Source organism: Paramesorhizobium deserti (assembly GCF_001558695.1).
GTDB classification, from domain to species: Bacteria; Pseudomonadota; Alphaproteobacteria; order Rhizobiales; family Rhizobiaceae; genus Paramesorhizobium; species Paramesorhizobium deserti.
In genome coordinates, this window is sequence record NZ_LNTU01000038.1 from 55,086 (window position 1) to 169,134 (window position 114,049).

At 61.1% G+C, this 114,049-nt stretch carries 106 protein-coding genes and 2 pseudogenes (2 of these 108 only partly in view); 44 read left to right on the plus strand and 64 right to left on the minus strand.

The features are described 5' to 3' along the window. A protein-coding gene (locus ATN84_RS21295; RefSeq protein WP_068884522.1) for an autotransporter outer membrane beta-barrel domain-containing protein crosses the window boundary here: on the minus strand, positions 1–2,544 show its 5' portion. 783 nt of this gene lie to the left of the window's left edge; 2,544 of the gene's 3,327 nt are visible here — the first part of the coding sequence; its start codon is at positions 2,542–2,544; its stop codon lies off the left edge, out of view. A 259-nt stretch (positions 2,545–2,803) separates the two neighbouring features. After that, positions 2,804–3,607, minus strand: a complete 804-nt coding sequence (locus tag ATN84_RS21300) for an NAD(P)H-dependent oxidoreductase (RefSeq protein WP_068884523.1) — start codon at positions 3,605–3,607, stop codon at positions 2,804–2,806. Between the two features lie 94 nt (positions 3,608–3,701). On the opposite strand from ATN84_RS21300, the gene ATN84_RS21305 reads away from it, so the two are divergent. Further along, positions 3,702–4,622 carry a LysR family transcriptional regulator gene (locus tag ATN84_RS21305; RefSeq protein WP_068884524.1) on the plus strand — a complete coding sequence of 307 codons (921 nt, stop codon included), beginning with the start codon at positions 3,702–3,704 and terminating at the stop codon, positions 4,620–4,622. A 42-nt stretch (positions 4,623–4,664) separates the two neighbouring features. Here the strand turns inward: ATN84_RS21305 and ATN84_RS27590 are convergent, their stop codons facing one another. The 11 genes from ATN84_RS27590 to ATN84_RS21355 form a co-directional block, all read right to left on the minus strand. After that, the gene (locus ATN84_RS27590; protein ID WP_201026421.1) at positions 4,665–4,841 is read right to left on the minus strand and encodes a hypothetical protein; all 177 of its coding nucleotides are present in this window, start codon (positions 4,839–4,841) and stop codon (positions 4,665–4,667) included. Continuing rightward, positions 4,838–5,059 (minus strand): hypothetical protein, encoded by a 222-nt coding sequence (locus tag ATN84_RS27595; RefSeq protein ID WP_201026422.1) that lies wholly within the window; start codon positions 5,057–5,059, stop codon positions 4,838–4,840. The genes ATN84_RS27590 and ATN84_RS27595 overlap by 4 nt, the downstream gene beginning before the upstream one ends. A 90-nt stretch (positions 5,060–5,149) precedes the next feature. After that, complete coding sequence (locus ATN84_RS21315; protein WP_068884525.1) at positions 5,150–6,664, minus strand: tripartite tricarboxylate transporter permease; 1,515 nt, start codon at positions 6,662–6,664, stop codon at positions 5,150–5,152. Then, positions 6,664–7,128 carry a tripartite tricarboxylate transporter TctB family protein gene (locus tag ATN84_RS21320; RefSeq protein WP_068884526.1) on the minus strand — a complete coding sequence of 155 codons (465 nt, stop codon included), beginning with the start codon at positions 7,126–7,128 and terminating at the stop codon, positions 6,664–6,666. Before ATN84_RS21320 ends, ATN84_RS21315 begins: the two co-directional genes overlap by 1 nt. A gap of 55 nt (positions 7,129–7,183) precedes the next feature. Then, on the minus strand, positions 7,184–8,137 hold the full coding sequence (locus ATN84_RS21325; RefSeq protein ID WP_244491162.1) for a Bug family tripartite tricarboxylate transporter substrate binding protein: 954 nt from the start codon (positions 8,135–8,137) through the stop codon (positions 7,184–7,186). 222 nt (positions 8,138–8,359) lie between these two features. Next, on the minus strand, positions 8,360–9,109 hold the full coding sequence (locus ATN84_RS21330; protein WP_068884528.1) for a FadR/GntR family transcriptional regulator: 750 nt from the start codon (positions 9,107–9,109) through the stop codon (positions 8,360–8,362). Positions 9,110–9,267: 158 nt separating this feature from the next. Further along, positions 9,268–9,585, minus strand: coding sequence for an NIPSNAP family protein (locus tag ATN84_RS21335; protein ID WP_068884529.1), 318 nt, complete (start codon positions 9,583–9,585; stop codon positions 9,268–9,270). Next, the gene (locus ATN84_RS21340; protein WP_082766426.1) at positions 9,582–10,094 is read right to left on the minus strand and encodes a TRAP transporter small permease; all 513 of its coding nucleotides are present in this window, start codon (positions 10,092–10,094) and stop codon (positions 9,582–9,584) included. The genes ATN84_RS21335 and ATN84_RS21340 overlap by 4 nt, the downstream gene beginning before the upstream one ends. A 1-nt stretch (position 10,095) precedes the next feature. Next, a complete protein-coding gene (locus ATN84_RS21345; RefSeq protein WP_161939607.1) occupies positions 10,096–11,382 on the minus strand; it encodes a TRAP transporter large permease in 1,287 nt (428 codons plus the stop codon). 54 nt (positions 11,383–11,436) lie between these two features. Further along, entirely contained in the window at positions 11,437–12,426 is a 990-nt protein-coding gene (locus ATN84_RS21350; RefSeq protein ID WP_082766427.1) for a TRAP transporter substrate-binding protein, read from the minus strand. Between the two features lie 27 nt (positions 12,427–12,453). Further along, entirely contained in the window at positions 12,454–13,371 is a 918-nt protein-coding gene (locus ATN84_RS21355; RefSeq protein ID WP_068884532.1) for an NAD(P)-dependent oxidoreductase, read from the minus strand. Between the two features lie 205 nt (positions 13,372–13,576). On the opposite strand from ATN84_RS21355, the gene ATN84_RS21360 reads away from it, so the two are divergent. Together ATN84_RS21360 and ATN84_RS21365 are read left to right on the plus strand one after the other, a co-directional pair. Further along, positions 13,577–14,323: a FadR/GntR family transcriptional regulator gene (locus ATN84_RS21360; protein ID WP_068884533.1), complete on the plus strand. Its 747-nt coding sequence runs from the start codon at positions 13,577–13,579 to the stop codon at positions 14,321–14,323. A gap of 4 nt (positions 14,324–14,327) precedes the next feature. Continuing rightward, positions 14,328–15,983, plus strand: coding sequence for a thiamine pyrophosphate-binding protein (locus tag ATN84_RS21365; protein ID WP_068884534.1), 1,656 nt, complete (start codon positions 14,328–14,330; stop codon positions 15,981–15,983). Between the two features lie 344 nt (positions 15,984–16,327). Here ATN84_RS21365 and ATN84_RS21370 read toward each other — a convergent pair whose 3' ends face one another. Continuing rightward, positions 16,328–16,801, minus strand: coding sequence for an anthrone oxygenase family protein (locus tag ATN84_RS21370; RefSeq protein ID WP_244491163.1), 474 nt, complete (start codon positions 16,799–16,801; stop codon positions 16,328–16,330). An 11-nt stretch (positions 16,802–16,812) separates the two neighbouring features. Continuing rightward, positions 16,813–17,654: pseudogene (locus tag ATN84_RS21375) on the minus strand (NAD(P)H-binding protein). Between the two features lie 103 nt (positions 17,655–17,757). Here ATN84_RS21375 and ATN84_RS21380 point away from each other — a divergent pair. Beyond that, positions 17,758–18,396, plus strand: a complete 639-nt coding sequence (locus ATN84_RS21380) for a TetR/AcrR family transcriptional regulator (protein ID WP_068884536.1) — start codon at positions 17,758–17,760, stop codon at positions 18,394–18,396. 385 nt (positions 18,397–18,781) lie between these two features. Here the strand turns inward: ATN84_RS21380 and ATN84_RS21390 are convergent, their stop codons facing one another. Then, positions 18,782–19,465 (minus strand): GntR family transcriptional regulator, encoded by a 684-nt coding sequence (locus tag ATN84_RS21390; protein WP_068884538.1) that lies wholly within the window; start codon positions 19,463–19,465, stop codon positions 18,782–18,784. Between the two features lie 198 nt (positions 19,466–19,663). On the opposite strand from ATN84_RS21390, the gene ATN84_RS21395 reads away from it, so the two are divergent. The 6 genes from ATN84_RS21395 to ATN84_RS21420 all read left to right on the plus strand — a co-directional run bounded on the left by ATN84_RS21395 (position 19,664) and on the right by ATN84_RS21420 (position 25,594). Then, positions 19,664–20,716: a 4-hydroxythreonine-4-phosphate dehydrogenase PdxA gene (locus tag ATN84_RS21395; protein ID WP_068884755.1), complete on the plus strand. Its 1,053-nt coding sequence runs from the start codon at positions 19,664–19,666 to the stop codon at positions 20,714–20,716. Between the two features lie 77 nt (positions 20,717–20,793). Beyond that, the gene (locus ATN84_RS21400) at positions 20,794–21,777 is read left to right on the plus strand and encodes a Bug family tripartite tricarboxylate transporter substrate binding protein (RefSeq protein WP_068884539.1); all 984 of its coding nucleotides are present in this window, start codon (positions 20,794–20,796) and stop codon (positions 21,775–21,777) included. A 63-nt stretch (positions 21,778–21,840) separates the two neighbouring features. Next, positions 21,841–22,341 carry a tripartite tricarboxylate transporter TctB family protein gene (locus tag ATN84_RS21405; protein ID WP_068884540.1) on the plus strand — a complete coding sequence of 167 codons (501 nt, stop codon included), beginning with the start codon at positions 21,841–21,843 and terminating at the stop codon, positions 22,339–22,341. 42 nt (positions 22,342–22,383) lie between these two features. Further along, on the plus strand, positions 22,384–23,907 hold the full coding sequence (locus ATN84_RS21410; RefSeq protein WP_068884541.1) for a tripartite tricarboxylate transporter permease: 1,524 nt from the start codon (positions 22,384–22,386) through the stop codon (positions 23,905–23,907). A gap of 38 nt (positions 23,908–23,945) precedes the next feature. Continuing rightward, positions 23,946–25,355, plus strand: a complete 1,410-nt coding sequence (locus ATN84_RS21415) for an NAD(P)H-dependent oxidoreductase (RefSeq protein ID WP_068884542.1) — start codon at positions 23,946–23,948, stop codon at positions 25,353–25,355. Positions 25,356–25,438: 83 nt separating this feature from the next. After that, the gene (locus ATN84_RS21420) at positions 25,439–25,594 is read left to right on the plus strand and encodes a peptide ABC transporter permease (RefSeq protein WP_068884543.1); all 156 of its coding nucleotides are present in this window, start codon (positions 25,439–25,441) and stop codon (positions 25,592–25,594) included. 4 nt (positions 25,595–25,598) lie between these two features. On the opposite strand, the gene ATN84_RS21425 is transcribed toward ATN84_RS21420, so the two are convergent. The 6 genes from ATN84_RS21425 to ATN84_RS21450 all read right to left on the minus strand — a co-directional run bounded on the left by ATN84_RS21425 (position 25,599) and on the right by ATN84_RS21450 (position 31,808). Next, a complete protein-coding gene (locus ATN84_RS21425; protein WP_068884544.1) occupies positions 25,599–26,672 on the minus strand; it encodes an ABC transporter ATP-binding protein in 1,074 nt (357 codons plus the stop codon). After that, positions 26,659–27,603 (minus strand): carbohydrate kinase family protein, encoded by a 945-nt coding sequence (locus ATN84_RS21430; protein WP_068884756.1) that lies wholly within the window; start codon positions 27,601–27,603, stop codon positions 26,659–26,661. Before ATN84_RS21430 ends, ATN84_RS21425 begins: the two co-directional genes overlap by 14 nt. Positions 27,604–27,608: 5 nt before the next feature. Further along, on the minus strand, positions 27,609–28,646 hold the full coding sequence (locus ATN84_RS21435) for an SIS domain-containing protein (RefSeq protein WP_068884545.1): 1,038 nt from the start codon (positions 28,644–28,646) through the stop codon (positions 27,609–27,611). After that, positions 28,643–29,488, minus strand: a complete 846-nt coding sequence (locus tag ATN84_RS21440) for a carbohydrate ABC transporter permease (RefSeq protein WP_068884546.1) — start codon at positions 29,486–29,488, stop codon at positions 28,643–28,645. Before ATN84_RS21440 ends, ATN84_RS21435 begins: the two co-directional genes overlap by 4 nt. Further along, a complete protein-coding gene (locus ATN84_RS21445; protein WP_068884547.1) occupies positions 29,488–30,372 on the minus strand; it encodes a carbohydrate ABC transporter permease in 885 nt (294 codons plus the stop codon). The genes ATN84_RS21440 and ATN84_RS21445 overlap by 1 nt, the downstream gene beginning before the upstream one ends. 197 nt (positions 30,373–30,569) lie before the next feature. Then, on the minus strand, positions 30,570–31,808 hold the full coding sequence (locus ATN84_RS21450; protein ID WP_068884548.1) for an extracellular solute-binding protein: 1,239 nt from the start codon (positions 31,806–31,808) through the stop codon (positions 30,570–30,572). Positions 31,809–31,985: 177 nt separating this feature from the next. Between ATN84_RS21450 and ATN84_RS21455 the strand changes: the two genes are divergently transcribed. Next, on the plus strand, positions 31,986–33,209 hold the full coding sequence (locus ATN84_RS21455) for an ROK family transcriptional regulator (protein WP_068884549.1): 1,224 nt from the start codon (positions 31,986–31,988) through the stop codon (positions 33,207–33,209). A 6-nt stretch (positions 33,210–33,215) separates the two neighbouring features. On the opposite strand, the gene ATN84_RS21460 is transcribed toward ATN84_RS21455, so the two are convergent. Beyond that, entirely contained in the window at positions 33,216–33,977 is a 762-nt protein-coding gene (locus tag ATN84_RS21460) for a glycoside hydrolase family 108 protein (protein WP_068884550.1), read from the minus strand. A gap of 332 nt (positions 33,978–34,309) precedes the next feature. Beyond that, positions 34,310–34,519 (minus strand): hypothetical protein, encoded by a 210-nt coding sequence (locus tag ATN84_RS21465; RefSeq protein ID WP_068884551.1) that lies wholly within the window; start codon positions 34,517–34,519, stop codon positions 34,310–34,312. A gap of 325 nt (positions 34,520–34,844) precedes the next feature. Here ATN84_RS21465 and ku (ATN84_RS21470) point away from each other — a divergent pair, with 325 nt between their 5' ends. Next, positions 34,845–35,714 (plus strand): non-homologous end joining protein Ku, encoded by an 870-nt coding sequence (gene ku, locus ATN84_RS21470; protein ID WP_068884757.1) that lies wholly within the window; start codon positions 34,845–34,847, stop codon positions 35,712–35,714. Positions 35,715–35,717: 3 nt separating this feature from the next. Further along, a complete protein-coding gene (ligD, locus tag ATN84_RS21475; protein WP_068884552.1) occupies positions 35,718–38,273 on the plus strand; it encodes a DNA ligase D in 2,556 nt (851 codons plus the stop codon). Between the two features lie 623 nt (positions 38,274–38,896). On the opposite strand, the gene ATN84_RS21480 is transcribed toward ligD, so the two are convergent. The 4 genes from ATN84_RS21480 to ATN84_RS21495 all read right to left on the minus strand — a co-directional run bounded on the left by ATN84_RS21480 (position 38,897) and on the right by ATN84_RS21495 (position 42,911). Then, entirely contained in the window at positions 38,897–40,051 is a 1,155-nt protein-coding gene (locus ATN84_RS21480; protein ID WP_068884553.1) for a mandelate racemase/muconate lactonizing enzyme family protein, read from the minus strand. A gap of 25 nt (positions 40,052–40,076) precedes the next feature. Beyond that, positions 40,077–41,348 (minus strand): TRAP transporter large permease, encoded by a 1,272-nt coding sequence (locus ATN84_RS21485; protein WP_068884554.1) that lies wholly within the window; start codon positions 41,346–41,348, stop codon positions 40,077–40,079. Between the two features lie 33 nt (positions 41,349–41,381). Continuing rightward, positions 41,382–41,861: a TRAP transporter small permease gene (locus ATN84_RS21490; protein WP_068884555.1), complete on the minus strand. Its 480-nt coding sequence runs from the start codon at positions 41,859–41,861 to the stop codon at positions 41,382–41,384. Between the two features lie 63 nt (positions 41,862–41,924). Continuing rightward, positions 41,925–42,911 carry a TRAP transporter substrate-binding protein gene (locus tag ATN84_RS21495; RefSeq protein WP_153020348.1) on the minus strand — a complete coding sequence of 329 codons (987 nt, stop codon included), beginning with the start codon at positions 42,909–42,911 and terminating at the stop codon, positions 41,925–41,927. A gap of 185 nt (positions 42,912–43,096) precedes the next feature. Here ATN84_RS21495 and ATN84_RS21500 point away from each other — a divergent pair, with 185 nt between their 5' ends. Beyond that, the gene (locus tag ATN84_RS21500) at positions 43,097–43,807 is read left to right on the plus strand and encodes a GntR family transcriptional regulator (protein ID WP_201026423.1); all 711 of its coding nucleotides are present in this window, start codon (positions 43,097–43,099) and stop codon (positions 43,805–43,807) included. A gap of 148 nt (positions 43,808–43,955) precedes the next feature. Here the strand turns inward: ATN84_RS21500 and ku (ATN84_RS21505) are convergent, their stop codons facing one another. Next, positions 43,956–44,762, minus strand: a complete 807-nt coding sequence (gene ku, locus ATN84_RS21505; RefSeq protein ID WP_068884558.1) for a non-homologous end joining protein Ku — start codon at positions 44,760–44,762, stop codon at positions 43,956–43,958. Between the two features lie 102 nt (positions 44,763–44,864). Here ku (ATN84_RS21505) and ATN84_RS21510 point away from each other — a divergent pair, with 102 nt between their 5' ends. Together ATN84_RS21510 and ATN84_RS21515 are read left to right on the plus strand one after the other, a co-directional pair. Then, positions 44,865–46,622, plus strand: coding sequence for a thiamine pyrophosphate-dependent enzyme (locus tag ATN84_RS21510; protein WP_068884758.1), 1,758 nt, complete (start codon positions 44,865–44,867; stop codon positions 46,620–46,622). A gap of 14 nt (positions 46,623–46,636) precedes the next feature. Further along, the gene (locus tag ATN84_RS21515; RefSeq protein ID WP_068884559.1) at positions 46,637–48,646 is read left to right on the plus strand and encodes a protein-L-isoaspartate(D-aspartate) O-methyltransferase; all 2,010 of its coding nucleotides are present in this window, start codon (positions 46,637–46,639) and stop codon (positions 48,644–48,646) included. Positions 48,647–48,655: 9 nt separating this feature from the next. On the opposite strand, the gene ATN84_RS21520 is transcribed toward ATN84_RS21515, so the two are convergent. The 3 genes from ATN84_RS21520 to ATN84_RS21530 form a co-directional block, all read right to left on the minus strand. Beyond that, positions 48,656–49,096, minus strand: a complete 441-nt coding sequence (locus ATN84_RS21520; RefSeq protein ID WP_068884560.1) for a DUF2267 domain-containing protein — start codon at positions 49,094–49,096, stop codon at positions 48,656–48,658. A 72-nt stretch (positions 49,097–49,168) separates the two neighbouring features. Continuing rightward, on the minus strand, positions 49,169–50,119 hold the full coding sequence (locus tag ATN84_RS21525; protein WP_068884561.1) for a DMT family transporter: 951 nt from the start codon (positions 50,117–50,119) through the stop codon (positions 49,169–49,171). Between the two features lie 159 nt (positions 50,120–50,278). Beyond that, positions 50,279–51,394: an NAD(P)/FAD-dependent oxidoreductase gene (locus tag ATN84_RS21530; RefSeq protein ID WP_068884759.1), complete on the minus strand. Its 1,116-nt coding sequence runs from the start codon at positions 51,392–51,394 to the stop codon at positions 50,279–50,281. A gap of 236 nt (positions 51,395–51,630) precedes the next feature. Between ATN84_RS21530 and ATN84_RS21535 the strand changes: the two genes are divergently transcribed. The 4 genes from ATN84_RS21535 to ATN84_RS21550 all read left to right on the plus strand — a co-directional run bounded on the left by ATN84_RS21535 (position 51,631) and on the right by ATN84_RS21550 (position 56,940). After that, positions 51,631–53,229: a peptide ABC transporter substrate-binding protein gene (locus ATN84_RS21535; RefSeq protein WP_068884562.1), complete on the plus strand. Its 1,599-nt coding sequence runs from the start codon at positions 51,631–51,633 to the stop codon at positions 53,227–53,229. 67 nt (positions 53,230–53,296) lie between these two features. Continuing rightward, positions 53,297–54,220 (plus strand): oligopeptide ABC transporter permease OppB, encoded by a 924-nt coding sequence (oppB, locus tag ATN84_RS21540; protein ID WP_068884563.1) that lies wholly within the window; start codon positions 53,297–53,299, stop codon positions 54,218–54,220. Further along, positions 54,213–55,337, plus strand: a complete 1,125-nt coding sequence (locus ATN84_RS21545; RefSeq protein WP_068884564.1) for an ABC transporter permease — start codon at positions 54,213–54,215, stop codon at positions 55,335–55,337. Before oppB ends, ATN84_RS21545 begins: the two co-directional genes overlap by 8 nt. 1 nt (position 55,338) lies before the next feature. Next, positions 55,339–56,940 (plus strand): ABC transporter ATP-binding protein, encoded by a 1,602-nt coding sequence (locus ATN84_RS21550; protein ID WP_068884565.1) that lies wholly within the window; start codon positions 55,339–55,341, stop codon positions 56,938–56,940. Positions 56,941–56,950: 10 nt separating this feature from the next. On the opposite strand, the gene ATN84_RS21555 is transcribed toward ATN84_RS21550, so the two are convergent. After that, positions 56,951–57,904 carry an NAD-dependent epimerase/dehydratase family protein gene (locus ATN84_RS21555; protein ID WP_082766429.1) on the minus strand — a complete coding sequence of 318 codons (954 nt, stop codon included), beginning with the start codon at positions 57,902–57,904 and terminating at the stop codon, positions 56,951–56,953. Positions 57,905–58,235: 331 nt separating this feature from the next. On the opposite strand from ATN84_RS21555, the gene cysD reads away from it, so the two are divergent. Genes cysD through cysQ form a run of 3 tightly spaced genes read left to right on the plus strand, consistent with a single transcriptional unit; the run spans position 58,236 to position 61,918 of the window. Beyond that, positions 58,236–59,141, plus strand: a complete 906-nt coding sequence (cysD, locus tag ATN84_RS21560; protein WP_068884567.1) for a sulfate adenylyltransferase subunit CysD — start codon at positions 58,236–58,238, stop codon at positions 59,139–59,141. Then, positions 59,141–61,081 carry a bifunctional sulfate adenylyltransferase/adenylyl-sulfate kinase NodQ gene (gene nodQ / locus ATN84_RS21565; RefSeq protein ID WP_068884568.1) on the plus strand — a complete coding sequence of 647 codons (1,941 nt, stop codon included), beginning with the start codon at positions 59,141–59,143 and terminating at the stop codon, positions 61,079–61,081. The genes cysD and nodQ overlap by 1 nt, the downstream gene beginning before the upstream one ends. After that, positions 61,082–61,918 carry a 3'(2'),5'-bisphosphate nucleotidase CysQ gene (gene cysQ, locus ATN84_RS21570; RefSeq protein WP_068884569.1) on the plus strand — a complete coding sequence of 279 codons (837 nt, stop codon included), beginning with the start codon at positions 61,082–61,084 and terminating at the stop codon, positions 61,916–61,918. Positions 61,919–61,948: 30 nt separating this feature from the next. Here cysQ and ATN84_RS21575 read toward each other — a convergent pair whose 3' ends face one another. Then, positions 61,949–62,200, minus strand: a complete 252-nt coding sequence (locus ATN84_RS21575) for a hypothetical protein (RefSeq protein ID WP_153020334.1) — start codon at positions 62,198–62,200, stop codon at positions 61,949–61,951. A 688-nt stretch (positions 62,201–62,888) separates the two neighbouring features. Beyond that, positions 62,889–63,203, minus strand: a complete 315-nt coding sequence (locus ATN84_RS21580) for a hypothetical protein (protein WP_068884571.1) — start codon at positions 63,201–63,203, stop codon at positions 62,889–62,891. Between the two features lie 177 nt (positions 63,204–63,380). Here ATN84_RS21580 and def point away from each other — a divergent pair, with 177 nt between their 5' ends. Further along, a complete protein-coding gene (def, locus tag ATN84_RS21585; protein ID WP_068884572.1) occupies positions 63,381–63,989 on the plus strand; it encodes a peptide deformylase in 609 nt (202 codons plus the stop codon). A gap of 40 nt (positions 63,990–64,029) precedes the next feature. On the opposite strand, the gene ATN84_RS21590 is transcribed toward def, so the two are convergent. From ATN84_RS21590 to ATN84_RS21600, 3 genes are read right to left on the minus strand one after another with little or no spacing between them, the layout of a single operon-like run. Beyond that, positions 64,030–65,160 (minus strand): osmoprotectant NAGGN system M42 family peptidase, encoded by a 1,131-nt coding sequence (locus ATN84_RS21590; protein ID WP_068884573.1) that lies wholly within the window; start codon positions 65,158–65,160, stop codon positions 64,030–64,032. Further along, entirely contained in the window at positions 65,157–66,965 is a 1,809-nt protein-coding gene (gene ngg / locus ATN84_RS21595) for an N-acetylglutaminylglutamine synthetase (protein WP_068884574.1), read from the minus strand. Before ngg ends, ATN84_RS21590 begins: the two co-directional genes overlap by 4 nt. A gap of 4 nt (positions 66,966–66,969) precedes the next feature. Next, on the minus strand, positions 66,970–68,745 hold the full coding sequence (locus ATN84_RS21600) for an N-acetylglutaminylglutamine amidotransferase (protein WP_068884575.1): 1,776 nt from the start codon (positions 68,743–68,745) through the stop codon (positions 66,970–66,972). A gap of 93 nt (positions 68,746–68,838) precedes the next feature. On the opposite strand from ATN84_RS21600, the gene ATN84_RS21605 reads away from it, so the two are divergent. Continuing rightward, a complete protein-coding gene (locus ATN84_RS21605; protein WP_068884576.1) occupies positions 68,839–69,330 on the plus strand; it encodes a MarR family winged helix-turn-helix transcriptional regulator in 492 nt (163 codons plus the stop codon). An 18-nt stretch (positions 69,331–69,348) separates the two neighbouring features. Here the strand turns inward: ATN84_RS21605 and ATN84_RS21610 are convergent, their stop codons facing one another. Next, positions 69,349–70,602 (minus strand): Zn-dependent hydrolase, encoded by a 1,254-nt coding sequence (locus ATN84_RS21610; protein ID WP_068884577.1) that lies wholly within the window; start codon positions 70,600–70,602, stop codon positions 69,349–69,351. Positions 70,603–70,743: 141 nt separating this feature from the next. Between ATN84_RS21610 and ATN84_RS21615 the strand changes: the two genes are divergently transcribed. From ATN84_RS21615 to ATN84_RS21635, 5 genes are all read left to right on the plus strand, one after another. Further along, positions 70,744–72,300 (plus strand): ABC transporter substrate-binding protein, encoded by a 1,557-nt coding sequence (locus tag ATN84_RS21615; RefSeq protein WP_068884578.1) that lies wholly within the window; start codon positions 70,744–70,746, stop codon positions 72,298–72,300. Positions 72,301–72,362: 62 nt separating this feature from the next. Further along, the gene (locus ATN84_RS21620) at positions 72,363–73,310 is read left to right on the plus strand and encodes an ABC transporter permease (RefSeq protein WP_068884579.1); all 948 of its coding nucleotides are present in this window, start codon (positions 72,363–72,365) and stop codon (positions 73,308–73,310) included. Then, on the plus strand, positions 73,307–75,118 hold the full coding sequence (locus ATN84_RS21625; RefSeq protein WP_068884580.1) for a dipeptide/oligopeptide/nickel ABC transporter permease/ATP-binding protein: 1,812 nt from the start codon (positions 73,307–73,309) through the stop codon (positions 75,116–75,118). Before ATN84_RS21620 ends, ATN84_RS21625 begins: the two co-directional genes overlap by 4 nt. Continuing rightward, positions 75,115–75,951 (plus strand): ATP-binding cassette domain-containing protein, encoded by an 837-nt coding sequence (locus tag ATN84_RS21630; RefSeq protein ID WP_082766430.1) that lies wholly within the window; start codon positions 75,115–75,117, stop codon positions 75,949–75,951. Before ATN84_RS21625 ends, ATN84_RS21630 begins: the two co-directional genes overlap by 4 nt. Before the next feature lie 6 nt (positions 75,952–75,957). Then, entirely contained in the window at positions 75,958–76,743 is a 786-nt protein-coding gene (locus ATN84_RS21635) for a FadR/GntR family transcriptional regulator (protein ID WP_244491164.1), read from the plus strand. A gap of 27 nt (positions 76,744–76,770) precedes the next feature. Here the strand turns inward: ATN84_RS21635 and ATN84_RS21640 are convergent, their stop codons facing one another. The 6 genes from ATN84_RS21640 to ATN84_RS21665 form a co-directional block, all read right to left on the minus strand. Continuing rightward, a complete protein-coding gene (locus ATN84_RS21640) occupies positions 76,771–78,678 on the minus strand; it encodes an ABC transporter ATP-binding protein/permease (protein ID WP_068884582.1) in 1,908 nt (635 codons plus the stop codon). Between the two features lie 135 nt (positions 78,679–78,813). Further along, positions 78,814–79,698 carry a hydroxymethylglutaryl-CoA lyase gene (locus ATN84_RS21645; RefSeq protein ID WP_068884583.1) on the minus strand — a complete coding sequence of 295 codons (885 nt, stop codon included), beginning with the start codon at positions 79,696–79,698 and terminating at the stop codon, positions 78,814–78,816. A 5-nt stretch (positions 79,699–79,703) separates the two neighbouring features. Continuing rightward, positions 79,704–81,014 (minus strand): TRAP transporter large permease, encoded by a 1,311-nt coding sequence (locus tag ATN84_RS21650; protein WP_068884584.1) that lies wholly within the window; start codon positions 81,012–81,014, stop codon positions 79,704–79,706. Continuing rightward, positions 81,014–81,550 carry a TRAP transporter small permease subunit gene (locus ATN84_RS21655; RefSeq protein WP_068884585.1) on the minus strand — a complete coding sequence of 179 codons (537 nt, stop codon included), beginning with the start codon at positions 81,548–81,550 and terminating at the stop codon, positions 81,014–81,016. The genes ATN84_RS21650 and ATN84_RS21655 overlap by 1 nt, the downstream gene beginning before the upstream one ends. 61 nt (positions 81,551–81,611) lie before the next feature. Next, on the minus strand, positions 81,612–82,661 hold the full coding sequence (gene dctP, locus ATN84_RS21660) for a TRAP transporter substrate-binding protein DctP (protein WP_068884586.1): 1,050 nt from the start codon (positions 82,659–82,661) through the stop codon (positions 81,612–81,614). A 103-nt stretch (positions 82,662–82,764) separates the two neighbouring features. Next, the gene (locus ATN84_RS21665) at positions 82,765–84,072 is read right to left on the minus strand and encodes a hydroxymethylglutaryl-CoA reductase, degradative (RefSeq protein WP_425287440.1); all 1,308 of its coding nucleotides are present in this window, start codon (positions 84,070–84,072) and stop codon (positions 82,765–82,767) included. Between the two features lie 155 nt (positions 84,073–84,227). On the opposite strand from ATN84_RS21665, the gene ATN84_RS21670 reads away from it, so the two are divergent. Next, positions 84,228–85,631 (plus strand): aminotransferase-like domain-containing protein, encoded by a 1,404-nt coding sequence (locus ATN84_RS21670; protein WP_068884588.1) that lies wholly within the window; start codon positions 84,228–84,230, stop codon positions 85,629–85,631. Positions 85,632–85,729: 98 nt separating this feature from the next. Here ATN84_RS21670 and gcvA read toward each other — a convergent pair whose 3' ends face one another. Next, a complete protein-coding gene (gene gcvA / locus ATN84_RS21675; RefSeq protein WP_068884589.1) occupies positions 85,730–86,614 on the minus strand; it encodes a transcriptional regulator GcvA in 885 nt (294 codons plus the stop codon). Between the two features lie 195 nt (positions 86,615–86,809). Here gcvA and ATN84_RS21680 point away from each other — a divergent pair, with 195 nt between their 5' ends. The 8 genes from ATN84_RS21680 (at position 86,810) to ATN84_RS21715 (ending at position 96,743) form a co-directional block, all read left to right on the plus strand. Continuing rightward, positions 86,810–88,216 (plus strand): amidase, encoded by a 1,407-nt coding sequence (locus tag ATN84_RS21680; protein ID WP_068884590.1) that lies wholly within the window; start codon positions 86,810–86,812, stop codon positions 88,214–88,216. Between the two features lie 12 nt (positions 88,217–88,228). Beyond that, a complete protein-coding gene (locus ATN84_RS21685) occupies positions 88,229–89,491 on the plus strand; it encodes an MFS transporter (RefSeq protein WP_068884591.1) in 1,263 nt (420 codons plus the stop codon). 283 nt (positions 89,492–89,774) lie between these two features. Next, entirely contained in the window at positions 89,775–90,692 is a 918-nt protein-coding gene (locus tag ATN84_RS21690; protein WP_068884592.1) for a LysR family transcriptional regulator, read from the plus strand. Between the two features lie 168 nt (positions 90,693–90,860). Further along, positions 90,861–91,856 carry a tripartite tricarboxylate transporter substrate binding protein gene (locus ATN84_RS21695; protein ID WP_068884593.1) on the plus strand — a complete coding sequence of 332 codons (996 nt, stop codon included), beginning with the start codon at positions 90,861–90,863 and terminating at the stop codon, positions 91,854–91,856. Positions 91,857–91,942: 86 nt separating this feature from the next. Beyond that, positions 91,943–92,467 (plus strand): tripartite tricarboxylate transporter TctB family protein, encoded by a 525-nt coding sequence (locus ATN84_RS21700; protein ID WP_068884594.1) that lies wholly within the window; start codon positions 91,943–91,945, stop codon positions 92,465–92,467. Then, positions 92,464–93,978 carry a tripartite tricarboxylate transporter permease gene (locus tag ATN84_RS21705; RefSeq protein WP_068884595.1) on the plus strand — a complete coding sequence of 505 codons (1,515 nt, stop codon included), beginning with the start codon at positions 92,464–92,466 and terminating at the stop codon, positions 93,976–93,978. The genes ATN84_RS21700 and ATN84_RS21705 overlap by 4 nt, the downstream gene beginning before the upstream one ends. An 18-nt stretch (positions 93,979–93,996) precedes the next feature. After that, positions 93,997–94,857, plus strand: coding sequence for a shikimate dehydrogenase family protein (locus ATN84_RS21710; protein WP_068884596.1), 861 nt, complete (start codon positions 93,997–93,999; stop codon positions 94,855–94,857). After that, positions 94,854–96,743: a bifunctional sugar phosphate isomerase/epimerase/4-hydroxyphenylpyruvate dioxygenase family protein gene (locus tag ATN84_RS21715; protein ID WP_068884597.1), complete on the plus strand. Its 1,890-nt coding sequence runs from the start codon at positions 94,854–94,856 to the stop codon at positions 96,741–96,743. The genes ATN84_RS21710 and ATN84_RS21715 overlap by 4 nt, the downstream gene beginning before the upstream one ends. Before the next feature lie 33 nt (positions 96,744–96,776). On the opposite strand, the pseudogene ATN84_RS28180 reads toward ATN84_RS21715, so the two are convergent. Then, positions 96,777–97,025, minus strand: a pseudogene (locus ATN84_RS28180) (Tn3 family transposase); the annotation flags it as partial. Between the two features lie 216 nt (positions 97,026–97,241). On the opposite strand from ATN84_RS28180, the gene ATN84_RS21720 reads away from it, so the two are divergent. Continuing rightward, positions 97,242–97,604 (plus strand): hypothetical protein, encoded by a 363-nt coding sequence (locus ATN84_RS21720; RefSeq protein WP_153020337.1) that lies wholly within the window; start codon positions 97,242–97,244, stop codon positions 97,602–97,604. Between the two features lie 618 nt (positions 97,605–98,222). Here ATN84_RS21720 and ATN84_RS21725 read toward each other — a convergent pair. The 10 genes from ATN84_RS21725 to pcaD form a co-directional block, all read right to left on the minus strand. Next, entirely contained in the window at positions 98,223–98,939 is a 717-nt protein-coding gene (locus tag ATN84_RS21725; protein ID WP_068884599.1) for an ABC transporter ATP-binding protein, read from the minus strand. Next, entirely contained in the window at positions 98,920–99,684 is a 765-nt protein-coding gene (locus ATN84_RS21730) for an ABC transporter ATP-binding protein (protein WP_068884600.1), read from the minus strand. The genes ATN84_RS21725 and ATN84_RS21730 overlap by 20 nt, the downstream gene beginning before the upstream one ends. Then, positions 99,681–100,688 (minus strand): branched-chain amino acid ABC transporter permease, encoded by a 1,008-nt coding sequence (locus ATN84_RS21735; protein WP_068884601.1) that lies wholly within the window; start codon positions 100,686–100,688, stop codon positions 99,681–99,683. The genes ATN84_RS21730 and ATN84_RS21735 overlap by 4 nt, the downstream gene beginning before the upstream one ends. After that, positions 100,689–101,552 (minus strand): branched-chain amino acid ABC transporter permease, encoded by an 864-nt coding sequence (locus tag ATN84_RS21740; RefSeq protein WP_068884761.1) that lies wholly within the window; start codon positions 101,550–101,552, stop codon positions 100,689–100,691. It abuts the gene before it with no gap. Positions 101,553–101,623: 71 nt separating this feature from the next. After that, a complete protein-coding gene (locus ATN84_RS21745; RefSeq protein WP_068884602.1) occupies positions 101,624–102,796 on the minus strand; it encodes an ABC transporter substrate-binding protein in 1,173 nt (390 codons plus the stop codon). A gap of 130 nt (positions 102,797–102,926) precedes the next feature. Beyond that, the gene (locus ATN84_RS21750) at positions 102,927–103,991 is read right to left on the minus strand and encodes a 3-carboxy-cis,cis-muconate cycloisomerase (RefSeq protein ID WP_068884603.1); all 1,065 of its coding nucleotides are present in this window, start codon (positions 103,989–103,991) and stop codon (positions 102,927–102,929) included. A gap of 8 nt (positions 103,992–103,999) precedes the next feature. After that, a complete protein-coding gene (gene pcaG, locus ATN84_RS21755) occupies positions 104,000–104,614 on the minus strand; it encodes a protocatechuate 3,4-dioxygenase subunit alpha (protein ID WP_068884604.1) in 615 nt (204 codons plus the stop codon). Next, complete coding sequence (gene pcaH, locus ATN84_RS21760; RefSeq protein ID WP_068884605.1) at positions 104,614–105,363, minus strand: protocatechuate 3,4-dioxygenase subunit beta; 750 nt, start codon at positions 105,361–105,363, stop codon at positions 104,614–104,616. Before pcaH ends, pcaG begins: the two co-directional genes overlap by 1 nt. A 10-nt stretch (positions 105,364–105,373) precedes the next feature. Continuing rightward, on the minus strand, positions 105,374–105,778 hold the full coding sequence (gene pcaC / locus ATN84_RS21765) for a 4-carboxymuconolactone decarboxylase (RefSeq protein ID WP_068884606.1): 405 nt from the start codon (positions 105,776–105,778) through the stop codon (positions 105,374–105,376). Further along, a complete protein-coding gene (pcaD, locus tag ATN84_RS21770) occupies positions 105,771–106,580 on the minus strand; it encodes a 3-oxoadipate enol-lactonase (protein WP_068884607.1) in 810 nt (269 codons plus the stop codon). Before pcaD ends, pcaC begins: the two co-directional genes overlap by 8 nt. Positions 106,581–106,674: 94 nt before the next feature. Here pcaD and pcaQ point away from each other — a divergent pair, with 94 nt between their 5' ends. Then, a complete protein-coding gene (gene pcaQ / locus ATN84_RS21775; RefSeq protein WP_068884608.1) occupies positions 106,675–107,598 on the plus strand; it encodes a pca operon transcription factor PcaQ in 924 nt (307 codons plus the stop codon). 418 nt (positions 107,599–108,016) lie between these two features. Here pcaQ and ATN84_RS27355 read toward each other — a convergent pair whose 3' ends face one another. From ATN84_RS27355 to ATN84_RS21805, 6 genes are all read right to left on the minus strand, one after another. Then, complete coding sequence (locus tag ATN84_RS27355) at positions 108,017–108,163, minus strand: hypothetical protein (RefSeq protein WP_161939609.1); 147 nt, start codon at positions 108,161–108,163, stop codon at positions 108,017–108,019. A gap of 84 nt (positions 108,164–108,247) precedes the next feature. Then, positions 108,248–108,511, minus strand: a complete 264-nt coding sequence (locus ATN84_RS21780; protein WP_068884609.1) for a DUF1488 family protein — start codon at positions 108,509–108,511, stop codon at positions 108,248–108,250. A gap of 321 nt (positions 108,512–108,832) precedes the next feature. Continuing rightward, on the minus strand, positions 108,833–109,075 hold the full coding sequence (locus tag ATN84_RS21790; RefSeq protein ID WP_068884610.1) for a hypothetical protein: 243 nt from the start codon (positions 109,073–109,075) through the stop codon (positions 108,833–108,835). Positions 109,076–109,247: 172 nt separating this feature from the next. Beyond that, entirely contained in the window at positions 109,248–109,550 is a 303-nt protein-coding gene (locus ATN84_RS21795) for a hypothetical protein (RefSeq protein ID WP_068884611.1), read from the minus strand. Then, positions 109,547–109,810, minus strand: coding sequence for a hypothetical protein (locus ATN84_RS21800; protein ID WP_068884612.1), 264 nt, complete (start codon positions 109,808–109,810; stop codon positions 109,547–109,549). The genes ATN84_RS21795 and ATN84_RS21800 overlap by 4 nt, the downstream gene beginning before the upstream one ends. Before the next feature lie 888 nt (positions 109,811–110,698). Next, positions 110,699–111,331 (minus strand): dihydrofolate reductase family protein, encoded by a 633-nt coding sequence (locus ATN84_RS21805; RefSeq protein WP_068884613.1) that lies wholly within the window; start codon positions 111,329–111,331, stop codon positions 110,699–110,701. A gap of 117 nt (positions 111,332–111,448) precedes the next feature. On the opposite strand from ATN84_RS21805, the gene ATN84_RS21810 reads away from it, so the two are divergent. Together ATN84_RS21810 and ATN84_RS21815 are read left to right on the plus strand one after the other, a co-directional pair. After that, positions 111,449–111,799 (plus strand): ArsR/SmtB family transcription factor, encoded by a 351-nt coding sequence (locus ATN84_RS21810; protein WP_068884614.1) that lies wholly within the window; start codon positions 111,449–111,451, stop codon positions 111,797–111,799. After that, entirely contained in the window at positions 111,783–112,262 is a 480-nt protein-coding gene (locus ATN84_RS21815; RefSeq protein WP_068884615.1) for an SRPBCC family protein, read from the plus strand. Before ATN84_RS21810 ends, ATN84_RS21815 begins: the two co-directional genes overlap by 17 nt. Before the next feature lie 115 nt (positions 112,263–112,377). On the opposite strand, the gene pobA is transcribed toward ATN84_RS21815, so the two are convergent. Continuing rightward, positions 112,378–113,550, minus strand: coding sequence for a 4-hydroxybenzoate 3-monooxygenase (gene pobA, locus ATN84_RS21820; RefSeq protein ID WP_068884616.1), 1,173 nt, complete (start codon positions 113,548–113,550; stop codon positions 112,378–112,380). Positions 113,551–113,660: 110 nt separating this feature from the next. Here pobA and ATN84_RS21825 point away from each other — a divergent pair, with 110 nt between their 5' ends. Then, a protein-coding gene (locus ATN84_RS21825; protein WP_068884617.1) for a helix-turn-helix domain-containing protein crosses the window boundary here: on the plus strand, positions 113,661–114,049 show its 5' portion. 523 nt of this gene lie beyond the right edge of the window; the window shows 389 of its 912 coding nt (coding positions 1–389); it begins with the start codon at positions 113,661–113,663; the stop codon falls past the right edge of the window.

Consider the following 114,049-nt stretch of genomic DNA (forward strand, 5'->3'; position numbering starts at 1 on the left):
GCCGACGACTGCGTCTCCGCGTTTCTGATCAAAGCCGCTGCCGAACGGCACGGCAAAGGCGCGCCATCCGCCTTCCTTTCCCGCCTGTGGAATGATCGCCACGAGTGCGCCGGAGGTGACGCTGTCGGTGATCTGCCGCTCGCGATCGACGGAGGCGGCAAACATCGCGCTGTAACCCGCCGGCGAGAGCACGTTCAACGCGCTTGCGACCGTGCTTCCGTCCGTGGCCGAGAAATCGAGAGCGCTATAGAGCGGCTGCATGCCCGGCCCTGCTTGCGCGACGATCTTGTCCAGTGCCTGGCCGGCCTGCCGCGTGTTGTCGTCACGACCATATTGGCTGTAGGCATTAGCCTTGCGGTCGATTGTCAGCTGATAGCTGTCCGCGCCTTGCGGTGAGGCCTGCAATGTCAACGTCGGTGACGTCAATTGGCCGCCCTCCACTGTGCCGAAGGCGCCGGTGATGGAGCCGGCCCGCAGCGGGCGGATATTGCCGATCGTCCAGCCATTGGCGTACCAGCCCCGTGTCGGCGCCAGCGCCAGTGTCAACCGCCCGTCCAGCGCGGCATTACCGCTGACGGTGAGAACGTCATAGGCGTCCTTGCCGCTCACATCGATCAGCAGCTCACCGGTGCTTTCCTGCGTGTAGCCGCCGACAATATCAGTGCGGCCGATGGAGCCGATGCCGCCCGGTGTCACGGCACCATTGTTGACGAAGCCGCTGCCGGCATCGTTCAGCTTATAGTTGCTACTGCCGGCAAGCGTCGCGCCCGGCACGATCTCCATGCCATAGATCTGATGATTGCCGTTGAGCTCGGTATAGCCGCCGGCGGCCTTGAGCTTCAGATTGGTGATGCCCTTGATGTCGTCGTTGTAAATGAAGGTGAACCGAGGATCGGCGTCGTCGATCGCAATCCCGTCTTCGTCGGCCAGCAGCCCGAATGTCATTTCGGTCAGGCGTTGCTTGCCGTTCTCATCCTGCTGGTCATAGAGCGAAATGGTATCGCCCTCCAATCTGGCGCCTCGCAGGACGTTGATGCGATTCACCAGCGCGTTCGACGAGATGTAGATCGCCGCCTGGCTGCCGGCCAGGCGGCCGCTAATGTAGACCTCATCGACCAGTGCACCATTCAGCTCATCGAGAAGCGGGATCGGTTGTCCCTGAAAGGTATCAATAAAGGAGCCGCGATACTCGCTTCTATTATTTCCCAGAATGTTGTTGCCGAAATCGAAGCTGGCAGCGATGCCGCCTTCGCCTAGCGCCTGGATGTCGCCGCGCTGGATGAAATCATGATCCTTGCCATACGTGAACATTACGCCCCGACCATTGATCCCGTCGGCATAAATCCGTGTACCCGGCCGCACGGTGAAGCCATTGTCCTCGCCATCGATGCGGACGCCGGCACCCCCTGCTCCCATGGTCAGGAGATCGGCGCGTTGAACCACCTCGCTATGGCTGCCATGGATATGCAGCCCGAGGCCGAGCGTAGCGATGTTGTACCGGCCGGGGATATAGGCGGTGCCTTCCGTGTTACGCAGGAAGAAACCATGATCGTTGACCAGAGTCTTGCCGTCGCCATAGATCGAATAGCCGTAGAAATTGCGCCGGTCGATCGTGTAGCCCATATCCTGCAGCGCGGCGAGCTCGGCCTCCATGAAATTGGTGTAGTTGCGATAAGACTGATGGCTCATTAGGCTGTTTTTCAGCTCGCTATGGCTCATATAATCGGGATCAAGGAAATCCCCGGCAAAAGTGTGCGCCAATATGTTCACCGGAACACCGGGCATCGCCCCAACGAGGACTTCATTGACACGGTCTCCGGCAAAATAGCCCTGGTCCTTGCGCACATCGAAGGCATCCGGGTCATAGGGGTTATTGCACTTTGAGCACAAAACAGCCTGGCTAGGCCTGCTAGGTCTGCCATTGTCGTCGCGCAAATGCTCGGCCCAGCTGCCGATCGTAGGGCCAAAATAGGGGGTAGCCTTATCATTCCAATCATCGATTCCGCTTAAAATTCCGAGACCATGAGCCAATTCGTGGAAAGCGACAGCGGCAAGGTCGGTATCACTGGAGCGCGGAAGTTGTGACGGCATATAAGGAATTGTCTCGAAGGGCATTTTCCCGAGGGCGAACTGGGCATCGGAACCGAAATCCCGTTCACCTGGGTCCTCTCCTTGCAGTGCTGCCTGCAGCTTTGTGAGGCTGGAGGGATCGTAGGACGTATAGCTGCTTCCGCCTGAAGCGCCTTCGTCATCATAGGTGCCGACGTTGATGATCGCCGGGAGATGGCCTGGTTGAGGCTTGATGATCTCCGCCCAGTAGCCTAAGGCGGCAAGGACTTTCTCTTTTTGCTGTGCATTCTGGTTCCATGAAGATTTATAAGCGTCATCTGGAATGTCTGGATCGCCTGCAAACGGGCCATCGTCCTTGTCAAAGAATCGCACTTCGAAAACCGCAGTACCTTGCGGGTTGTAGATAATCTGATTTTCCAGCGCCATAGCCGGAAAGGCGGGAATTGAAAGCAAGAAAGCCGCAAAAAATCTCATTTCGCCAACCTGTAGTAGAATTAAAATATTAGTTATAAATAATATTTGGAAATAGACTGGCGTGTAGCCAGGAAAACAGGTTTGTCCTCCCAATGAAATATCGGCCTCAGGCCGTAAAAAATAAACTATTTTTAAATATTCGCCCGGCGTCAACGCCATTAATTGGGCCGTATATCGTTGTATGGCAATAAATTGCGGGCGGTTCCGGTTTGCGAAGCGGGACCGCCCGCAAGAGTATCAGATCTAACCGACCATTGTATTATTCGGCTGCGATTTTAATTGCCTTGTTCAGATGAAGCGTGAAGCCGGTTTCGCGCGGATCGCCCAGCTCAGGTCGAAGCTGCATGCTCGGGATCAGATAATCGCCGGCGTTCTGCTGCCGATAGGGGATGGGCGCGATGGTGCCGAGCGTGCGCATCCTCTCGCGCAGGTGCTCGGCCATCGTTTCGAAACCTGTGTCGTCGAGTCGGTCGACCTTGTAGGCCACGAAAGGTGGCAACACATCATAGCCCGGATAATAGAGGATGCCGTGGTTGATCGGGAACAACAGGTCGTCAATGGGGCCGTTGACCCCGCGGGCCGAATAATGTTCCTCCCAACCGCCGGCGGTTACGATCAGCATCGCCCGCTTTCCGGCCAGGGTGCCTTCGCCGTAGCGGTCTCCCCATCGCTTGTCGCTGTGCTCACCGACGCCATAGGCGAAGCCGTAGGAATAGACGCGGTCGATCCAGCCCTTGAGGATCGCCGGCATGGAAAACCACCAGAGAGGAAACTGCAGGATCAGGACATCGGCCCACAGGATCTTCTCCTGTTCGGCTTTGACATCGGGTGTCAGCGAATTGTCCGCCAGGGCCTCGCCGGATGCCTTGGCCGGTTTGAACCGTGCATCCGGCGCCAGTGAAGGGAAATCCGCACGATCGACCTCGGATTTCCAGCCCTCGGCATAGAGATCCGACACCTGCACCTCGTGGCCCTGGGCCTTGAGTTCATCGACGGCAATATCGCGCAGCGCACCATTGAGCGAGCGCGGTTCGGGATGGGCGAAAACAAGTAGAACTTTCATGGGTCACAATCCTTGTTCGGGAAGATGACCTATGAGGTAGCCAATGCGGAAGCGATCCGGTAGATATGGATAATGCATAGGATTATTCCGAATAATGGATAAATCGGATATCACGCTGGAACGCATGCGCAGCTTTGTCCGCGTCGCCGAACGCGGCAGCCTGTCGGCGGTGGCGCGCGAGTTCGGGATCGGCCAGTCGACTATCACGCGGCATCTGCGGGAGCTGGAGGAGGCCGTCGGCGTGCCTCTTCTCTCAAGAACCACGCGACGCGTCACCCTAACCGACGAGGGTGGTCGCTATTATGCCAATTGCGTCCAGATTTTGCGGCTTGTCGAGCAGGCGGGGGACGAGGTGCGGGGCACGCGCGGCGCGCCGGCCGGCACGATCCGCATTTCCTGCACGGCGGCCTTCGGCGTCCTGCATGTAAGCCGGCTCATTTTTGCCTTCCAGGATCGGTATTCCGATATCGGGGTGGATTTGAGCCTCACCGACGAGCGGATCGATCTCGTGCGCGAGGGCGTCGATATCGCGCTCCGCCTAGGGCCGCTGACCGACAGTTCCATGAAGCTCAGGTCTCTCGGCCAGTCCCGCCGCCTGCTGGTCGCATCGCCGGATTATCTGGCGGCGCGCCGAAGGCCGTCCTCCCTGCAGGACCTCTCCGGCCATGAGGGCATCCGCATGTCGAATGTGGCGGGAAGCGATACACTCATCCTGCAAGGGCCGGGCGGCGAGCATCATGCGGTACCCTTCGGCGGCCGTCTTCGGGTCGACCATGGGCTGGCCGCGCGCGAGGCGCTTGTCGCCGGACGCGGCATTGCGCCCGCCCACCAGTGGCTTGTCGACGATCTCCTGGGCGAAGGCCGGCTCGAGCCGATATTGCCGGACTATTCATTGGCGTTCGTGCCGCTCAACATGCTGATCGTGCCGGAACGGGCAGGCATCGCCCGGGTCCGGCTCCTGGTCGACTTCATCGTCGAGCGGATCGGCGATGTTCCCGGAATTGAGCGGTCGTGACGGGATGCTCAGGGTTGACCTAAATGGTCCGACCGCGCGGTGCTACGCCAGTTGCCCCTTATCTGCATTCGTGGGACTGATGAAGCCGCCAATGGGCGCTTCATGCGGAAGGGACCAGCCGAAATAGACCTCCGCCTCGATGATCCTGCCGTCCCGTATGGTCAGGATCTCGGTGTTGCGGAAGCGCCGGCCCTCATCCGCCGTTCCTTCGTAGGTCACGAAAACCGATCTTCATGCTCAACGAGGTGGATGAAGCGGAAGTCCGAGATCGTTTCGCTGTTGGGCCAGCAGCGTTCGAAATAGGTTTGCCGGTCGAGACGATTGTCAAGCGGGCTGGTGAAATGAAAGTCGCTGCCGATCAGCGCCTCGATAGCTGCGCGGTCATTGTCGACATAAGCCTGATAGCTCCTGCGGGCGATTTCTGTGAGGGCGGTCATCACGGATCCTTTCTGAATGCAATTTGCAAGCAGTCTATTAATATATAAACTGCTTTCAGATTGCAACCAGATTGGCCGTGGCCGTCTCAATCAGACTGTGACCTCCTTCGGCTGCTTGATGGCCATGAAATAGAAGAAAAGGGCGGCCAGGACCAGGAAGAACAGGCTATCGGGGCTGGTCAGGAAGACCGTCGGGTCGCCATCGCTGAGCGCCAGCGAGCGGCGCAGATATTGTTCGAGATCCGGCCCGAGGATGAAACCAAGCAGCAGCGATACGGTGGGATAGTTCTGCTGGCGCAGGAAGAAGGCGAGCACGCCGAACACCACGGCCAGCGCCATCTGGAAGATCGAGAAGGTCGCGGCATAGCTGCCGACGAGCGCGACGACGGCGATGCAGGCATAGAGAAGTCCCTTCGGGATCGAAACGATCTTCACGAAATAGGGTCCGAGGAGGAACAGTGTCAGCGGAATGAGCACCAGCGCGCTGACGAGGAGCGAAGCGAACATGGGGGCGACGAGATCGGTCTGCGTCTCCAGCAGCCGCACGCCCGGCTGGAGGCCATTGATAACGAGCACGCCAAGCACCACCGCCGTTGTCGGATCGCCGGGAATGCCGAACATCAGCATCGGCACGAAAGCGCCGCCGCACATGGAATTGTTGGCGGCTTCCGCCGCGGCGATGCCTTCGCGGCTGCCGTGACCGTAGAGATCAGGACGTTTTGAGCGGCGCTTGGCGTCGGCATAGGCGACGAAGGCCGCCATCGAACCGCCGACACCCGGCAGAACGCCGATACCGTAACCGAACAGGCTGCTCTTGAGATAGGTATAGGGGCCGATTTCCCGGAGCTGCGCCAGGGTGGGAAGGAAATCGCGGCGACGGATCACCGCCGCTTCCGCGCGGATGGCAGCGGCCTGAATGCCGTCGCGGTGCAGTTGCGCCTGGTAGAGAACCTCGCTGATGGCGAAGGCGCCGATGATGAGCGGCATCATGTTGATGCCTTCGACCAGCATCTCGGTACCAAAGTTGAAACGCGCGATCGGCTGCATGACATCGATGCCGATCGTCGCGATCATCATGCCGAGCAGGGTAGTGACCAGTCCTTTCGCGATCGCGTCGCGCTGCATGATGACGATAACGACCAGCGCGAAGAGCACGAGCGAAAACTTGCCCGGCGTCTGGATCAGGAGCGAGAGCTTGGCGGCAAGCGGCAGGAACAGCATCAGCATCAGCGCGCCTAGGCTGCCACCGACCATCGAGCCAAACGCCGCATGGCCGAGCGCATTGGCGCCCTCTCCCCTTTTCATCAGGGGATAGCCTTCCATGGAAGTCATCATCGACGAGGGCGCGCCGGGAATATTGATGGTGGTGGCGGTGATGCTGCCGGCATACATGCCCGACATGAAGATGGCAGCGCACATGACCAGCGCGGGAACGACATCCATGCTGTAGGTGATGGGCAGAAGCAGCGCGATCGCCAGCACCGACGTCAGCCCCGGCACGGCACCGAAGAACGTGCCGACCGCGAAGCCAACCACCATGGAAAACAGCACGTCGGCGCGGGCAAGCGCGCCGAAGCCTTTGAGAATTTCGAGGAAGAAGTCCATCAGATCACGCCCATCAGGGTTGGTAGCCGGATGCCGAAGGCAAATGCGAACAGGCCATGGAAAACCGCCGTGACCGCGACAGCATAGAATATCTGCCGGATGATCCGCCCGTCCTGGAACTGGAAGAGGCGGAACAGGGCCAGCACGAAAAGCAGGGTCGACACGCCGTAGCCGAGCGGCTTGAAGGCGGCGATGTAGAGGACCGTGGCAAGCACGATCAGGAAGGGCTGCAGGAGGCTACCCTCGGGTTGCTCATGCTCCTGCGTCAGGTCGCTCCAGATGATGCGGGCGAGGCCCGCATACATGATGAAGGCGATGACAAGCGGCATGAAGGAGGGGCCGGCGAGACCTTCGCTGATCTGCGGCACGATCCGCAATGCGGCCGCGATATAGACGGTGGTCAGGATGAATAGGAACAGCGGCAGGAGAAGACGGCTCTTCCACTGCAGTCGGGGCGTTGTCATGGGCTCCTCCCAACTGGAACGGTTGCCGGCGGGAGTTTCCCGCCGGCATGTATTGTCATTTCTTCAGGACACCCTCTTCCACCAGCGTATCCATCTGCTGGAAGAGCGTCTTGCTTGTTTCATCGGCCCATTGCGTGACCTGATCCGAACCAAGCCAGCTCGGCGTGACGCCGACCTTGGCGGTCCATTGCTGGAACTCGTCGCTTTCCAGCGCCTTCTTGTAGGCATTCTCGATCTTCTGGACCACGTCGTCGGGCGTGCCGGCCGGCGCGGCAATCACGATGAAACTGCCGATCCGCAGCTTCAGGCCTTCCTCCTTGGCGGTCGGAACCGTCGTGAAGGTGGGATTGGTGGTATCGGTGAACTCCACGATGCCGCGAACGTCGCCATTTTCCAGAAGCGGCGCGAAATCGCCGAGGCTGGTCGCCACGACATCCACCTCGTTGGAGAGGATCGCTTCCTTCTGCGGCGCCGCGCCGCCGGGATAGGCGATGATCTTGAATTCGACGCCCGTCTCGTCCTGGAGCTGCAGGATCGCCAAATGCAGACGCGAGCCGATGTTCTGGATGCCGATCTTCACCTTGCCGGGATTGGCCTTGGCGTCGGCCACCAGGTCGCCGATGGTCTTATAGGGCGATGTGGCGTCGACGATGATGGCGTCGGGCTCGCTCGTCACGCGGGCGATGAGCTTGAGCTTGTCCATCTTGTAGGTCGGCAGCATGCCCTGCCAGGGGATCGTCACGACGCTGTCATAGGTGAGCGCGCCGATCGTATAACCGTCGGGGCGGGCCTGCATGAGTTGTGAAATGCCGGTGGCGCTGATGCCGCCGTCGATGTTCTCCACATACATGGAGCCGCCGATATCCTTTTCGGCGATCGTCGTCAGCTTGCGGACGATGGCATCCGTGCCGCCTCCCGCACCCCAGGGAACGATCACGCGGATGTCCCTATCCGGATATTCCGCAAGGGCGGCCGTGGATGTGAATATCCCCACACATGCTGCGGCCAAGATAGCCGCGAACTTCCTGTACATAATTCTCTCTCCCTGATTGGCGGGTGGCTTGCTGCACACGCATCTGACTGGATGCGCCTTGATCGGTAGCCTGCCTTGTCCCGCTCTCCTCCTCTCCGCCCGATATGCAATATTCCGGCGGTATGCGATGGCACCTCGACGCCGGTTAGGTGGCGCGACGAAGATCCGCGCAAGTCATATGATGACCTACAACGGCCGTCAAGCCGACTTGTCGTCCGTCGGTATGTTTCGGCGGCGCGTCAGTACGCGATAGCGCTGCAGCGAGCCGCCGAGATGGAGGCGCATTGCTTCCCTTGCCGCCCGCGGATCGCGCGCATAAATCGCCTCGGCCACCGCCATGTGCTCGCGATGAAGCTGCGTGTCCCTGTTCTCGATGTCGTCGGTGCCGTCCATGTTCCGCAGCTTGGAGCGTGGTATGGTGCGGCGGCCGAGATGCGCCAGGAATTCCTCGAAACGGGCATTGTTGGTTGCCCGTGCGATCGCCATGTGAAATTCGAAATCGGCCTGCACGGTTGCTTCACCGGCGCGCATCAGTTTTTCGAAAGCATCGAGCTGCGCCTGGATTTCCGCCTCCTGGGCCGGTGAGCAGCGCTCCGCCGCGAGGGCGGCCGCTTCGATCTCGACAGAGGTGCGGAGCTCCAGTTCCTCAATGATATCAGATATTTTCTTGTTCACCTGGGTCAGCAGCTGCAGCTCCGGAACCGCACGCCGCGGTTGCGTCACGAAGACGCCGACGCCATGGCGCGATTCCACCAGGCCGTCCGCGCGCAGCGCCGCGATCGCTTCCCGAATCACGGTACGGCTGACGCTGAAGCGCTCGATGAGGGCAGGCTCGGTCGGCAGCTTGTCGCCGAGCTTATAGGCGCCGCCGGAAATATCCTCGCGCAGCGCTTCGACCACGTCGGCCGAAAGGCTTCTCCTTGCCTGCTTCGATCCTATTGTCTCCATTGATTTGGATGCTCCTCGTCCCCACCCAAAATTGCCTTTTGCGGACGAGACACCGGTCCGGGCCGCATGTCGAGTTTTAGACCATGCGCACGGGAGTACAAGTGGTACTATTATTTTCGACATGTCATATGATGAGTTGGTGCGGTGTGGCATTGCTCTCATGCCTTGAAGAAGGGCACCGGCTTCAGGATCTGGTTGCGCTGGCTGATGAGATAACCGGCCTCGGCGCTCAGCTTTAGATATTCCACCCAGGCGGGATCGGCCTGCAGCGCCGCCCGCTTGGCTTCGCGGTCGGTTGCGTTCTCATAGACCCAGATGTGGACATAGGCGTTGACGTCACCGGTCTCGGTCGCGGCATAGACGATCGGCTTGCCCAGATGTTGTGACTGGATCGGCCAGCCGTGCTTTTCATAAAGCGCTAGGTGCTTCTTGATGGTGCCCGGGCGGCAGGTATAGGTGCGATGGTCGAGGATCATGCTTTACTCTCTTGCGTTGTTGGGTTTGAGGATTTGAAAAAGCACCATTCGCTCCGGCAGAGATCGACCAGGCTGTAGATGGTCATCACCGCGCCGGCGATGGGGATCGAGACATAGAGGAAGGCGACCGGCACATTCAGGATAGGCGTCACGGCGCGGCTGCGCAGCGTCAGGTCGAGCCCCTTCCAGGTCATGAGCGCGAGAAAGCCGATCGAAAGCAGGCTGACGACCACATGGAGGAGGGCGCCGCCGCGGCTTTCACCGAGGATGGCGCTGAGCCAATCCACGCGGAAATGCTCCTTCTCCCGCCAGAGAGCGGCCGCGCCGATGAACACCATCCAGGCAAACAGCGCCTGCACGACCTCGTCGAACCACGCCATCGACCCGAGCTGAAAATAGCGCGACACCACATTGGCGAAGACGATGACGAACAGCGCGGCCAGGCAGGAGCTGGCGATCGCGCGCAGCAGCAGGCCGACCATTCTGTCGATCATTTGGAGCGACTGCATCTCACGGCCCCATGACGAGCGTTGGAAGCCAGGTGGAAACCGGCTGGATATAGGCGACGGCGAGAAGGACGAGAGCGAGCCCTGCGAGATAGGGCAGCATTGCCCGGCTCAGCCGCCCCACCGAGAGGCCGCTGATGCTCGACACGGCGAACAGCACCATGCCGACCGGCGGCGTCAGCAGGCCGAACATCGAGCACATGATCATCACCACGCCAAACTGCACCGGATCGATGCCGACCTGGGTGACGACGGGCAGGAAGAGCGGAACGCAGAGCACGATCACCGCAATGCCTTCGAGGAACATGCCGAGGACCAGCAGGACGAAGACCACGATAGCCATGATGATCACGGGATCGCTGGAGAGATGCAGCATCCCTGTGATGAGCTGGTTGGGTATGCGCTGCTGGATGAGCAGCCAGCCGAAGAAGCCGGCCGCGGCGATGACGAACATCACCCGCACGGTATGCAGCAGCGTGTCCCAGAGGATCGCCGGCAGATGGGACGGCGTGATCTCGCGATAGACGAACATGGAGATCACCAGCGCATAGGCCGAAGCGGCGACGCCGGCCTCCGTCGGCGTGAAAAGGCCGCCGAAGATGCCCGCGATGATGATGACGGGCGTGAACAGCGAAAGCGCCGAGTCGGCGAAGCTGACGGCGATCTCCCTGAGCGAAGCGCGCGGCTCGCACGGCATCCTGGTGAAGACGGAGATCAGGTAAACGGAGATCATCAGTGCACCGGCCATGAGCAGGCCGGGAACGACGCCCGCCAGGAACAGCTTCGTGACCGAAACGCCGGTGATCGATGAATAGAGCACGAAGGGTATGGAGGGTGGAAAGACCGGGCCGATCGTCGATGAGGCGGCGGTGATCGCGGCGGAAAATTCGGGATCGTACCCCCGGTCGGTCATCGCTTTCATCTCGACCTGGCCGAGGCCCGCCGCATCGGCGACGGCCGCGCCCGACATGCCTGAAAAGATCAGGCTCGCCAGCACGTTCACCTGACCGAGCCCGCCGCGAATATGGCCGACGCAGGCATTGGCGAAGCGAAAGATGCGCCGGGTTATCCCGCCGGTGTTCATGAGATTGCCCGCCAATATGAAGAAGGGAATGGCAAGCAGGGTGAAGGCGGTGGTGGCCGAGAACATACGCTGCGGCAGCATCGATAGAATGCCGAAATCGCCGATGGCGACATAGAAGCCGGCGGCGACCACGCCGAGCGCGATGGCCACGGGCACACCAAGGAAAATAAGGAAGAGCAGACTGAGAAAGATCAAAAGCGCAATCATGAGCACCATCCCGCGAAGACGGAGGCAGGACGAAGCCCGCCCCCGTTCCGCCTGCTATTTCTGAAGGAAGCCGAGGAACGTCTTCATGTTCTCCTCGCCGGAAACGGCGGCGAGACGTTCGCGTGCCGGCCCCACTTTCTCGGCAAAGGCGGTGAGATCCGGCTTCGTCACCTTCATGCCCGACGCTTCGAGATCGGCGATTTCCTTCTGCTCCTGTTCGAGCACCAGCTTGCGCATCAGGGCGCCAGCGTTGGCGCTTTCCTCACGGATGATGGCCTGCTGTTCCGGTGTCAGCTTGTCCCAGCTGCCCTTGGAAACCACATGGATCATGCTGTTATAGACGTGGCGGGTCAGCGCCAGGTGCTTCTGGAATTCGTTGAGTTTTGAGTGGTAGATGACGCCGATCGGATTTTCCTGGCCGTCCACCACGCCCTGGTTGAGCGCGTTCGGAAGCTCGGGAAAGGCGATCTGCACCGCATTCGCGCCGAGCCCCTCGATCGCGGCCACGATCTGAACCTCCGGCGGCGTGCGGATCTTCATGCCCGCGACGTCCTCCGGCGCGTTGATCGGCCGGATATTGTTGGTGATGTTGCGGAAGCCATATTCCCAGTGGCTGAGCATGACGAGGCCGTCATTTTCGATCTTCGGCGCCGCCCATTCCGTAAACGGGCCGTCGAGCACCTGATGGGCATGCTCGTAATCGCGGAAGGCAAAAGGCGTCATCACAGTCCCGAAGGCCTTGTTGTATTTGTCGAGGGCGCCATGGGTCGGCAGGTTCATGTCGATGGCGCCGAGCACCGTCTGCTCAAGCTGCTCGGGCGGGGAGCCAAGCTCATTTGCCGGGTAAATATCGATCGCGACGGCCCCGCCGGTCCGCTCCGCGACATTCTTGGCCAGCTGGACCGAGGCGGTGTGAGCCGGGTGGCTTTCGGCGGCGAAATGCGCAAGACGAAGCGTCACATCAGCGGCTCTCGCCCGGATAGGCAATACGGTGACGATGGAGGCGGTCGCGGCCGCCCCCAGCAGTGTACGACGTGTAAGCATGATTTCCTCCCTTTGCATGCTTGTTGATCAGGCTTTGGGATCGGGTAGCCTGGCTTCGATCCCCGTGAGTTGCTCATAGGCCTTGATGACGGCCGTGCAGCTTTCGCCGGCATGTCCCATGATCGAGGCGAGCGCATAGGTCTGATGCACGGCCTCGGCCATGAAGCCCGGCAGGCCGGCCTCCTCCAGCCAGTGGGCGTAGTAGCGGACATCCTTCTGGGCGTTGGCGAGCGACATATGCGGCGTGAAATCGCGTTTGAGCGTCATCTCACCATAGAGATCCATCATCCCCGACCGGCCTCCGGCGGCGGAGATGATGCCGATCACCTTGCTCATATCGAGCCCCTCGCGCGCGGCCAGCGCGAAGCCTTCGCACCAGGAAGCGACATTGGCGAAGGCGATATAGTTGTGGATCAGCTTGAGGCGGATCGCATGGCCGGCCGGGCCGACATGGAAGACATTTTCCGCATAGCAATCGAAGATCGGACGCAGACGCTCCAGAAGATCGCTCTCGCCGCCGAAGAGGATGTTGACCTCGCCGCGATCCGCGTGGGCGGGCGTTCGCGTCATCGGCGCTTCCGCATAGGCGATGCCGCGTGCCTCGCACTCACGTCGCATCAGGTCGACATGCTGGGGCGAAACGGTCGTGTGGTCGAGGAAGATGGTCCCTTCGCGCATGGAATCGAGCAGGCCGCCCGGTGACAGCGCCAGTTCGCGCACGGCTTCCGCCGTGGTGATGCAGATGGCGAGAACATCGGCCTCCCTCGCCATCGCCGCCAGATATTCGGCGCGGCGCGCGCCCTCGTCGACGGCGCGCTCGACGGCCTTTTCGTCGAGGTCGTGCACCGTGACCTCCAGCCCGTGCTTGAGCATGTTCTTGACCAGGCCGCGGCCCATTCCGCCAAGCCCGATAAAGCCAATGCGTGGCGATGCGTGATCGTCCATCAATCTCCTCCCGAAATCCGCTCCCAATGCCGCCAGGATGTCTGGCTCGCGGCGAATGAAGCATAAAACATATTGTCAGACAACTGTTTTATTGATACCTGTTTAATTAAATCCGGCAAGCTGTTGTCGATCAGGGATATTGGCGTTACGAAATGCTGATGAGCTGGTTCGGCAGAAAGAGCCGGCGAAATGGGAAAGAGATGTCGTGTCGCAACAGTCAGAACTCTTCGGGAAGATCGATCGTCCGCGCCGCCTGCCGGACGAGATCGCCAAGAATATCTCCTCCGCCATCGAGGCGGGGCAACTGAAGCCGGGAGACCGTCTGCCGACCGAGCAGGCCCTTTCGGATCAGTTCGGCGTGGCCCGGACCGTGGTGCGCGAGGCGATCTCGCTTCTGAAATATGACGGCGTCATCCAGTCCCGCCGCGGCGTCGGCGCCTTCATTGCGGAGGTTGGCGGGCGCAGCGCCTTTCGCATCAGCCCCGCCTGCTTCGAGAAGCGGAAACAGCTTGCGCAGCTCCTGCAATTGCGCACGGGGGTTCAGGCGGATGCCTCGGCTCTTGCCGCTACCGCGCGGACCAGTCTCCAGCTTGCCGGGATCGGCGGGTTTCTGCAGGAGATGATCTCGGCCGTGGCGCAGGGGGATAATGCCATCGAGAGGCGGGTCGATGCCGAATTCGCTTTCTATAGGGCAATCACCGAGGCCTCCGGTAATGATTATTATGTCGAGTTCGTCGGCATGATCGAATCGAAGATCGCCGAGAATCTGCGCTCCGTCGCCATCAAGAATGCCAGGGCAGCCGAATGGGGCGGGGCGGTTCTGGCGGAGCACCAGACGGTGTTCGACGCCATCAGCGCCCGTGACGCGGAAGCAGCCCGCGGCGCGACCCGCACCCATTTCGAACGAGCGGCCCAGCGGCTTATCGACCGCGCCGACATTGCGGATTTGTGAGACGATGCTGAACCAGATCAATCCCGAGACCACCCTGCGCCACGGCGGCAGGATCCTTGTCGACCAGTTGAAGATCCAGGGTGTGGAACGCGTCTTCTGCATCCCTGGCGAGAGCTATCTCGCCGCGCTCGACGGCCTCTACGAAAGCGGCATCGACACGATCGTCTGCCGTCAGGAGGGCGGGGCGGCGATGATGGCCGAAGCCCATGGCAAGCTGACGGGGTGTCCCGGCATCGCTTTCGTCACACGCGGCCCCGGCGCCACCAATGCGTCGGCCGGCGTGCATGTGGCGTTCCAGGATTCGACGCCGATGATCCTGTTCGTCGGCCAGGTGGCGAGGCATCAGCGCGATCGCGAGGCCTTCCAGGAGGTCGATTACCGCCAGATGTTTGGTCCGCTCGCCAAATGGGTCGCCGAGATCGACACGACCGAGCGCATTCCCGAATATGTCAGCCATGCATTCCATGTGGCGACATCGGGCCGGCCGGGGCCTGTCGTGCTCGCCCTTCCGGAAGACATGCTGTCGGCGGAAGCACTGGCCGCCGACGTACCCGCCGCGGTTCTGCCGCGCATGGAGACCTCGCCCGAAGCAATCGACGACATTCTTGCCGCCCTTTCCAAGGCATCGCGGCCGCTGGTGATCGTCGGTGGCGGCGGATGGTCGGCTGAGGCGGCGGCGGATCTCGCGCGGTTTGCCGAGGCGCATGATCTGCCGGTCGGCGCGTCCTTCCGCTGCCAGGATTATCTCGACAACCGCCATCCCTCTTATGTCGGCGATATCGGCATCGGCATCAATCCGAAGCTCGCGGAACGGGTCCGTGATGCGGACCTGCTTCTAGTGCTCGGCGCGCGGCTCGGCGAGATGACGACGAGCGGCTACAGCCTCGTCGGCATTCCGGCGCCGGCTCAGGATCTCATTCACGTTTATCCCGATCCGGATGAGCTGGGCCGTGTCTATCGTCCGACGCTGGCCATCAGCGCGGCTCCGGCGCAACTTCTCGGCAAACTTGCCGCTACCCGCCCCGCTTCGCTGCCCGCCTGGAGCGAATGGCGCAAGGCGGCGCGTGCGGATTACGAGGCCTGGCGGATGCCGGCTGAAACGCCGGGGTTGCTCAAGATGGAATATATCGTGCGGCATCTCTCCGACACGCTGCCTGAGGACGCCATTCTCACCAATGGTGCCGGCAATTATTCAGCCTGGCTGCACCGCTATTTCGCCTACAAGAAATGGCGCACCCAGCTTGCTCCCACATCCGGTTCCATGGGGTACGGCTTGCCGGCGGCCGTTGCGGCAAAGCTCGCGCATCCCGACCGCGACGTCGTCTGCCTTGCCGGCGACGGCTGCTTCCAGATGGCGATGCAGGAGTTCGGCACGGCCTGCCAGTATGGCGCGAACATTATCGTCCTCGTCTCCAACAACGGCATGTACGGCACGATCCGGATGCATCAGGAGCGGCACTATCCTGGCCGCGTTTCGGGCACCGATATGATCAATCCCGACTTTGCGGCTCTGGCGAAGAGCTATGGCGCCTATGGCGAAACGGTATTGCGCAACGAAGATTTTCCGGCCGCGTTCACCCGTGCCCGGGAAGCGGGAGCGCCGGCTATTCTCGACCTGATGGTCGATCCAAAGGCGTTGTCTCCGAGGCTTGTTCTCTGAGGTGACACGGGAGTGAGAGTTATTCCAAGTTCGGCGCAATCGATAAATGTGCCGTTGTGGGAAGCGTTGTGCCGATATTGTAGAAACCACAATTAATTGGGGGTTAAAGATATCCACAACGAAAGAAAACATTATCCTTTTACTTGGATTCTTTCGGAATAACGCTGAGATGGCCAAAATATAACTTGAACAAAGCAGAGAATCACTCTCTTATCATACCAGTCGACGGGTCGCTCCTCCCACTCTTCACGTCGACTGTTCCCCTCTGGAGGTCATAACCTTCAGCATTGGCCGGACTTTTTAAGTCCGGCCTTTTTTATTGCATTGATTGTTGCCGGGTGAACTTACGGGGCCATCCTCAGAGCCAGGACAAAGCAGGCGCTGGCGATGATGCCGGTGATGGTGCGTACGTGGTTCCAAGCCGTCCAGCGGTCGAGATAGCCGGTCCAGTGTTCGGCACCGGCCGGGCTTGCCGGATCAACGACGGCAAGCGCCTCGTTCATCGGAACGTTGAAGATCATCGTGACCAGGATGATCCCACCGAGATAGAGCAGGCTGCCGGCAAGCAACATATAGGCGCCGGGCTGGCTGAGATTCAAAAGAGCGGCCATCGCCAGAATGACTGCAAGAAGTGCCGTTCCGAAAAACAGAATGAAGAAGATCGGGTTGAGTACGGTCACATTGATCGATTGCATGGCGGCGGTCCCGCCCTGCGGCGTGAGGCGGCCGAGCGCCGCCATCACCACATTGGAGAAGCCGTAGAAGAAGCCTCCCATGACGCCGGAGCCGATCGCGGCGAGAAAAACGGCTGTTGGCATGATCCTGTCCATTATTGGTTCCCTCCCCAAATGCCTGAAGCGGCCATCCGCCTGGCATAATCCGAAAAATCACGCGGCTGCCTGCCGAGCGCGCGATTTACGCCATCGCTCAGATATTCGTTGCGGCCGTCCAGCACGTTGCGGAAAAGATCATCCAGCAGCAGCACCAGATCTTCCGGCACGGCCTCTTTGCGCAACTCCGCAACGTAGTCATCCACCGAGACGGGAATGTAATCGATCTTGCGGCCGGTGGCTTTGGCGATTTCGCCGATCGCGTCCGCGAAAGTAAGAAGCCGCGGGCCCGTTACCTCATAGATCTGGCCGACATGACCGTCCTCCGTCAGCGCCGCGACGACGACGTCGGCAATGTCTTCGACGTCGATAAACGGCTCCGCGACGTCGCGGGCGGGCAGCACGACCTGTCCGGCCCTTATGCCGTTGCCCATGAAGCTCTCGCTGAAGTTCTGTGCGAACCAGGATGCGCGCACCACCGTCCAATCGGCGCCCGATTGCGCGATCAGCTGTTCGGTTCGCTGCGCTTCCGGCTCGCCGCGACCTGACAGCAGCACCAGTTCGCGGATGCCGCTCGCGACCGCCTGGCGGGCAAAGGCATCGACCGTTTCGCGGCTCCGGGAACAGCGAGGTCCGGATGATAGGTGATGTAGACGGCCGACACGCCGGCAAGAGCGCCTGCCCATGTCGGCCTGTCGGTCCAGTCGAAGGACGGGTTCGCCGAGCGGGAGCCGATACGCACCGGAACTCCCTGTCTGGTCAGTCGTTCGGCGACACGCCGCCCCGTCTTGCCGGTGCCGCCTAGGATCAGGATCGGGCCCTGGTCATGATGATTGGTCATCGTCGTTTCCTTTCTCCACAAATATGAGTAATCCTCATATTTGCAAATGTGATAAACCCTCATATTATATCCGTCAAGCGAAACCTGAGGAATCGATGACGACATGAGCCAGACGGAAAAATCGCAAGCTGCTGCAGCACCGGCGGCCGCACGCAAGCAGCCGACGCAGCAGCGCAGCCGGGAGCGGGTGGAGCGCATGCTCGAGGCCGCCGCGGCGCTGATTGCGGAAAAGGGCAGCGATGCGTTGAAGATGGGCGAAGTCGCCGAGCGGGCGGGCGTGCCGATTGGCTCGCTTTACCAGTTCTTCCCCGACAAGAGCGCCATCATCCTGACGCTGGCCGAACGCTACAATGCGCTCAGCCGCGAATGCATCGGGGAGGGGCTTGCCGATGTGCGGGATATGGCCGGGCTGGAGCGCGCCTTCACCGAACTGGTCGACACCTATTATGAGATGTTCCTGGCCGAGCCGGTCATGCGTGACATCTGGTCGGGAACGCAGGCCGACAAGGCGTTGCGGGAAAACGAACTCGCCGACAGCCGCATCATCGGCGGAATGCTGGCCGATGTTCTGATGCGGCTACATCGGGAGGGGGATCGGGAAGAGATCGCGACGACGGCTTTCCTGATCATGTCGCTCGGCGAGGCGACCATGCGGCTCGCCATTTCCGTGACGCGCGAAGAGGGCCAGGCGATCGTTGATGCCTATAAACGCATGGTTCTGAGAGAGATGCTGGCGCTCTGACCCTGGGCCGATCCGTCATGCCCGGGTGCGACCGAGCATGTTGCTGAGTTCCTTGGGGTCGGCGCAAAATATCCGGGAGATCTTCTGGTTCGGGTGTTCGCCTGCCCATTGCGCCGCCAGGGGTTGGGAAATGGTCACGCATTGCACACGGGGAAGCGGATTCGAAAGCACATGCACCTCGCATAAAGGCTCGGTGGAAAGGCATGCGACGACCGCGAGGACGGATTCCATAACTGCGATCCTTTCGTCGTTTGACCGCGACGACAATGCCGACGTGGAGGATAAGCCGCTGGCAGAGATAGGACTGTAACAGCCGCCTCAGCGAAATGGTTCCATTATTTGTCCCGTTTTAAGCGGAACCCAATTCCGATGGGCCGGAAGGTAGTCAGATGGTTGACTTCACCCGTTCCCAGCCATTTGCGAGGTGAACGTCCAGTTCGCGGGCCAGCGTCTCGGCATCGCGGGCTTCCAGCGCGGCCATGATCCGCTCGTGCTCGGCGACGGCCGCCGCCCAGCGCTCCGGCCCCTCATGGCCGACGAAGCGGATGCGCTTGACGCGCGATTGCAGCAGACCATGCACCTCTGCCAGCGGCGCGTTATCGGCAAGAGCCACGATGCCGGTGTGGATCTGCTGGTTGAGCTTGTAATATTCCAGCCGCTCGCCGGCCTGATAATGGCGCACCATGGCATCGTGGAGATCGCGCAGCCGGGCTATTCCCTCGTCGCTCGCCTTTGCGCAGGCGAGGCGGGCGGCCAGCATCTCCATCGACCGGATGACGATCAGCATGTCCTCGATATCCTTGGCCGAGAACCGCTTGACCATCGCGCCGCGGCTCGGCACGAGTTCGACGAGCCCTTCGCTTGCCAGGAATTTCAGCGCTTCGCGCAACGGCGTGCGCGAGACGCCCAGTTCCTCGCCGAGCTGGTTTTCGTATATGCGCTGGCCGGGCTGCAGATCGCCCTCGATGATCATGTCGCGCAACCGGTTGACGATCTCGCCATGCAGCGATTGACGGGAAATTGCCGTGACCGCACGTCGCCCAGCCTGTTCGATCACCTCCGAAGCCATCGTCTTTTCTCTCCCGCTTCCGTTCCTGCCGGACCCGCTCTGCGTGCTCGGTGTCCCTGTCGAAATCCATTTTCGCATTGGGAACGGCAAAATGATACTGCTTTCCATGTATTATTTTTTATACTGTATACAAAATGCTTGCGTATGGGAAATGTGGCTTGTAGTCTCCGGATGTCCATCGAAGAAGGAGGAGCTTTCATGGCCACAAGCGAAACGGGTGTCGAGACGCGGGCGGACCGTCCTGTCCTGGCTCTCGCCATGGGCGATCCGGCGGGCATAAGCCCGGAGCTGACCGCGCGGATACTCGCCTTGCCCGAGCTCCTGAGTGCCGCGCGTTTCGTCGTAATCGGTGACCGCCGCATCCTTGAGGAGGGCGCGGCAATCGCCGGAGTCGCGCCCGATCTCGATTATCGCACGCCGGCCGATTTCTCCGCCGATGTCACCGACCGGCCTGTCTTCGTCGATCTCGGTCATCTCGACCCTGCCGATGTCACGCGCGGCGAGGCGACGCTTGCCGGCGGCAGCTTCGCCACCGAAAATTTCCGCTTCGCGCTGCTGCTGGCAGATCAGGATCGCGTCGATGGGGTCTGTTTCACGCCCTTCAACAAGAAGGCGATGCGCTATGCCTATCCCGGCTATGACGACGAGATCCGTTTCGTCTCCGATGTGCTCTCCTTCGAGGGCCGGATGCGTGAGTTCAACGTGCTCGAGCGGGTCTGGAACGCGCGGGTGACCTCGCATATCCCGCTGTCGGCGGTCTCAAGCCACATCAGTGAGCAAGCCATTCTGGCTGAGATCGATCTGACCGCCACGTGCCTGCGTCTTGCGGGGATCGACCAGCCGCGGATTGCGGTGGCGGGGCTCAACCCGCATGCCGGCGATGGCGGCAGCTTCGGGATGGAGGAGATCGAGGTGATCGAGCCCGCCGTGGAGCGGGCGAAGGCGGCGGGCTACGCCGTTGAGGGGCCGTTCCCGGCCGACACCGTATTCCTGCGCGCGCTGAAGGAAGGTTTCCACGCCGTGTTGACCATGTATCACGATCAAGGCCAGATCGCGATGAAGATGATGGGCTTCGACAAGGGCGTGACCATGATGGGCGGGCTGCCGTTTCCGCTCTGCACCCCCGCTCATGGCACGGCTTATGACATAGCGGGTCGTGGCATCGCGGATGTGGGCGCGTCGCGCGAGGCAGTGCTGCTTGCGGCCAAGATGGCGAGACGACAGGCTGCGTTGAGAGAAGCGGCCGAATAGACCGATTGATGAAACGGGATCGAACCGCCGGGATTGGAGCTTGTGGTGGGACGATTCAAAACCTGGGAGGAACCGACATGCTTAAGAAGATTACCCTGGCGCTGCTTGCGATGACGGCCGCGGGGCCGGCGCTTGCCTTCGAGCCGACACGGCCTGTTGAATTCGTCGTGACATCGGGTCCGGGCGGCGGCACCGACAATTTCGCCCGCACGGTGCAGTCCATCATCGCCAAGCATAAGCTGATGGACGCACCCGTCGTCGTCACCAACAAGGGCGGCGGTAGCGGAGCTGAAGGCTTCGTCTACGCCGCGGGCTACAAGGGCGATCCCTACAAGCTGACCTTCGGCACCAATAATGAATATCTCCTGCCCAGCGTCGCGGCCGTCCCTTACAAGCCGGAAGACCTGACGCCCGTCGCCACGCTGGCGCTCGACGAATTCCTCATCTGGGTCAACGGCCAATCGGAGTTCAACGACGTCAAATCCTTCGTGGAGGCGGCGAAGGCGAAGCCGGGAGCGCTTCAGTTCGGCGGCAGCCAGTCCAAGGATACCGATCAGATCCTCGTCTCGACGATCGCCGATGTGACCGGAGCGCAATTCCGCTATATTCCGTTCAAGAGTGGCGGCGAGGCGGCGGTTCAACTGGCCGGCGGCCATATCGACGGCAACGTGAACAATCCCAACGAAAATCGCGGCCAGTGGCAGGCTGGCATGGTGAAGCCGCTCTGCGTCTTCCGGCCCGATCGCTTCCCGCAGAGCGACCCCGTGCATGACGGCAAGGGCTGGCACGATATCCCGACCTGCGCCGAAGCGGGTCTGGCGATCGACAATTATCGCATGCCGCGTACCGTCTGGCTGCCGGCCGGTGTGGACGAGGATGCCGTCGCCTTCTATCGCGATGTCCTGAAGAAAGTCTCCGAGACACCGGAATGGGCGGACTATGCCGCCAAGACGTCGCAGACATCGCAGTTCATGGCCGGCGACGACTTCGTGGCCTATCAGGCCAATGACCGGGAGAATGTTCTGAAAGTGCTCAAACGCGAGGGCTGGCTGGTCGAGTAAGCCCCGATCGGGATGGCGCCCCAATTGGGGCGTCTCCTAACCCGCAATGCCTGGGAGGCGAGCATGGCTGAATCCGAAAAGCAATCCGTGTCGCGCAAGACGATGGAAATCGTCACGGCGCTCCTGACCGCCGGGGCGGGTCTCGCCATTTGCTTCGGCTCGTGGCGAAGCGGTATCGGCTGGGCCGAGACTGGGCCGGAAGCGGGCTATTTTCCTTTCTATGTCGGTGTCCTGATCATCCTCGGTAGTCTGGTGACGCTGCTGCGAACCATGTTCTTCTACCGGCATGAAGGCGAGATATTCCTCGATATCGAGAAGGCCAGGCCCGTTCTCGGTTTCTTTCTGCCGCTCGTCGCCTTCACGGTCGTCTCACTGCTCCTCGGCCTCTATGTCGGCACGGCGCTCTACATATGCGGCGCCATGATGTGGCAGGGCGGCTATCGCTGGTGGATCAGCGCTCTGGCGGCGCTGGCCGTCACCGGCCTCTTCTACCTCATCTTCGAGATCGGCTTTCAGGTTCCGCTGCTGAAGGGGCCGATAGAGGGCTGGCTCGGCATCTACTGATCCGGCGATAGACCGTCGGAACCGCTTGGGAGGAAACAGGCGATGGGCAATTTCGGCTATCTGATGGACGGCTTCGCCACCGTCATCACCGCGCATCACCTCATGATCATGATGATCGGGGTCATGCTGGGCATCCTGGTCGGCGTTCTGCCGGGTCTCGGGGCGCCGAACGGCGTTTCGCTGCTCCTGCCGCTCACCTTCACGATGGATCCGATCTCGGCCATCATCCTGCTCTCCTGCATGTATTGGGGCGCGCTCTTCGGCGGATCGACCACCTCGATCCTGTTCAATATTCCTGGCGAGCCTTCCTCGGTGGCGACCACATTCGACGGCTATCCCATGGCCAAGAACGGCCAGGCGACGCGGGCGCTGACGCTTGCCTTCATGTCCGCCGGCATCGGCGCGCTTGCCGGCGTCGTCATGATCACGCTGCTTTCCGGCTGGGTCGCACGCTTTGCGCTGCAATTCTCTTCGCCGGAGTTCTTCGCCGTCTATTTCCTCGCTTTCGCCAGCTTCATCGGCATGAGCGCCAATGCGCCCGCCAAGACCTTGGTGACGATGATGCTGGGCTTCGCCTTTGCTACCGTCGGCATGGATACGATTTCCGGCGGGCTGCGCCTCACCTTCGGCATTCCGGATCTGATCAAGGGCATCTCCTTTCTCGTCGCGGTCATGGGGCTCTTCGGTATTGGCGAATTGCTGCTGACGACGGAGGAGGGGCTGCGTTTCAATGGCATCAAGGCGCGCGTCCGGCCCATTGATGTCCTGAAGACGCTGAAGGAGATGCCGCGCTATGGCTGGTCGATCCTGCGTTCGACGCTGATCGGCATCTGGATGGGCATCACGCCCGCCGGACCGACCGCCGCCTCCTTCATGAGCTATGGCCTCGCCCGGCGCTTCGCCAAGGACAAATCGCAGTTCGGCAAGGGCGACCCGCGCGGCATCGTCTCACCGGAAACGGCTGATCACTCCGCCGGCACGTCGGCGCTGCTGCCCATGCTGGCGCTCGGCGTTCCTGGTTCCGCGACGGCGGCGGTGATGATGGGCGGATTGATGATCTGGGGTCTGACGCCGGGGCCCATGCTCTTTATCGACAGGCCTGACTTTGTCTGGGGCCTCATCGCTTCGATGTATCTCGGCAATGTCGTCGCCGTGCTCCTGGTGCTGACCACCGTTCCGCTCTACGCCTCGATCCTGCGGGTGCCGTTTTCGATCGTCGGGCCGGTGATCGTCGCCATCATCTTCTCCGGCGCTTATCAGGTGGCCAGTTCGACCTTCGACATGTGGCTCGTGCTCGGCTTCGGTATCCTTGGCTATCTCTTCAAGAAGCTGGACTATCCGATCGCGCCGCTGGTGCTGGCCATGGTTCTCGGCGACAAGGCCGAGGATGCTTTTCGCCAATCCATGCTGATGTCGAACGGATCGCTGACGATCTTCTGGTCGAACCCGCTCGTCTCGACGATCATGGCCCTTGGCGTGCTGATGCTCCTTTGGCCACTGATCGCCAAGGCGGCCGGCCTGCGCCGCCCGCGCCGCCCGGCGACCGGACATCCCGCCAAGGTCTGACGTAACGGCCCATCTCAGTTCCGGAAGGATCGCTCTCCATGAACTTTCATGATTATTTTGCCGGCGCGGCCCGGCCCGTCGAGGCGTGCATTGTGGGTACCGGCGGGTTCGGCCGCAGCTTCCTGGCGCAGGCCGCGCGCGTTCCCCTGATGAATGTGCGGATCGCGGTCGATATCGACAGCGCCACGGCCGCGGCGGCGCTGGAATCCGTGGGAGCCGATAAAGTTGTCGAGTGCCACAGCGCGGAGGATGCGAGCCGCGCCTGGGCTGAAGGAGCTTCCATTGCCGCCGGCGACCTCGCCCATGTCATCCATCTGCCTTTCGACGTGCTGGTGGAAGCGACCGGCCATCCCGAAGCGGGTGCCCGCCATACCGAATTGGCGATCGAAGCCGGCAAGCATGTTGCGCTCGTCTCCAAGGAGGTGGACAGCGTCGTTGGTCCGGGCCTCGCTGCTCTCGCTGCCCGGAAGGGCAGGGTGGTGACCCCGGTTGACGGAGACCAGCCGAGCCTGTTGATCGGTCTCGTCACCTGGGCGGAAGTGCTCGGCTTCGAGATCATCTGTGCCGGCAAGTCAAGCGAATATGATTTCGTCTTAGACCCGGCGGCCGGAACGCTGACGAGCAATGGTGTTACCATCGATACCGCAGGTTTCGGCGATCTGCTCGAGCTTGGCGAGCAGGACGTTGCCGAATTCGTAACGGCGCGGGCGAAGGCGGCGGCGGAGCTGCCGCAACGCGCGGTGCCCGATCTCTGCGAACTTGCCGTTGTATCCCATTTCGTCGATCTCGTTCCCGACCGGCCGGATCTGCACTGTCCGATCGCACGGATATCGGAAGTGCCGACCTTCCTTTCGACTTGGGATGATGGCGGGCTTCTCCAGGGCGAGCGGCGGATGGATGTTTTCCACTGCCTGCGGCTTCCGGGCGAAATCAGCTTCGCCGGTGGGGTCTTCGTCGTCATCCGCTGCCGCGATGCGGCGAGCTGGGAACTGCTCGCCGGAAAAGGGCATATTTTGAGCCGGAATGGCGCAACCGCCATGGTCTATCTGCCTCGCCATCTCCTGGGACTGGAGGCGGCCACGAGCGTACTGGAAGCCGGGCTTAAGGGGCTTTCCAGCGGCGCGAGGCATCCTCGCCCGCGTTTCGATCTCATCGCAATCGCCGATGCCGATCTTGAGGCCGGGACATTGCTGACGGCGACGGGCCATCATCACGCCATCGAAAATGTTTCATCGGCGCTCGTGCCGGCGGGACCGCTCGAGGCGGAGCGACCGGCGCCGTTCTATCTCGTCGCAAACCGGCGGCTGGTCCACCCGGTAAAAGCCGGCAGCGCGATCCGTCTCGGTGACATCGCCGCGGAGGATTCATGCCTTCTCGATCTGCGCCGGCGGCAGGATGCCTTCTTCTTCGGAGCCGATTTGCAGAAGGCGCGCGAAAACGCTGTCTGAAGAGACAAAAGCCAGCCAAGGCTACAGTCATTCTTGGAACCTTCGCGGGAATGAGATGTTTGGCCCTGAAAAGGGCAGGAGTCATGGTCAAGGACAAAGATCCCGAACAATTCACCTATTCCGGTGAGAAGGCCCGCCAGGGCGAGATCATTCTCAGGACGCGGACGCGCCGCATCATCTTCATCGCTGGGCTGGCGGGGATACTGCTTTTCGCACTGATCCTGCGATTTGCGTTGTAGAACGCTAAATCCGCTCGCCACTCTTTCTGTCGAAAAGATGCAGCGCGTCGATCGGGCAACCGAAGCGTTGCAGCGCGCCGGAGGTGATCGCCGTCTGCTGCGGCAGGCTGGCGACGAGCTTCTGGCTTCCCACGGATCCGGAGACCACGCGTTCCGGCCCGGTCAGTTCCACAATCTCGATCTTTGCCTCGATGGAGGGCTGATCGCTTTCCTGCGCGATCGGATATAGGGCTTCGGGGCGGATTCCGATGACCACCTGCCGACGGGCTTCAGTCGAATGCAGATGCGCGGGCAGCACGATCCGCGCATTTGAACCGTCGATCGAAAGCGTGTTTCCCTCGAATGTCGCGTCGAGCAGGTTCATCGGCGGCGAGCCGACGAATTCCGCGACATAGAGCGTTGCCGGGCGGTTATAGATCTCTTCCGGCGTCGCCAGTTGCTCGATCTGGCCGTTGCGCATCACCGCGATGCGGGTGGCGAGCGTCATCGCCTCGATCTGGTCATGCGTGACATAGACGATGGTGGTGCCGAGCATCTGGTGCAGGCGCTTCAGCTCCGTGCGCATCTCCATGCGCAGCTTGGCGTCGAGATTGGAGAGCGGCTCGTCGAAGAGGAACACCTTCGGGTCGCGCACCAGCGCCCGGCCGATGGCGACGCGCTGGCGCTGCCCGCCGGAAAGTTCAGAGGGCTTGCGGTCGAGCAGGTTTTCGATCTGCAGGATCCCGGCGGTCTTGCGCACGGCGTCCTCACGCGTTGCGCGCGGAATTTTGCGCATTTCGAGGCCGAAGCCGATATTGCGGGCGACCGAAAGATTTGGATAAAGCGCATAGGACTGAAATACCATGGCGATGTCGCGGTCCTTCGGGTGCACGCCATTGACGGAACGGCCGTCGATGCGCACCTCGCCCGCCGTCGGCTCCGCCAGCCCGGCGATGATGTTGAGGAGCGTCGATTTTCCGCAGCCGGACGAGCCGAGCAGCACCAGGAATTCACCACTTTCAAGCGAGATGTCGATGCCTTTCAGCGTGTCGACACTGCCATAGCGCTTGCGGATATCGATCAGGTCAAGCGCGCTCATCGGCGTTCTCCTTCACGCTTAAGCCGGGACCGGCATCGTAACGGCGCGGCAGGGTGGAAATGGCGGTCGAGGCGATGTGCACGCCATATGTCAGGCTTTCGCCAAGCGGCTTGCCAAGGGCGTGGGCGGCAAGAAAGGCCGCGTTGAAGACATCGCCCGCGCCGATCGTGTCGATGACGGACACATCAGGGGCAGGTGCCTGCCACTGCCGGCCATCGGCGTCGAGGCCGAGCGCACCTGCGGGGCCGCGCTTGACGATGACGAGCGCGCCGGCGGGCATAAGGCTGCGAAGCATGGATGCCGCCTCTTCCGGCGACGCCTTTCCGGAAAGGGCCGTGGCTTCAACCTCGTTGAGCAGCAGACAAGCCGAGCGCGACAGCCAATTTCTCGCCGCCTCGCAATTGGCGTCCGTCCAACCATCGAGCGGCCAGCCGGTGTCGAGCGCGACGCGGATATCATGCGCATCGGCGAGATTGAACAGCGCGTCATATTGCGTCGTCAGCGCGTCGGTGAGGAAGCTGCCGCAGACGAGCAGAGTGCCGCCGGCGAGCGCCTCCCAGTTCAGCATGGCGCGCACCTGCGGCCAGTCGAGCGCGGGGAGATGACCGCGCGTCGTGAAGAAGGTGCGCTCGCCACCCGGATGGGTGATGCCGATGGAAAGCGTGGTGCCGACGGGCGCCACCGGCCAGGCAGCGGAATGCGGCGCGAAGGCCTCGCGCAGCCAGATGCCGAACTGGTCGGAGCCAATATTGGCTGCGAACTGGTAGTCGAGGCCGAGCGCCGACCAGACGAGCGCGCTGTTGCCCGCCGCGCCGCCGACGCGCAGCTCGTCATGATCGACGATGATCTCGGTGCCGGGCGTCGGCCAGGGCGTGGCCGGGCCCATGATCAGGTCGACATTGACATTCCCGACGACGGCGAGCGGATGCATCCCGTTCATTCGCTTCTCGTGATCTTGGACGAGCGCACCGGCGTGCCGGCATCGGCGACGCGCGAGGCGGCGAACTCGACCATGAAGCATTGCGCGGCTGGCAGCAGCGCGAAGATCGCCGCCATGCCGCTCGACGCGGTCACAGGAACGCTAACGATACCATCCACCGGCGGCTCTCCCGACGCGTCGAAGACGACGACGGGCGATCCTGCTTGTGCAGCGTCACGCGCCATGCGGGCGACGAGTTCCGATGTCGCTTCCTTTGCCCGGAACAAGACGATGCCGACCTTCGGCCCCAGCATCTCCATCGGACCGTGGCGCAACTGCCCGCCTTCCAGCGAATAGCAGGGCAGGCGCGAGAGTTCCGTCAGCCCAAGGGCGATGGCTTCCGCCACGCCCTGCATCCGACGTCCGGATGTGACGATGGTCGAGACATCGCGCATGGCATCGAGCGCGGTGGATAAATCAGGTACCTGTGGGTGCGCTAGAAGAGTAAGGGCTGGTTGCTGATCTTCTCCCAGTGCCGCGAGTATCGCCGCGTGAAGCGCGAAGGTCACCGTCAGGCTGCGGGTCGCGGCGAAGGCGTGCTCTGTTCCACCGGCGCCGACGAGGTTCGGCAGGATCCTAGCCATGGTCGAGCCCGCCTCGAGGGTGAGGCCGAAGACATCCTCCGGCTTGCTCCCTTCCGAAATGCCCGCTTCCGAGAGGAAGCGCAGTACTTCGGCGCTTTCGCCCGATTGCGAGGTCATCAGGATGGTGCGGCCGGCAAGCGGCAGCGACTGGTTTAACTGTTCGGAAAGCGGCAGCGCCACGGCGTCGACGCCGAGCTCGCGGTAAAAAGGCTCCATGGCACGGCCGACAGCATGGGAGCCCCCCATGCCGAGAAGCAGCAGCCTGCCGGTCCGCTTCAGCGAATTGGCAATGACTTTTGCGGTTTCGCCGGCATTCTCGAAAGAAGCCAGGGCGTCGCCATGCTGGCGCGCCATTTCCCTGTCGATCGCCATCAGGCCCGCCGGGCGCAAGCTGTTCACAGTCATATTCATCCTTTGACGCCGCCTCCGGTAAGCCCCGAGATCAGGGCGCGTTGCATGACGAGGCCGATCACCACAGGCGGCAGGGCGGCGAGCACGCCGGCTGTCGCGATCAGCCCGTAATCGGATACGCGGCCGCCGGCGAGATCGGCGATGGCCACGGTCAGGGTCTTGGCGCGCTGGTCGGAGGTGAAGAGCAGCGCATAGAAGAATTCGTCCCAGGCAAGCAGGAAGGCGAAGAGCGCCGCCGTCGCCATGACGGGCGCGGCGAGCGGCAGGGTGATGATGCGGAGCACCTGGTCGAGCCGCGCGCCGTCCATCATCGCCGCGCTTTCGATTTCACGCGGGATATTGTCGAGCCCCGATTTCAGCAGCCATGTGGTGAATGGCGCCAGAATGGTGAGGTAGACCATCGCCAGCCCGTAGACGGTATTGAGCAGGCCGAGTGCTGCGAGCGCCATATAGAGGGGCACGGCGAGCGCCACGGGCGGCAGCATATAGGTGGCGATGACGATATAGAGCGACCAGGTGACATCAGGGGTGCGCGACACGGCCCAGGCCGCGGGAATGGCCACGGCCACGGCGGCCAGCGTCGCCATGCCTGCAACCTTGAGGCTATTCAGCAATGCCGAGATAAAGGCCGCGCCGGCGCTGTTGCTGGTGGTGGCGAGCAGCAGCTCATAGCGGGAGAAGTCCACGTCCTGCGGCCACCAGTGCAGCGGCTTGGCAATGAGATCGTTCGTCGAGGAAATGCTCATGACGAAGAGCCAGAGGACGGGCGCGAGCACGACGATAGCGAGCAGCAGCGCACAGACATGGATGAAGATCTGGAAAGCGAGGCTGCGGCGCTCCATCAGGCTGTACCTCCGGCACTTTTGCGGATGAGCGCGGCATAGGCGACGGCGAGTATGGTCACCAGCAGCGTGACGATCAGCGCCAGCGACGCGCCCGATCCGGCGCGCTGGAAGGAAAAGGCTTCCTGATAGACGAGGATGGAGAGCGTGCGGGTGCTGTTCGCCGGGCCGCCCCGCGTCATCACCCAGATGATGTCGAAGACCTTGAAGGCCTCAATGGTTCTGAGCACCAGCGCGACCATCAGCGGGCCGGCGAGATAGGGCAGGATCACGAAGCGGAAGCGAGACCATGCACCCGCGCCATCCACCATGGAAGCCGCCATGATATCGCGCGGGACGGCCTGCAGCGCGGCCAATGCGATCAGCGCGACGAGCGGAAAATTCTTCCAGCAATCGGCGATGATCAGCGCCGCCATGGCGGTGCCGGGCTCGCCGAGCCATGAGCGATAGGTGTCGAGAAGGCCGATCTGCGTCAGAAGAGCGTTGAGCGCGCCATATTCGGGATTATAGATCAGCCGCCACAGCGTGGCGTTGACGACGGTCGGCAGCGCCCAGGGCAGGATCATCAGCGCCCGGAGCAGGGTGCGCCCCCTGAACTCCTGATTGAGCAATAGGGCGGCGAGCACGCCGAGCACCATTTCCGCCGTGACGGAAAGGACGGCGAACAACGCGGTGATGGTCAGGGCGCGCTGGAAATTGGAGCTGGAGATCAGCTTGGCGTAATTCTCGATGCCGACGAAGCTGCCTTGCGTTCCGATCAGCCTGGCATCGGTGAAAGAGAGCCTGACGGTATCCACCAGAGGCCAGCCGATGACCGCGATCATCACGATCAGGAGCGGCAGCATCAGGAGCCAGGCTCTGGTCGTGATCCAGGTTTGGGACATGAGGTTACGCCTGAACTTCTAGTTATCGTCATCCTCGGGCTTGTCCCGAGGGATCTACGACAGAAAAACATGGATCGGTGCGGTCGTAAGCCTGTCACGGATGACGGTGCTTTTTTCCGTGGATCCTCGGGACAAGCCCGAGGATGACGGTCAGGGATGCGCTGCCTCCCCATCAGGGGGAGGTGGCGCCGGGCTGATCAAAGGCCGCTGTTCTCGGCAGCCGCCTTCAGCGCGTCTTCCGGGCTCGACTGGTCGAGCAGCGCTTCCTGAATGCCCTGCTGCAGAGCGGCCGACAGCTCCTGATATTTCGGTGTCGTCGGACGCGGATACATGGCGGCGAGAGCGACCTTTGCCGCCTTGATCAGCTCTTCCTGATCCTTGGTGACATCGGGGTCCTCATAAGAGGCGGCCCAGATCGGCAGGCTGAGCTTGGCATAGGCGTTCTGCGTCTCCTGCGAGGTCATGAAGGCGATGTATTTCCAGGCCTCGTCGGGATGCTTGCTTGTCGTGGTGACGCCGAGGCCCATCGAGCCGTTGACGGCCGAAACCTCGCTCTTGCCTTCGACGCCGGGAGCGGGAACCACGCCGACCTTGCCGGCGACCTTGCTCTCCTTCTCGTCATTGGCGAGATTGTACATGTAGGTCCAGTTGAGCGCGAAGGCCGCTTCGCCATTCTGGAAGACGCGGCGGACGTCCTCTTCCAAGAACTCCTTGGAATTCGGGTTGCTGACGCCGGACTTATAACTGTCGACCATATAGTTCAGCGCATCGAGGCCGCCATCGGTCTGGAAAGCCGGCTTGCCGTCTTCAAGGAACTTGCCGCCATAGGCGCTGACCAGCGTCGTGTAATCGCAGATCGCGGCTTCCGCCTGAGCCCAACTCCAGGCAATCGGGTTTTCGAGAAGGCCCTTTTCCTTGATGAGCTTGGCCTGATCCTGCAACTCCGCCCACGTCTTCGGGGGCTCGGAAATGCCCGCTTTTTCGAGGATTTCCTTGTTGTAGAAGAGATATTTGGTGTCGAGGATCCAGGGCATGCCGTAGCGCTTGCCCTCATATTCGACCGTCGTCCAGGCACCGGGAAGAATGCCGTCCTTCATTTCCGGCGTGATGCGGTCGGTGACGTCGACCAGCACCTTGTTCGCGGCATATTCGGCAGGCCAGATCACGTCGAAGAGCACGACGTCATAGCCGCCGCCAGAGCCTTGCGCGAGCACGGTCTTGTCGTGCAGGCCCTCATAGGGGACGAATTCGAGATTGACCTTCACATCCGGATTGGCCTTGGTGAAGGCGTCCGTCATGGCGCGCACATCCGCCTCGCTATAGGCGGCCTGGGCCATGAAGAGCGCGTTGAGCGTTGTTTCCGCATAAGCGGGCATCGCCTGGATGCCCAGGAGAAGCGTTGCGCCGAGAAGCGCCGTGTTAATGGATTTCAGCATGTCATCCTCCAGTTTCTGGCTTTGAATCTCGCTATCCAACTTTGGAGCGTGCACCGTGCGGACGCTGTTCGACCGACCAGAGCTTCGTTCCCCGGGGCTTTCCAGGCCCTTCTTTTAAGTCAATTGTCTTGACTTATTTGTTGAGCAAGATTTAGCTCAAGTCAAGAGGGTTCGAAAATGAATGATGCGCGAGTGATCAGGGCGACGAGCGGCACCAATCTGGGAGGCGCCAGCGCGCATAACAGGCGGGTGATGGTGGACGCGCTGCGCCTCAACGGCGCCCTGTCGCGCGCCGAGCTTGCCCGTGCGACGCGGCTGACGAAACAGACTGTCTCCAACATCATCGAGGAACTGGAGCGCGACGGGCTGGTGCGATCGCAGGCTTCCGTGAGAAAGGGGCGCGGCCAGCCGGCGACGCCTTATGAGCTCGTGCCGGAAGGCGCCTATGCGCTTGGCCTGCAGATCGACCGTTATGTAAGCCGCGTCATCGCCGTCAATCTGGTGGGCGAGGTGCTGGTGCAGAAATCCGTCGAGCTTCCGCCGGGTGGGCCGGAAAAAGGTGTCAGGATCATCCTGGATCTGATCGAAAGCGCGCGCAGCACGCTGTCGGACGCCGTGCCGGAGGCGGAACGGCGGCTGGTCGGGCTCGGCGTCGCCATGCCGGGGCCTTTCGGCATCGATGGCGACGACGACAATCAATGGATGATGGCGAGCTGGCAGAATTATCCGCTGCTAGAAATGCTCGCCACCGGAACGGGGCTCGAGGTGGCGCTGCAGAACGATGCCGCCGCCGCCGCCACGGCGGAAAGGCTGGTGGGCTCGGCCCACGGTCTCGACCACGCCATCTGCATCTATCTCGGCTATGGTCTCGGCGCCGGCCTGATCCTGAACGGCGAGCTCTATAGCGGACAGAACGGCAATGCCGGCGAGATCGGCATGAGCCTCGCCCCCGGCGAAGCGGGCGCCAGGCCATTCGTTGCACCGCTGGAACACCAGGCGTCCCTCGCCTCGCTTTGCAAGATTCTCGATATCGCTCCCTCCGATCCCCGGCTTTTCGACAAGATCGAACGGGCGGCGGAAAAGCCGAATGAGCAGGTCGAGGAATGGATGAAAGGCGCATCCGAACGGCTGCGCTGGATGGTGCATCTGCTCGAAACGGTCTTCGATCCGCAGACGATCATATTGTGCGGCGGGGCACCGCGCGTGCTGATCGATCAGCTGATCGACCACATGCAGCCGCTCCTGCCGTCGCTGGCGGCGCGCAGCTCACGCGCGCTGCCGCGCATCCAGCCGGGGCTCGCCAATCCATGGGCGGTCGCGCTCGGTGCCGCCGCCGAGCCGATCGCCAGGGCGTTCGATCCGCGTTTTTCCGCGATCCTCAAATCCCGCTTCGGGGCGTGAAGTGGATCAGGGCTCACCGCGGATCCGGCGGATGAAATACCAGACGCCGACAAGCGCGAACATGATCATGACGGCTGCGAGGGCGTATTGCACCGGCCCGCGGCCGGTTGCAATTGCGGCGAGGCCGGTGGCGACGCTTCCGAGTGATCCCAGCGCTTCCGGTTTGGCAAGGATCGATGTAACCGATGTGTCGCTCTGCCTCGCCTTCGCCGTTGCGGAGCCCGCTCCGTTGGCGGCGGGACTGTCCTTGTTTTCGGCGGCAAGCGCCAAAGCGCGTGACCGGACGCGTTCAACACGTGAAGTCCAGCCCGTTCCGAACGTGTCTGCAGCCATCAATGTCTGAAGCCATGCCTGACGTTTGTCGCACAATGCATTGATGACGTCCGCAACGTTTCGGCTTTCGGCGGCGCGGATCGTCTGCATGCCGATCACGCCATCCTGGGGGACGCCGATGATCTCCTGCAACATTATCGCCGCGCGCGCTGGGCCGGAATTGACCGCAAAGTCGAATACCGCGTAATCGAGACCCGCTGGCAGCTCATCTCCGTCTATCTTGTTCCAGTATTCCACCTTGTAGATCTGGGTCGCCTCTGCTTTGCCAAGATTCTTGACATCGTCCGGCGAGACGGCGTGTCCTCGCCAGGCCGAAAGCGTCCGCAGGGTAATGCCCATATTTGTAGGGCCGCCGGGATCGGCGGGATTGTCAGCATATCCCCCCTCTTCCTCGAATACATATCGCATGCATTGGGGGAAGGTTCCTTGTGCCATGCCCGTTCCTTCCAAACTAAAATTGAATAGGAACGTAATATAGAAGACTTAAAGTTGAAATTTTCATAATATACTGGATATATCTCGATATAACGGTGATATTTACTTCACTCACTACTCCAATGCCGCAGCCGGACATTTTCACAAGTCGGCTGTGCTTGGAATGGGAGGTCTGCGGTATAGGGTGGCTGGAACGGGCCAGATAAGCACGATGCAGCGGGAGCGTTTCCGCCGATTCACCGGCCAACCGTCCGATCTGATCGTCCCGAGCCTCAGCCGCGGCCTTCCGAGAATTCGGGCGGAACGCCGTTCCCACCTTTTCCTGAATTTGCTCAGGCCCGCCATGCGCTTTCGCTCTTGCGCTCATAATGGTCGAAAGCCTTGACGAGACCGTCGAGCACTTCGGCGGAGGTTTCGAACATGGCCTTGAATTGCGGTTCGTCCACTTTCTCGATGTCTTCGCGCAGATGCGTTGTCGTCTCCTGCAGCCTGGCTTTCGTCTTCCGGGTGTGGTGGTGCGGGTCGCGTTCCTCGGGTGACATGATCTATTCCTTTCATTCCATGCATCAACTTCAGGACCGATCGACGCATTCACGGACAAGTCCCGCATGTTCCGAGGAGGCAGGATGAAGGTCGTCCATTTTCGCGTCGCGACACTTGATCAAGATCAACTCTACCTCCGGTTTAGTTCCGTAAGCTGGAGGGTTCCCTCGTTCCGGGGTTAAACGCATGAAGCAGCATTTGGTGCGGCCGCGCCGCTCGCTGTTTCAATTCGTGATGGGGGCGGCGCGAGGAACAAAGCATAACCTGCCCGCGTTACCGCAGAGGACCCGAAAGGGCGCATGCGGCCAACCGGACGAGGTGAAATTGGCGCCAAGAGCGAATTGGAAAGGTTTTCTGAAGGTCGGCGAACTGGTCTGTCCGGTCGCCCTCTATACGGCCGCCTCGACATCCGAGCGCATCGGCTTCCACATGCTCAACCGGGCGACGCATCATCGCCTGCGGCGTCAATATGTCGACAGCCAGACCGGTAAGCCGGTGGAAAGGGATGAGCAGGTCAAGGGCTATGAAATCGGTAATGATGAATATCTGATGCTCGAGCCCGAGGAGGTGGCATCCGCCGTGCCGGAGAGCGACAAGACGCTCAGCATCTCCGATTTCATCGCCTGCCGGGATATCGACAGCGTCTATTTCGACAAACCCTATTATCTGGCGCCGAGCGACGAGCGAGCCATGGAGGCTTACGTTCTGATCCGCGAGGGCATGCGTGCGAAGAATGTCGCGGCGCTGGCGCACACGGTTCTCTTCCGTCGCGCCCGCTCGGTGCTGATCCGCACCCACGGCGACGGGCTGATCGCCACGACGCTCAATTTCGATTACGAGGTGCGCGCGGCGCGGGAAGCGTTCGACGAGGTGCCGGATATCACGATCAAGGGCGAGATGCTCGATCTGGCCAGACATATCATCGACACCAAAATGGGCAAGTTCGACCCGAGCGAATATGATGATCGCTATGAGGCAGCCCTTGCCGAGCTGGTCAAGGCGAAGCTGGAAGGCAGGACCATCGAGGTGAAGACGGAGCGTCCGGCCGGTAAAGTGGTCGATCTCATGGAAGCGCTGCGCGAAAGCGCCGGGATGAGCAAGAAGAAGGCTTCGGGCAGCACGGCCAAAAAATCCGCCTCTGCAAGGGCCAAAGCCAGGAAAGAAACTGCCGCCAGCAGACGCAAGGCAAGCTGATCCATGGCCGACCTCCAGACATATCGCACGAAACGCAATTTCAAGACGACGCCGGAGCCCAAGGGGCGTAAGGCACGCAAGACCGGTGACAGCTATGTCATCCAGAAGCACGCCGCGCGACGTCTCCACTATGATCTGCGGCTTGAACTGGATGGCGTTTTGAAGAGCTGGGCGGTGACCCGGGGGCCAAGCCTCGTTCCCGGCGAGAAGCGGCTTGCCGTCGAGGTGGAGGACCATCCGCTCGAATATGGCGATTTCGAAGGGACGATCCCGAAAGGCGAATATGGCGGGGGGACGGTCCTTGTCTGGGATCGCGGCAGCTGGACGCCCGTCACCGATGCGAAGAAGGGGCTCGCCAAAGGCCATCTCGAATTCGAGCTGCACGGCGAGAAACTTTCGGGACGGTGGCATCTGATCCGCATGGCGCGAAATCCCCGCGAAAAGCGCAGCAACTGGCTGCTGATCAAGGGCGAGGACGAGGCGGCGCGGCCCGAAGGCGCTCCGGATATACTGGAGGAACGCCCTCGGTCGGTTAAAACCGGACGCGTGGTCGAGGAGGTCGCCGGCGAGGAGCCGGGCTGGTCCTCGAAAACGGGAAAGATCGAGCGCAAGGCGACGAAGCGCAAGACCAAGGCCGCTCCGCCAGCGACTGCCGAGGAGGCGCAACCGCTTCCCGATCCCGTAAAGATCAAGGGCGCGAAGAAAGCCTCGATGCCCGCATTCGTCGAGCCGGTGTTCGCCACCCTACAGGCCAAGCCGCCGATGGGTGCTGAATGGCTGCACGAGATCAAGTTCGACGGATACCGGCTGCAGGCGCGCATCGAGGCCGGGCGGGTCAAGCTCCTGACCCGCAGCGGATTGGACTGGACGAAGAAATTTGGCAAGGAAGTCACCGAGGCGCTCCGCGATCTGCCGGTCGGGTCGGCGCTGATAGATGGCGAACTGGTGGTCGAGACCGACGCCGGCGCATCGGATTTTTCCGCCCTGCAGACGGACCTGAGCGACGGGCGGACCGACCGCTTCGTCTTCTATGTCTTCGATCTCCTTTATCTCGACGGATACGACCTTCGCCGGTTGCCGCTCATCGAGCGCAAGAAGCTTCTGGAACGGATCGTCGGCGCACAAGCCGGAATGATCCGCTACAGCTCCCATTTCGAGGAGCAGGGCAGCCTCGTGCTCACCCATGCTTGTCGGCTGAGCCTGGAGGGCATCGTCTCGAAAAAGCGGGATGCGCCCTACCGGTCCGGACGCGGCAAGGACTGGATCAAGTCCAAATGCTCGGCCCGGCAGGAGTTCGTGATCGCCGGCTATGTCCCCTCGTCCACGTCGCGCAAGGCGATCGGCTCGCTGGTGCTGGGCTATTATGACCACGGCAAGCTCAAGCATGTCGGGCGTGCAGGGACGGGGTTCACCGCTTCGGTTGCCGAGGATCTCTACCGGCGGCTGGAGCGCATCCGCATCCCGTCAAGCCCCTTTGCCGAAAAGCTGACGGCGGAAGAAGCAAGGCAGGTTCGCTATGTCAGACCGGAGAATGTCGCCGAGATCGAATTTCGAAGCTGGACAGCCGGCGACAATCTCAGGCATGCTTCCTTCCGGGGCTTGCGGGAAGACAAGCCGGCGGAGAGCGTCGTGCGGGAAACGACGAAGATGGCACCTACCACATCGAAGCAGCCGCGGCGCAAGGTCCGGCTCACCCATCCCGACCGCATCTACTGGCCGGACGAGGGCGTCACCAAGGAAGGCCTTGCGGATTACTACACCGAGGTATGGCGGCATATCGCACCGTTCGTCGTCGGCCGTCCGCTTGCGCTGGTGCGGTGCCCGCAAGGCATCACCGGGCACTCGTTTTTCCAGAAGCATGCCTGGAAGGGGCTCAACCCGAATATCGTGCTCGTGAAGGACCCAAAGGATAAATCGGGTGAGCCGATGATCAGCATCAACGATCTCGACGGGCTGATCGGGTTGGTGCAGGGCGCCGTGCTGGAGATTCACCCATGGGGCTCGACCAACACCGACTGGGAGCGGCCGGACATGCTCGTGATGGATCTCGATCCGGGCAAAGGCGTCGCCTGGAAGGCGGTGATCGATGCCGCGCAGGAGACACGCGAAAGGCTTGCCCAGGCGGGGCTCAACCCCTTCGTCAAGACATCGGGCGGCAAGGGGCTGCACGTCGTGGCGCCGCTCGAACCCAAGGCGAACTGGACCGCCGTGAAGGCGTTCACCAAATCGATCGCAGATGCCATGGCGGCCGATAGCCCCGACCTCTATGTCTCGACCATCACCAAATCGAAGCGGCGCGGGAAGATCCTCATCGATTATCTGCGCAATCAGAGGGGCGCTACGGCGATCGCGCCCTATTCGAGCCGCGCGCGTCCCGGCGCGGCCGTCTCGACCCCGCTGACCTGGGACGAACTCGGCCCCGATATCGGCCCGGCCTATTTCACCGTCAACAACATGCCCACCCGACTGGCATCTCTGCGCAAGGACCCGTGGGACGGCTTCCGCGTGGCGGCGGTGCCTCTGGAGACGCCGAAGAAGCGCAGGAAGAAGGCCGCTTAGGGATTTTCGTTCCGGAACGGCAGAACCAACCACAACGGCTCTTTCCCAAAAACTTATCCCACAGTTCCTGTCCTGCCCTTATCCTTGCCCTCAGTTCTTCCCGCGGGAACGTGGCTCGCGACGGCGGGTCTCGCGGGGAAGGACCGGCGCCTCCGATGGCGGGAAAACGTATCCCGTCGTCCGGGGAGGCTCCGTCCAAGGGTTCCCCTGCCGGGACTACGCCCGGTGTGTGCTGGACGAGCACTTAAGGGGAAGGCCGAGACGGGACGTGGCAGCCGCAAGCTGCCGCGACGATCCCTAGCCTTCCCCGAAGCGGAACGGACGGAGACGGAAATCGCCGGACGGGCGGTCCTGTGACCGCGGTCGAACTCACTACCAAGGATCGAGCGTTCGCATGACCGCCCGTCTTCCCATTCCCGGTTCGGGGCGTTCTTTCTCAATGGCCAGACGCGGAAAGCGGGCGTGGTGATGATCACCTGCTGTCTTCCGCTGCCAGCGGTAAGCTCTTAAGGGCCCTTCGTTTATTTTAAGTGGAAATGCTGGCGGGACAGCGCGCCCTCTGCCCTGCTACGGGACATGTCGCCATCGAGGCAACCACGCGAGCTTGAGGATAACGCGAACTCCTACCAGTTGGTGAACGATCCATCGGTCCGCCGCAGGTGCGGCGGCTCGGAATACTCGAAAGGCATCTTCTGAAGCTCTGCCTCTTTGACGTCGATGCCAAGCCCTGGAGCATCAGGGACAACGTAGAAGGCACCATCCATCTCGATCTGCTTCGGGAACAGCGTGCGATTGTCGAAGCCCCAGTGTTGTTCGGCCGGGCTCTGACGGCATTCGAGCCATCCGAAATTTGCTACCGCGGCACCAAAGTGAACGGATGCGGCGGTGCAGATCGGGCCCAGCGGATTGTGCGGCATCAGGTCGATATAATGCGCCTCGCACCAGCCAGCGACCTTCATGGCCTCGGTGAAACCGCCGACATTGCAGATGTCGATGCGGCAGAACTGCATGATGTCACGTTCCACGTAGGGCAGGAACTGCCATTTAGAGGAGAATTCCTCGCCAATAGCGAAAGGCACATCCGTCATCCGACGCAGAGCCTCGTAAGCTGAGGGGGTTTCATCACGGATCCCTTCCTCAAGGAAGTCAATCGTGCCCTTAGGCATCTTCTGACAGAAGGAGGCAGCTTCCGCAACCGTTAGACGATGGTGATACTCGACCCCTAGCGTCAGGGTATGTCCGACTTCTGCCCGTGCCCTCGTCACCCATTCAGCCGTGGTCGCGATAGATTCTCGAGGTTCGAAGTGATCGGTGTTTTCCTGCCCAGTCGCGATGAAGCGTACGCAGTTCCAGCCTGCCTCCTTCAGCATCACCGTCTGCTTGACCATCTCCTCGCCGGGCTCCGCCGAGGTCGTGGCGAAAGCTGGCACAAGGTCGCGCTGCTTACCACCGAGCAGTTGATAAACCGGGACACCAAGCGCCTTGCCCTTGATATCGTGGAAGGCGATGTCAAGCGCTGCGATTGCCGCCGAAAGCACACGACCGCCCTCGAAGTATTGGCTGCGATACATTTCCTGCCACAGCGCCCCGCAGCGCATCGGATCACGGCCCAGCAAGAACTGCGCGTAGTGATCCAACGCGCCGGCCACAGCCTTCTCGCGGTAGGAAAGGCCTGACTCTCCCCAGCCGTGGATACCGCTGTCTGTCTCGACCTTGACGACAAGCTGATTTCTGGCACCCACGCGGGCGATGTAGGGTTTGATCGCGGTAATTTTCATTCAATCATCCAGAACGTGGAAGGCTTCAGCGAAGCAGGTTCGGTAGCCAGGTCGACAGCGGCGGGAAAAGGATAAGAAGCAGGATGATGCCGATCTCCGCGAGGATGAATGGCATCAGTTCCCGCATCAGCGGCGTCATGCGGATGTTGCCGATCTTCATCAGGATAAAGAGAACAACACCGACAGGGGGCGTGATAAGTCCCATGGCAAGGGACAGGATGATCACCATCGACGCCTGGATAGGGTCGATACCCAGTTGAAGAATAGTCGGCATCACCAACGGCACGAAGATAAGTAACGCTGCGCCGATATCGAGGAACATGCCGAGGAACAGCATCAGAAGCATCACGCCCAGCAGGAACAGCATGGGACTGCTTTCGAAATAGGGGGCGATAGCCGTTACGACTCCACCGATTCCCAACAGGTTGAGCGCATAGGAAAGGATCGATGCAGCAGCGACCAGGAGGTAGATCGTGGCACTGCCTCGTGCCGAGACGATGAGTGCATCCCAGAGATCGGCAAAGGTGATTGACCGGAACAGGAACAGGCCGAGCAGAGCTGCAACGAAGACAGCAATACCTCCACCCTCGGTGGCCGTGAACGCTCCTGTCACCATTCCGCCGACGATGATGAAAGGCAGAAGCATGACAGCTGTGCCTTCAAGCAGGAGCCTCGGAAGATCCTGTCGGCTTACGGTCACGAGGGATTTTGGTAGCCCGCTCCGCACCGATTTTATGAAGATGACCAGCGCACAAGCCAGGCCGAAGAGCACGCCGGGCACCACTCCTGCTACGAAGAGATCCACAACCGAGAGACCAGTCACCGCGGCCATTATGATCGCCAGGCCGGACGGTGGGATGATTGGACCGATAATGGAGGACGCGGCGGTAACCGCCGCGGAATATTGCTTCGTGTATCCTTCCTTGGGCATGACGGTCATGAAAAAGCGAGCAAGCGCGCTGGCATCCGCGACGGCAGAGCCGGACACGCCGGCAAACAGGACCGAGGTACCTACATTGGTATAGGCGGTGCCCCCGGGAAGGCGGCCGGTAAAGATGGAGGACAGATAAATGAGGCGGGTGGTAATACCGCTACGGTTCATGATCTCCGCGGCGAGTATGTAGAATGGCATCGCGAGGAAGACGAAGCTGTCTACCCCGGCAAAGAAGCGGGTGATGATGACCTGCAGAGGGATGCCGGCCAGCCAGACCCCCAATGTCCCCCCAAGCCCAAGCGCCATCGCGATCGGAATTCCTCCCAGCAACAGCACCATCGAAAGGATTGCAACCCAAAGCATTTTCAGTCCTCGAGGGGGATGAGGGGAGCGGAGTCAGTCATTCTCTTCGATGCCAAAGCCCGAGATCCAGCAAAGGACAATCTGAACAAGGATCAGTACGGAGCCGACGGGGATCGCCATGTAGGGAACAATCATGGGCATGCCTGAGGCCGCTGCATTCTGAGCAGCGTTTCGCATAGCAGCCGACCAGCCATAATAGGCGAGCAGCACGAACAGAAGGCCACCAACAGCGTAAAGAGCACCGCGAACTGCATGTCGGTATTTCAGCGACACGATGTCCTGGAGGCCTTCCACTGCCATGTGTTCGAGACGATAAACCGCCGTTACGCTACCCAGCATCATCAGCCACATCATGATGTAGCGCATTGTTTCTTCGCCCCAGCTCAGCGACGTTCCCAATAGGTACCGGCCACCAACCTGCGTGAAGTTGATGAGACAGACCACGAGCAGGATAGCCGCAGCGATGAGTTCACAACCTCGGGCGAGGCAGCGGGATATGTCGCGGATTTTCATGGTCGGGGATCCAACAAAAAATGAGGGTGCGCCGGCACCATGGCGGCACACCCTGGCAATCACTTAATCGACGTGGCCGTAGACTTTCTTCTCGGCGTCGGCGACAGAGGCTTCCATCTTCGATAGCAGGTCCTCACCCACCTGCTCGGCAATGTATCTCCGGACAGGCTGGTAAACGGCGTCCTTGAACGCGTGCTTCTCTTCGGGAGTGGAGGTGTGAACGATGACCCCCTTTTCCTCAGCAATCATCTTGGCGTAGATCCAGTCGCCCTTCGTCTTTTCGACATTTTCGACCGTCGCCATCACGCGCGCACCTTCCCGGACAATCGCCTGATGTGCTGGACTTAGCGCGTCGAACCAGGCCTTGTTGGCCACGATGATATGAAGGCCAAGAACATGTTCATTCAGCGTCAGATGCTTTGCAACATCAGCCGCTCCGCCAGCATAGAGGACGGGCGGAGGATTCTCGAGACCATCAACCACACCCTGCTGCAGTGCCATCACAGCTTCGGACCCGGCGATGGGAGTGGGGTTGGCTCCAAGCGCCTTCACCATTTCCATGTAGACGGGGCTTTCCATCGTTCTGATCTTCAAGCCCTTCATGTCATCCGGCGTCTTGATCGGACGAATATTGTTGACGAAGGAGCGGAAGCCATTCTGCGAGAATGCAAGAGCCTTGATGTCTGTCTTCTCCTCGATGTCGTTCAACATCCATTCGCCGAATTCACCGTTCATCACTTCCCAAGCCACAGGGGCCGAGCGAAAGAGGTAAGGTAGCGACCAAACCTGGATCGGCTGGTAAAAGCCCGCGAAAGCGCCGTCTGATGGGAGAGTCATCTCAAGCGTTCCGGCCTGAACCATTTCAGTGGTGTCTCTTACGGACCCCATCTGGTTGCCGGGAAAGAGGCGCACGGTAAGTTCACCGTTGCTCTTGTTCTCGACATAGTCCTTGAAGGCCTTCGCCGCGTTGTATTCAGGATTATCCCCCTCGAACATTTCGAAGGCGAACTTTATCTCCGCTGCCGACCCCGCGGTGGCACCGAACACCATGGCAGCACTCAACACGAGCGCCCGTGTAATGTGAGATCTTGATTTGAACATCCGCGATTACTCCTCCAACCATCTGCGTTTGTTTCACCTATGAAAATTCAGAAATTGTACAAAGTCAATGTGCATTGATGTATGATCCCAACTACGCTAGATGAGTCAGGTGTTTCGAAGAGAGGCGAACGTTGATGTTGAATGGAAATTCTGAACCTGCCGGCGTCGCCCAACGGGCTCTTATGGAGGAGTCGTTTCAGCCTCTACACGAGCGGATGCGCGAGGACATCATCAACGGCGTCCTCACAGAAGACTCTTGGCTAAAGACCCATGATCTCGCTCGCCGATACCAGGTCAGCACAAATCCTATTCGCGAGGCCCTGCATCAGCTCAGCGGGGAAGGCTTTGTCATCATTCGTCGCAATCGCGGAGCCAGGGTCAGGACATTGGACGAAGCCTTCGTTCGGAACATCTTTGATATTCGCGCCTTGATCGAGCCCTATCTCGTCAGCCTGTTCGTGGAACAGGCAACGGAGGAAGACCTGGCAGCCATGGAGCAGGTTCAGTTACGCATAGAAGAGCGACCTGCGGACCAAATCGAATTGGATCGGCTGGATGATAGCTTCCACGGGATCATGTATGATCGACACTTCAACCAGGAAGCGTTAGCGATCCGGCAACGTCATAGCGAGGTCGTTCGGGGACTTGCCCGGCGATATCCCGTCAGTCCAGCTCGACGCCTTGCCATGATCGAGGAGCACAGGGCGATCATGGAGGCGGTTGCGCGTCATGACGTGAAGGCAACACAGGAAATCGTCGAGAAGCACGCTCGCGCGGCGGAACGAAATCTCATTCAGCGGATGAGGCAAGCGGTTAAAGGATCACCACCGGCCTGGGCAGGTTAGCAAAACCTCATCCTCAGCACTGCTGGTGTTGGCCGCTAGTGACAGCCAATCTCCCCCGCGCGGGGGAGATGCCCGGCAGGGCAGAGGGGGCGCTGTCCCGTCAATGTTTCCATTTCAACGTAAAGTACCAAGAACAATAGAGAAATAACTACCTCTTCGCCTTCTTCTCGGCCGAGATGCTCTTGCGCAGGGCGTCCATGATGTTGATGACGTTGCTCGGCTGTTCCGGTTCGGGCTCGGCTTTCGCCTTGGCGGGCTTCTTCCGCCCCTTCTTCTTGGCGGTGATGATGTCGAGCAGGCGGTCCTGCACCGGGTCCTTCACCATCGAAGTATCCCAGGGATGCGTGCGTTCGTCGATCAGCTTTTTCAGGAGCGTCATCAGCTTCTTGTCGGCCGCGACCTCCTTGATATGCCCGAAATAGGCGTCGGGATCGCGCACCTCATCGCCATAGCGCAGCGTCCACACCACGATGCCGCGTCCGCGCGGCTCCAGCATCACCGCCCGTTCCCGGCGGTACATGACGAGGCGTGAAATGCCGACCGTGTCAGTCGCCGCCATGGCATCGCGGATGACGGAGAAGGCTTCCTCGCCGACCGGGTCGTCCGGCACCATGTAGTGCGGCGTGTCGTACCAGATCCATTCGATGCTGTCGCGCGGCACGAAGACGTTGATGTCGACGGTCCGGGTGCTTTCCAGCGCCACAGATTCGAGTTCCTCGTCTTCCAGGATGACATATTCGTCCTCGCCGCTCTGATAGCCCTTGACCTCGTCGTCCTCATCGACCGGCTTTTCCGTCACCGCGTCGATATAGCGGCTGACGACGCGGTTGCCCGTCCCGCGGTTGAGGGTGTGGAAGCGGATCTTCTCGCTCTCCGTCGTGGCCGGGGTCATCGCCACCGGACAGGTCACGAGCGAAAGTTTCAGATAGCCTTTCCAATAGGTGCGGCGGGCCATGGCGTGCATTCCTCGACTATCAGGAGAATGATCGAGGATGTCGTTTGTTCCAGTAGGAACAATAGGCCGGCTGACGAGTTGGACGCCCGAGAGGTGATCATCATGCCCAACACAGCAGACATTCTCGTCGAAACGCTCATCAACTGGAAAGTGGAGGTGGTCTTCGGGTTGCCGGGCGACGGCATCAACGGCATCATGGAGGCGTTGCGCACGCGCCAGGACCGCATCCGCTTCGTGCAGGTCAGGCACGAGGAATCAGCCGCCTTCATGGCCTCGGCCTATGCCAAATGGACGGGCAGGCTCGGCGTCTGTCTTGCTACCTCTGGTCCCGGCGGCACACATCTCCTGACCGGGCTTTACGATGCCAAGCTCGACCAGGCGCCGGTGCTCGCCATCACGGGCATGCAGTTCCACGACTTGATCGAGACATGCACGCAGCAGGATGTCGACCTCACGCGCGTTTTCAATGATGTCGCCGTCTTCAACGCGCAGGTCACCGACGCCACCCATATGGAAAATCTCGCAGGCCTCGCCTGCCGCTCCGCCCTGGCCAAACGCGGCGTCGCCCACCTGTCGATCGCCAGCGACGTGCAGGAAGTTCCGCTCAGCCAGTCCAAGCGTTCCAAGCGCAACCGGCCCTCGCATGTGCCGGACAGATGGTTCGAGGGCAGCAGGTTGCCCGATCCCCGCGAACTGGAAAGGGCGGCGGAGATCCTCAACAATGCCGGCAAGGTCGCCATTCTGGCCGGGCGTGGGGCACGGGGCGCGAGCGCCGAGCTGGAGCGGACCGCTGATCTGCTCGCGGCGCCGGTCGCCAAGGCGCTGCTCGGCAAGGCGGTGCTGCCCGATCAGCATCCCTTTACGACCGGCGGCATAGGCATTCTCGGCACGCTTCCCTCGCAGGAGGCGCTGGAGGAATGCGATGCGCTGCTGATCGTCGGCTCGACCTTCCCCTATATCGAATATTATCCCAAACCCGGAAAGGCGCGTGGCATCCAGATCGACCGGGACGCGCAGCGCATCGGATTGCGCTATCCGGTGGAGGCGGGACTGGTGGGAGACGCCACGGAGACCTTGCGGCTCCTCAATGACAGGCTCACACTCAAGAGCGATCGCAGCTTCCTTGAGAAAGCTCAGGCCGGGATGAAGCGTTGGCGCGCAGCAATGACGCTTGCCGAGAGCAAGGACGATGTACCGCTGAAGCCCCAGCTGGTGGTGAAGGCGTTCGGCGATCGCCTGCCCGACAATGCCATCCTCGCCACCGATTCCGGCCAGAACTCCGAAATTGCCGCGCGCCATATCGATATCAGGGAGGGGCAGGATTTCGGCGTCTCCGGCACGCTGGCCTCGATGGCTTGCGGACTGCCCTATGCCATCGCTGCCGGAATAGCCTTCCCCGAACGGCCGGTCTTCGCCGTGGTCGGTGACGGCGGCTTCGCCATGCAGATGGGCGAGTTCTCCACGGCCGTCCGCTACCGCATTCCGCTGAAGGTGCTGGTCTTGAAGAACAACATGCTGAACCAGATCGCCTGGGAGCAGATGATGTTCCTCGGCAATCCGCAGTTCGGCTGCGAATTGCAGCCGATCGATTTCGCGATGGCCGCCGAAGCGATGGGCGGCATCGGCTACAGTGTGGCGCAGCCCGATCAAGTTCAATCGACGCTTGATGCCGCCTTCGCCGCCGAAGGGCCTGTCGTGATCGAGGCGGTGGTCGACGCCTATGAGCCGATGATGCCGCCCAGGATGCCGCCGGATTATGAAGGCAATTTCCGCAAGGCGCTGCCGGAAACGCCGGGGCATGAGCTGATCGGGGAAAATATCGGCGAGGAACCGCTGAAATCGCTGATGAACCATGAGTAGCGGGAGGAGAACGGATGGCGCTCGACCTGATCTACGCCCGCCACCGCATGGTCGACAATCAGCTTGCCCGGCGCGGCATCAAGGATCAGAACGTCCTTGATGCCATGCGCGATGTCCCGCGCGAGGAGTTCGTCGATCCCGGCTTCGAGGAATTCGCCTATGAGGACGGGCCGCTGCCGATCGGCGAGGGGCAGACGATTTCTCAGCCCTATATCGTCGCGCTGATGATCGAGGCGGCCGGGATAGAGCCCGGCGACAAGGTGCTCGATGTCGGCACCGGCTCTGGATATGCGGCCGCAATCATGGCGCGGATCGCCGGACGTGTTTTCACGATCGAGCGGCATGCGGCGCTGGGCAAGACGGCGCGCCGGCGTTTCGAAAAGCTCGGTTTCGACAATATCGAACTGCGCATCGGCGACGGCACGAAGGGCTGGCGGGAGGCCGCGCCGTTCGATGCGATCATCGTCGCGGCCGGCGGGCCGGGGCCGCCGCAGATGCTGATGGACCAGCTCGATATCGGCGGGCGGCTGGTCATTCCGGTCGGCCCTGAAGCGCGCAGCCAGCGCCTTTTGAAGATCACCCGCACGCGCGGTACCAAATTCGAGGAGGAGGATCTGGGCGGCGTCATGTTCGTGCCGCTCATCGGAGAACAAGGCTGGGGAGAACAACGTCAGGCGGACGACGAAAATCCGGGCACCGGGCATTCTTCGCTTCGTCGTTCGCCTGCTCTCAGTCTTCCGGCGATGATCGCCGCCGCCGCGGAACCCTTGCCGGAGATCGACAGCCCGGCTTTTGGGGAATTGTTCGACCGCTTCGCCGACAGGCGCGTCGTGCTTCTGGGCGAGGCGAGCCACGGCACGTCCGAGTTCTATCGGGCACGGGCGGCGATCACCCGAAGGCTCATTGAAAAGCACGGCTTCACCATCGTCGCCGTCGAGGCCGATTGGCCGGATGCCGCGGCCGTCGATCGCCATGTGCGCCACCGGGCGGCACTGGCCGATGGCGAATTACCCTTCCGGCGCTTTCCCACCTGGATGTGGCGCAACGCTGATGTCGCGACCTTCATCGACTGGATGCATGAGCATAACCGGGATTTGCCGCCCGACCGGCGCGCCGCCTTCTATGGGCTCGACATCTACAACATGCGGGAATCCATTGCCGCGGTGCTGAGATATCTCGACGAGGTGGACCCAAAAGCCGCGGCAGCCGCGCGTGAGCGCTATGGCTGCCTCACCCCTTGGCAGAGGGAGCCCTCCACCTATGGCCGGGCGGTGCTGACGTCGGGTTATCACAAATGCGAGCAGGCGGTGATCGAGCAATGCCGCGCGCTTCTGGAGAAGCGGATCGATTATTCGCTGAAGGACGGCGAGGCTTTCCTCGACGCCGCGCAGAATGCCCGGCTGATCGCATCGGCCGAGCGTTATTATCGGATCATGTATTATGGCGGCGCGGAATCCTGGAATCTGCGCGACACTCATATGTTCGAAACGCTCGAGCATCTGCTGGAGGCGCATGGGCCGGCGTCGAAGGCCGTTGTTTGGGCACATAATTCCCATATCGGCGATGCCCGCCATACCGAGATGGGCACGATCCGCGATGAACTGAACATCGGCCAGCTCTGCCGCGAACGCTACGGGGATGCGGCGGCCCTAATCGGCTTCGGTACGCATACGGGAACGGTGGCCGCGGCCCGGGATTGGGATAGCGATATGCAGATCATGCAGGTCAGGCCCTCGGATGACGAAAGCTATGAACGCCTGTGCCATGATGCCGGGAAATCACGCTTCCTGCTCGATCTTGGCCGTGACGAGCCGCTGCGCCGTCGTCTGCTGGAACCGCGGCTGGAGCGCTTCATCGGGGTGATCTACCGTCCCGATACCGAGCGCATGAGCCATTACGCCCATGCGTCGCTGCCGCAGCAATTCGATGCGTTCGTCTGGTTCGACGAAACCTCCGCCGTCACGCCGCTTGGGCCCGAACACGTCAGGCCCGATGTGCCCGAAACCTACCCGTTCGGGCTGTGACGGCCTGCCCTAATGCTTCACGTCGGGATCGGGCCACATGCGGCGGATATCGGCGGGAAGGGCGTCGCGGACTTTCCTGACCTGTCCCGGTTCGACATAATGTGAAAGGACGTGGAAGACCGCTTTCACCGCAGTATCCGGATTAACCGGACGGGCGCCGGCCAGACCCTCCTCGACATGTTTCATGAAGTCATCCAGCGAGCGTTCCTGGCTGGGCTGGTGCGAGGGTTGATATTGCTCGTAATAGGTGCCGCGCACCAGAAGCGGCAGCTGCACGCCGAGATGGGCGGCAAGCTCGGGCATCAGCAAGTCTCTCGTGGCGCGGGTGACCACGCCGAGCGTTTTCCAGGCCAGCTGCCGGTCCGGCCCGACCTCGTCCATGATCTCGTCCAGCCAGGTGTTGGTGACGTGAACTGTCTTGTCGAAAACTTCCAATCCGTTGGCGCTCATCGTTGGCTCCTCTCTTGGGGTGACGTCATCCCGTCCCCCTCATGCGCCAAACGACCAAAAGCCGGGATGGTTTCACATCGATTTGCCTGAAGTTTCATCCGCCGGGGCCGGCTGCGCCTCCTCAGGCACGAGAACGGGGCCAGGCTCGGATGTTGCGACCGAAAGTGGCTTGGCGACGCCCCTCTTCTCCTCGCGCACGAAGGTGAAGAAGCCGGAGATGATGATCAGCACGATGCCCGTCAGCATCGGCAGGTCGACCGTGTCGTGGAAGACGAGATAGCCGAACAGGATCGCCCAGATCATCTGGCTGTATTGCGGGGAAGCGATGGCGCTGGCAGGCGCGCGCTGGGCGGCGACCATCAGGAGAATGTTCGCCAGCGCGGCGAGAAGGCCATAACCGGCGAGATAGAGCCATTGTTCCGCCGAGGGGCTTGCGTAGTTGCTGACCGTTAGCAGGCCGCAGATGATGATCGGCCCGAAGAGGCCGCTCGAATAGAGCGTGATGCGCTTTTCATGCTTGCCCATGACGCGCAGGATGACGATGCCGACGGCGCCGCTGAAGCCGGCAAAGAGCGCGCCGAGATGGCCGAGAGAAAGCTCGCGGAAACCGGGACGCAGCACGATCATAACGCCAATGAAGCCGATCAGCACGGCCGACCACCGCTTCCACCCCACCTGCTCCTTCAGGAACAGGACGGAGAGGATCGTCACGAAAGCCGGCAGAAGGAAGATCAGCGCGAAAGCCTCGGCCATCGAGAGATAGGTGAAGGCGACGACGCTGCCGATCACGCCTGACGTGGCCATGATCGTGCGAAGCAGCCACATCGGCTTGTTGCGGGTGATGAATATGTCGCGCCAATGCTCGTCCCCGCGTTTCATGAAAGGCAGGGCCGCCAGCCCGAACACCGCTCCGAAAAAGGCGATCTCATAGGGCGAAAGGCCGCCGTCGAGGAATTTGACGCAAGCATCGCTGAACGCGAACGCGGCATAGGCGGCAAAGGCCAGGAGAATTCCGTTCAGCATGACGGGTTCCAGATGAAAAGAGGTGGGCGCAAATGGGAGTGGACGAAGGCAGGCAAACCTTATTCGCATGCCTGGCATAGCCAAATTTTTGTTCCGCTACAAAGGCAAAATCAGCACTATTGCCATGCAAAATTGAAGGCGCCGGAAGACATTCCCTCGTCAGTCGGGCGCAATCATATCCGCCACATATCCGGCGATTGCCAGGCATGAGGTGAGGCCGGGGCTCTCGATGCCGAAGAGATTGACCATGCCGGCTACGCCGTGGTCCCGCGGGCTCTGGATCATGAAATCGGCGGCCGGCTCTCCGGGGCCGGAAAGTTTCGGCCGGATGCCGCTATAGGCGGGCTGCAGGCTGCCATCCGGCAATGCCGGCCAATAGGAGCGGATTGCCGCGTAGAAGCGCTCGGCCCGCCGCGGATCGACCGTATAATCAAGTGTATCGACCCATTCCACATCGGGGCCGAAGCGCATCCGCCCTTGCTGGTCGAGTGTCAGGTGTACGCCCAGCCCGCCATCCTCCGGCACCGGATAGATGAGATGCGAGAAGGGTGTCTTGCCGAGCGCGGAGAAATAATTGCCCTTGGCGAGATAGCGTTTCGGAATATGGGCTGTCGGCATGCCTTCGATGGCGGCGGCGATCTCCTGCGCGCGGAGCCCGCCGGCATTGATGAAGCGGTTGGCCAGAACCTCATAGGAATGGCCGGTTTTCGTATCCACCGTCCGCAAGACGATACCCTCGCTCCCCGCTTTGCCGGAAAGCAGGCGGGTGTTGAAGGCGACAGCTCCGCCCTTCAACTCCGCATCACCCTGCAGCGCCAGCATCAACGCATGGCTGTCTATGATGCCGGTCGAAGAGGAGAACAGCGCCGCGGTGCAGGCGAGCTCCGGCTCCATTGCGCGCGCCTCGGCCGCGGAAAGGCGCCTGAGGTCGTCGACGCCGCAGGCCGCCGCATGACCAGCGATCATATCGAGCTTGCCGTGCTGGTCCTCGTCGCAGGCGACGATCAGCTTGCCGCAGCGCGCATGGGGAACGCCATGTTTCTCGGCATAGGCGTAAAGCGCCGCACGGCCTCTGACGCAAAAGCGCGCCTTGAGGCTTCCGGCGGGATAATAGATGCCGGCATGGATGACCTCCGAATTGCGCGAGCTCGTGCCCGTGCCGATCATGTTTTCCGATTCGACGACCAGCGTCTCGTAACCGCGCGTCGCCATTTCCCGCGCCACCGCCAGGCCGACGACGCCCGCGCCAGCGATCACGCAATCGATTCTGTCCATCATATTCCCTTTGCCCAGCCGCTTCCGTCCGCACGGTCCATCCAGAACTTTGCACAAAATCATTCCGCTTGCTGCATGGAAAAAGGCATATGAAGCGATGGCAGCACAGCGATTGGGCAGCGGGTGGCAAGCCGCGCTGTTCCCCCCGGGATTTGACCTTTAGGTAAGAAATAATCTTGCCTTCGCAGACGATTTGGCTTTCTCTCCTCTCACAACCCAAGAGAGGGAGAACAAGAATGACTCTACCCAAAATCAATCTCCGCGCCGCCATCCTGCTCGGATCGCTGCTCATCGGCGCGAGCCCGGCGCTTGCCGAAGCCGTCCTGCACCGCGGCAATGCCGGCGAGCCGCAGACGCTCGACCAGGCGCAAACCTCGATCAATATTGAGGAATTCATCCTCAAGGATCTCTATGAGGGGCTGACCATCTACGATGCCGCCGGCAAGATCGTTCCGGGTACGGCCGAAAGCTGGACCATCTCCGACAACGGCGGCGTCTACACGTTCAAGCTGCGGCCCGATGCCAAATGGTCCGATGGTTCGCCGGTGACATCAGACGATTTCGTCTTCTCCTATCAGCGGATCCAGGATCCGAAGACCGCGGCTGGCTACGCCAATATTCTCTATCCGATCAAGAATGCGGAGAAGGTGAACAAGGGCGAATTGCCGGTCGACCAACTCGGCGTCAGGGCGGTGGACGACAAGACCCTCGAAATCACGCTCGAGCAGCCGACACCGTTCTTCCTCGAGCTCCTGGCGCACCAGACGGCGCTGCCGGTCTCGAAGGCGAGTGTCGAGAAGAATGGGGCCAGTTTCGTGCAGCCGGGCGTCATGGTCTCGAACGGGGCTTTCAAGCTTGTCGCCCATGTGCCGAACGACAGCCTGACGATGGAGAAGAACCCGGAATATTGGGACGCCGCCAATGTGAAGCTCGATAAGGTCATCTTCTACCCCATCGACGATCAGGCGGCTTCGGTCCGCCGCTTTGAAGCGAAGGAGATGGATCTCGTCTATAATTTCTCCGCTGACCAGATCGAACGCCTGCGTCAGGCCTACGGCGACGCCGTCCACGTCTCGCCGACGCTCGCGACCTATTATTACGCCTTCGATTCACGCAACGAGCCGTTCAACGACGTGCGGGTGCGCCGGGCGCTTTCGATGGCTGTCGATCGTGATTTCCTGGCCAAGGAGATCTACAGCGGTTCGCAGATTCCTGCCTATTCGATGGTGCCTCCCGGCATAGAGAACTACGGAGAGCCTTCCAAGGCCGATTTCGCCGACATGTCGCAGCTCGACCGCGAGGACAAGGCGATCGAGCTGATGAAGGAAGCGGGCTATGGCGAGGGCGGCAAGCCGCTCGACATCGAAATCCGCTACAACACCAATCCGAACCATGAGCGCGTGGCGACGGCGGTGGCCGACATGTGGAAGAACACCTTCGGCGCCAAGGTCTCGCTGCTCAATCTCGACATCTCCTCGCACTATGCCTACCTGCAGGAAGACGGCAAATTCAACGTCGCCCGCGCCGGCTGGGTCGCCGACTATGCGGATGCGGAAAACTTCCTGGCCTTGAGCGTCAGCAGCAACAAGACGTTCAATTACGGCAAGTTCAACAATGTGAAATACGATGCGTTGATGAAGCAATCCTACACCGAGCGCGATCCGGCGGCGCGCAAGATCATCCTGCATGAGGCGGAGAAGATCCTCATGCAGGAACAGCCGATCGCGCCGCTCCTGACCCAGGCCGATCTCTGGCTTGTCGCCGACAAGGTCCAGGGATGGCAGGACAATGCGCCTAACCAGCATCTGAGCAAATTCCTGAGCGTTAGCCAATAAAAGCAACAACGCAAATTGCGGCACGTGGCGGCTTTTGGCCGCCACGTCCCCTATCCGGACCATGCCCATGCTGCTTTTCATTCTCCGCCGATTGGCGAGCGCCGTGCCGACATTGTTCATCGTCGTCACGCTGTCTTTCTTCCTGATGCGGTTTGCTCCTGGCGGCCCGTTCAATCTCGAACGCCCCCTTCCGCCGCAAACCATGGAAAACCTGATCAAGACCTATCATCTCGATGAGCCGTTGTGGCGGCAATACCTGACCTATCTCGGCAATGCCGTCCGCGGCGATTTCGGACCAAGCTATATCTACAAGGATAACACGGTCGCCGAGTTGATCGGCAAGGGCCTGCCCTATTCCGTCGAACTCGGCACCTATGCGCTTCTGCTTGCGTTGGTCGGCGGTGTGCTTGCCGGCACGATCGCGGCGCTCAGACAGAACAGCGTGCTCGATTTCATCATCATGTCGGTCTCGACCATCGGCGTGACAGTGCCCAATTTCGTGGTGGGTCCGGTGCTCACCCTGATCCTGGCGATCATGCTCGCCTGGCTGCCGGCAGGCGGCTGGGGAGACGGTTCGCTGCGCTTCCTGATCCTGCCGATGCTGGTGCTCGCCCTGCCGCAGCTTGCCGTCTTCGCGCGGCTGACGCGCGGTTCGATGATCGAGGCGCTGAATACCGATCATATCCGCACCGCCAAGGCCTATGGCCTGCCGTCGCGAAGCGTCGTCGTCACCCATGCCATGCGCGGCGCGCTGCTGCCTGTTGTCTCCTATCTGGCGCCCTGCGCCGCCGCGCTTCTGACCGGTTCGGCCGTCGTCGAGACGATCTTCACCATTCCGGGCGTCGGCCGCTATTTCGTGCTGGGCGCCATCAACCGCGACTATACGCTGATCATGGGGACGGTGATCCTCATCGCCATCTTCGTCATCGTCTTCAACCTGATCGTCGACATTCTCTACGGTCTTCTCGATCCGAGGGTGCGCCATGACTGATCTTGCCCATCCATCGATACCCGAGACCAGGAGCCGCAGCCTGTTTCAGCTGGCGCTTCTGCGCTTCCGGCGCAACCGCGCCGCCATGTCAGGCTGCATCATGCTGGCGCTGATCGCGCTGTTCTCGTTTCTCGGGCCTTATTTCGTCAGTCATTCCTACGACCAGGTCTTCCCCTCCTATGTGCTGGTGCCGCCGAGCCTCGAGCCGCGACCGGATGCATCAGCGCTTCAGGACGTCATGGAAAGGGTCGCCGCGCGCGCCCGCGTCGAGCTGAAGACATTCGACGTCGAGGGACAGAATTTCACCGTCACCGTAACGTCCGACAGGCTGATAGATCCACGCACGACACGCTATTTCGATCGGGCGAACGAGTTCAGCGATACGCAGGTGGTGGAGACGAGCGGCGACGAAAGGTCGATGACGCTGACCGGCAAGGTCGTTCGCGAATTCTTCCCCTTCGGCACCGACAGCAATGGTCGCGATCTCCTGGCGCGTGTCATGCTCGGCGGGCAGGTTTCGATCGCCGTCGGCCTGCTGGCGAGCCTGGTTTCGCTGGGCATCGGCGTCCTCTACGGCGCCACCTCCGGCTATATCGGCGGGCGCGTCGACAATATCATGATGCGGCTCGTCGAAATCCTTTATTCGCTACCCTTCGTGTTCCTCGTCGTCGTGCTCGTCGTCTTCTTCGGGCGCAGCTTCGTCCTGATCTTCCTCGTCATCGGCGCGGTCGAATGGCTCGACATGGCGCGCATCGTGCGGGGGCAGACGCTGGCGCTGAAACGGCGCGAGTTCATCGGCGCGGCCGAGGCCCTGGGGCTTACAGACTGGCAGATCATACGCCGTCACATCATCCCCAACACGACAGGCCCGGTCATCATCTTCGTCACCGTGGTGGTGCCGAAGGTGATCCTGCTCGAAAGCTTCCTGTCGTTCCTCGGCCTCGGCGTGCAGGCGCCGCTGACGAGCTGGGGCGTGCTGATCGCGGATGGCGCAAACAATATCCAGTCCGCGCCATGGCTTCTGATCTTCCCGTCCATCTTCTTTGTCGTCACGCTGTTTTCGCTGAATTTCGTCGGCGACGGCCTGCGCGACGCATTCGATCCAAAGGACCGCTGATATGACGCAGCCAAGCGAAACCATTCTCGCTGTGCGCGATTTGAAGGTTCAGTTCTCGACGCCGGACGGCGTGGTCGAGGCGGTGAAGGGGATTGATCTCGATGTCAGGGCCGGCGAGACGCTGGCCGTCGTCGGAGAATCGGGGTCAGGCAAGAGCCAGACCATGATGGGCATCATGGGGCTGCTCGCTAGGAACGGCGGCGTCACCGGCTCGGCCAGATATCGCGGCAAGGAGCTGATCGGCCTGTCGCCCAAGGCGCTCAACGAGGTTCGCGGCTCCAAGATCACCATGATCTTCCAGGAGCCAATGACTTCGCTCGACCCGCTTTATACGATCGGGCGGCAGATCGCCGAGCCGATAGTCCATCATCGCGGCGGCAGTTTCAAACAGGCGCGGGCGCGTGTCCTGGAGCTTCTGGAACTCGTCGGCATTCCCGAGCCGGAGCGGCGGATCGATAGTTACCCCCACGAACTCTCCGGTGGCCAGCGCCAGCGCGTGATGATCGCCATGGCGCTGGCCAACGAGCCTGATCTGCTGATCGCCGACGAGCCGACGACGGCGCTCGATGTCACCATCCAGGCGCAGATCCTCGATCTCCTGCGCTCGCTGCAGGAGCACTTCGGCATGGCCATCGTGCTGATCACGCATGATCTCGGCATCGTCCGGCACTTCGCCGAAAGGGTCGTCGTGATGCGGCGCGGCGAGGTGGTGGAACGGGGAACAACCGCCGATATCTTCGAGCGGCCGCAGGCCGATTACACGAAAATGCTTCTCGCCGCCGAGCCGAGCGGCAGGAAGGAGCCCCCGCCGGCCGGAGCGCCGATCGTTCTCGAGGGGCTGAATGTCACGGTGGATTTTTCGCTCGGCCGCGGTTTGTTGGGCGGCCCGGCGGTGACCTTCCGCGCGGTCGACGGCGTCAGCATCAGGCTCCGGCAGGGGCAGACGATCGGCATCGTCGGCGAATCCGGATCGGGCAAGTCGACGCTCGGCCGCGCCCTGCTCAAGCTCATTCCGGGCAGCGGTTATATCAGCTTCGGAACGACCGATATCTCGAAGTTCGATCGTGGGGCGATGCGGCCGCTGCGCCGCCAATTGCAGCTGGTGTTTCAGGACCCTTACGGATCGCTCTCGCCGCGCCAGACCGTCGGTGATGTCATCACCGAGGGGCTGTTCGTGCACGAGCCCGAATTGAGCAAGCAGGAGCGGGACCAGCGCGCCGCGATCGCCTTGCAGGAGGTTGGCCTCGACCCGGCCTGGCGCAATCGCTATCCGCACGAATTCTCGGGCGGCCAGCGGCAGCGCATCGCGATCGCGCGTGCGATGATCCTGAAGCCCAAGGTCGTCATCCTCGACGAGCCGACCTCCGCGCTCGACCGCTCAGTGCAGGGGCAAGTGATCGCGCTCCTGCGTGATCTGCAGCAGGCGCACGGCCTTTCCTACATCTTCATCAGCCACGACCTTTCGGTGGTGAAGGCCATGGCTGACTACGTGGTGGTGATGAAGAGCGGGCGCATCGTCGAAGAGGGCGAGACGGACGCGATCTTCGAAAAGCCCGGCGCCTCCTATACGAAGGCGCTGATCGGCGCGGCATTCAACATCTGAAGGCGGCGCTTCAGTCCTTCGTACGCTCGGCGTGCACGCTTTCGGCAATGCGCCTGAACGTATCCTCGGGCGGCCGCCAGCCGGTGGCTTCAAGAAGAAGTGGGCTTGCGACGAGCCCGCCGGTGACGGCCTGCCAGCGCTTGGACTGTCCGGCAAGCCCGGCCAGCCGCTCCAGCCATGATTGCGGAAGGGGAAAAAGGCCCGCCCGCCGGCCAAGCCCCATGCGGATGGCGGCGATGATCTCCGCCACCGACAGCGGCGCGGCATCGGCCACGAGATAGGTGCCGCTGTTCGTGCGCGGCTCCCGGACGGCATGCAGGATGGCGTCGCAGAGGGCCTGCCGGTCGAGGAGCGAGCGCCGGGCATCAAGCCCGGCGAAGGGCAGGGGAAGGGGCAGGCGGGCGAGGCGGATCAGCATTCCCATATTGCCGCGCACGTCGGGGCCATAGACGAGAACCGGGCGCAGGATGGTGAATTTCGCCGTATCGGCAAAGATCGAGGCGATGGTTTTCTCGGCGGCGAGTTTTGCCCGCCCGTAATCGTCCTCCGGCTGAGCCGGATCCGTTTCACGCACGATGCCGTCGCGAACGGGTCCGCATTGCGCGCGGATGGAGGAGACGAAGAGGAATTTGCCCGGAATGGCATCATGCGCGGCTTCGGCCAATCTTTCCGCCAGCACCTTGTTGACCGCCTCATAGGCTGCCGTCGCCTGCTTGCGTCCCGCATGGGCGATCGCCGCCAGATGGACGACGTGATCGCATCCGGCAACCAGCGCCTTGAACGCTTCCGGCGGAGCATCGGACGGCGGAAGCATTGCCGTCTCGACTTCTTTCGAGGGAAGCTTTTCCGGCGTCCGCGATGCCGCGCGTACGGCATAGTCGGCTTCCAGTAGGAAAGGTACGAGGGCGCGTCCGATAAAGCCGGAGGCACCTGTCACCAATATGCGGGCTTTTCCTGCGGTCATCGGATTGAACCTGTCTGAACGGGCTGGCGAGGAAGTCGGGAAACTGATCTATAGTTCATAAAATCAGTAGGATTTTCGACGGATTAGAGAGCTAAAAGGGGCAGGAACATTCTTCCTTCTTCTTGCGTTCGGGCAGCATGTTTTTGGCGTCTGGAGAAGGCATTCCGTGATTCCATCCTTTTCTTCAATCCAACCATTTGCAGGCGGTTGCGGAGCCTCTTTCAAGACAGTAAGACGCCGAAAACTGACCTGTCTCTTGCCTTATCTATACCATCCGGGCACGCTACGTCATCACGGTCGGTAAGCCAAACCTGAACGGAATCAACCCGTCATGAATCAGAATTTGACGCATTTGCAGCGTCTTGAAGCCGAATCGATCCATATCTTCCGCGAGGTTGCCGCGACATTCGCCAATCCGGTGATGCTCTATTCGATCGGCAAGGATTCCTCCGTCATGCTGCATCTGGCGATGAAGGCGTTCTATCCGGCGAAGCCGCCCTTTCCGTTCCTGCATGTCGATACGACGTGGAAATTCCGCGAAATGATCGCCTTTCGCGATGCCCAGGCGCGGGAGCTCGGGTTCGAGTTGCGTGTCCATATCAATGAGGACGGCGTCAGGCAGGGTATCAACCCCTTCGTCCACGGCTCCAACACCCACACCCACATCATGAAAACCGTGGGCCTGAGGCAGGCGCTCGACAAATATGGCTTTGACGCCGCTTTCGGCGGCGCGCGGCGCGACGAGGAGAAATCCCGCGCCAAGGAGCGCATCTTCTCCTTCCGCAATGCGCAGCATGGCTGGGACCCGAAAAACCAGCGTCCTGAAATGTGGAAGGTCTATAATACCCGTATCGCCAAGGGTGAATCCATCCGCGTGTTCCCGCTGTCGAACTGGACCGAGCTCGATATCTGGCAATATATCCTGCAGGAGAACATCCCGATCGTGCCGCTCTATTTCGCGGCCAGGCGTCCGGTGGTCGAGCGCGACGGGATGCTGATCATGGTCGATGACGAGCGCATGGAGCTCAAGGCCGGCGAGAAGATCGAAGAGCGCATGGTGCGCTTCCGTACGCTCGGCTGCTATCCGCTGACCGGTGCGATCGAATCGACCGCGGCCACCTTGCCGGAGATCGTCGGCGAGATGTTGATCGCGCGCACCTCCGAGCGGCAGGGCCGTCTCATCGACAAGGATGAGGCAGGCTCGATGGAAAAGAAGAAGCGCGAGGGATATTTCTGATGAACAGGATCGATCTGCCCGCCGTCGTCGACGAGATGGATGAAGTCCTCGCCTTCATGGCCGACCAGGAGAAAAAATCGCTCCTGCGCTTTTTGACCTGCGGCTCCGTGGACGATGGGAAATCGACCCTGATCGGCCGGCTTCTCTACGATACCAAGCTCATTTTCGAAGATCAGCTCGCCGCCCTGCAGAATGACAGCCGCAAGCATGGCACCAATGGCGACGATATCGATTTCGCGCTGCTGGTGGACGGGCTGGAGGCCGAGCGCGAGCAGGGCATCACCATCGACGTCGCCTATCGCTTTTTCGCCACGCCGAAACGCAAGTTCATCGTCGCCGATACGCCAGGGCATGAGCAATATACCCGCAACATGGCGACGGGGGCCTCCACGGCGGATCTCGCCATCGTTCTGGTCGATGCCCGCCAGGGCGTGCTGACACAGACGCGGCGGCATTCCTTCATCGCATCGCTGCTCGGCATCCGGCATATCGTGCTGGCGGTCAACAAGATCGACCTCGTCGACTATTCTCAGGATGTGTTCGATCGCATCGTGGCCGATTACACGGGCTTTGCCGCCGATCTGGGTTTCGCCACCATCCAGCCGATCCCGATTTCGGCCCGTTATGGTGACAATGTCACGTTGAAATCGGAAAAGCTCGGCTGGTATGACGGGCCGGCGCTGCTCACCCATCTCGAAACGATCTCGCTTGATGAAACCGATGCGGCCCGGCCGTTCCGTTTTCCGGTGCAATATGTGAACCGTCCGAACCAGAATTTCCGCGGTTTCGCCGGAACGATCGCTTCCGGCACGATCTCGGTAGGCAGCCCTGTCGTCGTCGCCAAATCCGGCAAGGCATCGCGGGTCAAGCGCATCGTCACGCAGGACGGCGATCTCGAGCAAGCCGTCGAGGGGCAGGCAGTGACCCTTGTCCTGGAGGACGAGGTGGAGGTATCGCGCGGCAACATGCTGGTGGCGCCCGACGCCCGGCCCGATGTCGCCGATCAGTTCGCGGCCCATCTCGTCTGGTTCGGCGAGGAGGCGATGATCCCCGGCCGCCCTTATCTCCTGCGTACCGAAACCGATCAGGTGAGCGTCACCATCACCGATCTCAAATACCGCATCAACATCAACAGCTTCGCTCAGGAAGCGGCGAAGCACCTAGCGCTGAACGAGGTCGGCGTCTGCAATCTTTCGACCGGCGAGCCGATCGCCTTCGACCCTTATAAGGAGAACCGCTCGACCGGCTCCTTCATCATCATCGACCGCATGACCAACGCGACGGTCGGCGCCGGCATGATCGATTTCGCGCTGAGGCGCGCCTCCAACGTGCATTGGCAGGCGCTCGATGTCGACAGGGATGCCCGCGCCGCGCAGAAGAGCCAGCGCCCGGCCGTCCTCTGGTTCACCGGCCTGTCTGGTTCGGGCAAGTCGACGGTCGCCAACCTTCTGGAAAAGCACCTCCATTCGCTTGGGAAGCACACCTACATTCTCGACGGCGATAATGTCCGCCACGGCTTGAACCGTGATCTGGGCTTCACCGCCGAGGACCGCGTGGAGAATATCCGCCGCGTCGGGGAGGTGACGAAGCTGATGGCGGATGCCGGGCTGATCGTGCTCGTCTCCTTCATCTCGCCTTTCCGGGCTGAGCGACGGCTGGTGCGCGAACTCCTGCCCGAAGGGGAGTTCATCGAGATCTTCGTCGATACGCCGATCGAGGAATGCATCAAGCGCGACCCGAAAGGCCTCTATGCCAAGGCGCTGCGCGGCGAGATCAAGAATTTCACGGGCGTGGATTCGCCCTATGAAAGACCGGAGAATCCGGAAATTCATCTGAAGACGAGCGGTCGCACGACGGAGGAACTCGCGGCTGAGGTCGAGAAATATCTCGGTGACCACGGTATCATCAGCAATTTCAATGCCGATTCCTGGTCGATCTGAATGAGCGCTCTTTCTCCCGCCGACGCGGCGATCGACGACCATGCGCTTCTTGTCCTCATGGAAAGGGCCGCCATCGACGCCGGGCGCGCCATCATGGAGATCTATGCCGGCGATTTCGATGTTGCGCTCAAGGGCGACAATTCACCGGTGACACATGCCGATAAGGCGGCGGAAGCAATTATCCTGACGGCGCTGCGCGAAGCGACGCCCGATATTCCCGTCGTCGCCGAAGAAGAGGTATCGGAGGGACGGACGCCGGGTCATCTCGGACGTCGCTTCTATCTGGTCGATCCTCTCGACGGAACGCGTGAATTCGTGGGGCGGAATGGCGATTTCACTGTCAATATCGCTCTGATCGACCATGGCGTGCCCATCCTTGGCGTTGTTCATGCGCCGGCGCGCGGGATGCTCTTTTCCGGCGGCCCGGATGGCGCGCGCGAGGCCGCGGTCGATGCAGAGGGGCGGTTCGGGCCATATCGCCAGATCATTGCACGCGATTGCCCCGCGCGGATGGTCGCCGTCGCCAGCCGCTCGCACCGCACGGCTGAAACGGATGATTATCTCGCCGGCTTTGATATCGCCGAATGCGTTTCGGTCGGCTCCTCGCTTAAATTCTGCCTTGTGGCGCGGGGCGAGGCGGATATCTATCCGCGCTTCGGGCGGACCATGGAGTGGGACACGGCGGCTGGAGACGCGGTCCTGCGCGCCGCTGGCGGCGGGGCGTGGACGACCGAAGGCCAGCTCCTGCTCTACGGAAAGCGCGAACAGCCCGATGACTGCGATTTCGCCAATCCATCATTCATCGCATGTGGCAGGTGGGTCCCGGCGCAATCCTGACGGTGCGTCGGAAAGGGCCGGGTCAAAGACCTATTTATGGTTCATCATGCGGAGGAACTTTTCACTTTTGCCCCGACCGCCGCAGGGTACGGATTCAGTACTTTCCATTCTTTCCTTTATAATGGAGCGCAGCTCTATAACGGCCATTCCAATAAGATAAGAGAAGAATACATGCCGCGCGTCGAGCGCCTGTTCCATAATATATTCAAGATGAGAGGCGGCGATTTTCTGATCTTCGAACTTCAATAAATCAAGATTCAACTTTTTGAGCGTTTCAATCATTTGGATAATCATTACCCGCTATCTTATATGAATTCCAATATCGGTAATAAATAGCACATCGCGGGTGCTGTTTGTAATTGCTATGTTTTTCTCACGGAAAATAGGGAGCTTATAAGACGGGTGTTCCGCCTTCGCGATTTTGACGGCGATCGATATTTTTTCGGCCCATTTCTTGCCATTGTATCGTGGATGAGATGGTGGCAGGCAAGTTTATAATGGTGTCAGACGCCTGACAGATATGTTCCTGTTATAAGGCTCTATATATATTATACGTATAGTTCTGTTTTATATAATTTCTATAATTACAAGTATTTTAAAATGGATATCGTTTTTTATTGTGCCTTATTTTCTTTATCTCGCTTCAATTATGCTTCTGCACAAGATTTGCACGCGCCATTGGGCATTGGATGCCCTTCCACCTATACCAGGGAGTATGAGAACGAATTCTGCTATCTGGTCCGCAAGGATGTGCGGATCAACGGAGCAGACGACGAAAACCAGGACATGAGGAGCCGCGGGATGCAAAAGACCCCGCCAGCGCCTCCATTATACCGCCTGGAATGCCGTCCCAAGGCAAAGGCGAATGGCGTTCAGATCCCGCCTCCTCCCTTCGAGCCCAAAAAATGATCGGATCGCCCCGCGGATGGCCTGGATGGTGCGCTGCATGCGCCGCCTTTCCTGCCGGTGATCAATATCCCTGCGTCCTCATCTCGTCGCCCAGCGGGCTGCTCAGGAAAAAATCCTTCTCCTCGGGCGTCACCAGGCCGACTTCGTCGCAGTGCTTGATCTCAAGGGCCATAGCATGCCTGCCGGCGGCGCTTTTGGCCGGAGCCAGAACGGCATCCACGATTTCCTTCTCGCATTCGGAGATCAGGCGAGGGGCCGCGGCGTGCTTCTCAGCCCTCGGGAGGTCCGTAAAGATGACAACGAGGGATGCGACGATGGCAATGATGCAGGTGCCCGCGAGAAATCCTTTCAACCGAAGATCCAACGGTGCCTCCATGACTGATCCTCCCGCCGATGGAATTGTAGTCGGGCTTGAAGTCCAAGGCCAGCATATCCGTGCCGGCTTGCCATGGGCATATGAGAACGGCATCTTGCGTTCCGCTCGTATTTGTTCATGCAATCGTGTATGACTTCCGCATATTTTAGTCGGTTTTGATGAAGAAAGGGTTTTGTTATGTCCTTGCGTCTCAAGATTTCCACGGTCGGCGAACCGGTCCTCCGGCAGGTCGGACGGGAACTGACGGTAGACGAAATCAACTCGCCGTCGACGCAGCAGCTTATAGAGCTGATGCGCGAGACCGTGCGCGATGCTCCAGGTGTCGGGCTTGCCGCGCCTCAGGTGGGCATGTCGCTGCAACTGGCGGTCATCGAGGATCGGCCCGAATATCATCAGGGTGTTTCCGAAGAGGACCTGGCCGCGCGCGAGCGGAAGCCCGTGCCTTTCCACGTCGTCATCAATCCGAAGATCCGGCTTCTGTCAGAGCCGGACGTGGTTTTCTTCGAGGGCTGCCTGAGCCTTCCAGGATTCACGGCCATGGTGCCGCGGGCCCGTCGCGTTGCGGTGGATTGTCTTGATCACAGGGGAGAACCCGTCCGCATCGAAGCGCAGGGCTGGTACGCCCGCATTCTCCAGCACGAAATCGATCATCTGAACGGAACGCTCTATATCGACCGGATGCTGAGCGGCAGCTTCGCCTCGGTGGAGAATTACAGCAGATACTGGAAAGACAAATCGGCCAAAGAGGCGGAAAAGCTCGCTTCCTGCCGGTGCGGACAAGGCTGACGGTATTTCATGGCCGGCCGCGGCCGCCTTCCCGTAGCGCTCAGACCTTGTCCCCGGCTTCGGGGGCGGGTTGCTTGGTAAAGGACCGGACGTCGGAAAACTCCTTGGTATCGCGGGCAATCTCGATGGGGCTGGTCACGTAGCGCGTCAGCAGTTCGCCCACGGAGCGGAGAGCATCGAGGTGGATGCGCTCGTAGCCATGCGAGGCATCGACGCCGAAGGTGACGAGCGCGGTGCGGATATCGTGGCCGGCCTCGAGGGCGGAGGCCGAGTCCGAGCGATAATGGCGGAAGACATCCTTTCGATGATCTATCCCGTTATCCCGGCAGAGCTCCACCAGCTGCTTCGTGAGATGGTAGTCGAAAGGACCAGACTGGTCGGCCATGCAGATGGTGACGCCGAACTCGGAGGAGTTCTGGCCGGGAGCGCTGGTACCATTGTCGACTGCCACCAGCGATGCGACTTCCGGCACGATAACCGAGGAGGCGCCGACGCCCACTTCTTCGGCGATGGTGAAGAGCCAGTGCACGTCGACAGGGGCGACCGCGCCGGAACGCTCGAAGGCTTCTATCGTCGCGAGCATGATCGCCACGCCTGCCTTGTCGTCGAGATGGCGGGAGTTGATGAAGCCGTTGTCGAGGAATTCCGGCTGCGGATCGACTGCAACAATGTCGCCGATCTCGACACCCAGCGCGGTCGTTTCCGTAGCGCTGGTGGTTTGCGCATCGATGCGCAGTTCGACGAAACGCCAGCCGGTCGGTTGGGTGTCCACTTCCTCGTTGAAGGTGTGGCCTGACGCCTTGAGCGGGAGGATGGTGCCGCGCAGGATATTTTCATATCCATAGATGGTGACGCGGGCGCCCTCGGCAAAGCGCGCCGACCAATGGCCGATCGGCGCGAGTTCTAGGCGGCCATTGGGTTTGATCGCCTTCACCTGCGCGCCAAGCGTATCGATATGCGAGACGATCGCGCGAGCGCCTTCGCGCCTGCCGCCCTGGCTGACGGCGCGGATCGCTCCGCGTCTGGTCAGTTCCGGCTTCAGGCCAAGCCTTTCCAACTCGCGGCTGCAATAGCGGACGGCATTATCGGTATAGCCGGTCGGGCTGTCGATCGACAGTAGCGCTTTCAATTGGTCCAGCAGGTAGTCGGCATCGATCCTGAGCTTGTTCATGCAATTGCCTTGGTGGAAGCGTCCTGAAAGCGTCGGGCCCGCGACAGCGGAAACAACAGGTCAATGAAGCGTTCGGCCGTCGGTTGCGGCTCGTGATTGGCGAGCCCCGGCCGTTCATTCGCTTCTATGAACACATAGTCCGGCTGTGACGGTGACTTGATCATGAAATCGATCCCGGTAACGGGGATATCGATCGCCTGCGAGGCGCGGCAGGCCGCCTCCACCAGCTTCGGGTGGACGATATCGGTGACATCATGGATGGATCCGCCGGTATGCAAATTGGCGGTCTTGCGCACCAGAACCTCTTCGCCTGCCGCAGGGACGGTTTCCAGCGTCTTGCCGGAAGCGGCAAGGCAGCGCCGGGTCTCTTCATCAATGGGGATCGTGCTTTCGCCGGCGGTCGCCGCCGCGCGGCGGCGGGATTGCTGCTCGATCAGTTTTTTCAGGTCCGTCTGCCCGTCCCCCACCACATAGGGCGGACGGCGCACCGCCGCCGCTACCAGCTTGTGGTCGATCACGACCAGCCGCAGGTCCTCTCCGTCGAAGCAGGATTCGACCAGCACCCGGTCGCTGATCTCGCGGGCGGTGGCGACGGCACGTTGCACGTCCTCCATTTCCGTCAGGCCGACGGAGACGCCGCGGCCCTGCTCGCCGCGCGCCGGCTTGACGACGACGCTTTGGTGCCGGACCAGGAACTCTCCAAGTGCGGTCTCATCATCGGCGGTTATCTGCTCCGGCACGTTGAGCCCGGCGGCCGAAACGACGCGCCGTGTCACAGCCTTGTCGTCACAGATCGAAACGGCAACGCCCGATGTCATCTCCGACAGGCTCTCGCGACAATGGATCGAGCGGCCGCCATAGGTGAGGCGGAAGAAGCCGCCGGCCGCATCGGTGATCTCGGCATGAACGCCGCGCCGCCGCGCCTCGTTGACGATGATCCGGGCATAGGGATTGAGCGCGTCGTATTCCTCCAGCGGGGAGGCGAAGAGCTTTTCGTTGATCGGGTTTTTCCGCTTGACGGCGAAGACGGGAATACGCTCGAAACCCAGCTTCTCGTAAAGCCCGATCGCCAGTTCATTGTCGTGCAGGACGGAAAGGTCGACATAGGCAGCGCCGCGCGCCTGGAAATATTCGCAGAGCCGCCTCACCAGCATTTCGCCGATCCCCGGATGACGGGACTGCGGATCGACCGCCAGGCACCAGAGTGAAGATCCGCGCTCGGGATCATTGAAAAGGCGATGGTGATCGACGCCCGTGACGGTGCCGATGATCTTGCCCGTCGCCTCCTCCTCGGCGACGAAATAGGTGAGCGAGCGGCTGTCGCGCTTGGCCCAGAAGAAGTCGGGGGAGACCGGCACCATGCCGCGCGATGCATAGATCGCGTTGACGGCCCTGGCATCGGCTTCAGAAGCGAGCCGGCGAATGAAGAAGCCTTTCGGCCGCCGTCTGCCGGCCCGGTAGGTCGAAAGATCCAGCCGATAGGTGTGGGACGGATCGAGAAACGCCTCCTGCGGCGCCAACGACAAAAGGATATGCGGGTCGCGCACATAAAAAGCGATGTCACGCTGGTCCTGTTGCTCCTGCCGCAGAACGTCGACGATTTCCTCATTGCTCGTAAAGGTCTGGGCGAAGATCAGGCGCCCCCATCCGCAGTCGAGCACGACCGATTTGCGCGCCGCATCTTCGGCGTCGCCACCGCCTTCGATCGGTCCCTTCATCGAATGGAGGCGAAGCCGTTTCAGCCGATGGTCCAACGCCCCTTCGCTTCTTCCGCCATTTCCTCTTGTGCTGACAGTTTTCGTCATCTCTTCAGATCCCGTGTGTCTGTAGCCACATTTCGAGCAGGCCCGCCTGCCACAGCTCGGAGCCGCGCAGCGGCGTGATGTGCTCCGCCGGCGCAGCAAACAGTTTATCGAGATAGTCCTTTCTGAACAGCCCACGTTCGCGGGCCGCATCGGATGTCAGGGCATCGCGAACCATGTCGAGATAGGGACCATCGACATATTTCAACTGTGGAACCGGGAAATAGCCCTTCTTGCGGTCGATCACATCAGTGGGAACGACCATGCGGGCCGCATCCTTGAGCACGCCCTTGCCGTTGCCCTTCAGTTTTTCTTCAGGAGGAATGCGGGCGGCAAGCTCCACCAGTTCATGATCGAGGAATGGCACCCGGGCCTCCAGGCCCCAGGCCATCGTCATATTGTCCACCCGCTTTACCGGGTCGTCGACGAGCATGACGTTGGAATCGAGCCGCAGCGCGCGGTCGACCGGCGTGTCGGCGCCAGGGCGCATGAGTTCCGCCTCGATGAAGGTCCGGCTAAAATCTTCGCCGTCGATCCAGTCCGGGCCAAGCTGGCGTTTCAGCGTCTCGTGCGAGCGGTCGCAGAAGACGCGGGCATAGTCGTCCACGACGTCGTTGGAATTGGCCAAGGGTGGGTACCAGTGATAACCGCCGAACACTTCATCGGCTCCCTGTCCGGACTGCACGACCTTGATGTGCTTCGAGACCTCCTGCGAGAGCAGGTAAAAACCGACATTGTCATAGGAGACCATGGGCTCCGACATCGCGGCGAAGGTTCCCGGCAGCGCATCCATCAGGCGATCTGAGGGGACGAAAATCTTGTGGTGATCGGTGCCGAATTCGCGGGCGATCAGGTCGGAGTAGACGAATTCGTCGCCTTTTTCGCCATTTGCTTCTTCGAAACCAACAGAGAAACTCATCAATCCTGTCTGGCCTGCCTCGGCGAGAAGGCCGACGATGAGGCTGGAATCGACGCCGCCCGAGAGCAGCACGCCCACCGGAACATCGGCCACCATGCGCCGTTTCACCGCCAGCCGCAGCGCTTCCAGCACGCGATCGCGCCATTCTTCGCTGGAAACATTGCTTTCGGCCGAATCGCGCTGATAGGGGGGATTCCAATAGCGACGGTCGGAAAATTGTCCGTCAGGCTCGATGATGCGGATAGTGGCGGGCGGCAGCTTGCGCACGCCGTTGATGACGGTGCGCGGCGGCGGAACCACGGCGTGAAAGCTCATATAGTGATGGAGCGCCACGCGGTCGACGGAAGTATCGATATCGCCCGCCTGCAGCAGCGCGGGCAGCGACGAGGCGAAGCGCAGCCTCTGGCCGGTTTGGGCGAGGTAGAGCGGCTTGATGCCGAAGCGGTCTCGCACCATGATGACACGGCCGTTGTCCCGTTCCTGGATGACGAAGGCAAACATGCCATGGAAGCGCTCGACGCATTTCTCGCCCCAGGCATGCCAGGCCTTCAGGATCACCTCTGTATCGCCGTGCGAGAAGAAGCTGTAACCCTTTGCCTCGAGTTCACGGCGCAATTCCGGATAGTTATAGATGCAGCCGTTGAAGGCGATCGTCAGGCCCAGCATGGAATCCACCATCGGCTGCTGGGCTTTGTCCGAGAGGTCGATGATGCGCAGCCGCCGGTGGCCGAAGCCCGCGTTGCCGTGGGAAACGATGCCCGAACCATCCGGCCCTCTCGGGGCAAGGGCTTCCATCATCTTCGAAATCGCTGGAATGGATGGCGCGACGCCATCGAATCTTACTTCACCACAGATGCCGCACATTCGCGGGTCCATATCCTCCATTGTCGGTTGCTAATTTGCATTCACAGGTTCATATAGTTAGAGTTCAAATGATTTGAAGTCAAATGAAGCGCCATGAGCCAGGAAATTTCATCCGCCGTTCTCGCCGAGTCCGTATCCCCGGAGGAAACGCGCAGCCTGCTGAAATCCATCCGCCGCATCGTTCGCGCTAACGATCTGCAGTCGCGCGCGCTGGCAAAATCCATCGGGCTGACCGGGCCGCAACTGGTGATCCTGATGGCGGTGGCGGAACTGGGCCAGGTGACGACAAAGGCGCTGGCCGATCATGCCGATCTGAGCCCGGCAACGGTGGTGACGGTGCTGGAAAATCTGGAGCAGCGCGCCATCGTGCAGCGCTACAGGTCCGACACGGATCGCCGCATTGTTTTCACGCGCCTCACCCCGAAAGGGCAGCAACTCATTTCTCACGCTCCGCGCGTGTTCGGCGATGGGTTCGCCCGGCGTTTTGCTATGCTTCCCTCCGGTCGAAGACGCGAGCTGATTACCAGCCTGACGACGCTGGCGGAGCTCATGAGCGCTGCTGGTGGGAATGGTTCTCACATTTAAGCATTTGTTAATGTTCAACTACCGCTTGATGCTGCCGCTGAGCCTCACCAGCGCTGCCAGCAGGAGATTGGCGCCCTTTTCGATATCCGCCCAATCGGTCCATTCCCTCGGGGAGTGACTGACGCCGCCACGGCTCGGCACGAAGATCAGCGCGGCCGGACATAGTGCCTGCATTGTCTGCGCGTCGTGTCCCGCACCCGAGGGCATTGCCAGCGCCTCCAATCCCAACCGGCTCGCCTCTTCCTGCAGCAAGGCGGCGAGATCGCGATCCAGCTGGACCGGTGCGATGCGGCTTTGCTCGACGATGCCGGCTTTTAGGCGATTTGTACGGGCAGCCGTGCCAATTGCCTCCCGCAAAGCGGCATCGACTGATTCAATGAGCGCGGGATCGGTATCGCGGATATTGATGACGAACTCGGCCTCGCCGGGGATGGTGTGGATGAAATTCGGGAGCAAATCCGCTTTGCCGATCGTGACGCGCGTATTTTCACCTCCGTGAGTGGTGATGATTTCCGGAATAGCCGTGCCGACCATCGCCAGGCCGGCGAAGGCATCGGCGCGCATATCCATCGGCGTCGTGCCCGAGTGATTGGCTTCACCTTCGAAACGCACACGAAGATTGCGGACCCCGGCGACCGAACGCACGATGCCGACCGATAATCCCCGGCTCTCCAGGACCGGGCCCTGCTCGATATGCAGTTCGAGAAAGGCGCGGATATCTCCGCTGCTGCGCTTTGCATCCACTGCATCGGTGGCATTCAGCCCTTGGGCGGCCATGGCGTCTACCAATGTGACGCCGTCGGCATCGCAGGCCCGCGAGACCCACTTGGCGGTCACGATGCCGGCAATGGATTGGGAGCCGAGCATGCCGCCGAAGCGCCCTTCCTCTTCGGCTGTCGCCACGACCTCGATCGCCAAACCCGGAACAAGACCGGCCTCCCGGATCGCGCGTACGCATTCCAATGCGGCTGCCACGCCGAGAGCCCCGTCGAAGGCTCCGCCTTCCGGGACCGTATCGAGATGTGATCCGACCATGATGCAGGGGCCATCCGCCGGGCCGAACCGGCCGAAAAGATTTGCGACAGCGTCGCGGCGGACGGTCAGGCCCGCAGTGCGCATCTGGTCCGAAAGCCATTCGCGGACGGCCATGTCGGCGTCGCAATAGCCGATCCGATTGTAGCCTCCCGTTTCCGGATTGAAACCGAAGCCGTTGATGCCATCGAGCAATCGGCGCAGACGGTCGGGATCAATAGCGAGATGATCGAGGAGCATCGTTTTCCCGTTCGTTTTGAGAGCAAGTGGTGGCGGCCCGTCCCACCGGAATGGCAGGCGCGCTAATTTATCATGATAAATGCTTGCATGATGTCAAATTATCAGAATTAATTGTGGGCAAGCACAGAAAGGGGAACCGTTATGAAGAATATTCTGGCTGCTGTTCTCGCCGCGGTGTTTTTGGCCGTCGCTCCACCGGTGTCTGCACAGACACCGCCCAACGCCCTTATCGTGGGGCAGATAGCCGAGCCGAAATCGCTCGATCCGCAGGCCGTCACCGCGGTGAACGACTTTCGTATCCTGGTGAATGTCTATGACGGGCTCACCCGCTACAAGGAGGGCACGCTGGAGGTGGAGCCTTCCCTGGCTGAAAGCTGGGATGTATCCGAAGACGGAAAGACCTATACGTTCAAGCTGCGCTCCGGCGTCACCTTTCATGACGGCTCGCCCTTCAATGCCGAGGCGGTGAAGTTCAACTTCGACCGCATGCTCGACGAGAAACATCCCTATCACGATACGGGGCCGTTCCCGCTGGCCTTCTTCTTCTCCTCGGTCGAGAAGGTTACCGCGCTTGATGATCTCACTGTGGAGTTCAAGCTCTCGGAGCCTTATGCGCCATTCCTTTCCAACCTTGCCTATCCCACGGGACTGATCGTGTCGCCGGCGGCCGTAGAGCAGCATGGCAAGGATTTCGGCCGTCACCCGAGTGGTACAGGCGCCTTCAAATTCGAGGAATGGCAGGCGAATTCGCGCGTGGTCGTCACGCGCAACGAGGATTACTGGGATGGCGCTCCACCGCTCGAGGCCATCATCTATCGGCCGATCACCGACGCCAACACGCGCATAGCCGAAATGCTTTCGGGCGGTCTCGACGTGATGGTGGAGGTTCCGCCCGACAGCCTCCAGCAGTTCCGCGATGATCCGGCCTTCACCGTGCACGAGCAGATCGGCCCGCATTTATGGTTCCTGATCCTCAACACCAAGGAGGGGCCGTTTGCCGACAAGAAAATCCGCCAGGCGGTGAACCACGCCGTCAACAAGAAGGTCCTGGTGGAGAACGTGCTTCAAGGGACGGCTGAGGTTGCGGCCGGGCCGACACCACCGGCATTTGCATGGGCCTATAATGAGGACATCGAGCCATACGCCTATGATCCTGACCGCGCGAAGCAATTGCTCGAAGAAGCCGGATATGACGGCAAGGAGCTCACCTTCTATGTCACCGAGGGCGGCTCGGGTATGCTCGATCCCGTGGCGATGGGCACCGCCATCCAGGCCGATCTGAAAGCAGTTGGCATGCCGACGAAAATCGAGACCTATGAATGGAACACTTTTCTCGGAAAGGTGAACCCCGGCCTCGAAGGCAAGGCGGATATGGCCGAGATGGCCTGGATGACCAATGATCCCGATACCTTGCCGTTCCTCACCCTGCGTACCGAAGCCTTTCCGGACAAGGGTGGTTTCAATTCGGGCTATTATTCCAACGAAAAGGTGGATGAGCTCCTCAGCCAGGCGCGGGCCGCCAACAGCCAGGAGAAGCGTGCCGAGCTCTACAAGGAGATGCAGACGATCGTGCATGAAGATGCGCCCTGGCTGTTCGTCGCGAACTGGAAGCAGAACGCCGTTACGCGCGCCAATGTCGAAGGCTTCAAGTTGCAGCCGTCCTTCTTCCTGATGCTGCAGAAGATCGCCAAGCAGTGATGTGGTAGGCGTTCCTGGCGGCAAACCCGCCGGGAACGCGTTCGGATCCGGAGGCCGCCGCCATGGCCAGCTATATCGCCAAGCGCCTGTTCGCAGCCATTCCCGTGCTGCTCGGATTGTCCATGATCGTTTTCCTGATCATGGCGATGATCCCGGGCGATCCGGCGACGGCCATTCTCGGTTCCTACGCGACACCGGAGAATGTCGAGCGGCTGAACCGGAGCCTTGGCCTCGACAAGGCGCTGCCCCAGCAATATCTCGCCTGGCTGGGAAATCTGCTTCACGGGGATTTCGGCAGGTCATACGCGCTCAACCGGCCGGTTCTCGACGAGGTGCTGGAGCGCTTCTCCGCAACGCTCATCCTCGCGGGCACGGCGCTCATATTATGCACGGTCTTCGGATTGCTGGCAGGCATTGTCTCGGCCGTACGCCAGTTCGGCTGGGTTGACAGGGTCGTGACCTTTTTCGTCCTGATCGGCATATCCATACCGTCTTTCTTCCTCGGGCTGCTGCTGATCCTGCTGTTCGCCGTGCAATTGCGCATCCTGCCGGCGTCCGGCATGTACGCGATCTATGGAGGCGGCGATCTTGCCGATCTTCTCAAGCATCTGCTGTTGCCCGCGGTGACGCTTGCCGTCGTCGCCACCGGCGTGGTGGCGCGGCTGACGCGAACGGCCATGCTCGAAGTCTTGAGGCAGGACTTCATTCGCACGGCACGGGCGAAAGGCTTGAGCGAACGTAAGGTGATCTATCGCCACGCGCTCAAGGCGGCGATGGTCAGCGTTGTTCCGGTGATCGGTCTTCAGGCGGGCTTCGTGCTGGGCGGCGCGGTCTATATCGAGACGGTGTTCCAGTGGCCGGGCATCGGCGCGATGCTGGTCAAGGCCATTTCCACGCGCGACCTTCTTCTCGTGCAGGGGGGCGTGCTGTTCGTTGCCGCCGCCTATGTGTTCGTCAACCTCATCGCCGACATCGTGCAGGCGGTCCTTGATCCGAGGCTCAAGACATGAGCACGCAGGCATTGGAAGTGGGGCCGCCAAAGGACAGCGGTCAGTCGCGCACGGCCTGGCGGCTCCTCATGAACAACAGGCTGGCGGCCGCAGCCTTCTATATCGTCGTCCTGATCGTGATCATGGCGCTGATGGCTCCGATCCTGCCGCTCCATGACCCCGACACGACGAGCCCGGCCAACCGGCTGCTTCCGCTGTTTTCCGAAGGTCATCTGCTCGGCACCGATCATCTGGGACGGGACGTGCTGGCGCGCCTTGTCTGGGGGACGCGCGTTTCCCTGTTTGTCGGCATTTCCGCTGCCCTGGCAGCGGCGTTCTTCGGCTCGCTGATCGGTCTTGTCGCTGGTTATGCGGGCGGGCGGGCGGACAATCTCATCATGCGCGGCATCGATATGCTGATGGCGTTTCCCTATATCCTGCTGGCGCTGGCAATCGTGGCGGTGTTGGGCCCCGGTCTGCTCAACGCGCTCTACGCCATCGCCATTGTCAACATCCCGTTTTTCGCCCGCAATGTGCGCGGGATCACACGCGGTCTTTCGCACAGGGAGTTCGTGGACGCCGCGCGCCTTTCCGGCAAGAGCCACATCGCGATCCTGACGACGGAAATCCTGCCCAACGTGTTGCCGATCATCGTCATCACCATGTCGACGACGATCGGATGGATGATCCTGGAGACGGCGGGCCTGAGCTTCCTCGGCCTTGGCGCGCAGCCGCCGCAAGCCGATCTCGGCTCCATGCTCGGGCAGGGCAGGGCGCTTCTCTTCACCGCTCCGATGATCTCGGTCATTCCCGGCGTGATGGTGTTTCTGATCGTCATGGGCGTTAATCTGCTTGGTGACGGCGTGCGCGATGCGCTCGATCCACGGCTGCGGGCGGGAGCGCTCAGCCGTCCCATGCCGGTGACCCGTATTGAACGCCCGCATGTGCCCGAACCGGACGAAACGGCAAAGGCTTCGGCACTCGCCGTGACGGGTTTGGAGACCAGCTTCGAACAAGGCGGCGGAAGAGAGGTCGCAGTGAAGGGGATCAGCTTCACGTTGCGCAAGGGCGAATGTCTTGGCCTGATCGGCGAGAGCGGGTCGGGCAAGAGCGTCACGGCGCTTTCCATCCTGGGCCTTGTCGCATCGCCGCCCGGCGTCATTACCGGCGGGGCCGTGACGATCGAAGGCCGCGACGTGCTCTCGCTTGACGAGACGCAGATCGCTTCGTTCCGGGGTGGCAAGGTGGCGTATATTTTTCAGGATCCGCTGACGACGCTGCATCCGCTCTTCACCGTTGGCGAACAGGTGGCGGAGGCTGTTCGGGCGCATCAGCCGATCGACCGGGTCGGCGCGCATGAGAAGGCGGTCGAACTCCTGCGGACCGTCCAGATCCCCGATCCCGAGCAGCGGGCACGCGCCTATCCGCACGAACTCTCCGGTGGCCAGCGCCAGCGCGTGGGCATCGCGATGGCGCTGGCCAACGATCCAGATATCATCATCGCGGACGAACCGACCACGGCGCTCGATGTCACCGTCCAGGCGGAGATACTGCGGCTGCTCCAGGCCCTGCGTCGCGACAGGGGGCTGGCGCTTCTCTTCATCACGCATGATTTCGGCGTGGTGGCCGAGATCTGCGATCGGGTGGCGGTCATGCGGCATGGGGAAATCGTCGAAGCGGGAGAAACGGCGACCGTTCTCGGTGATCCGAAACATCCCTATACCAAGCGGCTGATCGCCTGCGTTCCCATACCGGGGCAGGGGCGGGCCTTTCTCGACGCCATCCGCGCGCTGCCGTCAGCCGACACGGACCGGGGGCGCGGCGCATGACAGAAACGAGGAGACCCGTGGATGCGATCAGCGTGACCAATCTCACCAAGACGTTTGCCGGCGGGTGGTCATTGTTCCGCGGACGTGGTCATGAGGTCAGGGCCGTCAGAGATGTCACGCTGGCGCTGCGGCCCGGAGAAACGCTCGCGGTGGTCGGCGAGAGCGGTTCGGGCAAGTCCACGCTCGCGCGGATGATGGTGGGCCTTGAGAAGCCGACATCGGGCGACATGCGCATCGCCGGAAAGGATGCGGCGGCGCTTAGAGCCGAAGGGCCGCGCGCTTTCGGGCGTGTGATCCAGTATGTCTTCCAGGATCCGGTATCCTCTCTCAATCCGCGCAAGACGATCGATGCGATACTCGATCCGCCGCTGCGGCTTCTGAAGGGGTATGACAAAGTCCGGCGCCGGGCGCGCATGAAGGAACTCATGGACGCCGTGCAGATGCCGGCCAATACGCTGGAGCGCTATCCGCACGAATTTTCCGGTGGCCAGGCGCAGCGCATCGCCATCGCCCGGGCGTTGGCCGCGGAGCCGCGTATCATCGTGCTCGACGAGCCGGTTTCCGCCCTTGACGTATCCGTTCAGGCGCAGACGCTCCTGTTGCTGGAGGATCTCAGGGCGGAATTCAAGATGTCCTATCTGTTCATCAGCCACGACCTCGCGGTGGTGGAAAGCATCTCCGACCGGGTCGCGGTGATGTATTCCGGTGAGATCGTCGAAACAGCCTCTGCTGAACAGCTTTTCAGAACGCCCCGGCATGAATATACGAAAAGACTGTTGTCGAGCGCGCCGCGGCTGAAACCGCCTGGACGTGGTCGATTGGAGGGCGGATAGCCGCATATGAGTGAAATGGCAGTGCGAGAAGAGATCATTGCGGAAGTTCCCGCGGTTATCCGCCGCCGAAAGCGGCCGGATGCGGTGGCGGACCAGATTCGGGACCGGATCGTCGAACACGGCCTTTCGCCGGGAGATCGCCTGCCGCACGAGTGGATCGAACCGGAAACATGGCATGTCTCGCGCGGAACGCTTCGCGAAGCTCTGAAGATCCTGGAATCGCAGGGGCTGACGCTCAGCAAGACCGGGCCGGGCGGGGGTATATTCGTGGCTTCCGTCGAGACCGAACAGGCGATCCGGCTTCTCGACAATTTGTTTTTGCACAAGCCTCCGACGATTGCCGATATCTATGCCATCCGCAAGGAACTGGAGCCGCTTTTGGCCGCGAGCCTGGCGGGAAAGCTGGCGCCATCAGCCTTCGCATCGCTGCAGGCCAATATCCGCCTTTATGAGGACGAGCCCGCGACCGTTGAAGAAGAATACCGGCAGAGGATGGCCGAGCTCGATTTTCACGACGAGCTGGCGCGGCTTTGCGAAAACCGGTTGCTCGGTTTCCTCTGCCGGTTCCTGGTCAGCTTGTTGCGGGACATGGCCGTCTGCCGGGAAGTGTACCAACAGCATAATCCCGTGCTGCGTGAGACAGGGCTGCACTATCAGGTGGCGTTGCTGCGGGCGATCAAGGCGGGCGACGCCGGGCGGGCGGCGGCGATCATGCGTGAGCATATGATTACGGCGGAAGCCTATATGCTGGAACGGACGGAGATCCGCCGTGGTTACCGATCCAAGCGGTAAGGGGTCATGCTTTAACAGGCGAAGACGCTACTCTGCGGCAGGCAGCAATATGCCGGGCTGCGCGCCCGAAAACGTCTTGAAATGAAGTGGCTGCATCGAAACGTATCCGTTGCGGGCTTCGAGCACATGCGAATAGACGTTCTCGCCGTTTTCGAATGTCGGCAGCTTCTCTTCATGCATGACGCTGATGACGATGGCATCGGGGCAGCGTGCCTTCAGCGCCGCATGGAAACGCCTTTTGGAGGCCGGATCCAGCGCCCCCGCCGCTTCGTCGAGAAAGATGATGGAAGGCTTGTGCAGCAGGATGCGGGCCAGCACGACCTTCTGTTTCTGTCCGCCCGACAATACGATGTCCCAGGGGGAGCCGCCGGCATCGCCATCGTTCATGCGTTCGATAAACTCGCCGAGATCCGCTTCATGAAGAACGGCGGCGACCGCGAGATCGCTGAACATGTCCGCATCATCGGGCAGGCAGATGATCTGCTTCAATGAAACCGCCGGGAACTTCGCTTCCTGCGGAGCATAGATGGAGGTTGCATTCTGCGGATAGATGACATCGCCGGTGCCATAGGGCCAAAGACCGTTTAATGCCTTGAGGAAGGAGGTCTTTCCCGAGCCGGAATCGCCCCGCATATAGACCCAGTCGCCGCCGCGCATGTTGATGATGCCGGAGCGCAGGAACGGCGCCTCGCAATCCTGCCCATGCATGAGGGTCAGATTGCGGATCGTCAGGCCGAACCGGGGATGCTGCTGCGCGAAGGTGAAGCGGCTTATGCCGGAGCGGGCATAAAGTTCGGCTGGTTCCTTCGCATTCTCGATGGCTCGCGCGAGACCGGTCACGCGATTTGCATTGGCGCGCAGATTGGCGATATCGGGCATGACCTGGATGAGCCAGGAGCAATCGTTGATCATGCCCGCGACCAACTCCGCGCCGGTCACATAGTTGCGGAAGCTGACGGCGCCGTTCATGTAAGGCAAAAGACCGGGAATATAGGCGACGATACGATTGGAGAGAAAACCATATGCCGAAGAAAAGGCAAGATAGGTTGCGCTGAACCAGTTGAGCCGGTTCCAGGTGCTGTTGACATCCCTGTAAAGGCGGTTGTTGACCGAGCGTTGCACGGCCTCGCCATTCGATGCGGAAATCTGGAAACTGCGCCGCAAAAGCGTCGTCCATTCACCGCGGAAAGAGCCTTCCGCCTGCTGTATGCCGAGATTGAGCCGTTCCAGCCTGCGCCCGATCTTGATCGCAATCAGCATGCCAAGCGGCACATAGATGATGATGGCGGCAAAAGCCAGAACGGCGCCGGCGTAGGAGCCGAGAAATTCCAGCCCGCGGACTTCCGTGGAGATTTCCAAAAGCTTCTGACCGACAAAGAAGGCGGACAGAAATACGCCGACGAGGCCCATGACGAGGCCAATGACGCTACCGGTCATGCCTTTGATCGATTCCTGCAGGCGCTGGTCGATATTGTCAGGCAGGTCTTTGCCCTTGCCCTGCTGCAAATGGAAATGGGTGTGGTTGCCGTCGAGCAGCGCATCGGAAAAGCGGTCGTTCAGCCATTTGCGCCATTGGCGATGCAACGTCGCAGACAGGAAATGGCGAAAGCCGACAAGCAGCACGTCTTTTGCCAGCATCAGTGCGATCAGGACGCCGGCATTGGCCACAATCGCGAGGAGCGGATCTTCCGCCGAGGCGCTCGCGACATTGACGATGGAATTCATCATATGGCCGGAAGCTTCCGCCACCCAGACGGTGGTTTTGCTGACAAAAGCCGTCAGAAGGAAAATCGCAGCGGTGAGAGCCCAGGCTTCCTTCCAGCGCTCCGACATCCAATAGGCGCACATCAGCCCCCGAAAAGACGTCATCTGCGATACGGCAGATCGCTCCCGTGCATGTGAGGAATGGTGTGCACCCCGCCGGCTGTCCTTCAAACGGTACCTCGTTTCGCTACGACCATAACGCATTATAACATATTGCAACAAACAGTGTTTAACGCAATGTTAATAATCCACACAATTCGGGAGCATGTTTGAAGGCTGGTGTAGGGTGGCGCCGTGCGCTGGACCTCAGGCGCCTGCCTGCGCGGCACCAGATGTCTTTGACCGTCTGAATTTTGCCGCGAAGGCCGTGGCTTCCTGCAGGCGGTCCGCGTCGAGGCCAGTCCGGTATCCCAGCCGCTCCATCAGCGCCTCGACCTTGCAGGTATCGACATTCCCTTCCGCGCCGGGGGCATAGGGACAGCCGCCCAGCCCGGCGATCGCGCTGTCGAACACCCGCAATCCCAATTCAAGGCTGATCTCTATGCTTTCGCCGGCCCGCCCGTTGGTGTCGTGGTAATGGCCGGCCAGCCGTTCGGCGGGCGCGATGTCGAGCACCGCGTCGAGCATGGCTGAGATGGTTTCGGGCCGCCCCTTGCCGACGGTATCCCCCAGGCTCACCTCGCGGCAGCCTAGCGCCAGCAGGTTTTCGGTGAGGCGCGCCACGGCGTCCGGCGCGATCGGTCCCTCATAGGGGCATTCCACGACGCAGGACACGTAGCCCCGCATGGGAATGCCGGCCGCGCGCGTCGCCTCCGCCAGCGGGCGAAAACGTTCCAGGCTTTCGGCGATGGAGCAGTTGATGTTCTTGCGGCTGAAGGTTTCCGATGCGGAGGCGAAGATGGCGACCTCGTCGGCGCGCGCCGCGACTGCCGCTTCGAAGCCCTTGAGGTTGGGTGTCAGCACGGAATAGACGACATCAGGCCTGCGCCGGATGCGTGCCATGACCTCCGACGCATCAGCCATCTGCGGAACCCATCGGGGCGAGACGAAGCTTGTCGCCTCGATCCGGGCGAAGCCGCATTCGCCCAGCATGTCGATCAATTCCACCTTCCGCGCGGTCTCGACGAAATTCGCTTCGTTCTGCAGGCCGTCGCGCGGGCCGACCTCGACGATTGTGACGTCCCTGCCCATATCCGTCACCGCATCCGTTCAGGCAGCCAGGTCACGAGATCCGGCAGCGCGACGCAGATCAGCAGCCCGACCATCTGCAGCAGGAAGAAGGGCAGAATACCGCGATAGACCGTCGTCATGCTTATGTTTTTCGGCAAGGTGCCCTTGATGTAGAAGAGCGTGTAGCCGAAGGGCGGGCTGATATAGCCCATCTGGATCGTCAGCGCGAAGAGTACGCCGAACCAGATCTGGTCGAAGCCGTAGAACTGGATGACCGGCAGGAAGACCGGAACCGTCAGCAGGATGATGCCGATCTCGTCGAGCACGGTGCCGAGGAAGACGAGGATCAGCATCATCAGCGCCAGCACCACATAGGGATTGGCGTCGAGCCCCTCGAGCAACCGGAAAAGCGTATCGGCGCCGCCGAGTCCGGTGAAGATGGCGACATAGGCCTTGGCGCCGAGGGTGATCCAGAGGATCATGCCGGTCGTCTTCGCCGTGCCGCGCGCGCAGTCCCACAGGGTTTCGCGGGTCAGGTTGCCGCGCAGAAGCGCCGCGATCGCGGCTCCGAGGACGCCGACGGACGCAGCTTCCGTCGGCGTCGCCACGCCGAAGAAGATCGAGCCTAGCACCATGACGATGATCATCGAGGGCAGGATCAGGGTTTTCAGCGAGGCGAATTTCTCCGCCCAGGTCGCGCGCCGTCCGTCGTCACGGGCCGGGATGGCCTTGGGATTCAGAAAGCCCGTAACCACGATATAGCCGATATAGAGGAGGCCCAGCAGGATGCCGGGCACGATGCCGGCGATCAGCATCTTGCCGATCGAGACCTGCGCGGTCACCGAATAGACGATGGTCAGCACCGAGGGCGGAATGAGGATGCCGAGCGTGCCGGAGGCGCATATGGTGCCGGCGGCGAGCTTCGGATCATAGCCGCGTTTCAGCATTTCCGGCAGCGCCAGTATGCCCATCGCCGTGACCGCGGCGCCGACAACGCCGGTCATCGCGGCCATGACCAGGCAGATGACGACCGTGCCGATCGCAAGCCCGCCCCGAACCCGGCCGAACCAGAGCTCCATGGCGGTGTAGAGGTCGCGGATGACATCGGACCGCTGCAAGAGCAGCGCCATGAAGATGTAGAGCGGAATGCCCAGCAGCGCCTCGGAATGCATCGTGTCGAACATCTGCAGGACGAGCACGACGAGCGCATTCGAATCCCAGAAGATGACGGTGAAGAGCACCGACAGGCCACCAAGCACGAAGGCGACGGGCAGGCCGGCCAGCAGGAAGAGGCTCAGACCACCGAACATGACGATGAGGATTTCGGTCGAGGACATCAGATGGCGGCCTCCGGATCGGCATCCCTGTCGGCGAGGGCGGATGGGTCGAAGAGAATGCGAAGCCATTCGACCGTCGCCTGGAGGCCGAGAAGCACCAGCGCCACCGGGATGAAGAGCTTGACCGGCCAGATCGGCGGGTTCCATGAGGAATAGGAGGTCTCGCCATATTCCCACGCCTGCGCGGCGAAGGGCACGGCGTAAATCAGCAGGATTACCGAGAACGCGATGATGATCGGGTAATTGACGAGTTCGAGAAGACGCCGCACGCGGGGCCCTGCCGCGTGCTGCACGAGGTCGAGGCTCACATGGCCGCGCTCATGCAGGAGATAGGGGCCCACCAGCAGGAAATAGGGTCCGAAGACCAATGTCGCCAGTTCCATCGCCCATGAGGAGGGGGCGTTGAAGACATAGCGGGAAACGACAGCGAACAACATCGCCGGCACGATGACGAACATCAGCAGGCTCGCGGCCTGGAAGATGAATCTGTTGAGCGCGGTGACCGCGTCGTAAAGGATTTGAACCGGTTTTGGCATGATCGCTCGACGGCTGGGAACGGGTGGGGCGCGCTGTCGTTGGCGCGCCCGCGGGAAGGCGCTAGGTCAGGAGACCGAGTTCTTTCATCTGCGCGATCTGGCTGTCCAGTATCTTGTTGGCGAGCTCATCCTCCTTGGCAGCGCTCCGCCATGCCTCGACCGCCCTGGCGCGGTTGGCGGCCACATCGGCATCGTCGAGTTCGATCACCGTCACGCCCTGCTCCTTGAAGGCAGCCAGCGCGCTTTCATCGGTCTTGGTCTTGTTCGCCTGATAGGCGTCGGAAATCTCCTTCGCCGCGTCCGCCAGCGCCGTCTTGAAGTCATCCGGCAGGGCATCGAACGCCGCCTTGTTGGCGACATAGGACGTGGCCGTCGTCGGCTGGTGGACACCGGGCAGGATGATGTATTTCGCCACCTCGGCGAGACCGGCGTCCAGGTTGGCCTGCAGGTCGCCACGATCCGCGATATCGATCAATCCTTTGTCGAGACCGGAATAGACTTCGGCCGTCGGCAGCGGCGTCACCGCGACGCCGAAGGCGCCCATGACCGTCGAGGCAAGGCCGGTGAAGCGGCCCTTCTTGCCGTTGAAATCGGCGATCGTGCGGATCTCGACCTTGGAATGGATCGGTTCCTGGTCGTAAATCGTCGGTGCGATGTAATGCAGGCCGGCGGGGGCATAGGATTCGCGCGCCATCTCGATGCCGCCGCGATCGTAGAACCATGCGGCGTAGTCCTCCGACTTCTTGTAACCGAAGGGAATCGTGCTGGTGAAGGCGTGGGCGGGGATCTTGCCCGCCGTATAGCCGTCGAAGGTCTTCATCATCTGGAAAGCGCCGCCGCGCACCGCATCGAAGGACTGCGCGGGCGGCACGATCTGACCGGCCGAGAACAGTTTCAGCTCGAAGGCGCCGCCGGTTTTCTCGGCCACCTTCCGCACGAACATTTCCTCGTATTGCTGCGGCGTGGTGCCGCCGTCCCAGAGCGACTGAATGCGCCAGGACACCTTGCTGTCTTGCGCGATCGCCGGGGTCGCGAGCCTGGTCGCCGCGACGGCGGCGACGCCGCCGACCGTGAGTTGCAGCAGCGAACGCCGTGAAATGTCGATTTTCATTGTCTACCTCCCTTTATTAAGAAAATTCCCGCTCCGTGGAGCGCCTCCTGTGGTGAGCCTTAGGCCCGATGGCGTAGCGTCTCCTCCCACGAGCCGCCATCCGTCACGGATGCCGCAACGCCTCCAGCAGATCCCGCGCCCTTTCAACGCGAACGTCGTGGTTTGCCGCAAGCTCCCTCGCCACCGTCTCGATTTCCGCACCGACGGCGCCGGCCACGATGGCGATGTTGCGGGCATGAAGCGCCATGTGGCCGCGCTGGATGCCTTCCGTCGCCAGCGCCCGGATGGCCGCCATGTTCTGCGCGAGACCGAGCGCCACGCAAAGCTGCGCCAGTTCGGCGGCGGAGCTGATGTTCAGTATTTTCAACGCCAGCTTTGCCAGCGGATGGGTCTTCGTCGCGCCGCCGACGATGCCGACCGCCATGGGCAGCTCCAGCGTTCCGACAAGACGCCCGTCCTTGTGCTTCTCCCACGTCGTCAGCGAGGTGTAGTGGCCCTTGCGCACGGCCCAGACATGAGCGCCGGCCTCGATCGCGCGCCAGTCGTTTCCGGTCGCGACGATCAGCGGATCGATGCCGTTCATGATGCCCTTGTTGTGGGTCGCGGCCCGATAGGGGTCAATCGCGGCGAACCGGTAGGCTTCGACCATGCGATCGATGATCTCCTCGCCGGACAGTTCCTTCGCGGCCAGTGCGTCAGGCGTGATCGCCACGCGCGCCCGCGCCAAGCGCAGGTCGGCGAGATTGGAGAGGATCCGCAGCCGCACCGTGCCACTGGTCAGTTCCTCGACCAGCGGCGCCACGCGCTCCGCCATGGTGTTGACCGTGTTGGCGCCCATCGCGTCACGAACATCGACGATCAGGTGCATGACCGCCATGGCGCCGCCGGGCGTTTCGGGGAAGACATGCACCTCGATGTCGCGGCAGCCGCCGCCGAGTTCGACAAGAACCTTGTCGCAGGCATTGGCTGCGGCGATGATCCTGTCGCGCTCGGCAAGGATCTTGAGGCGCGCGCCATGGGGATCGGAAAGTCCGACGATCTGCACCTGCGCCCGCATCAGCGGCGGGGTCACGGAGGTCTCGAAACCGCCGCAGCCGCGCACGATGCGCGCCATGAAGGAGGCGGCGGCGATGATCGAGGGCTCCTCCACGGCCATGGGGATGATGTAGTCGCGGCCGTTCACGGTGAAGTTCGCGGCAACGCCGAGTGGCAGCTCGAAGGTGCCGACGACGTTCTCGATCATGCCGTCGGCGGTTTCGACCGGCAGGGCGCCAGGTTCGGCGAGCAGCGCCGCCTCGTCCTCGCCGAGGCCTGTTGCCTCGACCACCTTCCGCCACCGCTGCTGCGGCGTGAGGTTGCGGAAACCTTCCAGACGCGAGTTCGCGACGCCCGACTGCGCTTTCACCTGTATCCTCCCATATCGGTCTTCCCGGCGGCCTGTCCTTGAACTCATGCACGCCGACTTTTCCGCAAGCTCGCAATATTGTACCATCATCGCAAGGTACAGTTTGCGGCTTTACCGATTAAATGTACCAGTCGAATTTCGGGGACAGTTGGAGTGCCGCGATGTCGGGCGAGGAGAGCAAGGCCGAACAGATCACGGCGCGCATTGCGCTTTCGATCGACGAAGGGGTGATGCCGAAAGGCACGCGGCTGCGCTCGCTCAGAGCCGCCGCCGCGACCTATGGCGTGTCGAAGAACACGGTCGTCGAGGCCTATGACCGGTTGATCGCGCGCGGTTATGTCGAGCCGCGCCACGGCGCCGGGTATTTCGTCACCGGCATCCGCCCGCGAACGGAAGACCCGGTCACGGCACGCCTGGTGGAGGCGGTCGATATCGCTACGCTGCTGCGCGAGCAGCTGGAGCACAGTTTCACGGTGAGGCTCGGCGAAGGACGCCCACCGGCGGAATGGGTGGAGCGGTCCGTGCTCAAGAGCCACATCCGCAACATCGCCAGCGGACAGCGCGGGCTCTTCGAGCATGCCTATGAGAGCCCGATCGGCTTCGAGCCGCTGCGCGAAACGCTGTCGCGCATGCTTGCCGAACGCTCCATCGCGGTCAGACCGGAACACATCCTCCTGACGCTCGGCGCCAACCACGCCTTCGACCTGATCATCCGGCAGTACCTGCGCGCCGGCGATGTGGTGCTCACCGACACCCCAGGCTACTATCCTCTCTTCGCCAAGCTCAAGCTCGCCGGCATCCGCATGGTCGGCGTCCAGCGTGGCGCCGAGGGGCCGGACCCCGACGATCTCGCCCGCAAGGCGCAGGCGAGCGGCGCACGCTTCTTCTTCACGCAATCGCTCGCTCATAATCCGACCGGAGGGTCGCTGACGCTCGGCCGCGCCCACGACATACTGAGGATCGCCGAGAACCTGGATTTCATGGTGGTGGAGGACGACGCCTTCGGCGACCTCATGCCGCCGAGTGCCGCCCGTCTTGCTGCCCTCGATCAGTTGCGGCGGGTCATCTATGTCGGCACTTTCGCCAAGATTCTGTCGGCGAGTCTGCGCGTCGGCTATGTCGCCGCCTCGCCGGAGATCATTGCTCATCTCGTCAACATGAAGATGCTGACCATCGTCAATTCCTCCGGCTATGTGGAGCGCATCGTCCATGCCGTCCTGAACGACGGCCATTACCGCCATCACCTCAAGCGGCTCAACGGACGGGTCAAGGAGGCACAGCTTTCCGCCGTCCGCATTCTGCGCAAGCTCGGCCTGCGGCCCGAGATCGAGGAGACCGACGGCTACTATATGTGGGTCGCGCTTCCGCAGGGCGTGGACGACATCGAACTGACGCGCCGCGCGGCGCGGGAGAGCATCTTCCTGGCGCCGGGTTCGGTGTTCGAGATCGGCGGCGGGTCCGGTGACCGTCGCTTCCTACGGCTTAACGTCGCATATGTTTCCGACACCCGCTTTCACGAATTCGTCCGCCGCGAACTCGCGTCCCCGTTTGGCGCACCGCCATAAGCAATCGGCACGCGCCGGCAATCACCTGCAGCCGATGAACGCCGCCACAGCCACGCGCTCAACTGACCGCTTTGGGGCAGTCGTCAGTACCGACTGCATCAATATGCCGTTTCTTTGAGAATCCACGATCTGAACGCGGCGATCTTCGGTTGGACGTGGCTCGACCCGGGATAGACGAGATAATAAGCGAATTCATCGAGGAGGACGGTATCTGCAAGTCGCACGAGGCGGCCCTCGTTGAGTTCAGTCTCAATCATCGCGGCGGGCAAAAGGCCTGCGCCTTGCCCACTCAGCACGGCTTTGAGGAGGAGACCCGAATCGTCGAACGACGGGCCACGAGGTACTGGGATGTTCTCAACGCCTTGCGTTTGGAACCAAAGATGCCACCCCTTTCGCTCGGCGTCGTGAATATGAGGCCAATGGATCAAGTCGGCAGCGGAGGCCTGCCTGCCTCTTTCGTCCACGAGCGATGGGGCCGCTACCGGCACGATTTCCACCACAAGGACCCGGTAGCTGTGGAGGCCCGGATATCGGCCGAGGCCATGGCGGATCGCCACGTCCACGCCATCTCGGGAGAAATCCGCAAGGGCACTGCTTGTGAGGACCCGCAGATCGATGTCTTGGTGATCATCCTGAAATCGCTTTAGGCGCGGGACGAGCCATGCTGCGGCGAAGAAGGGTGTGACACTGACGGTCAGAGTCGTGTCCGCCGCCGTCGCGACGCGCTGCGTCGCCTCGGCCACCTGCCTGAAGGCGTTGCGGATCGGCGGAAGGTAATTCTGCCCTGCTTCTGTTAGGAGAATGCCGCGATTGATGCGGTGAAACAACTTCGTCCCTAGATGCAGCTCCAGGGTTTTGAGCATCTGGCTGACCGCGCCTGGCGTCACGCACAACTCTGCGGCAGCGTTCTTCACCGACAAATGTCGGGCGGTGGCCTCAAAGGCGCGCAGTGCGTTGAGTGGAGGAAGCTTGCCCTCAATCATTTAGATTTCCTAATCCGAAAGGCGCAGAATATCTGGTTTGCACATAGAAGACATATGGACTTTGTTAGAGAAATGGCTCTTCTTCGTCAGGAAGTCAATTTAGCTCATCTAAATGTAATAGTAAAAGCTGATGTTGGTGACCGCATCCAACTGCGTCTGGATGAACCAAGCCGGATCCGAACAAGAGAGATTGACATGAACGTGCTGTCCGCCGCCCCTCACTACCTTGAACTCTCCGAACTTGCCGCGCGCCTGAAAGCGGGTACCGCGTCGCCGGTGGGCGTCACGCACACGCTGCTCGAACGTATCTCTCGGCTAGATCGTTCGCTGAATGCCTACGCTATCGTCACCGCGGATGATGCGTTGGCTCAGGCCGAGGTGGCGGAAGCGGAAATCAAGGATGGCCGCTATCGTGGGCCGTTGCACGGTGTGCCGGTTGCGGTGAAGGACCTGTGCTGGGTTGAAGGCCATCCGACAGCGGCTGGAATGTCGATACACCGGAATTTTCGTCCATCTGAAAACGCAACGGTGGTGCACCGCCTCAAGGAGGCCGGCGCTATCATCCTCGGCAAACTTCAGCTGACAGAAGGCGCCTATTCGGATCATCATCCGTCCATCACCCCGCCGAAGAACCCTTGGAACCTGGACTATTGGCCCGGCATCTCATCGAGCGGTGCGGGTGCAGCCACAGCTGCGGGCCTGTGCTACGGCGCGATCGCCTCCGATACCGGAGGATCGATCCGCTGGCCTTGTGGGGCGAACGGTCTTACCGGCCTCAAACCAACCTGGGGCCGCGTCAGTCGTCATGGTGTTTTCGAGCTTGCCGCGACTCTGGATCACGTCGGCCCGATGGCGCGTAGCGCGAGGGACTGCGCCCTGCTTCTGGCGGCAATTGCTGGCCCTGACCCGAAAGACCCAACGGCGCTGTTCGATCCCGTGCCCGACTATGCCGGTCTGGCCGATGAGGGTGTGAGCGGGCTGCGCATCGGCATTGACCCTGGCTGGAATGGCGACGATGTCGATCCAGGCGTTAAGACGATACTCTCCGAGGCGGCGGAAGTCTTTCGCTCGCTCGGTGCAACGATCGTGAAGGTTGCCTGTCCCGACGTGACGCAAGCAGTCGCCGACTGGACTCCCAATTGCGCGGTCGAGGCAGCGGTCGCCCACGAAGCGACCTACCTGCCGCGCAAATCGGAATATGGGCCGGTTCTGGCGTCGGTCGTGGAAGACGGCCGCGCACTCTCCGGTACTGATTACCAGAAAATCCTGATCCGGCGCTTGGAGCTGCGAGGCAGGATGGCCGCCTTGTTTGGCACCATCGACCTCCTGCTTACGCCGGTGCATCCCTTCGCTCCACTCAGTCTCGAGACGATAAAGACCCTCGGCACGCAGCCTGATCTCATCTTCAAGCTCCAGCGCTACACCTGCCCCTTCAACATGACCGGCAATCCTGCGATCACGCTGCCGGGCGGCTGTACCGACTCCGGGCTGCCGGTCGCTTTCCAGTTGGTGGCGGCGCATCTGGGCGAGCCGACGTTGCTTCGTGCCGGCACAGCTTTCCAGGACGCAACCGCCTGGCACTGCCGTCATCCGCGCGCCTGACGGATCTCCATCATGAGCAGCACGTCCGTCGACCCCGCTTCTGGCATTTTCTATGGCTGGTTCGTCGTTGCCGCCGCTTTCACCGTAACCCTGCTTGGTTTCGGCAGTGCCTACACCTTCAGCGCCTTCTTCGAATCGCTTCAACGGGAATTCTCGGCCTCAAGGGGCTCGACTTCGCTCGTGTTCTCGCTGGCCGGATTTCTGTATTTCGGCATTGGTGTGATCAGCGGGCCGTTCGCCGACCGGATTGGCTCACGCGCCCTGGCTGTCATCGGCATGGTCCTGCTCGGGGCGGGACTGGCCTTGGCGGGCGTGGCCCGCAGTTTGACGGAGGTTTACCTGGCATATGGTCTTGGAGTCGGGCTCGGCGTCGGGCTGTCCTATGTGCCGGTGCTCGGCACCGTGCAGCGGTGGTTTACGCGTCGTCGAGGCTTCGCATCGGGAATTGCCGTGAGCGGGATAGGTGTCGGAACACTCGTCATGCCGCCGCTCGCTTCCTGGCTGATCGACCTTTTGGATTGGCGCGCAAGCTACATTCTGCTTGGCGGCCTCGCCGCGACGATCGGCGCCGGCATGTCCTTCCTGATCATCGATGATCCTCGTGATCGCGGACTTGCTCCGGATGGCGATCCCATCGTATCCCGACAGGATCCGACCCCGCCACAGGGCGCGTCTATTGGCGAGGCGATCCGGTCGCCGCGTTTTATTGCGCTCTATGCCGCCTGTCTGTTCTGCTCGTTCGGGGTGTTTGTTCCGTTCGCCCATCTCGTGCCCTACGCCCTTGATCACGGCATTCCACAATCTTCCGCCGTATTGATCTTTGGAGCGATCGGTGTGGGCAGCACCGCGGGGCGCTTCCTGCTCGGGGGGGTGGCGGACCGGCTCGGGCGACAGGCGTCGCTATTAGTGATGTTCGTCGGCATGGCACTCGCCATGGGTGTTTGGGCGCTATCCACACAGGCGTGGCAACTCACCGTGTTCGCGCTGATGTATGGACTGTTCTATGGCGGTTGGGTGGCGTTACTCCCAGCCGTAGTGATGGACGATTTTGGCGGGCGAAACGTCAGCGGGATCATTGGGGTTCTTTATACCAGCGTCGCATTTGGAACCCTGGCTGGTCCGAGCGCTGCCGGTCTGGCATTTGATTTCACCCAAAGCTACACGCTGCCCGTCCTGGCAAGCGTGTGTGCCAACGTAGCAAGCGCCTGCATTGTTGCGGCTGCGTATCGTTCCAGCATGGTCGGAGGAAGAAGCCTTCGGACTCCCTTGCTATAGCCCGATGTGCAGACCAGCATGAGCAACAGGCGACATAAGTTTGATGAAACCTGGTTGGCCGTTTCCTCGACGTCTGGCGAGCAGGCTGACGGTACCGCTCAACGTTCCGGTGTGCGAAAATCCAGTATACCGTCGGGTCTATGGAGGTTCTGGCGGTATTTTTGACGCCATCACGCTGAAATCGTTCAATCGCGACTCGCCGGTTCTATTGTCGCTTTGATGGATGGATGGCGTATAAGCCTTTTTGCTTCCAAGTGAATGTGAAGGGTACCGACGAGATAAGATGCTTACCCTACGGCAGATCGAGGTCATCCGGGCCGTTATGGTTGCTGGCACCATCGCCGGCGCCGCGCGGCTCATGAATGTGGCGCAGCCAGGCGTCAGCCGGACGATGAAGCACATCGAAAGTTCTCTCGGTATCAAGCTCTTCATCCGCAAGGCGGGACGCTACGTTCCGACCCAGGAGGCGCGCGATATCTTCGCCCAGTTGCAGGATGTGCACAGGAAGGTCGAGGATCTGCAATTTTCGATCGGCCAGCTCGAGCGGGGCAGGGATGTCGAACTGGCGCTCGGGTCTGTCCCGAGCATCGCCAATGTGATGGTTCCGCGCGCGGTGGCGGCGGTGCGCCGGCGTTATCCCGATATCCTCGTGAATTTCGAGATACTGAAGATCGAGGAGGCGATCGACTATCTCATGCTGGCCAAGGGCGAGGTGGTGGTGATGAGCTATCATTTCGATCATCCTTCCATCACGTTCGAGCCCCTTGCCAAGGGCCGGCTCGTCTGCATTACCGCCAAGGACCATCCCCTGGCCGCAAGGAGCGTCATTTCGGCCCGGGAGATTGTCGAATATCCCCTCATCGGCATCGATCCGAGGGATCCTTATGGGGCGATCATGGCGGGAATATTCGAGCGGGAAAACCTCGAATACCGGATATCCATCCGGGCACGGTTCGGCACGACGGTCTGCGCGCTCGTCAAGCAGAATCTCGGCATCGCGGTTATCGATGCCTTCACCGTGGCCGATATGAGCGATCAGGGATTGGCGATCATCCCGATCAGCGATGAAACGAGCTTTCAGACCTATGTCGCCTACCGAGCCGACGCGGCGCTTTCGAGCTATGCGGAGACGTTCGTCGCACTGCTACGCCAAGTGATGAAGGATCATATCCACAAAGCCTTTGTTGACGTCCAAATATAACATAATGATATAATTGATCGAAATCTTGGTATTTGCGTTATGGTGTGATTTTTGACAGACAAAAGAAGACCTTGTCGCTAGAAGCTGGGAGAAGCGCATCCATTCCGGGAGGAATGGATGCGGGTTTCAAGGTCCATCGGCATTTCGATGTTAAAGGGAGGATTGAAGATGATTGGTAAGCTCATGGGAGCGGCTGCCGCTCTCGCGTTGCTCGTTGGGGTAGCCTCGGCGGGCGATTTCCCGGATCGGGATATACAGGGGATCATTCAATGGGGGGCGGGCGGAAGCACCGACCTCGTCATGCGATCCGTTTCACCCGAGGCCGAAAAAGTGCTCGGCCGCAGCATCATCATGACCAACAAGACGGGCGGCGTCGGCGCCATCGCCACCCAGTTCGTGGCAAGCCAGCCAGCGGATGGCTATACGCTTCTAATGAGCGCAGAAAATCCGCAGCTCTACAAGGTCATGGGTCTGTCCAACCTGGATTACGGCGATTTCTACCCGGTAAACGTGCTTGCGCGCGGCGTGCCGGTTCTCGTTGCCAACAACGATGCGCCGTTCAACACGATCAAGGAGCTCGTTGACTACGTTCAGGCCAACCCAGGAGCGGTCAGGATGGGTTCCACCGGTCCGGGCGGACTTCCCTCGGTCGTCGGCGGGATGCTGGCCGCTGAGACCGATTTCAAAGTTACCGCCGTACCCTTCGACGGTGATGGTCCGGCGCTGACTGCCATGCAGGGCGGAGCGGTCGATTTCATGCCCGCCGTGCTGGGCGTGGCGGCGGAACATGTGAAGGCCGGCCGCATCAAGGTGCTCGGCATCATTGACGAAGAGGCAAGCCCGATCCTGCCGGATGCGAAGCCGATCACGGCCGATTATCCCGAGTTCAAGAAATACCTGCCCTGGGGGCCGTTCTTTGGCGTCTTCGTCAAGCGCGATACGCCCGACGACGTGAAGGCCAAACTGGTGGAAGCCTTCAAAGCGGGCGCGGAGAAGGCCGATTTCCAGAAGCTTCTGAGCGACCGCGGCTATGTGCTGCTCAACATCTCCGGCGATGAGGCGGATGCATTCCTGCGAAAATGGCAGTCGACCACTGCGTGGGTCGTCTATGATGCGGGCATCGCGAAAAAGTCACCCGAGGAATTTGGTATCGCCAAGCCGTGACAGGCCCGATCGGCCCGGGCCTCCGGGCTGATCCACCTTGGCACGGCGGCACCCGCCGTGCCCATAAGGGCTGGAGGAGACAGACTATGAAAAATCAAAAGACGAGGCGGCCCGGCGAAGTCGTGTTCAATGCGGTTCTCTTCGCATTCAGCCTGTTCATATTCTGGCAGGCATATGGCATTTCCGGCTTTTCGTCCCTGAGTTCGGCGGGCACTTTCCCGCTGGCCATGAGCGGAATCATGATCGTGACGGCGGCGAGCGTATTGTTCCGCTCGATGCGGCTGTCCGTGCCCCAAGGCGGCTTCGCCGCCTTCCGGCGCGAGGTGCTGCCGCCCGTTGTCCTCATCTTCAGCCTTTTCATCCTGGCCTATTCCATGGCCATGAAATCGCTGGGCTTCCTCGCCGCCTCGTTCGTTTTCCTTCTTGCCTCTATCTGGTTTCTGGAGCGCGGCCGCTTTTCGCGTGCGCTCCTCCTTTCCATTGTCTCGATCGTCGGCGTCTATATCGTCTTCCGGCTGATCTTCCAGGTGGTGCTGCCGGAAGGGATCATCCCCGAACGGGCGATTGCGGCCGCCATCGGCGACTTCCTCAAAGGAGGCGCCAAACCATGATCGACGCGTTTTCCTATCTTTTCATGTCCTGGCTCCAGCCGGAGCTTCTGGCGCTAACCGCTATCGGAACTTGCGCGGGCATCTATATCGGGGCGATACCGGGGCTCTCCGTCACGATGGCCGTTTCCATCCTGATCTCGTTCACCTTCGGATGGCAGGTCAATCACGCGCTGGCGCTGATGAACGGCATCTTCATGGGCGGCGTCTATGGCGGCTCGCGCACCGCGATCCTGCTCAATATTCCGGGCGCTCCCGCCGCAATCGCGACTGCGCTCGACGGTTACCCGCTGGCAAAGAAGGGCGAGGCGGGAAATGCCATCGGTCTTTCGACCGTCATGTCGGTCCTTGGCGGGTTCATCGGCATCATCGTGTTGGCTTTGGCCGCCCCCACGGTGAGCGAGTTCGCGATCAAGTTTCAGCCGCGCGATTACATGCTGCTGGCGGTGATGGGCATCCTGCTGGTGGGGTCGCTCTCCGGAGAAAGCCTCGCCAAAGGCATCTTCGCCGGCGCGCTCGGCATGTTGCTCGGCACCGTCGGGCTCGATCCGATGACGGCGGAACAGCGCTTCACCTTCGGCTCGGTTGAGCTGATGAACGGCATTTCGCCGGTTGCCCTGATGATCGGCCTCTTCGGTGTGTCGGAGGCGCTGAACCAGCTTCATAGCTTGCATCTTCCGGCGATCCGGCAAAGGGTGGACAAAATCATTCCCTCGCTCGCCGACGTGAAGAAATACCTGCCCTTGAGCTTGCAAACATCCGCCATCGGCGTTTTTATCGGCGCTCTGCCCGGAACGGGCGGCGATATCGCCGCGCTGATGGCCTACGACCATGCCAAGCGAGTCACCAAGGAGCCGGAAGTGCCGTTCGGCGAAGGCGCCAAGGAAGGGCTCGTCGCGCCGGAAACGGCCAACAATGCCGCCGTGGGCGGCGCCTATATCCCGATGCTGACACTTGGCATTCCCGGTGACGCGGTGACGGCGATCATCATCGGCGCGCTTTTCATCCATGGGCTCAACCCCGGTCCGCTCTTGCTCGTGCAAAAGCCGGACATGTTCTGGTTCACGGTCGGCAATCTGACGCTCGCCAATATCTTCCTGCTGATCTTCGGCCTGACCGGCATCAGGATATTCACCAGGATCATCGAATGCCCGAAAGGCGTTCTCCTGCCGCTGATCCTGCTCCTGAGCGTGGTCGGCGCCTATTCGATCAACAATTCGGTGTCCGATGTCTGGTGGATGCTCGGTTTCGGCGTGCTCGGCTATTTCATGAAGTTCTACGGCTATCAGGTGGGCCCGGTCGTACTCGGTATCATCCTGAGCCGGCTGATGGACGACAATTGGCGCCGCGCGATCATTTCGGAGCGAGACAGTGTCAGCGACTTCTTCTTCAACATGCTGGCAAGCCCGCTCTCGGCCACGCTCTTTGCCGCTATCGTGCTGATCCTCATCAGCCAGACGCCGTTCTGGAAGAAGTTCCGGGCGGGAGGCTCAGCCGTGCCGAAAAACGGCTAGCAAAAAGGAACAGAGAAAATGCAGCGCTCCGCCATCCGCCTGGGACTGATCGGCGACAACATCGCCCGATCCCAATCGCCAAGGCTTCATGTGCTGGCGGGGCGGCTCTGCGGTCTCGATATCAGTTACGAACGGCTGATCCCCGCCGATATGGGCCGGGATTTCGATGCGGTCTTCGATCTTTGCGTCCGCGATGGTTTCCGGGGCATCAATATCACCTATCCCTATAAGGAGCGGGTCGTCTCGCGCCTAGCGGTCGACCAGCCGGCGATTGCCGCCATCGGCGCGTGCAATACCGTCGTCTTCGACGCCACGCCGCCGCACGGCTTCAATACGGACTATACGGGCTTCATGAGCGCTTATCGCGGGGCGTTCGGCAAGGCCGCGCCCGGCGCGGTGGCGATGGCCGGGGCGGGCGGCGTCGGCAAGGCCGTCGCCTTCGGGCTTGCCGGGCTCGGCTGCCCTCGGCTCGCCCTTTTCGACCGGGACCGGGAAAAGGCGCATTCGCTCAAGCAGTCGCTCGTTGAAGCCAGCTTGGCCGTCGAGGTAGAGATAGCGGGATCGATAGAGGAGGCCGTGGCGGGCGCTGATGGCCTCGTCAACTGCACGCCGCTCGGCATGGTCGGTTATCCCGGAAGCGCCATTCCGGCAAATCTGCTTGGACGGCAAAGCTGGGCCTTCGATGCCGTCTATACGCCGGTCGATACGCAGTTCCTCACCGATGCCCGCGCCGTCGGCCTTTCGGTTATCAGTGGTTACGAGTTATTCTTTCATCAGGGCGTCGATGCTTTCCGCTTCTTTACCGGCGCATCTGTCGATGCGGCGGCGTTGCGCAAGGCGCTGCTCGAGCCCCATGCGGGGCCGGAGGTGGCGGCATGAAAACCTCGATTGCCACCGTCTCGATCAGTGGCGATTTGAGCGAGAAGCTGGCGGCGATAGCCGCTGCCGGCTTCGATGGCATCGAGATTTTCGAGAACGATTTTCTGACCTTTGACGGTACGCCCCGCGAGGTCGGGCAGATGGTGCGCGATCATGGGCTCGAAATATCGCTTTACCAGCCATTCCGCGATTTCGAGGGGATGCCGGAGCCGCAGCGCGCCCGCGCCTTCGACCGGGCGGAACGCAAATTCGATCTGATGCAGGAACTCGGGGCGGAACTCGTCCTCGTCTGTTCCAATGTCTCGCCGCTTGCGCTGGGCGGTATCGACCGCGCCGCTGACGATTTTCGGGAACTGGGCGAGCGCGCGGCCAAGCGCGGCCTGCGAGTAGGCTTTGAGGCGCTGGCCTGGGGCCGTCACATCAACGACCATCGCGACGCCTGGGAGATCGTCCGGCGCGCGGATCATCCGAGCATTGGTCTCATTCTCGACAGTTTTCACACGCTCGCCCGCAAGGTCGATGTCGACACCATCCGGGCGATCCCCGGCGACCGCATCTTTTTCGTGCAGCTTGCCGACGCGCCGCTGATCGACATGGACCTGCTCTACTGGAGCAGGCACTTCCGCAACATGCCGGGCGAGGGCGACCTCCCGGTGATTGATTTCATGCGCGCCGTCGCTGCGACGGGCTATGACCGTGTGCTGTCACTCGAAATTTTCAACGACCAGTTCAGGGGCGGATCGCCGAAGCTCATTTCGGTCGATGGCTATCGCTCGCTCGTCTACCTCGCCGATCAGGTGCGGCGCCTCGAACCGGCGACCGCGTTCGACGTTCCCGACATGCCGGATCGGGTCGCGGTTTCCGGCATCGAATTCGTCGAGTTCGCTGCCGACGAGAGGGAAGCGGACGAACTCGGCACGCTGTTGCACACCATGGGTTTCGAACGCGCGGGTGAACACATTCACAAGGACGTGGCGCTCTGGCGCCAGGGCGGCATCAACATCGTGCTCAACACCGAGCGGGAGGGGTTTGCTCATTCCTCCTATCTCGTCCACGGCACGAGCGTCTGCGACATCGGCCTCAAGGTGGACGATGCCGCTGCGACGGTAGCGCGGGCGCGGGTGCTGGGCGCTGAGCCTTTCGAGCAGGCGGTCGGGCCGGGCGAACTGAAGATACCGGCGATCCGCGGTGTCGGCGGCGGCGTCATGCATTTCATCGATGCCGGGAGCGAACTGGCGCGGGTCTGGGACATCGAGTTTCGCGCCGCGACCGACAGGGAGGCACCGATCTCTTGCGGGTTGACGCGGATCGACCACATCGCCCAGACCATGCGCTACGAGGAGATGCTGACATGGCTCCTCTTCTACACCTCGATCTTCGCGACGCATAAGACGCCGATGGTTGATGTCATCGATCCGGCGGGACTTGTCCGCAGCCAGGTCATCGAAAACGACAGCGGCTCGCTCCGCATCACCTTGAACGGCGCCGAAAACCGCCGGACGCTGGCTGGCCACTTCCTTGCCGAGAATTTCGGCTCCGCCGTGCAGCATATCGCATTTGCTACCGACGATATCTTTTCCACGGCGGCGGCATTGAAACAGAACGGCTTTTTGCCGCTTGTCATATCCCCGAACTATTATGAGGATCTCGACGCCCGCTTCGACCTTGACGACGCTCTCATGGAGCGCCTGCGCGCCGATCATATCCTTTACGACCGCGACGAGCACGGCGAATATTTCCAGCTATTCAGCCGCAACTATGGCGAGGGCTTCTTTTTCGAGATCGTCGAGCGGCGCAGCTACAAGGGATACGGCGCCACGAACGCACAATTCCGCATCGCTGCCCAGAAGCGACATATGCGTCCGAAGGGTATGCCGCGCATTTGAAAACGCCGAGGGACGTTTGTGGAAGGGTCCGGTGAGCGTTATGTGCTCCCATTCGAGCGATGAGACGTGAGGCCCGAGGTCAATCTGTTCGCCGTTTGCGATTTGCTCGGCGACGATTTCGCCGAGCTCCCATGTGTTCCGATAAATGATGACGACGGTGAGGAGGTTGAGGCCAGCAATTCGGTGTTGCTGTCCCTCGGAGACCCGTCTCGGATTTCGCCGCCCCCCGGATTGTTCAATAATATGGCTTGATGATTCAATTGTCAGTCGCAAGCAAAGCATTCAGAGGATGCGCGAATCCATTGAATGGATGGAAAATGTCACGGAGATCGTGACACGTAAAATGCAAAGAAATTTCTTCTAAGAATATTCGGCTTTCATCACCATGATATTGGAAAAAATTCTCGTATGGCAGTAGAGATAGATATGTACTTCAGAATATTATTCTCGTGCGTTGCGATAGTTATATTTAGCGTCCACACGGATGCGACTGTCAGGATGGCTGACGCCCAGCCGAAACCATCTTCCTCAATTCTCATCGCTCACCCAAAGCAGGAACGGTACGTCCTGAATACAGCTGAAAAACAGCGCGTCAAAAAAGGCGTTCTCGGATGGCTAAAGCATCCAGAAACTGCGCGGTTTCGCCAAATTACAGCTGTAAAGGGACAGAGGAGTGTCACGGTCTGCGGATATGTAACTGCGAAGAACCTCTCCAATACATTTGAAGGGCATATCGAAAATAAAGGGTATGTCCTGTTTATAGGGACTCTCTTTAGCCGAGGATTTGTGATGACAGGGGTGGCACTTGGAGACCAGGCGAAGGTGGTGACGCGGACTTGCAACGAAGACGTCTTTGAATAGCCCGAGGACCGCGGTCGCTAAAGGATTGGCGCTTTGCTGCATCATAATCAGTCAGATCAACGCGAAAAATACCCCGGCGCCATGAACGCAGCCGGGGCAAATTAAGTGTCTGTGTGTGGCGGGTCTATACTCGATACGAATCCCTTTCATGCGGCCACGATTTGAGGGAATGCCGGTAGACCACTGGGCCAGATCGCCCCTTTCGCTCTATGGCTGGCAGCTAACGCTCCCCAGTATCACCGCATCCGTTCAGAGCGGGATCAAGGTGAAGCGGGCATGAAACCCTACCGGATTGCTGCCCTGCTGATCTGTCTGGCGCTTATGGCGACCGCGGCACCTTGGCTCGGGACTATTCCCACGGTGAGGCCAGCGAAAGAATAATCGGACCAATAGCTTTTGATCAGATCGTCTTATTGCCATTTGTTACTATTTGAAAGACTTTCACCGTTTCTTGAGAATGGACGAACGTATCAAAACGGTGCAGATTAAACCCACTGATGTTCCATCCCATCAGTTATGAGGCCCGGCCCCACCCGCACGCTACCTCTGCCGGGCCTCTACTGCCCTTGATATCCAGATGCCCCGGACAACCCGGATTATTGGGCCCCGCAAACGACCTCAGTGCAATCCGCCGACGCCTAGCAGTTCCTCCACGGTTTGATGGTTCTCGCCGAGCTCACCCGACGTACCGGACCATGCCACGCGCCCGCGCTCCAGGATGAGCACGGCGTCGGCAAAATCGAGGGCGCTCTGGATGCGTTGCTCGACCAGCACGATCGTCACGCCGCCCGTCTTCGCCAGTTCTGAGAAAGCGGCCATCAGTTCTTCGCAGATGACCGGCGCGAGTCCTTCGAGCGGCTCGTCGAGCAGGAGCACACTCGGCTTGCCGAGAATGGTGCGGGCGGTCGAAAGCATCTGCTGCTCGCCGCCGGAAAGCTGAGAGCCGAGATTCCTGCGCCTTTCGAAGAGTCGCGGAAACATATCGTAGGCTTCCCGCAGGGCACTGCGCGGTCTGCCTTTCAGCCCGACGAAGAGATTTTCTTCCACGGTAAGCGTCGGGAAGATATCGCGCGTCTGTGGCACATAGCCGAGGCCGCAATGCGCGCGGGGGGCACTCTGCAGGTTGGCTATGTCGGTGGCGCCGATCCTGATCGCGCCGTGATAACGGCGCGTCTGGCCGGCGAGCGTTGCAAGGAGCGTTGTCTTGCCCATGCCATTGCGGCCGAGCACGGCAAGCCGCGAGCCCGCCGGGACGGAAAAGGAGACATTCTCCAGAATCCGCATCGGGCCGTAGCCGGCGGAGAGATTTTCGACCTCAAGCGACGCTGCTGACATAGGCATAGCTCCCCAGATAGGCTTCGCGCACCCGCGCATCCTTTGTCACTTCGGCGGGCGAGCCGTCGAAGATGATCTCGCCCGCGGCAAGCACGATAACGCGCCTTGCGAAGCGGAAGACGAGATCCATGTCATGCTCGATCATCAGCACGGCGAGATCGGCGGGCAATTCGGCGAGCGCCTGCTCAATGCGGCCGGTGTCGCTCTGCGGCACGCCCGCCGCGGGCTCATCGAGCAAGAGCACTTTCGGCCGGAGCGCCAGTGCGATCGCGATTTCCAGAAGGCGCTGCTGGCCATAGGCGATCCGGCTGACCTTGCTTGAGGCAAAGTCATGCAGGCCGAGCTTGGATAGAAGTTCGCCCGTCTCTGCCGTAACATCGGGCATATGGCTGAAATGGCCAAGCATCTGCGTGGACCGGCCGTCCCGTTGCAGGATGGCGAGCGCGACATGTTCTGCCGGCGTCATATCCTGGAAAAGCCGCGTGACCTGGAAGGAGCGCACCAGCCCCTTGCGCACCCGCCGCATGGGGTTGAGGCCGGTGATCGTCTCGCCGCCGAGCCGGACCATGCCGGAATCGGGCCGAAGATTGCCGGTCACCAGGTTGACGAAGGTGGTCTTTCCGGCGCCGTTCGGGCCGATCAACGCGACGCGGTCGCCCGGATTGAGCGAAAGCGACACATTGTTGGTGACGGCAAGACCGCCGAAAGCCTTCTTCAGATTGCAGACTTCGAGGATGGACGTCATCGGCGTGCCTCCTGTCTCCGTTCGAGGAAGGCGCTGGCCGTGCCGTAGAGGCCGCGCGGGGCGAAGAGGACCACGAGGATGAGAAGGGCGCCGACGATGGTCAGCCAATGGAATGGATTGGCGGCGGAGACGATATCCTCGAACCACAGGAACGAAACGGTGCCGATCAGCGCCCCATAGAGAGACCCGGTTCCGCCGAGAACCAGCATGACCAGCGCTTCCGCCGAAAGAGTGAAGCTCAGGCTGTCGAGGCCGACGACCTGTGTCGAGATCGCATTGAGCGCGCCACCGACACCGGCAACCGCGCCGGAGATCGCATACATCCGCATGATCGTTCCATGAACCGAGGCACCCATGGCGCGGATGCGTATCGGGTCTTCCTTGATGCCGCGGCACAACATGCCGAAGGGGGAGCGCACGACCAGCCGAAGCACAATCAGGACGACGAGCAGAAGCACGACGCCGAAGACATAGGCTGTGCGGCTCCAGAGATCGAATTCAAAGAGGCCGAGGAGCGGATCGGGCGCAATGGAGGCCAGCCCGTCGCTGCCGCCCGTCCAGGACGAGGCCTTGTTCGCGGCTTCATGAAAGAGGTGGACGATGGCAATCGAAAGCACCAGTTGCGGCAGTCCGTGGGCGCGCAGCACGATGACGCCCGACAGGAGCCCTGCGGCGGTGCCGGCAAGAATGCCCACCGCCATCATGGCGAGCGGATCGGTGATGCCGAAATGGACCGCCGCCATGCCCGCTGCATAGGCGCCCGCGCCGTAAAGCGCCGCATGGCCAAGCGTCGCCACACCGCAATAGCCCGTCACCAGATCGAGCGAGAGGACGAGAAGGGCGATGGAGATGATGCGGGTGAGAAGCGCCAAGTTATTCGGGAAAAGGAAATAGCCGGCGATTGCAGCGGCGATGACGATGGCGACACCCAGGAGATCGCTTCCGGCGAGCCTCACGCGCGCGGGTTTGCCGGCAATGGCATTTTCATTCATAAGCGCAGCCATTTATTTCGCCCTTCCCGCGAGACCGCGCGGGAAGACGCAGACGATCGCAATGACGGCCAGATAGAAGAAGAATTCGCCGAATTCCGGCATCAGGTAGCGGCCCGTCGTATCGATGCCGCCGAGCAGCAGGCAGGCGAGAAGCGCACCGGGAATGGAGCCGGCACCGCCGATCGAAACGACGACGAGGAACGTCACCATATAACGGAGCGCGTAATAGGGCTCGACCGGCAAAAGCTCGGCGCCGACCACGCCGCCGAAGGCCGCGAGCCCGATCGCGATGGCGAAACTGACCGCATAGACGATCTGCGTCCGTACACCCAGCGCCGCGGCCATCGCGGCATTGTCGACGGACGCGCGTAATTTAACGCCAAAGGCGGTCTTCTCGATGAGATACCAAAGTGCGCCCGCCACCACGAGGCCGCAGAGGATGGCGAAGAGCCGGTGCGTGGCGACAGCACGAAAGCCGAGATTGATCGAGCCTTGCAGTTCCGGCGGCAGCGGTATGGTCTTCAGCGTTGGCCCGAAGACGAAATTGGCGATGCCGATGATGCAAAATGTGATGCCGATGGTCATCAGCACCTGCGTCAGCTCCGGCGCGCCATAGATGCGCCGATAGAGCAGGCGTTCGATAGGGATGGCGATGAGGATTGTGCCGAAGACCGCGATCAGCACCGCCACGCCATAGCCGACACCTAAGTCACGGGCCGCGTAGGAAGCGATGTAGCCGCCGATCATGGCAAAGGCGCCGTGGGCCAGATTGACCACACGCATGAGGCCCATCGTCACCGATAGGCCGATGGAGATAACGAACAGCACCATGCCGTAGGCAAGGGCATCGACTGCAATGCTCAGCACGGTTTGCATGAAATAATCCCACATTGGTCGGGAACGGGTCAGCCACGGCGGCCCGTTCCCGGTATTCTTCGGTGTCCGGATTAGTTCGCGGCGGCAAGGCCGGGATCGCCCTGCTTCTCGAAGGTCTGGATCTCCTTGTTGTAATAGGTCCCGTCGTCGCTCTTCGCGACCTCACGCAGATAGATGTTCTCGGTAATGTGCCGACTTTCGGGATCGATTTCCACCGGACCGCGCGGGCTTTCCCAGGCGAGCCCCTTGACCGCATCAACAGCCTTTTGCGCGTCCTGTTCGCCGTCGGTCGCCTCGATCATCTTGTAGATGACGTGCATGCCGTCGAAGGCGCCCACCGCCGGGAAGGAGAGTTCGGCGGGGTTGCCGATCGCCCTGCTGGCGGCTTCCACGAAGGCTTTGTTTTCCGGCGAATCGTGGGCGACCGAGTAATGGAAAGTGGTGAGGATACCGAGTGCTGTGTCACCCAGCGCCGGCAGGTCGGATTCCTGTGTCAGATCGCCCGGCGCGAAGAACTGGATGCCGGCTTCCTTCAGGCCGTTCTGGTTATAGGCTTTGACGAAGCCCAACGTCGTCGGTCCCGACGGCAGGAAGGCAAAGACGGCCTGCGCCCCAGAATCCCGGATGCGCTGCATGATCGGGCTGAAATCATTGGTGGAAAGCGGCATACGGATCGCTTCGACGACCGTTCCGCCCGCCGCCGTGAAAGCCGCCTTGAAGGCGTTTTCGGCATCGACGCCGGGACCATAGTCGCTGACGACCGACATGACCTTGTCGACGCCCTTGTCGCGCGCGACCTGGGCGATCGGTGTTGAGGTTTGCCACAGCGTGAACGACGTCCTTACGACGAACGGGCTTTTCGTCACGATTGCCGAGGTGGCGGCATTCATGATGACCATGGGTACGTTGCCCTGCGTCAGAAGCGGGGTCACGGCCATCGCGTCGGGCGTGAAGTAGAAGCCCGTCAGATATTGCACGCCTTCCTTGATGATGAGTTCCTGCGCCAGCGCTTTCGACTGGGCGGGATCGGGCGCTGGAACGTCGCGGTAGATGATTTCCACCTTATCGTCGCCGACCGTGTCGCCGTGCATCGCCATATAGGCGTCGATCCCGGCCTTGAAATTCTTGCCTTGCAACGCGAACGGCCCCGAAAACGGGCCGATCACACCTACCTTGATCGTGTCGGCATGGGCCATGCCGCCAAGGCTGACAGCCGCCAGCGCGGCCATGATAATCCGTCTCATATTTCCTCCCCCGGTCGCTCGTTGCTCTCAACCGGTTTTCTTGTTCCAGAACCTCTATTCCAGTTTGCCATGCGGAACGGTGATGTAAAATGAAATAAACGGCTCAACGCATAATGCAGGGGTTATGTAATCATTCGATTGGCGGCTGTCCGAGGCGGCGAATGCTGCGGGCCAGCTCGCCGGCCAGATGGAGGGCCGCCGCCGTCGCTCCGACCATCTGCGGCAGGATCAGCCATTCGAGGGTCCAGGCGGCGCCGGAACGTTCCTGTTCGTGAACGAGCGCCTGATGCATGCCCGAAACCTGCACGGCATTGAAGCGGGCGAGCGCTACGAGCGTTTCCGCCGCAATCGGGTTCTGCTTGTGCGGCATGGCGGACGAGCCGCCGCCGCCCGCTAGTTCGATCTCTCCGCCCGTTTCTGTGAGGAGGGCGACGTCCTGCCCGAATTTGCCGAGACTGCCGGTGATCGATGCAAGACGATGGGCGATTTCGACCGTGCGGCTCCTCTGGGAATGCCATTGCGGCGCGTCGGCGAGCCCAAGTTCCTGGGCAAGCGTTGCACGAACCGCCTCGGCCCGTTCGCCAAGCTTCTCGAGCGTTCCCGCCGCGCCGCCGAACTGCACCGTAAGAAACTCCTTATCCGTTCTTCCCAAATGGTCCAGATAAGTTATGAGCGGATCACGCCATGACCGCAGCCGGTCGTGGACACTGATCGGGATCGCCGGCTGCATTCGTGTGTAGCCCATCAGCCGGTTGCCGCCAAAGTCCTTTTCAAGCGAACCCATGACATCGATGATTGCCGAAAGCCGCGCGACGAAGAGATGGAAAACCGCCTTCAGCCGCAGCATCAGGCTGGTATCGACGGCATCCTGGCTCGTCGCGCCGAAATGGACGTACGGTGCGGCATCGCCGCCCACCGCCCCGCGCAATTGCTGAACGAGCTCTGGAACGATCACGCCGTCCCGCGCGACCGCCGATTTCAAGGCCGGGGTATGGGGGGGAAACTTCGCGCAGATTTCGCCGATCAGCGCCGCCGCCTGTTCCGGGATGACGCCGTGGCGCGCCTCGGCTTTTGCCAACGCCGCCTCGAAGACGAGGATGGCGCGCAAATCCGCTTGTGCCGAGAAATGAGCGGCGATTTCCTCGTCACCCATCAGGCCGGAAAAGAGCGGATGTTCAAAAAGCGAATAGCTCATGAGGTCGGCTAAATATCGACAAAGACCGTTTCCTGCTCGCCCTGCAGGTGAATATCGAAAGTATAGGCCGGGCTCTCGCCCGAGGCAATCAGCGTGGCGACGCGCTGCCGGTGCTCGATGCGCGAAAGGAGCGGGTCTTCCGCATTGGCCTCGCCCTCGTCGGGAAAATACATGCGGGTGTGGAGGCCGATATTGATGCCGCGCGCCGCGATCCAGAAGGTGATATGCGGCGCCATCCGCCGCCCGTCCTTGAAGGGCACGCGACCCGGCTTCACCGTCTCGAAGACGAATTCACCGGTCTTGGCATCGGTGGCGCGGCGTCCCCATCCGGTGAAGTTGGGATCGGCCGTGCCGCGCAGCTCCGACGGGCTGTTATAAAGGCCGGCGCTGTCGGCCTGCCAGATTTCCACCACCGCGTCCTTGAGCGGCGTACCGGCGCCGTCGATGACCCGGCCACGCACCGTGATACGTTCGCCCTTCGTCTTGTCGTTGACCATCGCTGCGCCAAGGTCGCCCGCATAGACGCCGGGAATATCCGCGAGGTTCGGTATCAGGCCGATATGGACATAAGGGCCGGCCGTCTGCGAAGGAGTTTCCTTGAGATAACCGAGATCCTGAACCATCAGTTGCCCTCCCTCCGGTTTTCGAAGAATGTCGAGCGACGCCCGCGCAACACGATGTCGAACTTGTAGGCGCGCGCGTCCATGGGGATCGCGTTCGCCATGTCGAGCGGGGCGATGAGCTGTTCGACGGCGCGCTTGTCGGCAATGGTATTGACGATCGGGCATTTCCAGATCAGCGGATCGCCCTCGAAATACATCTGCGTGATGAGCCGCTGCGCGAACCCATGACCGAAGACCGAAAAATGAATGTGCGCGGGGCGCCAGTCGTTGACGCCGTTCGGCCAAGGATAGGGGCCGGGCTTGACGGTGCGGAAGCGGTAATATCCATCCTCGTCGGTGATCGTCCTGCCGCAACCGCCGAAATTGGGGTCGAGCGGCGCCAGATAGCTTTCCTTCTTGTGGCGGTAGCGCCCGCCGGCATTGGCCTGCCAGAATTCGAGCAGCACGCCGGACATCGCGCGGCCGCGCTCGTCCATCACCCGGCCATGGACGATGATCCGTTCGCCGATGGCGGATTCGCCGGGCTTGGCGAAATTGTGGATAAGGTCGTTGTCGAGTTCGCCGAGCATGGACTGGCTGAAGACCGGCCCGGTGATCTCCGACAGTGTTCCGTCCATCGACAGAAGCGCTTTTTGTGGCGACCGCAATATGGTCGTCTTGTAGCCCAGCGCCAGCGCCGGCGGATGCCAATCGCGGTCGCGCGGGAAAAAGGCGCCGGTTTCCGGCTTTTTGTTCGGAATGGTCGACATATCCCCTCCGTCAGGCCGCTTTTTCGGCATCCATCTGCTCGAAAACCTCCTTTGCGATCCTGATGGCCCGGTTTGCCGCCGGAACACCCGCATAGATCGCCACGTGGAGCAATGCCTCGCCTATATCCTCCCGCGTTGCCCCCGTATTCGCCGTCGCGCGCACATGCATCGCGACCTCCTCATCATGGCCGAGCGCCGCCAGAACCGCGATCGTCACCAGCGACCGCTCGCGTTTCGTCCAGCCCGGCCGCGACCAGACGTGCCCCCACGCCGCCTCGGTGATGAGTTCCTGAAACGGCCGGTCGAAATCGGTCGTCGACGATTGCGCCCGGTCAACATGAGGGTCGCCGAGGACGGCCCGCCTCGTGAGAATCCCCTGTCGGTAACGTTCCGAATGGGCCCGCATTTCACCCATGGGCTTTTTCTCCATTGTACACTAAGTCGGTGAAGGCGCGGATGACGGAAACGAGCGCTTCCGGCTGCTCCACGCAAGGGATATGGCCCGCGCCCTTGATCACTTCATAGCGTGCGTTCGCAATGAGTTTCGCCGTTTCGAGGACGAGGTCCGGCGGCGTCGAGCCGTCCTGGTCGCCTACGATGCAGATCGTCGGCACCGCGATTTTTTTCGCCGTTTCCGTATAGTCCGCATCGCGGATCGCCGCGCAGGTTCCCGCATAGCCCGCCGCCGGCTGGCGGACGAGCATGTTGCGATAGCCGGCGAAGGCGGCATTATCGCCCATGCGGAAGTCCGGTGTGAACCAGCGTTCGAGTACGGCATCGGCGATGCTGGCGATGCCGTTTTTTTCGACCTGGGCGATGCGCGCGTTCCACATCTCCGCCGTGCCTATCTTGTGCGCTGTGTCGCAAAGGATGAGCGCACCCACGAGGTCCGGGCGGACGGCATGAAGCCCTTGCGCGATCAGCCCGCCGACGGAAAGGCCGCAGACGATCGCTTGCTTGACAGCCAGATGATCGAGAAGTCCGGCAAGGTCGCTGACATGGTCTTCCATCGAATAGGGCGTCTTGCCGATGTCCGACAGGCCGTGTCCGCGCTTGTCATAGGTGAGGATGGCGAAATCGCCCACAAGGCGCACGATCACGTCACGCCAGATCCGGAAATCCGTGCCAAGCGAATTGGCGAAAACGATCACCGGTTTGCCGGTGGCGCCGATCACCTGATAATGGAGCGCGATGTCGTTGATAGTGGCGAACTGCACGGAAATTCTCCTCCCTCACAAAACTGGAACTTTCACTTGGTTAAGTAAAATGATATTTCATGGATAATAGTTAACTCATAGGTTATGAGACTCCGTGATCGACAGCCGTGTAAAATTCCGGCATCTGCAAACTTTTGTCGAGGTCGCGCGCCAGAAGAGCGTGATGAAGGCGGCGGAGCTTCTGCATGTCAGCCAGCCGGCGGTCACCAAGACGATCCGCGAGCTTGAGGATGCGCTGGGCGTTTCCGTCTTCGAGCGCGAGGGGCGCGGCATCAGGATTACCCGTTATGGCGAGGTTTTCCTGCGCCATGCAGGCGCCGCGCTCACGGCATTGCGCCAGGGGATCGACGCCGTTTCGCACGGGCGGGTGGGCGATGCCCCGCCAATTCGCGTCGGCGCGCTGCCCACCGTTTCGTCGCGCATCATGCCGCGGGCGATGACACTGTTTATGGGTGAGGAGACCGGAAGTCGGGTCAAGATCGTGACCGGCGAGAACGCGGTTCTGCTGGAGCAGTTACGGGTGGGCGATCTCGATCTGGTCGTCGGCCGCCTGGCGGCGCCGGAAAAGATGACCGGTTTCTCCTTCGAGCATCTTTATTCCGAGCAGGTGGTGTTCGTCGTGCGCGCCGGCCATCCGCTGATGGAAGGGCGGCAATCGGTTTTCGAAGGCCTCGAAGCCTATCCCGTGCTGATGCCGACACGCGCCTCGATCATCCGCCCCTTCGTCGAGCGTTTCCTGATCGTCAACGGCGTCGCCGGCATCCCACATCACATCGAGACCGTCTCGGACGCCTTCGGCCGCGCTTTCGTGCGCCAGAGCGACGCGATCTGGATCATCTCCGCCGGCGTGGTGGCGGCCGATCTCGAAGACGGCACGCTGGTCGCCCTCGACCTCGACACCACGGAGACACGAGGCCCGGTCGGGCTCACGATGCGTAACGACGCCGTCCCCTCGCTGCCGCTTTCCATCCTCATCCAGGCGCTGCGCGAGGCAGCGAAGCAGGTGAAGCTGGATTAGGCACTGCTCGAAGGGCAATCGCGGCGGCGCTGAAATGCGCTGGGCGACCGGTATGCGCCGCCTCGGACGTTCGCTGGCTCTCGATCCTGTCCTGAAAGCAGTCGTTCGCTGCAAGCTAGTCGAAGGCCTTGAAAGGTCGGAGAGCAGTCATTCGCCAGTCCGAATTGGGGACACCGCGCTTGACAGAGGCAGCCGTGCCCGCGTGGGCTGAGATTTTGGTCGAAGGCTCCGGCGCGAAGAAGCTGGCTGTGAGCCACCCCCCTTTGGAGCGGGCCGCCCGCAAAAGCTTGAACGAAAAGCGGGGACGCAATCTCCCCGGTGTTCTTGGCCGAATGTGGCGGCGCATGGGCACCGGACCGGGCTGCGATTGGCAGGAACCTGCATTATTCACTGTGCAGCGAACATTGCCTTTCCGGGCCTAGTACAGGGTAATCAGCCTGAGCTGCTTTTCTTCCGGTTTGTATTCCATCGAGGCAAGGAGGCGGATATGGCCGCTCGCTTTCCGCCGGGGCAGCTCGATGTTCACATTGAACTTCGCGACATCGTGCTGCGCATCGAAGGTCATGTTGTAGATGTGACACCAGAGCAGTCGGCTACTGACAGGTGCGTGATCTCATAACCGTAGCGGATCAGCATCCGGTGTTTGCCCCTACCGGAAATCGGCCGCGGTAAGCGTGTAGGAGGTGCGGCGTCCCTGGGAATAAGCCTCGCGTGCGACGTCATGGATCGAACTGCGTGCCGAATCGAAGGCCGTGAGAAAATCCCTTTCGGACAGTGGCGTCCTCCCGGGTTGGGCCAGCGCTGCGGTCTCCACAAAGAACGGTACCTCGAACATGCCGTCATGTCCGATGAAGCGAATCGCATTGCGCACTTCGTCAAAGCTGCGGCTCGGATTGGGAAATTCGAGGGTCACGGTCGGCGTTCCTCAGAGCTATACGGTGTGATCCGCCGGCGTGCCATCAGACACCCCGTCGCGGCCGCATTCTTCATTCAGGCGGTTAAGGCAAAGCATGCCGTCAGTGGCGACCGACCGGCTGAGGCCGGTCATGTCCTGTCCGTTTGGGCTGGCTGGAACGCCGGTGAAGACATGGTAGACGGTCCAGGATCGGTCGATTCCCCCTGCGGCGGCCATATTGTTCGTCGCTTGGAGCGTGACCCGATGCGCCGCCTTCATTATCCCAGACGTCGCTCCCGCGGACGCTTCGCTCCCGTTCGGTCTCGTTGCCATGTGGATTCATGATCGTGGCCTTTCTTTATTGGTCACTTCGACATCGATGATGCCGGAATAGAGTGCCGCGCCAGTCGCGTCGGTGATCGCCATGGCGTCCGGCCGTTGCGGCATGTCGAGAGTCAGCGAAAGCCGCCGCCCGACTTCAATCGCGTCATCAAGGTCGACAGCCTCTACCGTCTCGCGGCCGACGACGGCATGTGCGTCATCTGAAACCCGTGTGCGATAGAATTCGATCACGACTTTCAAGGCTATCGTCCTTTGCACCGCAGGAGCAGCATTGGTTCAGTGTTTGCCTCTGCCTTGGGACGCTTTGGCATTTGCAGCGCCCTTAATGTGGTTACCGAAGGTACTTTCAGGCTTGGGCGAAGCTTTCTCCTGCTTCGGCTTTCTGATCTCGCGATTGCTTCGCTTCTGGCCCTTAGCCATGTCCGAACGTCCTTTCGATGAGGGTTGCGTCGCTACCGACCTGTGAGATGTCGACCGGCTCGAGACTGTCCTGCGTCGTCACCCGCTCATGGCGCTCGTCGTCATTGCGGATGCGGTACTGCGGCGAATTTCCTCGCGGCGGCAGTGTGCCAGTGATACGGTAAATGTCGGCTGGCAGAGCGGGTCTCCCGAAACCGTCCTTCAGCCGGACAGTCTGCCCAATCGTGAAGAGATGGGTTAGGGCCTCACGACGGGCCGGGTGGGTTGTGCGTCGGATGGAGTTCGTAGATATCATGACTGCTGGTGATCCTTTTCGAGTGCGGCGTCGAGATCAGCAGGATCAATCGGCACCATCTGATGGGTGTGGCTATCAATGCCGATGGCCGGCAGGTGAATAAAGGCGCTTACACGTCTCCAGGCGAGGCGGGAGGGTATCTCCAACAGTTCCTCATCCTGTTCGACGCGATAGTCCCCGGCAGGCTGCGGCGCGTCGAAGACAGGCAGCATGAAGGGTGCGGAGAACCGGACGATCATCTGGGTGGTGCGCGTTGTCATGGCTCGATACCTCCGCAGAAGCACGCGGGGGCGCCTCCTGCCTCATTCCCATTCGAACCGGAACGAATTCCCGTGCTGCCAGTACATCCGTGGTCAGCGACGGGGTTCATTCCAGGGTTCGAACAGAGCGATATGCGCGCCGGACCGGCGCTTTATGCATTCGCTATCGAGAATTCGGTGGTGAATGGCGGGTCTCTGACACCGCGAAGCCAAGTCGGCCAAATCAACGAGTTTTATATATGGACTGCGGCTGTCTGTTAAGCAAGGTGGGGGCCGATTTTATTTCGTTGCGATTCGTAAAATGCACTGCGGTAAAAATAAAATACCCTAAAAATAGCGGAAAATACGTATCGCAAACAACCAAAGTCCTACAAACCATAGTGGTTCAATTATTTCTACACTCCAGTTTTTCATGGAAATACCTTTAGCTTTTCATTCGGATAGCACACCTCGCCATGTATCTGAGGGCGCCCCTTGAGATTCCGCCCCCTCCATGAGGCCACTCCCTGAAGCTATTCAACACCGGCACACTATGCTGCTGACGCAACCGCAATGTATAGGCGTGGCGGGTTTCCCCCGTCACCGGGTTCGTCTTCCTGTGCCTGCTTCCATTCCGATGGTCGCTGCAGGTAGCGCCAGGATCGTATCGAATATACCGGCAGTCAATTGTCCTATCCGCCCGTGGTCGATAGAAAGTCCTGGGCAAGTTAGAGACCGTAAGAGGTCTGAGAGCCCCCATGCCGGGTTCATACGAGCGGTAAGAGGTTGGGGAGCCGTCGGTCCGCTTTCGGTTACGTGACCAGGAAAAATTCAACCGTCAGCGTGCAGAAAAGGCGACCATCGACCAAATCGGGTGGTCGATGGCCGCCGAAAATCGCTGGCCGGCGATCAGCGCTGGAAAGTGAGGTGGACAATCCCACTTTCCGCCGTTTCTGTCCTGACGGTATAGCCGGCCTCCAACCCGCGCAACTCGTCCCAGAGGCGTATGCCCCGCCCCAGCAGGATCGGAGCAATGGCGACATGGAGACGGTCAACAAGTCCGGCCTTGAGATAGTCGCGGACCATGGTTGGTCCGCCACCTATCCGAACATCCCTGCCGTTTGCGGCTTTCTCGGCCCGCTGCAGCGCATCAACCGGGTTGGCCGCTATGAAGTGGAACGTCGTGCCTCCAGCCATCTCGATTGGTGGCCGCGGCTTATGTGTGAGGACGAAGACCGGGCAGTGAAATGGCGGCTCGTCTCCCCACCACCCCTTCCAGTTTGGATCATCGGGAAAATTGTGCAGCCCGAACTTGCCCGCCCCCATGATCTCGGCGCCAATGTTGGCGAAGTAATCCTTCGCATACGCCTCGTCGAGGCCGGTGGTGCCTTTGCCGCTGGTGTCCTTGAGCACGCGCTCCCGAAACGTCCTTGTCGCCACATACGCGCTAACAAGGCGCGACCAATCGGGGCCGAACGGGTTTTCGGGTGTCTGATCCGTCGTTGTTGCGAAACCATCGAGCGAGATAAGAAGGTACGACACGTACTGCCACTGAGCTGCTCCTAATACTAAGGTAATTACCTTTATAATATTCGCTCAACACTAAGGCAAGTACCTTTTTAACCTTGACCGGCATGGCCTGCCGCTTTACCAAGCCGTATGCCTTTCCACTCGACCCCACTCGACCTTGCCTTCCATGCTCTCAGTGACCCGACACGCCGGGCGGTGGTGTCGCGGCTCGCGGATGGCGAGATGCCGGTCAGTGTCCTCGCGCAGCCCTTCGACATGGCGCTGCCCTCCTTCTCTCAGCATCTCAAGGTGCTGGAAGATTGCGGATTGATCGCCACCGAGAAACGCGGTCGCAGCCGCTGGTGCCGACTGGAGCGGGCGCGCTTTGAGGAAGCGGCAAATTGGATGGCAGCGGAGCGCCGACGCTGGGCCGAGCGGCTCGACCGGCTGGAAACCTATTTGGACAGGACGGAAGAAAACGACGATGGAAAAGCTGTTTGAGACGTGGTCGCTCGATCGCGAGGTCGTTCTGGTCAAGGTGTTGAAGCACCCGCGCCATAAGGTATTCGCCGCCTGGATGGATCCGGAAGCGCTGGCACAATGGTATGGCCCGGTAGGCCTCAGCATCGAGAACCACGAGGCCGATATCCGCGAAGGTGGCGTATGGCGTTTCGACATGGTCGGCGAATTCGATGGCCAACAACAGCGCTTCCCCAATCTGATGCGCTTCCTGAAGATCGTCCCCAACGAACTGATCGTTGTGGACTACGGCACCCCGGACCCCAATGATCCCGGGCGCTTTTATATGTCTATTACTTTCGATGAGCAGGCCGACGGCAAGACCGTACTGACCATGCGCCAGCTTCATCCCAGTCGTGAGCGGCGGCAGGCGGTCATCGGCTTTGGCGCGGTGGAATATGGGCTGCAGACGCTGGACGGCCTTGCTGCCTGGCTAGATGGTTGAACGCCGCCCATTTGGAGTTTGGTGGCGGCCGGCATGATATCATAATGGACGGCTTTCAGGACTTTGCGGCCCGGCCCTGACGATCGCAAAGAGGTCAAACCGTATATTTGCTCCACTAGTAAGCCAGCCCGACATAATTCTCGGCGAGCGCTGTCGCCGCCGCGCTGGAATGGGTGAGGTAGTCGAGTTCGGCTTCCTGGATTTTCTGGTCGAAGTCGCTCGTCTCGGGGAAGCGGTGCATCATCATCGTCATCCACCAGGAAAACCGTACCGCCTTCCAGACGCGGGAGAGGGCGCGGGCGGAATAGGCGTCGATCCCGGCGGTGGAACCGTCGCCATAATATTCCATCAGCCCCTCGAAGAGGTAGTGGACGTCGCTTGCCGCGAGGTTGAGCCCTTTGGCGCCGGTCGGCGGCACGATATGCCCGGCATCGCCGACGAGAAAGAGGCGGCCGAAACGTAGCGGCTCGGCGACGAAGGATCTGAGCGGTGCGATCGATTTTTCGAAGGACGGCCCGGTGGTCACCGCCTCGGCGTGATGTTCAGGAAGGCGGCGGCGCAATTCGTCCCAGAACCGCTCGTCGCTCCAGTCCTCGATTTTTTCGTCGAGCGGGCACTGGATATAATAACGGCTGCGGGTATTCGAGCGCATGGAGCAGAGCGCGAAGCCGCGCGGATGATTGGCGTAGACAAGTTCGTGGTTCACGGGCGGCACATCGGCGAGGACGCCGAGCCAGCCGAAGGGATAGACCTTCTCGAAGGTGCGGATGGCGCCTTCCGGAACGGATTTGCGGCTGGGGCCGTGGAAGCCGTCGCAGCCGGCGATGAAGTCGCAGTCGATACGGTGCGTTATGCCGTCTTTCTCGTAGGTGACATAGGGTGATTTGCCGGCAAAGTGGTGCGGCGTGACATTTTCCGCCTCGTAGACGGAGATGCCGCCCGAGGCTTCGCGTCTGTTCATCAGGTCGTGGGTCAGCTCCGTCTGGCCATAGATCAGGACCCGCTTGCCGCCGGTGAGGCCATAAAGGTCGATACGGTGGTCGCGTCCGTCGAAGGCGAGCGAAATCCCGTCATGCGGCAGGCCCTCCGCGTGCATCCGGGCTCCAGCGCCGGCCTCGTCCATCAGATGCACCATGCCTTCCTCCAGCACGCCGGCGCGCACGCGGCCGAGGATATGGTCCTTGCTGGCGCGGTCGAGAATGACGTTCTCGATGCCGGCATTGGCTAGAAGCTGGCCGAGCAAGAGGCCCGACGGACCCGAGCCGATGATGGCGACTTTTACTCGCATGGTCCCTCCCAACATTCATTTTAGCGAATTTTGGAGAGGGAAGCCTGTTGCCACAATGGATTTTCCGGTCAAAGAATTGCACTTTTCGAACAAAACGCGGCGCGAAAGCGATGACGAGGCATATCCCGACTTACGATCTATACGGCGAGAAGCCGGGCAAAAAGTCCGAATTCTGGCTGCATTGCGAGACAATTCCATCAAGAAGCAGCCTGCATCACTGGGAAATCGGCGCGCACCGCCACGAGAGCTTCTTTCAGATATTGTACATTCAGGCCGGTTCGGCAGAGGCGCTGTTCGGTGGTGAAACCCATGTGGTCAGCCCTCCGGCCATCGTCACCGTGCCGCCCGGCGCCACCCATGGCTTTCGCTTCTCGACGGATATCGAGGGGCTGGTCATCACCATCGTCACGGCGCAGCTCGGCGTGTCGCCGGGCGAGCGCAGCCAACTTGGCCAATGGCTTTCCGCTCCGCGCCTGACGCCACTTGCCGAAGGCGACGA

Bases quoted from the DNA above. Each gene is read 5' to 3' on its own strand.
- ATN84_RS21710 (WP_068884596.1), top strand. From the start codon at position 93,997: ATGCAGCGCTCCGCCATCCGCCTGGGACTGATCGGCGACAACATCGCC.
- ATN84_RS21460 (WP_068884550.1), bottom strand. From the start codon at position 33,977: ATGGCACAAGGAACCTTCCCCCAATGCATGCGATATGTATTCGAGGAA.
- dctP (WP_068884586.1), bottom strand. From the start codon at position 82,661: ATGAAAATCGACATTTCACGGCGTTCGCTGCTGCAACTCACGGTCGGC.
- ATN84_RS21340 (WP_082766426.1), bottom strand. From the start codon at position 10,094: ATGCAGTCGCTCCAAATGATCGACAGAATGGTCGGCCTGCTGCTGCGC.
- ATN84_RS21355 (WP_068884532.1), bottom strand. From the start codon at position 13,371: ATGGACGATCACGCATCGCCACGCATTGGCTTTATCGGGCTTGGCGGA.
- ATN84_RS21630 (WP_082766430.1), top strand. From the start codon at position 75,115: ATGACAGAAACGAGGAGACCCGTGGATGCGATCAGCGTGACCAATCTC.
- ATN84_RS21735 (WP_068884601.1), bottom strand. From the start codon at position 100,688: ATGGCTGCGCTTATGAATGAAAATGCCATTGCCGGCAAACCCGCGCGC.
- ATN84_RS21750 (WP_068884603.1), bottom strand. From the start codon at position 103,991: ATGAGCTATTCGCTTTTTGAACATCCGCTCTTTTCCGGCCTGATGGGT.
- def (WP_068884572.1), top strand. From the start codon at position 63,381: ATGTCCTTGCGTCTCAAGATTTCCACGGTCGGCGAACCGGTCCTCCGG.
- ATN84_RS21405 (WP_068884540.1), top strand. From the start codon at position 21,841: ATGGCTGAATCCGAAAAGCAATCCGTGTCGCGCAAGACGATGGAAATC.
- cysD (WP_068884567.1), top strand. From the start codon at position 58,236: ATGAATCAGAATTTGACGCATTTGCAGCGTCTTGAAGCCGAATCGATC.
- ATN84_RS21730 (WP_068884600.1), bottom strand. From the start codon at position 99,684: ATGACGTCCATCCTCGAAGTCTGCAATCTGAAGAAGGCTTTCGGCGGT.
- ATN84_RS21620 (WP_068884579.1), top strand. From the start codon at position 72,363: ATGGCCAGCTATATCGCCAAGCGCCTGTTCGCAGCCATTCCCGTGCTG.
- ATN84_RS21510 (WP_068884758.1), top strand. From the start codon at position 44,865: ATGCCCAACACAGCAGACATTCTCGTCGAAACGCTCATCAACTGGAAA.
- ATN84_RS21555 (WP_082766429.1), bottom strand. From the start codon at position 57,904: ATGACCGCAGGAAAAGCCCGCATATTGGTGACAGGTGCCTCCGGCTTT.
- ATN84_RS21480 (WP_068884553.1), bottom strand. From the start codon at position 40,051: ATGAAAATTACCGCGATCAAACCCTACATCGCCCGCGTGGGTGCCAGA.
- ATN84_RS21800 (WP_068884612.1), bottom strand. From the start codon at position 109,810: ATGACAACGCGCACCACCCAGATGATCGTCCGGTTCTCCGCACCCTTC.
- ATN84_RS21650 (WP_068884584.1), bottom strand. From the start codon at position 81,014: ATGTCCTCGACCGAAATCCTCATCGTCATGTTCGGTGGTCTGAGCCTC.
- ATN84_RS21420 (WP_068884543.1), top strand. From the start codon at position 25,439: ATGGTCAAGGACAAAGATCCCGAACAATTCACCTATTCCGGTGAGAAG.
- ATN84_RS21330 (WP_068884528.1), bottom strand. From the start codon at position 9,109: ATGGAGACAATAGGATCGAAGCAGGCAAGGAGAAGCCTTTCGGCCGAC.
- ATN84_RS21515 (WP_068884559.1), top strand. From the start codon at position 46,637: ATGGCGCTCGACCTGATCTACGCCCGCCACCGCATGGTCGACAATCAG.
- ATN84_RS21390 (WP_068884538.1), bottom strand. From the start codon at position 19,465: ATGGCTTCGGAGGTGATCGAACAGGCTGGGCGACGTGCGGTCACGGCA.
- ATN84_RS21575 (WP_153020334.1), bottom strand. From the start codon at position 62,200: ATGATTGAAACGCTCAAAAAGTTGAATCTTGATTTATTGAAGTTCGAA.
- ATN84_RS21415 (WP_068884542.1), top strand. From the start codon at position 23,946: ATGAACTTTCATGATTATTTTGCCGGCGCGGCCCGGCCCGTCGAGGCG.
- ATN84_RS21525 (WP_068884561.1), bottom strand. From the start codon at position 50,119: ATGCTGAACGGAATTCTCCTGGCCTTTGCCGCCTATGCCGCGTTCGCG.
- ATN84_RS21305 (WP_068884524.1), top strand. From the start codon at position 3,702: ATGGATAAATCGGATATCACGCTGGAACGCATGCGCAGCTTTGTCCGC.
- ATN84_RS21410 (WP_068884541.1), top strand. From the start codon at position 22,384: ATGGGCAATTTCGGCTATCTGATGGACGGCTTCGCCACCGTCATCACC.
- ATN84_RS21580 (WP_068884571.1), bottom strand. From the start codon at position 63,203: ATGGAGGCACCGTTGGATCTTCGGTTGAAAGGATTTCTCGCGGGCACC.
- ATN84_RS21700 (WP_068884594.1), top strand. From the start codon at position 91,943: ATGAAAAATCAAAAGACGAGGCGGCCCGGCGAAGTCGTGTTCAATGCG.
- ATN84_RS21350 (WP_082766427.1), bottom strand. From the start codon at position 12,426: ATGCTTACACGTCGTACACTGCTGGGGGCGGCCGCGACCGCCTCCATC.
- ATN84_RS21635 (WP_244491164.1), top strand. From the start codon at position 75,958: ATGAGTGAAATGGCAGTGCGAGAAGAGATCATTGCGGAAGTTCCCGCG.
- ATN84_RS21465 (WP_068884551.1), bottom strand. From the start codon at position 34,519: ATGTCACCCGAGGAACGCGACCCGCACCACCACACCCGGAAGACGAAA.
- ATN84_RS21645 (WP_068884583.1), bottom strand. From the start codon at position 79,698: ATGGGCAGGGACGTCACAATCGTCGAGGTCGGCCCGCGCGACGGCCTG.
- ATN84_RS21455 (WP_068884549.1), top strand. From the start codon at position 31,986: ATGAATGATGCGCGAGTGATCAGGGCGACGAGCGGCACCAATCTGGGA.
- ATN84_RS21810 (WP_068884614.1), top strand. From the start codon at position 111,449: ATGCCTTTCCACTCGACCCCACTCGACCTTGCCTTCCATGCTCTCAGT.
- ATN84_RS21400 (WP_068884539.1), top strand. From the start codon at position 20,794: ATGCTTAAGAAGATTACCCTGGCGCTGCTTGCGATGACGGCCGCGGGG.
- ATN84_RS21715 (WP_068884597.1), top strand. From the start codon at position 94,854: ATGAAAACCTCGATTGCCACCGTCTCGATCAGTGGCGATTTGAGCGAG.
- pcaG (WP_068884604.1), bottom strand. From the start codon at position 104,614: ATGGTTCAGGATCTCGGTTATCTCAAGGAAACTCCTTCGCAGACGGCC.
- ATN84_RS21435 (WP_068884545.1), bottom strand. From the start codon at position 28,646: ATGAATATGACTGTGAACAGCTTGCGCCCGGCGGGCCTGATGGCGATC.
- ATN84_RS21690 (WP_068884592.1), top strand. From the start codon at position 89,775: ATGCTTACCCTACGGCAGATCGAGGTCATCCGGGCCGTTATGGTTGCT.
- ATN84_RS21610 (WP_068884577.1), bottom strand. From the start codon at position 70,602: ATGCTCCTCGATCATCTCGCTATTGATCCCGACCGTCTGCGCCGATTG.
- ATN84_RS21335 (WP_068884529.1), bottom strand. From the start codon at position 9,585: ATGATCCTCGACCATCGCACCTATACCTGCCGCCCGGGCACCATCAAG.
- ATN84_RS21680 (WP_068884590.1), top strand. From the start codon at position 86,810: ATGAACGTGCTGTCCGCCGCCCCTCACTACCTTGAACTCTCCGAACTT.
- ATN84_RS21320 (WP_068884526.1), bottom strand. From the start codon at position 7,128: ATGACAACGCCCCGACTGCAGTGGAAGAGCCGTCTTCTCCTGCCGCTG.
- ATN84_RS21685 (WP_068884591.1), top strand. From the start codon at position 88,229: ATGAGCAGCACGTCCGTCGACCCCGCTTCTGGCATTTTCTATGGCTGG.
- ATN84_RS21740 (WP_068884761.1), bottom strand. From the start codon at position 101,552: ATGCAAACCGTGCTGAGCATTGCAGTCGATGCCCTTGCCTACGGCATG.
- ATN84_RS21530 (WP_068884759.1), bottom strand. From the start codon at position 51,394: ATGGACAGAATCGATTGCGTGATCGCTGGCGCGGGCGTCGTCGGCCTG.
- pcaC (WP_068884606.1), bottom strand. From the start codon at position 105,778: ATGGGTGAAATGCGGGCCCATTCGGAACGTTACCGACAGGGGATTCTC.
- ATN84_RS21370 (WP_244491163.1), bottom strand. From the start codon at position 16,801: ATGCCAACAGCCGTTTTTCTCGCCGCGATCGGCTCCGGCGTCATGGGA.
- pcaH (WP_068884605.1), bottom strand. From the start codon at position 105,363: ATGTCGACCATTCCGAACAAAAAGCCGGAAACCGGCGCCTTTTTCCCG.
- nodQ (WP_068884568.1), top strand. From the start codon at position 59,141: ATGAACAGGATCGATCTGCCCGCCGTCGTCGACGAGATGGATGAAGTC.
- ATN84_RS21615 (WP_068884578.1), top strand. From the start codon at position 70,744: ATGAAGAATATTCTGGCTGCTGTTCTCGCCGCGGTGTTTTTGGCCGTC.
- ATN84_RS21445 (WP_068884547.1), bottom strand. From the start codon at position 30,372: ATGTCCCAAACCTGGATCACGACCAGAGCCTGGCTCCTGATGCTGCCG.
- oppB (WP_068884563.1), top strand. From the start codon at position 53,297: ATGCTGCTTTTCATTCTCCGCCGATTGGCGAGCGCCGTGCCGACATTG.
- ATN84_RS21590 (WP_068884573.1), bottom strand. From the start codon at position 65,160: ATGAACAAGCTCAGGATCGATGCCGACTACCTGCTGGACCAATTGAAA.
- cysQ (WP_068884569.1), top strand. From the start codon at position 61,082: ATGAGCGCTCTTTCTCCCGCCGACGCGGCGATCGACGACCATGCGCTT.
- ATN84_RS21815 (WP_068884615.1), top strand. From the start codon at position 111,783: ATGGAAAAGCTGTTTGAGACGTGGTCGCTCGATCGCGAGGTCGTTCTG.
- ATN84_RS21315 (WP_068884525.1), bottom strand. From the start codon at position 6,664: ATGGACTTCTTCCTCGAAATTCTCAAAGGCTTCGGCGCGCTTGCCCGC.
- ngg (WP_068884574.1), bottom strand. From the start codon at position 66,965: ATGACGAAAACTGTCAGCACAAGAGGAAATGGCGGAAGAAGCGAAGGG.
- ATN84_RS21500 (WP_201026423.1), top strand. From the start codon at position 43,097: ATGTTGAATGGAAATTCTGAACCTGCCGGCGTCGCCCAACGGGCTCTT.
- ATN84_RS21605 (WP_068884576.1), top strand. From the start codon at position 68,839: ATGAGCCAGGAAATTTCATCCGCCGTTCTCGCCGAGTCCGTATCCCCG.
- ATN84_RS21725 (WP_068884599.1), bottom strand. From the start codon at position 98,939: ATGTCAGCAGCGTCGCTTGAGGTCGAAAATCTCTCCGCCGGCTACGGC.
- ATN84_RS21365 (WP_068884534.1), top strand. From the start codon at position 14,328: ATGCTGAACCAGATCAATCCCGAGACCACCCTGCGCCACGGCGGCAGG.
- ATN84_RS21520 (WP_068884560.1), bottom strand. From the start codon at position 49,096: ATGAGCGCCAACGGATTGGAAGTTTTCGACAAGACAGTTCACGTCACC.
- ATN84_RS21550 (WP_068884565.1), top strand. From the start codon at position 55,339: ATGACGCAGCCAAGCGAAACCATTCTCGCTGTGCGCGATTTGAAGGTT.
- ATN84_RS27595 (WP_201026422.1), bottom strand. From the start codon at position 5,059: ATGACCGCCCTCACAGAAATCGCCCGCAGGAGCTATCAGGCTTATGTC.
- ku (WP_068884558.1), bottom strand. From the start codon at position 44,762: ATGGCCCGCCGCACCTATTGGAAAGGCTATCTGAAACTTTCGCTCGTG.
- ATN84_RS21670 (WP_068884588.1), top strand. From the start codon at position 84,228: ATGTCGGGCGAGGAGAGCAAGGCCGAACAGATCACGGCGCGCATTGCG.
- ATN84_RS21655 (WP_068884585.1), bottom strand. From the start codon at position 81,550: ATGCCAAAACCGGTTCAAATCCTTTACGACGCGGTCACCGCGCTCAAC.
- ATN84_RS21495 (WP_153020348.1), bottom strand. From the start codon at position 42,911: ATGGTGTTCGGTGCCACCGCGGGGTCGGCAGCGGAGATAAAGTTCGCC.
- ATN84_RS21795 (WP_068884611.1), bottom strand. From the start codon at position 109,550: ATGATATCTACGAACTCCATCCGACGCACAACCCACCCGGCCCGTCGT.
- ATN84_RS21720 (WP_153020337.1), top strand. From the start codon at position 97,242: ATGGCTGACGCCCAGCCGAAACCATCTTCCTCAATTCTCATCGCTCAC.
- ATN84_RS21485 (WP_068884554.1), bottom strand. From the start codon at position 41,348: ATGCTTTGGGTTGCAATCCTTTCGATGGTGCTGTTGCTGGGAGGAATT.
- ligD (WP_068884552.1), top strand. From the start codon at position 35,718: ATGGCCGACCTCCAGACATATCGCACGAAACGCAATTTCAAGACGACG.
- ATN84_RS21440 (WP_068884546.1), bottom strand. From the start codon at position 29,488: ATGGAGCGCCGCAGCCTCGCTTTCCAGATCTTCATCCATGTCTGTGCG.
- ATN84_RS21490 (WP_068884555.1), bottom strand. From the start codon at position 41,861: ATGAAAATCCGCGACATATCCCGCTGCCTCGCCCGAGGTTGTGAACTC.
- ATN84_RS21345 (WP_161939607.1), bottom strand. From the start codon at position 11,382: ATGATTGCGCTTTTGATCTTTCTCAGTCTGCTCTTCCTTATTTTCCTT.
- ATN84_RS21450 (WP_068884548.1), bottom strand. From the start codon at position 31,808: ATGCTGAAATCCATTAACACGGCGCTTCTCGGCGCAACGCTTCTCCTG.
- ATN84_RS21705 (WP_068884595.1), top strand. From the start codon at position 92,464: ATGATCGACGCGTTTTCCTATCTTTTCATGTCCTGGCTCCAGCCGGAG.
- ATN84_RS21380 (WP_068884536.1), top strand. From the start codon at position 17,758: ATGAGCCAGACGGAAAAATCGCAAGCTGCTGCAGCACCGGCGGCCGCA.
- ATN84_RS21600 (WP_068884575.1), bottom strand. From the start codon at position 68,745: ATGTGCGGCATCTGTGGTGAAGTAAGATTCGATGGCGTCGCGCCATCC.
- ATN84_RS27355 (WP_161939609.1), bottom strand. From the start codon at position 108,163: ATGACCTTCGATGCGCAGCACGATGTCGCGAAGTTCAATGTGAACATC.
- ATN84_RS21695 (WP_068884593.1), top strand. From the start codon at position 90,861: ATGATTGGTAAGCTCATGGGAGCGGCTGCCGCTCTCGCGTTGCTCGTT.
- ATN84_RS21300 (WP_068884523.1), bottom strand. From the start codon at position 3,607: ATGAAAGTTCTACTTGTTTTCGCCCATCCCGAACCGCGCTCGCTCAAT.
- pobA (WP_068884616.1), bottom strand. From the start codon at position 113,550: ATGCGAGTAAAAGTCGCCATCATCGGCTCGGGTCCGTCGGGCCTCTTG.
- ATN84_RS21425 (WP_068884544.1), bottom strand. From the start codon at position 26,672: ATGAGCGCGCTTGACCTGATCGATATCCGCAAGCGCTATGGCAGTGTC.
- ATN84_RS21395 (WP_068884755.1), top strand. From the start codon at position 19,664: ATGGCCACAAGCGAAACGGGTGTCGAGACGCGGGCGGACCGTCCTGTC.
- ATN84_RS21430 (WP_068884756.1), bottom strand. From the start codon at position 27,603: ATGCATCCGCTCGCCGTCGTCGGGAATGTCAATGTCGACCTGATCATG.
- ATN84_RS21535 (WP_068884562.1), top strand. From the start codon at position 51,631: ATGACTCTACCCAAAATCAATCTCCGCGCCGCCATCCTGCTCGGATCG.
- gcvA (WP_068884589.1), bottom strand. From the start codon at position 86,614: ATGATTGAGGGCAAGCTTCCTCCACTCAACGCACTGCGCGCCTTTGAG.
- ATN84_RS21625 (WP_068884580.1), top strand. From the start codon at position 73,307: ATGAGCACGCAGGCATTGGAAGTGGGGCCGCCAAAGGACAGCGGTCAG.
- ATN84_RS21545 (WP_068884564.1), top strand. From the start codon at position 54,213: ATGACTGATCTTGCCCATCCATCGATACCCGAGACCAGGAGCCGCAGC.
- ATN84_RS21745 (WP_068884602.1), bottom strand. From the start codon at position 102,796: ATGAGACGGATTATCATGGCCGCGCTGGCGGCTGTCAGCCTTGGCGGC.